Annotated in this window: 93 protein-coding genes and 21 pseudogenes (2 of these 114 cut by a window edge); 38 read left to right on the plus strand and 76 right to left on the minus strand. The window is 66.9% G+C overall.

Annotated features, from left to right (window positions below; genetic code table 11):
• Positions 1-3,481, minus strand: the 5' portion of a protein-coding gene (locus tag OHA88_RS00195; RefSeq protein ID WP_328623691.1) for a S8 family peptidase. It extends 212 nt beyond the left edge of the window; 3,481 of the gene's 3,693 nt are visible here — the first part of the coding sequence; the start codon lies at positions 3,479-3,481; the stop codon falls past the left edge of the window.
• Positions 3,482-4,937: 1,456 nt separating this feature from the next.
• Between OHA88_RS00195 and OHA88_RS00200 the strand changes: the two genes are divergently transcribed.
• From OHA88_RS00200 to OHA88_RS00210, 3 genes are all read left to right on the plus strand, one after another.
• On the plus strand, positions 4,938-5,777 hold the full coding sequence (locus OHA88_RS00200; RefSeq protein WP_328623692.1) for an alpha/beta fold hydrolase: 840 nt from the start codon (positions 4,938-4,940) through the stop codon (positions 5,775-5,777).
• A 671-nt stretch (positions 5,778-6,448) separates the two neighbouring features.
• Complete coding sequence (locus tag OHA88_RS00205) at positions 6,449-7,168, plus strand: TetR/AcrR family transcriptional regulator (protein WP_328623693.1); 720 nt, start codon at positions 6,449-6,451, stop codon at positions 7,166-7,168.
• Between the two features lie 36 nt (positions 7,169-7,204).
• On the plus strand, positions 7,205-7,498 hold the full coding sequence (locus OHA88_RS00210) for a hypothetical protein (RefSeq protein WP_328629950.1): 294 nt from the start codon (positions 7,205-7,207) through the stop codon (positions 7,496-7,498).
• Here the strand turns inward: OHA88_RS00210 and OHA88_RS00215 are convergent.
• A pseudogene (locus tag OHA88_RS00215) lies at positions 7,468-7,599 on the minus strand (IS110 family transposase); the annotation flags it as partial. The gene OHA88_RS00210 and the pseudogene OHA88_RS00215 overlap by 31 nt on opposite strands.
• Between OHA88_RS00215 and OHA88_RS00220 the strand changes: the two are divergent.
• Positions 7,598-7,879, plus strand: a pseudogene (locus OHA88_RS00220) (IS630 family transposase); the annotation flags it as partial. The pseudogenes OHA88_RS00215 and OHA88_RS00220 overlap by 2 nt on opposite strands.
• A 53-nt stretch (positions 7,880-7,932) precedes the next feature.
• On the opposite strand, the gene OHA88_RS00225 reads toward OHA88_RS00220, so the two are convergent.
• Positions 7,933-9,471 carry an FAD-dependent monooxygenase gene (locus tag OHA88_RS00225; RefSeq protein ID WP_328623694.1) on the minus strand — a complete coding sequence of 513 codons (1,539 nt, stop codon included), beginning with the start codon at positions 9,469-9,471 and terminating at the stop codon, positions 7,933-7,935.
• Between the two features lie 143 nt (positions 9,472-9,614).
• Between OHA88_RS00225 and OHA88_RS00230 the strand changes: the two genes are divergently transcribed.
• Positions 9,615-10,748: an IS630 family transposase gene (locus OHA88_RS00230; RefSeq protein ID WP_328623695.1), complete on the plus strand. Its 1,134-nt coding sequence runs from the start codon at positions 9,615-9,617 to the stop codon at positions 10,746-10,748.
• An 87-nt stretch (positions 10,749-10,835) separates the two neighbouring features.
• Here the strand turns inward: OHA88_RS00230 and OHA88_RS44350 are convergent, their stop codons facing one another.
• The 5 genes from OHA88_RS44350 to OHA88_RS00255 form a co-directional block, all read right to left on the minus strand.
• The gene (locus OHA88_RS44350) at positions 10,836-11,417 is read right to left on the minus strand and encodes a transposase (protein ID WP_443044137.1); all 582 of its coding nucleotides are present in this window, start codon (positions 11,415-11,417) and stop codon (positions 10,836-10,838) included.
• A gap of 792 nt (positions 11,418-12,209) precedes the next feature.
• Positions 12,210-13,414, minus strand: a protein-coding gene (locus tag OHA88_RS00240; RefSeq protein ID WP_328623696.1) for an IS3 family transposase whose coding sequence is annotated in 2 segments (ribosomal slippage) — positions 12,210-13,174 and positions 13,174-13,414 — 1,206 coding nt in all. Because the reading frame shifts where the segments join, the coding sequence is not laid out codon by codon here.
• Positions 13,415-13,775: 361 nt separating this feature from the next.
• Complete coding sequence (locus OHA88_RS00245; RefSeq protein WP_328623697.1) at positions 13,776-15,728, minus strand: LamG-like jellyroll fold domain-containing protein; 1,953 nt, start codon at positions 15,726-15,728, stop codon at positions 13,776-13,778.
• A 722-nt stretch (positions 15,729-16,450) separates the two neighbouring features.
• The gene (locus OHA88_RS00250) at positions 16,451-17,362 is read right to left on the minus strand and encodes a YceI family protein (protein ID WP_313934990.1); all 912 of its coding nucleotides are present in this window, start codon (positions 17,360-17,362) and stop codon (positions 16,451-16,453) included.
• 45 nt (positions 17,363-17,407) lie between these two features.
• Positions 17,408-19,162 (minus strand): FAD-dependent oxidoreductase, encoded by a 1,755-nt coding sequence (locus OHA88_RS00255; protein ID WP_313934991.1) that lies wholly within the window; start codon positions 19,160-19,162, stop codon positions 17,408-17,410.
• Between the two features lie 113 nt (positions 19,163-19,275).
• Here OHA88_RS00255 and OHA88_RS00260 point away from each other — a divergent pair, with 113 nt between their 5' ends.
• Positions 19,276-21,111: a helix-turn-helix domain-containing protein gene (locus tag OHA88_RS00260; RefSeq protein WP_313934992.1), complete on the plus strand. Its 1,836-nt coding sequence runs from the start codon at positions 19,276-19,278 to the stop codon at positions 21,109-21,111.
• Between the two features lie 297 nt (positions 21,112-21,408).
• On the opposite strand, the gene OHA88_RS00265 is transcribed toward OHA88_RS00260, so the two are convergent.
• Positions 21,409-21,723, minus strand: coding sequence for a hypothetical protein (locus tag OHA88_RS00265; protein ID WP_328623698.1), 315 nt, complete (start codon positions 21,721-21,723; stop codon positions 21,409-21,411).
• Positions 21,724-22,462: 739 nt separating this feature from the next.
• Here OHA88_RS00265 and OHA88_RS00270 point away from each other — a divergent pair.
• Positions 22,463-24,601 carry an ATP-binding SpoIIE family protein phosphatase gene (locus OHA88_RS00270; RefSeq protein ID WP_313934994.1) on the plus strand — a complete coding sequence of 713 codons (2,139 nt, stop codon included), beginning with the start codon at positions 22,463-22,465 and terminating at the stop codon, positions 24,599-24,601.
• A gap of 203 nt (positions 24,602-24,804) precedes the next feature.
• On the opposite strand, the gene cynS is transcribed toward OHA88_RS00270, so the two are convergent.
• On the minus strand, positions 24,805-25,275 hold the full coding sequence (gene cynS, locus OHA88_RS00275) for a cyanase (RefSeq protein WP_267009174.1): 471 nt from the start codon (positions 25,273-25,275) through the stop codon (positions 24,805-24,807).
• An 88-nt stretch (positions 25,276-25,363) separates the two neighbouring features.
• A complete protein-coding gene (locus OHA88_RS00280) occupies positions 25,364-25,963 on the minus strand; it encodes a carbonic anhydrase (protein WP_313934995.1) in 600 nt (199 codons plus the stop codon).
• A gap of 121 nt (positions 25,964-26,084) precedes the next feature.
• Between OHA88_RS00280 and cynR the strand changes: the two genes are divergently transcribed.
• The gene (gene cynR / locus OHA88_RS00285) at positions 26,085-26,990 is read left to right on the plus strand and encodes a transcriptional regulator CynR (protein ID WP_328623699.1); all 906 of its coding nucleotides are present in this window, start codon (positions 26,085-26,087) and stop codon (positions 26,988-26,990) included.
• A gap of 191 nt (positions 26,991-27,181) precedes the next feature.
• On the opposite strand, the pseudogene OHA88_RS00290 reads toward cynR, so the two are convergent.
• Both OHA88_RS00290 and OHA88_RS00295 read right to left on the minus strand, forming a co-directional pair.
• Positions 27,182-27,367 (minus strand): annotated as a pseudogene (locus OHA88_RS00290) (transposase); the annotation flags it as partial.
• Positions 27,368-27,413: 46 nt separating this feature from the next.
• Positions 27,414-27,968, minus strand: coding sequence for a winged helix-turn-helix transcriptional regulator (locus OHA88_RS00295; protein ID WP_328623700.1), 555 nt, complete (start codon positions 27,966-27,968; stop codon positions 27,414-27,416).
• A gap of 501 nt (positions 27,969-28,469) precedes the next feature.
• Between OHA88_RS00295 and OHA88_RS00300 the strand changes: the two genes are divergently transcribed.
• Both OHA88_RS00300 and OHA88_RS00305 read left to right on the plus strand, forming a co-directional pair.
• Positions 28,470-28,646: a hypothetical protein gene (locus tag OHA88_RS00300; RefSeq protein ID WP_313941832.1), complete on the plus strand. Its 177-nt coding sequence runs from the start codon at positions 28,470-28,472 to the stop codon at positions 28,644-28,646.
• A 68-nt stretch (positions 28,647-28,714) separates the two neighbouring features.
• A complete protein-coding gene (locus OHA88_RS00305) occupies positions 28,715-30,139 on the plus strand; it encodes an MFS transporter (RefSeq protein ID WP_313934998.1) in 1,425 nt (474 codons plus the stop codon).
• Between the two features lie 290 nt (positions 30,140-30,429).
• Here the strand turns inward: OHA88_RS00305 and OHA88_RS00310 are convergent, their stop codons facing one another.
• Both OHA88_RS00310 and ltrA read right to left on the minus strand, forming a co-directional pair.
• On the minus strand, positions 30,430-31,827 hold the full coding sequence (locus OHA88_RS00310; RefSeq protein WP_328629542.1) for an IS1380 family transposase: 1,398 nt from the start codon (positions 31,825-31,827) through the stop codon (positions 30,430-30,432).
• A 104-nt stretch (positions 31,828-31,931) separates the two neighbouring features.
• Positions 31,932-33,710 carry a group II intron reverse transcriptase/maturase gene (gene ltrA / locus OHA88_RS00315; protein ID WP_328623701.1) on the minus strand — a complete coding sequence of 593 codons (1,779 nt, stop codon included), beginning with the start codon at positions 33,708-33,710 and terminating at the stop codon, positions 31,932-31,934.
• A gap of 1,467 nt (positions 33,711-35,177) precedes the next feature.
• On the opposite strand from ltrA, the gene OHA88_RS00320 reads away from it, so the two are divergent.
• From OHA88_RS00320 to OHA88_RS00330, 3 genes are all read left to right on the plus strand, one after another.
• The gene (locus tag OHA88_RS00320; RefSeq protein WP_328623702.1) at positions 35,178-35,594 is read left to right on the plus strand and encodes a CBS domain-containing protein; all 417 of its coding nucleotides are present in this window, start codon (positions 35,178-35,180) and stop codon (positions 35,592-35,594) included.
• Positions 35,595-35,867: 273 nt separating this feature from the next.
• Positions 35,868-36,455: a TetR/AcrR family transcriptional regulator gene (locus OHA88_RS00325; RefSeq protein ID WP_328623703.1), complete on the plus strand. Its 588-nt coding sequence runs from the start codon at positions 35,868-35,870 to the stop codon at positions 36,453-36,455.
• A 986-nt stretch (positions 36,456-37,441) separates the two neighbouring features.
• Positions 37,442-38,269: an alpha/beta fold hydrolase gene (locus OHA88_RS00330; RefSeq protein ID WP_328623704.1), complete on the plus strand. Its 828-nt coding sequence runs from the start codon at positions 37,442-37,444 to the stop codon at positions 38,267-38,269.
• A gap of 191 nt (positions 38,270-38,460) precedes the next feature.
• Here OHA88_RS00330 and OHA88_RS00335 read toward each other — a convergent pair.
• Positions 38,461-39,018 (minus strand): annotated as a pseudogene (locus tag OHA88_RS00335) (3'-5' exonuclease); the annotation flags it as partial.
• A gap of 113 nt (positions 39,019-39,131) precedes the next feature.
• Between OHA88_RS00335 and OHA88_RS00340 the strand changes: the two are divergent.
• Positions 39,132-39,554, plus strand: coding sequence for a hypothetical protein (locus tag OHA88_RS00340; protein ID WP_328623705.1), 423 nt, complete (start codon positions 39,132-39,134; stop codon positions 39,552-39,554).
• 100 nt (positions 39,555-39,654) lie between these two features.
• Here OHA88_RS00340 and OHA88_RS00345 read toward each other — a convergent pair whose 3' ends face one another.
• From OHA88_RS00345 to OHA88_RS00365, 5 genes and pseudogenes are all read right to left on the minus strand, one after another.
• Positions 39,655-40,059: a hypothetical protein gene (locus tag OHA88_RS00345; RefSeq protein WP_327129827.1), complete on the minus strand. Its 405-nt coding sequence runs from the start codon at positions 40,057-40,059 to the stop codon at positions 39,655-39,657.
• Positions 40,056-40,904: an IS5 family transposase gene (locus OHA88_RS00350; protein WP_267007542.1), complete on the minus strand. Its 849-nt coding sequence runs from the start codon at positions 40,902-40,904 to the stop codon at positions 40,056-40,058. The genes OHA88_RS00345 and OHA88_RS00350 overlap by 4 nt, the downstream gene beginning before the upstream one ends.
• Positions 40,905-40,987: 83 nt before the next feature.
• Positions 40,988-41,914: pseudogene (locus tag OHA88_RS00355) on the minus strand (UvrD-helicase domain-containing protein); the annotation flags it as partial.
• 153 nt (positions 41,915-42,067) lie between these two features.
• Complete coding sequence (locus OHA88_RS00360) at positions 42,068-43,021, minus strand: DUF6083 domain-containing protein (protein ID WP_328623706.1); 954 nt, start codon at positions 43,019-43,021, stop codon at positions 42,068-42,070.
• A gap of 156 nt (positions 43,022-43,177) precedes the next feature.
• Positions 43,178-43,441, minus strand: coding sequence for a helix-turn-helix transcriptional regulator (locus OHA88_RS00365; protein ID WP_328623707.1), 264 nt, complete (start codon positions 43,439-43,441; stop codon positions 43,178-43,180).
• Positions 43,442-44,098: 657 nt separating this feature from the next.
• On the opposite strand from OHA88_RS00365, the gene OHA88_RS00370 reads away from it, so the two are divergent.
• Entirely contained in the window at positions 44,099-44,683 is a 585-nt protein-coding gene (locus OHA88_RS00370; protein WP_328623708.1) for a hypothetical protein, read from the plus strand.
• 162 nt (positions 44,684-44,845) lie between these two features.
• Here OHA88_RS00370 and OHA88_RS44355 read toward each other — a convergent pair.
• A pseudogene (locus tag OHA88_RS44355) lies at positions 44,846-45,004 on the minus strand (DUF1622 domain-containing protein); the annotation flags it as partial.
• Between the two features lie 393 nt (positions 45,005-45,397).
• The gene (locus OHA88_RS00375; protein WP_328623709.1) at positions 45,398-46,045 is read right to left on the minus strand and encodes a cysteine hydrolase; all 648 of its coding nucleotides are present in this window, start codon (positions 46,043-46,045) and stop codon (positions 45,398-45,400) included.
• 704 nt (positions 46,046-46,749) lie between these two features.
• On the opposite strand from OHA88_RS00375, the gene OHA88_RS00380 reads away from it, so the two are divergent.
• Positions 46,750-48,132 carry a dihydrolipoyl dehydrogenase family protein gene (locus tag OHA88_RS00380; RefSeq protein ID WP_328623710.1) on the plus strand — a complete coding sequence of 461 codons (1,383 nt, stop codon included), beginning with the start codon at positions 46,750-46,752 and terminating at the stop codon, positions 48,130-48,132.
• A gap of 317 nt (positions 48,133-48,449) precedes the next feature.
• Here OHA88_RS00380 and OHA88_RS00385 read toward each other — a convergent pair.
• From OHA88_RS00385 to OHA88_RS00395, 3 genes and pseudogenes are all read right to left on the minus strand, one after another.
• Positions 48,450-49,907: pseudogene (locus tag OHA88_RS00385) on the minus strand (NF041680 family putative transposase).
• Between the two features lie 189 nt (positions 49,908-50,096).
• Positions 50,097-50,528 (minus strand): ankyrin repeat domain-containing protein, encoded by a 432-nt coding sequence (locus OHA88_RS00390; protein ID WP_328623711.1) that lies wholly within the window; start codon positions 50,526-50,528, stop codon positions 50,097-50,099.
• A gap of 39 nt (positions 50,529-50,567) precedes the next feature.
• Positions 50,568-50,843: pseudogene (locus OHA88_RS00395) on the minus strand (transposase); the annotation flags it as partial.
• 419 nt (positions 50,844-51,262) lie between these two features.
• Here OHA88_RS00395 and OHA88_RS00400 point away from each other — a divergent pair.
• A pseudogene (locus OHA88_RS00400) lies at positions 51,263-52,524 on the plus strand (IS110 family transposase).
• On the opposite strand, the gene OHA88_RS00405 reads toward OHA88_RS00400, so the two are convergent.
• The gene (locus OHA88_RS00405; RefSeq protein ID WP_328623712.1) at positions 52,464-52,793 is read right to left on the minus strand and encodes a transposase; all 330 of its coding nucleotides are present in this window, start codon (positions 52,791-52,793) and stop codon (positions 52,464-52,466) included. The pseudogene OHA88_RS00400 and the gene OHA88_RS00405 sit on opposite strands and share 61 nt — an antisense overlap.
• 159 nt (positions 52,794-52,952) lie before the next feature.
• Complete coding sequence (locus tag OHA88_RS00410) at positions 52,953-53,141, minus strand: transposase (RefSeq protein WP_328623713.1); 189 nt, start codon at positions 53,139-53,141, stop codon at positions 52,953-52,955.
• Between the two features lie 129 nt (positions 53,142-53,270).
• Here OHA88_RS00410 and OHA88_RS00415 point away from each other — a divergent pair, with 129 nt between their 5' ends.
• Positions 53,271-54,521, plus strand: a complete 1,251-nt coding sequence (locus OHA88_RS00415; RefSeq protein WP_443044341.1) for an IS701 family transposase — start codon at positions 53,271-53,273, stop codon at positions 54,519-54,521.
• 171 nt (positions 54,522-54,692) lie between these two features.
• Here the strand turns inward: OHA88_RS00415 and OHA88_RS00420 are convergent.
• Positions 54,693-54,935 (minus strand): annotated as a pseudogene (locus OHA88_RS00420) (transposase); the annotation flags it as partial.
• Between the two features lie 402 nt (positions 54,936-55,337).
• Here OHA88_RS00420 and OHA88_RS00425 point away from each other — a divergent pair.
• Positions 55,338-56,534: an IS110 family transposase gene (locus OHA88_RS00425; protein WP_328623715.1), complete on the plus strand. Its 1,197-nt coding sequence runs from the start codon at positions 55,338-55,340 to the stop codon at positions 56,532-56,534.
• A gap of 161 nt (positions 56,535-56,695) precedes the next feature.
• Here OHA88_RS00425 and OHA88_RS00430 read toward each other — a convergent pair.
• Positions 56,696-56,830 (minus strand): annotated as a pseudogene (locus OHA88_RS00430) (transposase); the annotation flags it as partial.
• Between OHA88_RS00430 and OHA88_RS00435 the strand changes: the two are divergent.
• Positions 56,825-57,034: pseudogene (locus OHA88_RS00435) on the plus strand (transposase); the annotation flags it as partial. The pseudogenes OHA88_RS00430 and OHA88_RS00435 sit on opposite strands and share 6 nt — an antisense overlap.
• 339 nt (positions 57,035-57,373) lie before the next feature.
• On the opposite strand, the pseudogene OHA88_RS00440 reads toward OHA88_RS00435, so the two are convergent.
• Both OHA88_RS00440 and OHA88_RS00445 read right to left on the minus strand, forming a co-directional pair.
• A pseudogene (locus tag OHA88_RS00440) lies at positions 57,374-58,075 on the minus strand (arsenic resistance protein); the annotation flags it as partial.
• 168 nt (positions 58,076-58,243) lie between these two features.
• Positions 58,244-58,624 (minus strand): hypothetical protein, encoded by a 381-nt coding sequence (locus OHA88_RS00445; protein WP_328623716.1) that lies wholly within the window; start codon positions 58,622-58,624, stop codon positions 58,244-58,246.
• Between the two features lie 262 nt (positions 58,625-58,886).
• Between OHA88_RS00445 and OHA88_RS00450 the strand changes: the two genes are divergently transcribed.
• Together OHA88_RS00450 and OHA88_RS00455 are read left to right on the plus strand one after the other, a co-directional pair.
• On the plus strand, positions 58,887-59,585 hold the full coding sequence (locus OHA88_RS00450; protein ID WP_328623717.1) for a TetR/AcrR family transcriptional regulator: 699 nt from the start codon (positions 58,887-58,889) through the stop codon (positions 59,583-59,585).
• A gap of 399 nt (positions 59,586-59,984) precedes the next feature.
• Positions 59,985-61,253 carry an IS256 family transposase gene (locus OHA88_RS00455; RefSeq protein ID WP_267008273.1) on the plus strand — a complete coding sequence of 423 codons (1,269 nt, stop codon included), beginning with the start codon at positions 59,985-59,987 and terminating at the stop codon, positions 61,251-61,253.
• Between the two features lie 82 nt (positions 61,254-61,335).
• Here the strand turns inward: OHA88_RS00455 and OHA88_RS00460 are convergent, their stop codons facing one another.
• The 4 genes from OHA88_RS00460 to OHA88_RS00475 all read right to left on the minus strand — a co-directional run bounded on the left by OHA88_RS00460 (position 61,336) and on the right by OHA88_RS00475 (position 64,445).
• Positions 61,336-61,503 (minus strand): hypothetical protein, encoded by a 168-nt coding sequence (locus OHA88_RS00460; RefSeq protein ID WP_327128864.1) that lies wholly within the window; start codon positions 61,501-61,503, stop codon positions 61,336-61,338.
• A gap of 134 nt (positions 61,504-61,637) precedes the next feature.
• Positions 61,638-62,726 carry an alkene reductase gene (locus OHA88_RS00465; RefSeq protein ID WP_328623718.1) on the minus strand — a complete coding sequence of 363 codons (1,089 nt, stop codon included), beginning with the start codon at positions 62,724-62,726 and terminating at the stop codon, positions 61,638-61,640.
• Between the two features lie 85 nt (positions 62,727-62,811).
• Positions 62,812-63,414: an NADPH-dependent F420 reductase gene (locus OHA88_RS00470; protein WP_425900939.1), complete on the minus strand. Its 603-nt coding sequence runs from the start codon at positions 63,412-63,414 to the stop codon at positions 62,812-62,814.
• A gap of 20 nt (positions 63,415-63,434) precedes the next feature.
• Positions 63,435-64,445 carry a zinc-binding dehydrogenase gene (locus OHA88_RS00475; protein ID WP_328623719.1) on the minus strand — a complete coding sequence of 337 codons (1,011 nt, stop codon included), beginning with the start codon at positions 64,443-64,445 and terminating at the stop codon, positions 63,435-63,437.
• Between the two features lie 107 nt (positions 64,446-64,552).
• Here OHA88_RS00475 and OHA88_RS00480 point away from each other — a divergent pair, with 107 nt between their 5' ends.
• The gene (locus OHA88_RS00480) at positions 64,553-65,209 is read left to right on the plus strand and encodes a TetR/AcrR family transcriptional regulator (protein WP_327128861.1); all 657 of its coding nucleotides are present in this window, start codon (positions 64,553-64,555) and stop codon (positions 65,207-65,209) included.
• 198 nt (positions 65,210-65,407) lie between these two features.
• Here the strand turns inward: OHA88_RS00480 and OHA88_RS00485 are convergent.
• The 3 genes and pseudogenes from OHA88_RS00485 to OHA88_RS00495 form a co-directional block, all read right to left on the minus strand.
• Positions 65,408-66,703 (minus strand): annotated as a pseudogene (locus tag OHA88_RS00485) (NF041680 family putative transposase); the annotation flags it as partial.
• 148 nt (positions 66,704-66,851) lie between these two features.
• A complete protein-coding gene (locus tag OHA88_RS00490; protein ID WP_328623720.1) occupies positions 66,852-68,042 on the minus strand; it encodes an IS110 family transposase in 1,191 nt (396 codons plus the stop codon).
• A 661-nt stretch (positions 68,043-68,703) separates the two neighbouring features.
• Positions 68,704-69,300, minus strand: a complete 597-nt coding sequence (locus tag OHA88_RS00495) for a TetR/AcrR family transcriptional regulator (protein WP_313935013.1) — start codon at positions 69,298-69,300, stop codon at positions 68,704-68,706.
• Between the two features lie 756 nt (positions 69,301-70,056).
• Between OHA88_RS00495 and OHA88_RS00500 the strand changes: the two are divergent.
• Together OHA88_RS00500 and OHA88_RS00505 are read left to right on the plus strand one after the other, a co-directional pair.
• Positions 70,057-70,434, plus strand: a pseudogene (locus OHA88_RS00500) (NAD(P)-binding domain-containing protein); the annotation flags it as partial.
• Positions 70,435-70,587: 153 nt separating this feature from the next.
• Positions 70,588-70,923, plus strand: a complete 336-nt coding sequence (locus OHA88_RS00505; RefSeq protein ID WP_443044342.1) for a hypothetical protein — start codon at positions 70,588-70,590, stop codon at positions 70,921-70,923.
• Positions 70,924-70,996: 73 nt separating this feature from the next.
• Here OHA88_RS00505 and OHA88_RS00510 read toward each other — a convergent pair whose 3' ends face one another.
• The 5 genes and pseudogenes from OHA88_RS00510 to OHA88_RS00530 form a co-directional block, all read right to left on the minus strand.
• Complete coding sequence (locus OHA88_RS00510; protein WP_328623721.1) at positions 70,997-71,179, minus strand: hypothetical protein; 183 nt, start codon at positions 71,177-71,179, stop codon at positions 70,997-70,999.
• Between the two features lie 30 nt (positions 71,180-71,209).
• Positions 71,210-71,764, minus strand: coding sequence for an SMI1/KNR4 family protein (locus tag OHA88_RS00515; RefSeq protein ID WP_328623722.1), 555 nt, complete (start codon positions 71,762-71,764; stop codon positions 71,210-71,212).
• Positions 71,707-71,888 (minus strand): annotated as a pseudogene (locus OHA88_RS00520) (mycothiol transferase); the annotation flags it as partial. The pseudogene OHA88_RS00520 and the gene OHA88_RS00515, both read right to left, overlap by 58 nt.
• 439 nt (positions 71,889-72,327) lie before the next feature.
• Positions 72,328-72,534 carry a hypothetical protein gene (locus tag OHA88_RS00525; protein WP_328623723.1) on the minus strand — a complete coding sequence of 69 codons (207 nt, stop codon included), beginning with the start codon at positions 72,532-72,534 and terminating at the stop codon, positions 72,328-72,330.
• Positions 72,535-72,726: 192 nt separating this feature from the next.
• Positions 72,727-73,101 carry a hypothetical protein gene (locus tag OHA88_RS00530; protein ID WP_328623724.1) on the minus strand — a complete coding sequence of 125 codons (375 nt, stop codon included), beginning with the start codon at positions 73,099-73,101 and terminating at the stop codon, positions 72,727-72,729.
• A 386-nt stretch (positions 73,102-73,487) separates the two neighbouring features.
• On the opposite strand from OHA88_RS00530, the gene OHA88_RS00535 reads away from it, so the two are divergent.
• Both OHA88_RS00535 and OHA88_RS00540 read left to right on the plus strand, forming a co-directional pair.
• Positions 73,488-73,967, plus strand: coding sequence for a MarR family winged helix-turn-helix transcriptional regulator (locus OHA88_RS00535; RefSeq protein ID WP_328623725.1), 480 nt, complete (start codon positions 73,488-73,490; stop codon positions 73,965-73,967).
• Between the two features lie 64 nt (positions 73,968-74,031).
• Entirely contained in the window at positions 74,032-74,295 is a 264-nt protein-coding gene (locus tag OHA88_RS00540; RefSeq protein ID WP_328623726.1) for a BlaI/MecI/CopY family transcriptional regulator, read from the plus strand.
• A 500-nt stretch (positions 74,296-74,795) separates the two neighbouring features.
• On the opposite strand, the gene OHA88_RS00545 is transcribed toward OHA88_RS00540, so the two are convergent.
• From OHA88_RS00545 to OHA88_RS00555, 3 genes are read right to left on the minus strand one after another with little or no spacing between them, the layout of a single operon-like run.
• Positions 74,796-75,512, minus strand: coding sequence for a helix-turn-helix domain containing protein (locus OHA88_RS00545; protein ID WP_328623727.1), 717 nt, complete (start codon positions 75,510-75,512; stop codon positions 74,796-74,798).
• Positions 75,512-77,674 carry a hypothetical protein gene (locus tag OHA88_RS00550; RefSeq protein ID WP_328623728.1) on the minus strand — a complete coding sequence of 721 codons (2,163 nt, stop codon included), beginning with the start codon at positions 77,672-77,674 and terminating at the stop codon, positions 75,512-75,514. Before OHA88_RS00550 ends, OHA88_RS00545 begins: the two co-directional genes overlap by 1 nt.
• Positions 77,675-77,696: 22 nt before the next feature.
• Positions 77,697-78,299: a helix-turn-helix domain-containing protein gene (locus OHA88_RS00555; RefSeq protein WP_328623729.1), complete on the minus strand. Its 603-nt coding sequence runs from the start codon at positions 78,297-78,299 to the stop codon at positions 77,697-77,699.
• A gap of 329 nt (positions 78,300-78,628) precedes the next feature.
• Here OHA88_RS00555 and OHA88_RS00560 point away from each other — a divergent pair, with 329 nt between their 5' ends.
• Positions 78,629-80,146 (plus strand): restriction endonuclease, encoded by a 1,518-nt coding sequence (locus OHA88_RS00560; RefSeq protein WP_328623730.1) that lies wholly within the window; start codon positions 78,629-78,631, stop codon positions 80,144-80,146.
• A gap of 159 nt (positions 80,147-80,305) precedes the next feature.
• Here OHA88_RS00560 and tpg read toward each other — a convergent pair.
• The 15 genes and pseudogenes from tpg to OHA88_RS00640 all read right to left on the minus strand — a co-directional run.
• Positions 80,306-80,602, minus strand: a pseudogene (gene tpg / locus OHA88_RS00565) (telomere-protecting terminal protein Tpg); the annotation flags it as partial.
• A 113-nt stretch (positions 80,603-80,715) separates the two neighbouring features.
• Positions 80,716-81,849, minus strand: coding sequence for an IS630 family transposase (locus OHA88_RS00570; protein ID WP_328623695.1), 1,134 nt, complete (start codon positions 81,847-81,849; stop codon positions 80,716-80,718).
• Positions 81,850-81,945: 96 nt separating this feature from the next.
• Positions 81,946-83,004 carry a LacI family DNA-binding transcriptional regulator gene (locus tag OHA88_RS00575; RefSeq protein ID WP_328623732.1) on the minus strand — a complete coding sequence of 353 codons (1,059 nt, stop codon included), beginning with the start codon at positions 83,002-83,004 and terminating at the stop codon, positions 81,946-81,948.
• Entirely contained in the window at positions 83,001-84,086 is a 1,086-nt protein-coding gene (locus OHA88_RS00580; RefSeq protein WP_328623733.1) for a Gfo/Idh/MocA family protein, read from the minus strand. The genes OHA88_RS00575 and OHA88_RS00580 overlap by 4 nt, the downstream gene beginning before the upstream one ends.
• Before the next feature lie 304 nt (positions 84,087-84,390).
• A complete protein-coding gene (locus OHA88_RS00585) occupies positions 84,391-84,771 on the minus strand; it encodes a muconolactone Delta-isomerase (protein WP_328623734.1) in 381 nt (126 codons plus the stop codon).
• A gap of 11 nt (positions 84,772-84,782) precedes the next feature.
• The gene (locus OHA88_RS00590; RefSeq protein WP_328623735.1) at positions 84,783-85,253 is read right to left on the minus strand and encodes a VOC family protein; all 471 of its coding nucleotides are present in this window, start codon (positions 85,251-85,253) and stop codon (positions 84,783-84,785) included.
• A gap of 16 nt (positions 85,254-85,269) precedes the next feature.
• A complete protein-coding gene (locus OHA88_RS00595; protein ID WP_328623736.1) occupies positions 85,270-86,049 on the minus strand; it encodes an SDR family NAD(P)-dependent oxidoreductase in 780 nt (259 codons plus the stop codon).
• Positions 86,046-87,287: an extracellular solute-binding protein gene (locus OHA88_RS00600; RefSeq protein ID WP_328623737.1), complete on the minus strand. Its 1,242-nt coding sequence runs from the start codon at positions 87,285-87,287 to the stop codon at positions 86,046-86,048. The genes OHA88_RS00595 and OHA88_RS00600 overlap by 4 nt, the downstream gene beginning before the upstream one ends.
• 362 nt (positions 87,288-87,649) lie before the next feature.
• Positions 87,650-88,927, minus strand: a complete 1,278-nt coding sequence (locus tag OHA88_RS00605) for an ABC transporter permease (RefSeq protein WP_328623738.1) — start codon at positions 88,925-88,927, stop codon at positions 87,650-87,652.
• 16 nt (positions 88,928-88,943) lie between these two features.
• A complete protein-coding gene (locus OHA88_RS00610) occupies positions 88,944-90,470 on the minus strand; it encodes a sugar ABC transporter ATP-binding protein (protein WP_328623739.1) in 1,527 nt (508 codons plus the stop codon).
• A gap of 59 nt (positions 90,471-90,529) precedes the next feature.
• A complete protein-coding gene (locus OHA88_RS00615; RefSeq protein ID WP_328623740.1) occupies positions 90,530-91,552 on the minus strand; it encodes a sugar ABC transporter substrate-binding protein in 1,023 nt (340 codons plus the stop codon).
• 67 nt (positions 91,553-91,619) lie between these two features.
• The gene (locus OHA88_RS00620; RefSeq protein ID WP_328623741.1) at positions 91,620-92,621 is read right to left on the minus strand and encodes an alpha-ketoacid dehydrogenase subunit beta; all 1,002 of its coding nucleotides are present in this window, start codon (positions 92,619-92,621) and stop codon (positions 91,620-91,622) included.
• Positions 92,614-93,570: a thiamine pyrophosphate-dependent dehydrogenase E1 component subunit alpha gene (locus OHA88_RS00625; RefSeq protein WP_328623742.1), complete on the minus strand. Its 957-nt coding sequence runs from the start codon at positions 93,568-93,570 to the stop codon at positions 92,614-92,616. The genes OHA88_RS00620 and OHA88_RS00625 overlap by 8 nt, the downstream gene beginning before the upstream one ends.
• Positions 93,567-94,958, minus strand: a complete 1,392-nt coding sequence (locus OHA88_RS00630) for a class-II fumarase/aspartase family protein (RefSeq protein ID WP_443044140.1) — start codon at positions 94,956-94,958, stop codon at positions 93,567-93,569. Before OHA88_RS00630 ends, OHA88_RS00625 begins: the two co-directional genes overlap by 4 nt.
• Before the next feature lie 1,095 nt (positions 94,959-96,053).
• Positions 96,054-98,993 carry an IPT/TIG domain-containing protein gene (locus OHA88_RS00640; RefSeq protein WP_328623744.1) on the minus strand — a complete coding sequence of 980 codons (2,940 nt, stop codon included), beginning with the start codon at positions 98,991-98,993 and terminating at the stop codon, positions 96,054-96,056.
• A gap of 869 nt (positions 98,994-99,862) precedes the next feature.
• Here OHA88_RS00640 and OHA88_RS00645 point away from each other — a divergent pair.
• From OHA88_RS00645 to OHA88_RS00655, 3 genes are all read left to right on the plus strand, one after another.
• Positions 99,863-100,216 carry a transposase family protein gene (locus OHA88_RS00645; protein ID WP_328623745.1) on the plus strand — a complete coding sequence of 118 codons (354 nt, stop codon included), beginning with the start codon at positions 99,863-99,865 and terminating at the stop codon, positions 100,214-100,216.
• Positions 100,217-100,311: 95 nt separating this feature from the next.
• Entirely contained in the window at positions 100,312-101,040 is a 729-nt protein-coding gene (locus OHA88_RS00650; RefSeq protein WP_328623746.1) for a transposase, read from the plus strand.
• Positions 101,041-101,071: 31 nt separating this feature from the next.
• Complete coding sequence (locus tag OHA88_RS00655) at positions 101,072-101,371, plus strand: hypothetical protein (RefSeq protein ID WP_328629539.1); 300 nt, start codon at positions 101,072-101,074, stop codon at positions 101,369-101,371.
• A 105-nt stretch (positions 101,372-101,476) separates the two neighbouring features.
• On the opposite strand, the pseudogene OHA88_RS44360 reads toward OHA88_RS00655, so the two are convergent.
• Positions 101,477-101,730 (minus strand): annotated as a pseudogene (locus tag OHA88_RS44360) (tyrosine-type recombinase/integrase); the annotation flags it as partial.
• On the minus strand, positions 101,693-102,292 hold the full coding sequence (locus tag OHA88_RS00665; RefSeq protein WP_328623747.1) for a P-loop NTPase fold protein: 600 nt from the start codon (positions 102,290-102,292) through the stop codon (positions 101,693-101,695). The gene OHA88_RS00665 and the pseudogene OHA88_RS44360, both read right to left, overlap by 38 nt.
• Before the next feature lie 140 nt (positions 102,293-102,432).
• On the opposite strand from OHA88_RS00665, the gene OHA88_RS00670 reads away from it, so the two are divergent.
• The 3 genes from OHA88_RS00670 to OHA88_RS00680 are packed head-to-tail and all read left to right on the plus strand — an operon-like array spanning position 102,433 to position 105,835.
• The gene (locus tag OHA88_RS00670; protein WP_328623695.1) at positions 102,433-103,566 is read left to right on the plus strand and encodes an IS630 family transposase; all 1,134 of its coding nucleotides are present in this window, start codon (positions 102,433-102,435) and stop codon (positions 103,564-103,566) included.
• A gap of 56 nt (positions 103,567-103,622) precedes the next feature.
• Positions 103,623-105,215, plus strand: coding sequence for a helicase associated domain-containing protein (locus OHA88_RS00675; RefSeq protein WP_328623748.1), 1,593 nt, complete (start codon positions 103,623-103,625; stop codon positions 105,213-105,215).
• 20 nt (positions 105,216-105,235) lie between these two features.
• Positions 105,236-105,835: a hypothetical protein gene (locus OHA88_RS00680; protein WP_328623749.1), complete on the plus strand. Its 600-nt coding sequence runs from the start codon at positions 105,236-105,238 to the stop codon at positions 105,833-105,835.
• 18 nt (positions 105,836-105,853) lie between these two features.
• On the opposite strand, the gene OHA88_RS00685 is transcribed toward OHA88_RS00680, so the two are convergent.
• The 3 genes from OHA88_RS00685 to OHA88_RS00695 all read right to left on the minus strand — a co-directional run bounded on the left by OHA88_RS00685 (position 105,854) and on the right by OHA88_RS00695 (position 108,138).
• Positions 105,854-106,522, minus strand: a complete 669-nt coding sequence (locus OHA88_RS00685; protein ID WP_328623750.1) for a hypothetical protein — start codon at positions 106,520-106,522, stop codon at positions 105,854-105,856.
• 32 nt (positions 106,523-106,554) lie between these two features.
• On the minus strand, positions 106,555-107,376 hold the full coding sequence (locus OHA88_RS00690; RefSeq protein ID WP_328623751.1) for a hypothetical protein: 822 nt from the start codon (positions 107,374-107,376) through the stop codon (positions 106,555-106,557).
• A 363-nt stretch (positions 107,377-107,739) separates the two neighbouring features.
• Positions 107,740-108,138, minus strand: a complete 399-nt coding sequence (locus tag OHA88_RS00695) for a VOC family protein (protein ID WP_313935094.1) — start codon at positions 108,136-108,138, stop codon at positions 107,740-107,742.
• Positions 108,139-108,228: 90 nt separating this feature from the next.
• Here OHA88_RS00695 and OHA88_RS00700 point away from each other — a divergent pair, with 90 nt between their 5' ends.
• Positions 108,229-109,224: a helix-turn-helix transcriptional regulator gene (locus OHA88_RS00700; RefSeq protein WP_328623752.1), complete on the plus strand. Its 996-nt coding sequence runs from the start codon at positions 108,229-108,231 to the stop codon at positions 109,222-109,224.
• Between the two features lie 139 nt (positions 109,225-109,363).
• Here the strand turns inward: OHA88_RS00700 and OHA88_RS00705 are convergent, their stop codons facing one another.
• Positions 109,364-109,585 carry a hypothetical protein gene (locus OHA88_RS00705; RefSeq protein ID WP_328623753.1) on the minus strand — a complete coding sequence of 74 codons (222 nt, stop codon included), beginning with the start codon at positions 109,583-109,585 and terminating at the stop codon, positions 109,364-109,366.
• A gap of 199 nt (positions 109,586-109,784) precedes the next feature.
• Between OHA88_RS00705 and OHA88_RS00710 the strand changes: the two genes are divergently transcribed.
• Entirely contained in the window at positions 109,785-110,150 is a 366-nt protein-coding gene (locus OHA88_RS00710; RefSeq protein ID WP_328623754.1) for a hypothetical protein, read from the plus strand.
• Positions 110,151-110,285: 135 nt separating this feature from the next.
• On the opposite strand, the gene OHA88_RS00715 is transcribed toward OHA88_RS00710, so the two are convergent.
• Both OHA88_RS00715 and OHA88_RS00720 read right to left on the minus strand, forming a co-directional pair.
• Entirely contained in the window at positions 110,286-110,723 is a 438-nt protein-coding gene (locus tag OHA88_RS00715) for a hypothetical protein (RefSeq protein ID WP_328629951.1), read from the minus strand.
• Between the two features lie 71 nt (positions 110,724-110,794).
• Positions 110,795-110,986: pseudogene (locus OHA88_RS00720) on the minus strand (transposase family protein); the annotation flags it as partial.
• Between the two features lie 99 nt (positions 110,987-111,085).
• Between OHA88_RS00720 and OHA88_RS00725 the strand changes: the two are divergent.
• Positions 111,086-111,286 carry a hypothetical protein gene (locus OHA88_RS00725; protein WP_328623755.1) on the plus strand — a complete coding sequence of 67 codons (201 nt, stop codon included), beginning with the start codon at positions 111,086-111,088 and terminating at the stop codon, positions 111,284-111,286.
• Between the two features lie 692 nt (positions 111,287-111,978).
• Positions 111,979-112,245 (plus strand): annotated as a pseudogene (locus tag OHA88_RS00730) (transposase); the annotation flags it as partial.
• Between the two features lie 159 nt (positions 112,246-112,404).
• On the opposite strand, the gene OHA88_RS00735 reads toward OHA88_RS00730, so the two are convergent.
• The 6 genes and pseudogenes from OHA88_RS00735 to OHA88_RS00760 form a co-directional block, all read right to left on the minus strand.
• Positions 112,405-112,662, minus strand: a complete 258-nt coding sequence (locus OHA88_RS00735) for a hypothetical protein (RefSeq protein ID WP_328623756.1) — start codon at positions 112,660-112,662, stop codon at positions 112,405-112,407.
• A complete protein-coding gene (locus OHA88_RS00740) occupies positions 112,629-112,772 on the minus strand; it encodes a hypothetical protein (protein WP_328623757.1) in 144 nt (47 codons plus the stop codon). The genes OHA88_RS00735 and OHA88_RS00740 overlap by 34 nt, the downstream gene beginning before the upstream one ends.
• A complete protein-coding gene (locus OHA88_RS00745) occupies positions 112,769-113,380 on the minus strand; it encodes a TetR/AcrR family transcriptional regulator (RefSeq protein WP_328623758.1) in 612 nt (203 codons plus the stop codon). Before OHA88_RS00745 ends, OHA88_RS00740 begins: the two co-directional genes overlap by 4 nt.
• Positions 113,373-114,200, minus strand: coding sequence for an alpha/beta fold hydrolase (locus OHA88_RS00750; RefSeq protein WP_328629545.1), 828 nt, complete (start codon positions 114,198-114,200; stop codon positions 113,373-113,375). The genes OHA88_RS00745 and OHA88_RS00750 overlap by 8 nt, the downstream gene beginning before the upstream one ends.
• Before the next feature lie 81 nt (positions 114,201-114,281).
• Positions 114,282-115,055 (minus strand): annotated as a pseudogene (locus OHA88_RS00755) (NAD(P)-dependent oxidoreductase); the annotation flags it as partial.
• A gap of 168 nt (positions 115,056-115,223) precedes the next feature.
• A protein-coding gene (locus tag OHA88_RS00760; RefSeq protein WP_328623759.1) for an SDR family oxidoreductase crosses the window boundary here: on the minus strand, positions 115,224-115,343 show its 3' portion. 621 nt of this gene lie beyond the right edge of the window; only the last 120 of its 741 coding nucleotides appear in the window; its start codon lies off the right edge, out of view — the gene reads right to left on this strand; it ends in the stop codon at positions 115,224-115,226.

Here is a 115,343-nt window from a genome sequence, read left to right on the forward strand (position 1 = left end):
TGGGACCGCCCGTCAGATGCGACGGCGTGACCTTCAGGTCGCCGTGACGTCTGGCCTTACCTGATAGATCCGTACTGACTCCGTAGTCCAGTTGAACGAGCGGCAGGTACGCGCCCTCGACCGCGGCGGTGGAAGAGGTGAACTTCCATTCCGTGTGCGAGCTGGTCGCGTACGGACTCATGCCAGCCCCGCGTGTGCTGTCCAGGACGAGCCGGTACGGGAGCCTGTCCGGCGCAACCTCCGCCTGGACATGGTCCACGCCCTCGCCGATCAGTGTCTTCCCCTGGTAGAGCTTTGTCGCCCAGGACACGTCTCCCTCCCACACGATTCCCAGGTGGCCACCGGAATCGCCCCAGGCGGGCATTCCGAAGGTGGCAATGATGTCGCCGAACCGTGACGGCGCGATGTTCACCTTGTTGTCGTTCAGCATGCGCGCGTGCTGAACGGGAGCGAACCAGGTCTCCTTGGTGGTGCTGCGCGGCGCGTAGGACCGTGCGGCACTGATTTCGGTGAGGTCCGGTGTGGCCGCCAGCTGGGTCCACTTGACGCCGGGCGAAGCGGTGACCCAGACCGTGTGAGTCCCCTGGGCCTGCTGCAGCGTCGCGGCGCCGCCGACCGCGAAGTCGAACCCCGGCGACAGGTCGTAGCGGACGTCCACCGCTTGACCCTGCTTGTAGTCACGGTATGACGTGTTGATCCGGGCGAGGCTGCCAGCGCCTGGCCGGTATGTGAGATCGGTGGGGATGGCTCCCTTGTGGTGCTGCACCAAGTCGTACAGGTAGTCGGCGTAGGGATGGGACGAGACGGACAGGCGTGTCCTACCGTGCCGGATCCGCTGGATGAGCTCCTCGCCCTCGTCCGCGGAGAGGGATGCGACGGGCAGCGCGGCGGCTTCCGGCAGGTCCCACCAGGCGTCGAGCCGACCGTAACCGTCATGCACGATGAGCAGCAGCTTGGCCCCGGCCTTAGCTGCGGCGATGGCCTGGTCGGGAGCGGTCACCGTGTCGTTCCTGCGAACGATCGCGATCTTGCCCCGTACCTGTACCTTCGCGAAGTCAGATGCCGCGCCCTTTCCGGCGTAGACCGTCGCGTAGTTGCCCGTGCCCTTGGCCATGCTGGGGGACATGCTCTGGACCTGCAGGTCCTCGAACGACTGCGACGAGGAGGCCACGGTCAGCGGCGGCTGCACCTGACGCCAGCGCGTGGCGAAGGTGTACGAACCCTGGGTGACCTTCGACGTGGGAGTTGCCCACAGGCTGTCGTAGACGGCCTCGATCTCGTAGCTGTCGGTGAACGGGTGCAGGGTGCTGTACGACCGGTACTGATCCACTCGCACCGAGCTCGTCGCGGTGAGCTTCGGGGTGACGGCCCTGACTCTGCGGAGAGCGGAGGCATTGAACGTGAGTGTCCGGTCGTTGTCGACGACGACCTGCGGTGCGCTGAGGACAGCGCGGCCCAGTGAGTGCGGGCCGTTGACCCCAGGTACATCCGCGTACATCCAGACCGAGTACGTGCTGGGTGCGAGGTTGAGGTTCAGGCTCCCGCTGTCGTCAACTTCGAAGACCTGGGGCACCGTGTCCCGGGCGATGTCTTTGACAATCAGCGTCCCCGGCAGCGCAGTGCCGTGCCAGCCCGTCCCCTTCACCGCGACGTTGACCCGTCGGCTCTGCTTGTTGCTACCGATCAGGGTGTGAGTACGCAGCACACCGTCAGGGCCGGAAGCATTGAGTATCCCGCTGTAGCCGACGTCGTCGGACGCGAGGTCCAGATGGGTCGTCACGGTTGCCGTGGCGGTGCCGTGTGCGGGAACGGTCACCTGGGAGGCCGAGAGAGAGAAGAGGCCCGGCGGTGAACCCGGCGTGCTGAGCGCCAGGTCCAGGGTGACAGGGTCGGCAGCGGTGTTGGTGTAGGTGACGTCCTTGGAAGCCACCTGGCCCTGCGTGTAGGGCCACTTAGCCGATGCGAAGGCGGAAGCTGACGCGACCACCGAGTCCTTGACGGCGGCCGCGATGTCCACCCGGCCGCTGCCGCCCATGTACGGGCTGAACTGCGGAGTCGACTTGGTTGTGCTGACCAGGGCATCCTTGAGCTGCTGCCCCGTCCAGTCGGGATGGGTCTGCGCCAACAGGGCAGCGGCACCGGCGACATGGGGCGTCGCCATAGAGGTGCCGCTCATGGTCTGGTAGCTTCCCTCGCCCTCGGAGGCATATTGGGAGCGGGCCGCAAGTACATCGACGCCGGGGCCGGTGAGCTCAGGCTTGAGCGCATGGTCGCCTTTGCGCGGGCCGCGGCTGGAGAAGACGGCCAGCCGGTCGGAGGCGTCCACCGCCCCCACCGTAAGGGCCGCGTCCGCGGCGCCTGGCGACGCCACGGTGGAAAAATCCGGCCCAGCGTTGCCGGCGGCGATGACGAACAGTGCACCGGTCTGGGCGCTGAGCTGGTTGACGGCCTGGCTCATCGGGTCGGTGCCGTCGCTGGGGCCCGATCCCAGGCTCATGCTGATGACCTTGGCGTGCTGATCCTGAGCAGCCCACTCCATTCCCGCCAAGATCCAGGAGTCCTGACCACTGCCATCGTTGTCGAGGACCTTGCCGATGTGGAGTTTGGCGCCGGGAGCGACGCCCTTCTCCTTGCCATCGGAGGCAGCACCGGTGCCAGCGATGGTCGACGCTACGTGTGTGCCGTGACCATGGCGGTCCGTCACATCCAGGCCAGGGACAAAGCTGGCGGACGCGGCGATCCTGCCTCCGAAGTCCGGGTGCGCTGCGTCGATGCCCGTGTCCAGGACCGCGACATCCACGCCCTGGCCCGTATCGCCACCCCGCCAGACCTGGGGCGCCCCGATCTGCGCGGTGGTGTCGGCGAGCGTGGCCTTGACCTTGCCGTCCAGCCAGATCTTCGCGATCCCGCCTGTCAACGCCGGTGCGGCGCTCTTGCTTCGGGCGTGCACGGACGCGGGTGCCGTGCCGGTCAGGGCGGACCAGAAGTCCGGCGCACGGCGGTGGTCGGCGGAGAGCGCGGCGCCCTGAATGCTGTCCAGGGTGCGAGTGCGGGTCGCCCCGGTGGGAACGGCTTGCTTGCGCGAACGGGTTGCCGCGTCGGTATAGGAGACGATCAGCGGCAGATGCTCGCTGTGTGCGTCGTCGTACCCGTCGGCCAGCAGTTCGGTGACATTGAAGAGGTGCTCGTCCAGCTGGCCGGAGGCGATGTACGGCATCGCGGCGTCGGGATAGACATAGGTGTCCTTCCCGACGCTCATGGTGTGAGCGCCCACCGGACCGCCGTTGGGGCCCCGCACGGTCGCGAGGACGTGGCCGTCGCCTGGGCTGGTCACCGTGACCTTGTCACCGGTGATGAGGGTGACAGTGCGGGGGGTGCCCGAGTGTGCGCCCGAGAGTCCGCGCGGGATCGCAGGCGCGGCCGCCGGCGCAGCGGCCGCCGACGTCGGAATGGCCGCCAGTACCGCGAGGGCAGCCCCCAAGGCTATCAGCCTGGGTCTGCGGAAGTGGGGAAGTGACACAAAGAATCCTTTTTTCGGAACGTCGGCCACGGGCACCACCAGACGCGTGCCGCCACATGATCAGTGGATTGATTGTGTAGTCCATATGATTCAAAGGGAAGACCCAGTGGACCTCAACTGGCGCCCCTCTCAAGACTTATCGCCCGCCTCAAGGTCCGTCAGCTGCTCGGCTGCGAGCCCGGGAGGAATGCCAAACGAGGCGCTGCAGAAGAGTGCGCGTCCGAGGGACAAGAAGGCTTCGGGGATGTCGTGGCGTATCTCCCAGCGGATCCGCAGGCGGCAAACCAGTGCAGGTGGTGAACGCACGCTCTACGACCCACCATTGGGTACCCAGTCCGGAGCCGGCGCTGCCGAGGAGCCAGACGACGCAGGCCTTTGCCCTCCGTGAGCAGGGACCAGCTTCCGGGCCAGATCGGCGTCAGCGGATGGCTGTCGGACGCGGCCCCGTACACGTGAACCCTGGCCGTGCCTGCGCCACGCTCGGCGAGGGCATGAATCAGGGTGTGGCGCTGGTCGTGCTCGATAGCGTCGGTCAGGACGTGTTCGGTAGGTTGATCTGCCAACTCGCCCTTGAATAGGCCCAGGTGGACAGCTTCCGGACGAGGACATCGTCTTAGCACCTTCATGCCGCCTCGGTCGCATCACGCCAATTTTGGATACCGCACGCCCGGCGCACCGCGCCGGTTTGGCGCACCCGAAGTAGCCCTCGCACATCACTACGTGCTGGAAAGGCCAGCCTTCGAACTCGACCGTGGCCACGTCGAGTCCAGTCGCGCCGCTCGGTCATACCGGCTTCCGCCCGGTCGGTAGACGTCACCTGTGGGTTGCCGTGATACCCGTCGGCAGCGCCCCACTCTGAGCCCGCTGGCAGCTGCCCCATGTCACGGACGGCAATCGGTATCAGCCGAGACCATGCTGCAAACTCAGTAGTCGGTGCTGGCCAGGGCGAGGTCAGTCGTCATCCGACACAGAAGGTTCTGCACGACAGTGATCTCGTCTGGTTTCAGCCATGGCGCCATCCAGGGCTGGGGGGATGATGAGGGCGCACTCACGTAGTGCAACGCCCTGGGCGGTATGCGTCACTTCGACCACTCGCTCGTCGTCGGCCCGCCATTGCCGCTTGTACAGGCCGTTGGTCTCCAAGCGCTTGATCAGTGACTTCAGGGTCCGTACTCGAGGTGGGGCAGCGAGGGCTCCGGGGACTCAGCAGGCGTGAGGGCGTCGGTACTACTGCTCACGAGCATTTCTCCTCTGCCGTCAGCTGGCGCAACCATTCTCACATATTCCAGGGCAGGCAATGGTCTCGTGCATGATTACTTTGCGCACAACTGAATTGTTGGCTATGGTTATGTTTGGCCCGGCAGACGGGGCCGCCCGGAGCCTTCGGCCTGAGGCAGCAACCCAAAGGAGAACCACCATGACCCGCAAGCATCTGCACCGCTCGCCTTGGACCTACGCCACCGTGCTGGGCGCCAGTGCGGCAGCGATCGCGTTGACGACCACCGCGCCCGGGATGGCCTCCGCTGCGGGTCGCTCCCCGGCTACAAAGCCCACCGTTGTGCTGGTTCACGGCGCCTTCGCGGACTCCTCCAGCTGGAACGGGGTCATCGCCAACCTGCAGCGCGCGGGCTACCCGGTCGCCGCTCCCGCCAACCCGCTGAGGGGGCTAACTCAGGACGCCGGCTATCTCAGCAGTTTCCTCAAGAGCGTGCACGGGCCCGTCGTGCTCGTCGGTCACTCCTACGGCGGCTCGGTCATCAGCCAGGCAGCCGCCGAAGCCCCCAACGTCAAGGCGCTCGTCTACATCGCCGGCTTCTCTCCCGACAAAGGTGAGAACGCGGCAGACCTCTCCGGCAAGTTCCCCGGGAGCACACTCGGCCCAACTCTCAACTCCGTGTCCTTCCCGCTTCCCGACGGCGGCACTGGCAGCGACCTGTACATAAAGGCCGACAAGTTCCACGACCAGTTCGCAGCCGACGTCCCCAAGTCGACCACCGACTTGATGGCCGCAACCCAGCGCCCGGTGGCCGCCAGTGCGCTCACCGACAAGGCGACCGCAGCGGCATGGAAGACCATTCCCTCCTGGGACCTGGTCACCCTTCAGGACAAGAACATCCCGGCGGCGGCACAGAAGTTCATGGCCAAGCGGGCGCACTCGCACACGATCGAGATCCAGGCGTCCCACGCCGTCCCCGTTTCCCACCCGGCCGCCGTCGCGAGCCTGATCGAGAAGGCTGCCCACTCGACGGTCCGATAGCACGCTGTGTCTGCAAGCCACTCCACAAATCGACACACGGGTTTGGCCGAGTTGCGGTGTCGACCGCTTTTGGATGGCACGGAAGCTCCCGTATCCGCCTACGTGCTGTTTCTTCACCTCGCCCCAATGAAGCCACGGTGCAAAGCGTCGAATACTCGACTGCCAAGCGTCGGCGATGCCGCCCGCGCGCCCGCTCTATCAGGGCCGCTGGGCCGAACGCTGACGTGGGCTGCGGGCGGTCGACGTCTTGCACGCAAACCTCTGTGTCGCCTGCGAGGAGCCCCGGTCGTCGGCGGCGCGGGTTTCGCCGCTGTTCTCGGGACTGTATGGGTGTGGAAGACGTGGTGATCGCGACTGCCGGATTCTGCCGAGGACCGGGCTCTGTGCCGAGGGCGTAAGCGAGGTACAAGCGGCCTGTGTGGCGGCGCCGGGATGGGGCCGGGTGAGCGTGAACCCGGCTCATCCGGCGGCCCGTTCCTCGTCAGCCGAGGCCGGGGCGCGGTGGCTACCCTCCCTGCCTCTAGGCGACGAGAGGGTAGAAGCAGGAGGCTTCGATCTGGCTCCCCAACAGTTTGTACTGGCGACGATCGCCCAAGGCGGCTTCGCCATGAAAAGAGAGCCAGAACTTCCGTGAGCCACCCTCCCTCCTGGAAGACTCGCGCGCCGGCGCGATGGTGGAAGTCGCCATCGGGCCGCTCGTGATGCCGCGCCACAAGGTCCGCCGCCTGCCAGCCATCGACGGCCACCGCTCAGAAGCGCTTGACCTCGCGGTCGAGGTCTTCTGGCGCCAGGGGTACGAGGGCACCTCCATCACCGACCTCACCACCGCGATGGGCATGAACAAGCCCAGCCTGTACACGGTGTTCGGGTCGAAGGAAAAACTGTTCCAGCGAGTCGTCGCGCGCTACGCGGAGCGGGACATGGGCTACAGGACCGCCGCGCTCGCCGAACCGACAGCCGCCGCCGTCGCCCGGACCCTGCTACTGGAGAACGCCAAGGCACTCACCCGGGAAGACCGCCCGGCCCGCTGCCTGTCCATCCAAGGCGGCCTGTCCACCAGCCCCGACAACGCCTCGATCTGCACCTTCCTCGCCGCGAGCCGACTGGAGGGCGAGCAGGCACTGGCCGACCGCTTCCGCACGGCGGTGACGGACGGCGACCTGCCCTCCGATACGAACCCGGCACGCCCTCGCCCGCTACATCATCGCCTTCACCGAGGGCCAAGCCGTACACGCCGCAGCGGGCGCCAACCGCCAGCAACTCGAAGAGACCGCAGAAATCGCCCTACGGGCCTTCCCAGGCGACACCGGCCCGACGTCCGACTGACGCGCCCGGGCCGAGGGCGTGGGCTGCGCGGGTCAACCTGCGCAGCACGCATCACCGCATCCTAGTGCTTGCGGATCACTGCGGGTGCTCACGGTGTGGACGTGCGCGAGAAGGTCTCGAACCTCTACACCAGCGGCCCGCACGAGTACTACGAACGCTTCTTGGCGTATCTCGACTGGGCGACGCATGCCGCTGACAGCCTGGACTCGCTCATCAGCAGCGCCGACGTTGACCGGCTCGTACTAACCAAGCGGCACGAACAACTGCTGGCCGGACTGGACAACTTCACCATCGGGACGACTCAGCGACTCGTGAACCAGCTGGTGAGTGCCGAACCGCGGCAACGGACGATGGTGTTCACGGCGCGCAGGTGGCGAGTCAAGGCGGCTCCGTAGGAACCGGTGCATTCAACGCCGGCCCATCGAAGCACGCCGAACGATTTCGCCCAGTGGAGGAGGTGGCGATATCCATCAGCGGTGGCCGGGAAGCTGCGGCCGGCGGTCAAGAAGTGGCTGCCGGCCCACCCCCGTTCCACCTGCACCTCACACCGACCAACTCGTCCTGGCTGAACCTGGTGAACGATGGTTCGCCGAGCTCACACAGAAGAAACTCAAGCGCGGCGTCCACCGTTCCGTCCAAGCACTCGAACGCGACATCCGGGCCTGGGTCGCAGACTGGAACGACACCCGCGGCCCTTCATCTGGAACAAGACCGCCGACGAGATCCTCGATAAGGTAGCCACCTACTGCCAGCGAATCTCCGACTCAGGTCAATAGCGCCGTCGGCCGGCCTCGCAGCGAGGACCGCTGACCATTCTCGATGGCTGTTCCTATTTCAAGGGTGCGAAGGAGACACAGAGTCCCTTCAGCGCGTGCTGCACTGTGTTGTCAAGATCTGCTTGCTGGTCCTTGCCGGTATCCGTGGCCCACCACACGTGCCCGTCGGGTCGGATGATCGCCGTCTGGACGCCCGCCCAGAGCGGGTCAGAGGCGTCGATAGTCGCCATCGAGGTGATGTGGAAACCCAATTGTCGGGTGAGTCTGTGTGTACCGGGCAGAGGATCGCCCGAGAGGTTGAGGACTAGCGGCCGTCCGTCATGTAGGAGATCGAAGAGCAACGGCCGGGAACCGTCCGCGGTCGAAGTTGGTACAGCCCTCGTACCGGTCAGGGGGTGGGCCTGGGGATGAGCGCTGGGGTAGGAGATGTCGAGCGCAGACAGAATGCCGGCGAGCCCGGTGGAAAGTCCTGGTTGTGCGTTGATGAGTTTGCTGAGCAGATCCCTTAGCGCCAGAGTCTCGGGAAGGGTGCTGCCGAGCAAGGCCGTCTGAGCAAGGGTGTGCTCCGCCAGGGCCACCCCCACGGGGTGCCTTTCGCGGTGGTAGCTGTCGAGCAATTCCGCGGATGCGCGTCCTTTGATCTTTGCCGCCAGTTTCCAGCCAAGGTTCATGGCGTCCTGGACGCCGACATTGAGGCCGACCCCGCCCGCGGGGAAGTGCATATGGGCGGCGTCACCTGCAAGCAGGACCCGGCCGGCGCGGTAGGTGGCCGCTTGCCGGGTGGCGTTACCGAAGCGGGAAATCCACTGGGGGTCGGTCATTCCGAAGTCTGTGCCTGCCACTCTCGTTGCCCAGGCACGGAGGTCGTCCAAAGTCAGCGAGGTCGCAGGCTGCTGGTGCAAGGGGTCGAATCCAGTGACGCGGTAGAACCCGCCGGGGAGCGGGACGACGATGAGCGCGCCGTTCGCGTTGAACGCCTGGAATTGGCCGCCGGGCGGAGGGTCTTGCAGAACCACATCGCCCAGGATTCCGAAGACGCGGGCGTCGGTGCCCGGGAAAGCGATGCCGGCGGCCTTGCGTACGGTGCTGCCAGCCCCGTCACACCCAACAACGTATCCAGCGCGGCAGGTATAGGGCCCCGAGGGGCCGGTGACCTTCAAGGTGACTGCCGAAGCGTCCTGTTCCAGGCTGGTGACCGCGTGCCCCCGAAGCACGGTGCCTCCCAGCGCGAGGGCGCGTTCTTCGAGTATCGCCTCGGTGTGAGTCTGCGGGTGGCCCAGCATGTAGGGGTAGGGCGTGTTGAGGACGCCGAGGTCGATCCTGCTGGCGAGCATGCCGAAGTGCCAGTTCGGAACTTTCCTGCCCTGTGCCAGGAACTGTCCTTCCGCGCCACGCATCGCCAGCACCTCGATGGTGCGGGCATGGATCCCTAGCGCCTTCGAGTGAGGAACTCGCGTAAGCGTTCGTTCCAGCACTGTCGTGGGCACGCCAGCCAACTGAAGTTCCCCAGCGAGCCAGAGGCCCACCGGACCCGCCCCGACGATGACGACCTGCTCATCAGGCGGAGGAGTGCGCGTTGCGCTGTCGTTCATGGGTGGGTCTTCTCCTTGCTGACATCTCTGTGGGCCCGCGTGCAGATTCCACTAGTGCCGGATCAGGCAACGTTTGCCCTGTTGTGATGTGACGCGCCGTCCGGGTGCTGTAGTGGACGGCGCGTGGGCATCATTCTGTCCGGGTGCCAGAACGAGTGCGTGTCCGAGAGATCGATGATGATGAGGGGCGGCGACTGCTGCGGATTATCCGCAGAGGCGCCGGGTCGGTGGTGACCTGGCGGCGGGCCCAGATGGTGCTGCTGTCCGCGCAGGGCATGCCGGTGGCGAAGATCGCCGAGGTGTCGTTCACCAGCGACGACCGGGTCCGGGACGTGATCCACAACTTCAACGCCGACGGCTTCGACTCTCTGTATCCGAAGTACTCCGGTGGCCGGCCGAAGACGTTCACGCTGCCGGAGCGCCGTGAGATCAAGAAGATCGCGAAGTCGAAGCCGACCGAGCACGACCTGCCGTTCTCGACCTGGAGCCTGACCAAGCTGGCGGACTTCCTGGTCGCCGAGGGGGTGGTCGACGACATCAGCCACGAGGGCCTGCGCATCCTGCTCCGCGAGGAAGGCGTCTCGTTTCAACGCCTGAAGACCTGGAAGACCTCACGCGATCCGGACTACGCGGCCAAGAAAGCGCGGGTCGAGCACCTGTACGCCATCGCCGACGGCGAGGTTATACCCGAGGACGGCGAACCCGAAGTCATCTTCTGCATGGACGAGTTCGGGCCGCTCAACCTGATGCCCCACCCGGGCCGGCAGTGGGCCGAGCGCGGCGGCACACACAAGGACCCCGACCGTGAACCGCGCCGACGGCGACGAGCGACCTACAACCGCTACGGCGGGGTGCGACACCTGTTCGCCGCCCTGGACCTGGCCAAGGACAAGCTCTACGGCCACATCAAACCGGTCAAGAAGCGCACCCAGTTCCTGGAGTTCTGCCGCTACCTGCGCAGCCTCTACCCGGACACCGTCCGGATCGCGATCGTGGCCGACAACTTCTCCCCGCACCTGACCACGAAAAGGTGCCAGCGGGTCGGCACCTGGGCTGCCGCGAACAACGTCGAGATCGCCTACACACCGACCAACTCCTCCTGGCTCAACCGCATCGAGGCCCAGTTCACGGCCCTGCGCTACTTCACTCTGGACGGCACGGACCACGCCGACCACAAGGAACAGGGCAGCATGATCCGCCGCTACATCATCTGGCGAAACCGCCATGCCGACGACCAGCACCTACAAGCCGTCGTCGACAGGGCAAACGTTGCCTGAGGCGGCACTAGCTGATCCCTGCGCCGACTCGCTGACGACGCGGGGCGTCTCGCGACAGCGGTGCCTTTAGTATGAGCTACCAGACATTCAATATAATACTCTACATTTAACATGCGTAAGATAGCCAAATCTCCCACCGGTGAGGGGGATGACCGGGCGTCGCCCGCACTCGTCCGTCAGGCACAGAAGACACCACCGCCGGGGAGCGCACCGTACGGCCGTTCCGCAGGAACACTCGAGCCCGGAGGTGCTCACTTTCGCCCCGGCCACCGACACCTTCACGCAGCCTTCAGCGGCCGACCCCCGCGTCTCACCACCGGAAGCATCACCTGGCCGTACCGGCAGAGGTCGAACCGGCCATAGACCAAGAAGTCGCCGACTGCGGACAAGGCCAGCATCATCTCGTCGACGTCGGTCAGCCGGCGCGAGCGCCTTGACGATCTGCGGCTGGAAACCGCCGCCGCGGTCCCGCGGGATCGCGATCTCGACCGAGCCGACGTCGGTCAGCATCGTCTTGGCACGCACCCCATTTCGAACAAGCGTGTCCCAGCCGTGCTGGTCCGAGCGGTAGTGGGTGACATATGCGACGCGTTCGGTGAGTACGATCCGCTCCACGAGCGGGAAGTTGTAGCTGCGAACTTCCAGACCACCGGCGGTAAAGGGCTCCACAAATAGCCGTAGGCAGCGGCGATCTGGCGGCGCAGTCGCCCTGTCTCGAAGGCGGTGTCGAACACCTGCACTTCCTCCTCGCGGTCGGCGATCCAGTCCTGTTCACTGGCCAACCGTGCCGCTGACCGGCAATGCCTTCGTTCGCTGCAACCAGACCACTCCCACTCAGGACGGTGACGCCGTCAGACGGTGGAGCGCCTGCGTTGAGGCAGGTGTGGGACGGCGAGTAATTGGTGGGCCGTGGCCGCTGTCTGGGCGTCGTGTCCGTGGCCAGCGATGACGCCGATGCCTCGGCCGTCGCACAAAAGGCACTCATCCGAGTCGGCCTGGGCCGCCTGCTTCTTCGGGCACGCCCTTCGTGGGAGTTGGCGGCGTAGTGTCGCTGATGTGTGAGCCGAAACCACAGGCCGTGCTTTGGGTACCGCAATTGATGCGCGGGCTGCCGGCTGCGCTGTGGTGAGCCGAGAGAGTCCGCGGTGCTGGGGCGGCGGGAGACTAGGGAAAGGCGAAGCGGGCAGCGATGCCGTCCAGGAACTGGATGTAGGCGGGCCTGCTTGGGCGGGCGCGGCCTGGCGCAGGGTTCCCGTGGAAGCCGCCGCTCTCCGCTGAACCACCGGGGCTCAAGGCGTTCGAGCGGCTCTGCTCGGATGGTTGACAAGGTAATCGATTGGGGTCGCGGAGCCTTCCCTGGCTGGCATAAATCCCGGCATCGACGTCCTGCTTTCTTGCGGTAGGGCGAATGCTTGGATTACCTCTGGGGTGAGGTGACCCCCGGAGTGTGGACACAGGGGTTCATGCTGCGAGGGAGAGTTTAGCTGTCTGGTGGTGCTGCTGTTCGAACTCCAGCGGGGAGAGGTAACCCAGCGCGCTGTGTCGGCGTCGGGCGTTGTAGTAGGTGAGCCACTGGAAGATCTCCAGCCTCGCCTGCGGCATAGTCAAGAACAGCTTCCCGTGCGTCGTCTCTCGCTTCAGTCCCTGCCAGAAACTCTCGGCGAGGGCGTTGTCATAGCTCGAGCCGACCCTGCCCATGCTCCTGCGGATGCCGTACCGGTCGCAGACCTGGGCGAACGCGGCGGACGTGTACTGCGAGCCCCTGTCCGCGTGGAAGATCACCCCGGTGACGTCACCGCCGCGGGCCGCGACCGCGGCCTGGAGCGCGTCGATGACGAGCTCGGCCCGCATGTGCGGGGCCATTGAGTAGCCGAGTACCCGGCGCGAACGGATGTCGATGACGCAGGCTAGGTAGAGCCACGCGGCTCCGACCTGCACGTATGTGATGTCGCCGCACCACTTCTCGTCCAGCGTACTGGCGGTGAAGTCCCGCTGGACCAGGTCTGCCACCGGCGGCGCGAGGCGGTCCGGGATCGTGGTGCGGTGCTTCTTGCGCAGGTGACGGCCGACGATGCCGTGCTTGCGCATCAGCCTGGCCACGCGCTTGCGGTTGACCGTGTGGCCGAAGCCGCGCAGTTCGGCATGGACTCGAAGCGCGCCGTAGTTCCCGCGGTGTTCGGCATGGATCTCGCGGATCTCCTCGACCAGCACGTCCTCCGCGGCCTGCCGCCCCGCCCGCGCCTCGGCGCCGGCGATCCACCGGTAGTAGCCCGAGCGGGAGACCTCCAGCACCCGGCATATCCGCTTGATGCCGAACACCTCGGCATGGGCGGAGACGAAGTCCCAAGCGGCGGTCTTCACTTCATCTCCCGGGCGAAATACGCCGCTGCCCGACGCAGGATCTCCCGCTCCAGCTGCCATTCCTTCTCCGCCTTGGCCAGCCGCGCGTTCTCCGCCCGCAGCCGGGCCAACTCCGCCTCAATGTCCTGCGACGCGCCGGCAGGAGCCGGACGGCCGTCGGCATCACGCACCCAGGTCCGCAGCGTCTCGGGGTTGACGTTCAGATCAGCCGCGACGTCCTTGAACGTCCGCCTGCCGGCCGAAGCCCGCCACAACGCGATCGCGTCGGACCGGAACTCCGCACTGTACTTCGAAAGCCGTGCCACAGAGATCTACACCTTCCAGGATCAACAAGATCCATTGTCAGGTGTGTCCACACCACGGGGATCACCTCAGGGGGAAGCTCCTGGCCCGCCACAGGCGGGCGGCGGCACACCCGGCTGCCGCTGACTTTGGGCTGCCTGCACCGCATGGTGCGGGACGGGTGCTGTGCCACGGACTGGTCAGGCGAAGCGCTGGTTGAGGAGATGTCGTCAGATCGGATCGCGTTGGGATGTTGTTCCAGCGGAGCCGGCGTGAGCTCAGGTTTCACCCTGTCCTAGTGCGAGGACGCCGACCTACGCCGCCTCCTCCTGGAATGAGTGCCTCCCACCTCCGGCGGGTGGGCCGGAGACGGGAGGGACAGCCTTACTTGGCGGTCAGAAACTCTTCCGCGGACAGGGGGCGGTTCACTATGCGGATGTCACCGACGTTGCCGTGGAAGACGACGTCGACGGCGCCCGCGTACTCGTGGCCGCCCACCAGCCAGGGCAACCCGAGCGAGGCGAGGCCGACCGACAGGCGGTTCGGGTTGTCGACGACCGGAGCGCCCTCGACGTACAACTTCGTGAGACGGCCGTCGTTCACCACCGCCAGGTGCCACCACTTGAGCTCCACCAAGCCGTGACCCCAGTTAGTCGTCGGGTAGGTGTTGTTCAGCGGGTAGTGATTGAACTGCGGCTCGCGGCCGTTGTTCGTGATAGCGAACTGAGCCACGGGCTCGTTCGGGTCGGTGTTCTTGCCGTGCTTTCCGGCGGCCCCGGCCGAACCCCGGCGGCTGAGTATCGACGCGTTGCCATTCTTGCCGGCGTCCCAGTCCAGCGGCATCCTCACGAACGTCTCAATCGTGTACCCGGTCTTGAACGTCTCGGAGTTCAGCGGAGCCTTGGCCCCGGTGGTCAGGTATGAGCCGTGGACCGGGTTCCTGCCGCCGACGAACTTCAGGCTGGCATGTCCGGGCTGGTCGGGGTGGTGGTCGGCGGACCAGGTCAGCGCGTCGGCGGCTGTGCCTGGCACGGTCACCACCGTCAGGTCGTTGCCCTTGCCGGACAGGTCGTGGATCGTCTGGCCCACGGAGAGCGAGGTGCCGGGCGCGCCCTGCCCGTCGAAGCGCCAATACGCCAGCGTGCCCTTCACCAGCTCTCTGCCGGCGGGCCGGGCGGGCCGGACCGGAACCGGGATGAAGCTCGAGAACCGCTGCTCGAAGTCGACGGGGATCGAGAAGTTGTCGACCGGGCCGGTGATCCGGGCGTGCTCGGCTGCCAGTTCGGTGCGGGACTCCGGCTCCTGAGCCAGGATCCACGGGTTGATCGTCTCGACGTCGATCGTGTTGCGGGCCAGGTCGAAGTGGTAGAGGCGGATCATGCCGCCACCGCCGAAGTAGCGGTTCTGGTAGTTCGTGATGTGCATGTGCACGTCGTTGCCGGCGGCGTTCTTCTTGGTCATGCGCCCGGACGGCCAGTAGTGCCCGTTGAGGGTCAGGAAGATCTGGTCATTATCCTTGACCAGTTTGTCCCAGATTGACTGGCCGTAATCGGAGAGCGCCGCGTTGTCCTCCGGGTCGCCGGACTCGTAGGGGAAAACGTTGTCATCGTAGTCCGAGTAGACGATGTCGTGCGCCGTGAGGATTACCGGCATCTTCGGGTGGGCCTTGATGACGTCGTTGGCCCACGCGAAGCCCTGGTCGGTGGTCCGCCAGTCCAGGGCCAGCACCAGCCACGAGCGGCCGGCGGCCTGGAAGATGTGCGCGGTGTTATAGCCGGTCGGGTCCGACCCGGCGAACGTCTTGGAGCGCTTGAACCGCTGCGGGCCCAGGGTCTTCAGGTACGGCGTGTCGCCGCGGCTGTCGTCGCCGGACACGTCGTGGTTGCCGGCCACCACGCTGTACGCGGCACCGTGCGAGTCCAGCAGGGCGAACGCCTTGTCGACCTGCTGGAACGACGACGCGTCGGCATCCTGTGTCAGGTCACCGAGGTGTGCCATGAACACGATGTTGTTGGTGGCGTCCCCGCTGTTGTTGATGATGTAGCGGAACGACTCCTCCTGCGGCGTCCGGTTGACGCTGTCCTGGCTGCCCCAGTACAGGAACTGGGTGTCCGGCATGACCGCGAGGGTGAACTGGAGGGCGGTCGGATCCGGTCTCCACGGACCGGTCTTGCCACTCCTGGTGGCGTCCGCGGCGAACGCGGGCGTTCCGCCGAGCGCGGAGGCGCCGACTCCTACGGCTGCCGCTCCCGCACCGGCCAGCGCCGCGTTGCGCAGAAAGCCTCGCCGATTCTGCCCAATCGACTCTTGTGACGGAGTGTCACCGTAAATGCACATGAAGGGGCCCTTCTCGCATCGATAGTTCAAACTGCAACGATGCTATGCAGAAGCGGTCTGAGCTGGGCAGACGTGAGATGACAAACGATTATCAAGCGTCTGTCCACGATTGAAAGCGCAAGGTGAATCACGGCCGTAGGCTGATCTCTTGATGAGCGGAAAGTAACGAAAGGGAGTCGAGACCTCGGTCCAATGCCCCTGCTCTAAAAGCCGTCGCTTTGGGATTCGGGCTCGGCCGTGACATCTAGGGTGCACACCTTCACGTTGTGCGGCGGCAGACCGAAAACAACTCCTGGTCGAAGCCGCCGAGGAAGTGGGCGATGCCCGTCGAGTTCAGGCCTTCGATCAGCACGACTGACACACCTCACCGATCGCGCCGATCGCTCAGGCGTGATCGGCACCCGAGCGGCGAGCGGAACGGATTGACGAGGGGGCCCGGAGCATCACGCGGCACTCGGGCCGGTCGGAAGCGACTTCCTGGCGTCCCGCCGGGCTGGTCTCGACCGCTGGGTGACGCCGCATCTGTGTCGGCGTGAGATGGCCGGCAACGTTGCTAAAACCGGAGCTTACAGGTCCGAGCCCCGTGGACCGGGGCAAGTCTTCCCACGGATCGGTCAGGCAACCAAACGGGGCGCGGGAGGTCGTGTTGCCTGCCTTGAGGCATGTCACCTTCATCCCCGGTGTCATAAAGGTGACTTCGCGCAGGCTCAACGGCGCGGGAACTACCGGGGCGGTGTCGGGGTGTCGTGGCTCCGGTACATCGCCTGTATGTCCAGCTCCAGCTTGACCGTCGGGCCGACCACGGCGATACCGCGCGCCAGCATGTTGCGCCAGTTGAGGGTGTAGTCCTCACGGTGGAGTTCAGCCTTGGCCAAGGCGGCGCAGCGCAGTTCCTCGCCGTAGCCGCCGTTGACCGTGCCCAGGTAGTTGGTGTCCAGGGCCATCGAGCGACTGACGCCGTGCATGGTCAGCGTGCCCTGCAGCGACCACTTGGAGCCACCGCGGTGAACGAACCGACTGCTGGCGAAGTCGATGTACGGGTAGTTCTCGACGTCGAGAAAGTCCGCCGAGCGCAGGTGGTTGTCCCGGGTGTTGTTGCCCGTGGTGATGCTGTCGGCGTGGATCCTGACCTCGACCTGCGACTCCTCCATGTTCTCGTGGACCCGGATGCCGCCCTCGAAGCGCTCGAATCGGCCGTGCACATTTGCCATGCCGACATGCTTAGCGATGAAGCGGATCGCAGTGTGCGGCGGGTCGAAGAGCCAGACGCCGGGGGACGGAAGCTCCGGCTGGCGCGCCATGTCCAGCTGTGTCCTGGCCTGCGGCACGCACTCCCCCGCGACGATGTCCACCGTCTCGCGGTGCGGCTGCAGGCTCTCCGCGGTGATCAGCAGACTGTAACGGCCCGCGGGCAATGCGGCGCAGAACAGCCCGTACGGATCGGTGGTGCCTCGTGCCGCGACCCGCTGGGTATCAGTCGCGGTGACCGTGACGTCAACGCCGCCGAGGGGGTGACCCAACGGGTCCAGCACCTCGCGGACGAGGCCGCCTGCGCCGGGCGGAAGGGGCAGAGCGAGGCCCGTGCCGCCGCCGAAGCCCTGGGTTCGCCTGCGCCTGAGCAGTGCGAAGGCCATGGTGTTCACCTTTCGTGGAAATGCAGGGTAAGCATTGAGAGGGGTTCAGCCGTGTCCGAGGATCTGACGCAGCGCCGCGGTGAGCAGCACCTCCGCGTCACCGGACGCCGCAGCGTGAGCGTGCCGGAAAGCAATGTGATGGTCGGGTCGTACGAGCAGAGCCCCCGAGTCGGCGATATCACGCAGCCGCGCCCAGTCGCCGTACGGGTCCTCGTACTCCTGCCCGGGGCCGATGACGACCGTGGCGAGCTCGACACCGAGCGTTTCGGTGGCGGTCATGGCCGCGCACGTCCAGTCGTCTCCGCCGATGCCGGTGAACAGGGTGAACCGTCCCCGACCCGCCGCGTCCAAGGTGGACAGCTGCTCGCGGCCGCGGGTGATCCAGGCGTGTGGGAGCTTGGCGCCCGGCCTGGTGGAGGGCTGGTGATGGAGCTCGGGATCGCGGTCGAAGCCAGGGTCTTCGGTGCCGTCAGAGACGATCGCGTCCGACGCGTAGCGCTGGTTCATCTCGACGCCGTGGGCGTTGAATTCGTACGCTTTGGAGGCGATCGCCTCACGCAGCTGTTCCCGCTGCTTCTCGGCGGCCTCGGTGGTGTCCTTACGCCCGGCGATATTGGCCCACAGTTGCTCGGGCGTCTGTGGGGAGAGCCCGTCGAGCGCCTCGAAGACGGGCGCGGTTTCGCCGATGCTCTTGTTGGCGCGCTCGACGACCTGCTTGCCGATGGGAGCGCGTTCGGCGGTGTAGGTGTTGAGGAGGGACGGGCCGGCGGTGCCGTCCAGGACGAGCTTCAGCTTCCACGCCAGGTTGTACGCGTCCTGAATGGAAGTGTTGGAACCGAGGCCGTTCGACGGCGGATGGCGGTGTACAGCGTCGCCAGCACACAGCACACGGCCGTCCTGATAGTTCTCGGCGTACAGATGGTTGACCGTCCAGGCGGAGGACGAGGTGATGGTCACCGGGATGTCGGCGTCACCGATGAGACGGCGTACGACCGACACGGCGTACTCCTCGGTGAGGTCGGGGGCGCCGGCCGCGAGTTCGTAACCCCACACGATCATCCACTCGTTCCACGGGCGAACGCAGCGAACGAGGCCCGCGCCGATGCCGCCAACTGTGGCGCCCGGGGCGAGCACCCAGTAGAGGGTGGACGGCCGGTACGCGGTGTACTTACTGAGGTCCGCCTCGAAGAGGATGTTGATGCTGCCCGCGACACCCATCTGACCGACGGTCGGCAGCCGCGCGTTCTCCGCAACCCGGCTGCGGGCGCCGTCCGCGCCGATCAGGTACTTCGCGCGTATCTCGTAAGTGTCCCCGCGCAGCCGGTCCTTGACGGTGGTTGTCACCCCGTCCGCGTCCTGTACGTGCGACAGGTACTCCGTCTCGAAGCGCAGCGAAGTACCGCGCGCAACCGCCGCGTCGGCGAGAATTGGCTCCATGAGGTGCTGCGGCATGTCGCACATGCGGCTCGGGCTGGCGAGTTCATGTTCAGCCTGCACCAGCGGTTCATTGCCCCAGGAGCGCAGCCGCCCCAGCTCCTCGCCCGCGAGGCTGGTACAAAAGACGGTGTTGCCCATCAGCTGCTGTGGGGTGGCCTTGGCCACGACCTCGTCCTCGACACCGAGGTCACGCAGCACCTCCATGGTTCGCTGGTTGGTGATGTGGGCGCGCGGGGTGTCCGCCAGGGAGGCATAGCGGGTCACGACGATATTGGGCACGCCGTAGGTGCTCAGTGCCAGGGCTGCCGAAGATCCCGCGGGGCCGCTGCCCACGATCAGTACGTCGGTCTCGACGGTGTGCACTGCGTAGCTCCTGAGATGGACTCACAACTTGTTCATTAGTGATCTTGAACCTGTCCGCGTGAGAATGGGTGTCTCAATTCGAGACACCGGCAGCCGGATACCGTAGGGCCGTCGTGACCAGTACCGAGCACTCCCCCACAGCCGACTCCGGCACAGCGTTCTCCCTCGAGCGGATACGCCAGGCGCGCGAGCGCTTCCTGCAGGGTCGGCCCTTGCCCGACGACGTGCCGAACAACGTTGTAGCGGCCTGGCGGCGTGCGCGTTTCTACGGAGTACGGCGCGATCTGGCGACGGCGCCCGGTACCGATGACACCGAGGACTCGGCGCTGCTCGCCGCGGCCCGCCCAGTGCTCGACCGGCTCGCAGCCACGCTGGACGGCGGGGACTGCGCGCTGCTCCTCACGGACGAACGCTGCAAGGTCCTGTGGTGGTGTGGCCGCTGGTCCTCGAACACCCTGCGCCGTGATCTGTCGGAGAGGGTCGTCGGCAACAACAGCGTGGCGCTCGCCCTGCGCACGGGAGTTCGCGCCGAGGTGCACGGACCCGAGCACTTTCTCGACCTGTGGCAGGAACTCTCCTGTGTCAGTGTTCCGCTCCGTGGACCTGGTTCTGGGCGCGCGGCCGGCACAGTAACGGTCGTGGGCGGACTACGCGCGGACTGCGTTCCGCACCCGGGCGCCGTACTCGCCGAGGCGACGGCAGCGGCTGTCGAGGCGGAGCTGGCCGCCGCGGCACGGCCGCCGGAGCGTCTGCTGCTCGACGCCTATCTGCGGGAGAGCGCCGAGGGGCGGGCGGTGCTCGCGCTCGACGGCCGGAACCAGCTGGTGAGTGGCGGCGCGGCGCGGCTGCTGTCCCCGCAGGCACTGGCGGTGCTCGAACGGGAGGCGGCAGGGGTATGGGAAGAGCCTGCGGAGGCATACAACATCGAACTGCCGGACGGTGAGGGGCGTGTCGCCCGGGTCACTCCGCTGCGGACGGGTGGTGTGCTCGCCGTTGTCGAGGAACCGAGCGAGCTGAGCGCCGTGCTCTCCCCGCCCTCACACTTGTCCGAAAAGACAAGTCGACGTGGTGAGCCAGACCGCCTTCGTAAGGAACATTTCAGTGAACCACGGCTTGGGCGGGACAAGCTGGTCAGGCTGGCCGGGAGTTCCGTGCCGTGGCGGCATGCAGCGGGCCTCGCGCTCGACCTGGCGCAGTCCGGGCAGCCGTTGCTACTGACCGGCGAGCGCGGCACCGGGAAGACCGCGCTGGCTCTGGCCCTACTCGCCCGGCGCAACGACATCGGGCCGCTGATCGTCGATGCCGCCCAGGCACCAGACGGCGAACTAGCCGCTCAATGCGAGTCGCTGGGTGGTAAGGGCGCTCTGACCAATCCCATGCTGCTGCGCCACACCGAGCAGCTGGCACAGCGTGATGTGGCCGCACTGATCGCCCTGCTCGGCGAGCAACCGGAGCTGCCGCTCGTGGCGACGTACACACCAGGGACCGCACCCGGCCCGTGTCTGCAGCGGCTGCTGGACACACTGGCGGCACGTTCCGTCGTACTGCCGCCCTTGCGTGAACGAGCCGATGACATAAGGGAATTGCTCCCCATCCTCGCACCCCGGCCGGAGCCCGGGCAGCCGCCGCTGACCTGGACACTCGACACGCTGCGAGCGCTCGAACAGCACTCCTGGCCCGGCAATATCACCGAACTCGCTCACCTTGTAAGGGCGGTGGCGAAGCAGCGGCGCAGTTCCGGGCCGGTGCGCCGTGGCGAACTTCCCGACGCTGTGCGGGAGACACGCGCCGCTCGAAAGCTGAGCCCAATGGCGCTTGCCGAGCGCGAGGCGATCCTCGGCGCGCTGCACCGCCACGGGGGCAACAAGGCGCGCGCGGCGGCATCGCTGGGCATCGGCCGGGCAACGCTGTATCGCAAGCTGCGTGGCTACCAGGGACTGCCAGACTGAGGAGCAGCCCCGGCTACAGCCATGCGGTCGTCCAGGAACCGACCACGGACCTCGACACCGCCACGGCTGTCGGCTACATACTCAGACGCGACGGCGCGACGGGAACGTCGACTCCACCAGCTCGACTCCGAAAGGGCTGGACCGTGATCAACGCTCCCGGCGCACCGACAACGGATGGGAATTCGACAACCCGATCCAGCGCGGCGACGCGACCGGCGGCAGCGGCTCGTTCGCCGTCATCGAGAGCGACAACTGACCAATCGGCCCGCACCCGGTCAGCCAACTGATCAGCCCGGTCTACGACTTCTCCGGCGGACAGTCGGCGGAGAAACCGCACAACCAGCAGATGAGCGTGGACGTCGCCACCGACGGCGGCACGACCTGGGAGACGACCTGGGTCACTCCTCCTCGAGCGGCGACGCCAGGGGACGTGTACGTCGGGACGCGCACCCTCGTGCCGGTCTCTGGCGGCTTGACCGTCGACACCGTCCGTGACAGCAGCTCCAGGGCGGGCCTGGTCGGCGCCACTATCACCGACTTGCAGCATCCGGTCAGCACGGCGGTCACCGTCGCGACGCCGGACGATCCTCGGGCCGGCGACGGTCTCTTCACCCTGTTCGTTGCGAACCCGGGCAAGCACACCCTGCGTGCGAGCGCCCCGGCCACGCCACCGCAGGCAAGAAGACCAAGGTGCATGCGGACAAGACAGTCCGTGCGAACCTCTCCTGAAGGCCGCCCCGGCGACGTCGGGCTAACCACCGCGTCACAAGGAGGCGTCCACGCCCGGACCTGGACGCCCGTCCACCGGCACGACACGCCGCGAGCCGCCCGAGGAACATCACGCGCCCACCTCCCCCAGGCAGAAGGATCACCGGCAGTATCCGACGCGAGGCCCTCGACCACGCGCTCACCGTCAACGGGACCCCCGCACAGCAGGACCTTGCCGTCCACAAGCGGACCACAACGAGCACCCTCCCCCCACCTACTGGGCGGTGCGCGGTGCGCCGCCCTTCACCGCGAAACCGTTGGTCTCACCGTCGTGACCGGCCCCGCAGGTTTGCGGGAGGCGGACACACTTCCCAATGCTGAAGACAAGACGCGAGAGCATCGCCGCGCCGCGGTTGCACCAGAGTCACCGGGGTGAGATGACTTGAATGAGTGCCATCACATAGGAACCGGGGACGTAGTCGCCGTATGACGCAATCCGCGCCCTATAGCCGCATAGCGCGCCGCACCGTGTGGGGAAAGCGTGAAAGATTCCCGGACAGCCAACGACGGAACTGACACCACCGGCAACCCCCCTCCGGCCCCCACTGACCGGAGCAAGCTGCTTGCCGAGGTCTTCCGTCAGATGAGATTCGAGTTCGGCGCCTATGTCGGCGTCGTCTACCTGGCTGCACATGATGCTAATGGCACGCACCTGCTGTCAGCCGCAGTCGGCGGGGCCCCGCCAGCCGTCTTCACCATCCCCGAGGTCATTGCGTGCGACGGCCCCCTCGTAACGGCTGCCGCCTACCGCACCGGCCGCACCGTGGCCTCCGACGCTGCCCATGCGATCTCCCGTGAAGAGCGCGCACTGCGGATGATTCCCTACCCATACTCGGTCGTGGCCGCACCCCTCATCGCCGGGGACGAGAAGCTTGGAGTGCTGACCGGGATTTGGGTACCGCCAAGCCAGACCTGCGAGGGACTGCAGGAACGGATGGCTACGCTGGGGGAACTGCTGACGTCCGGTTTGGTCGACCAGTCTCAGGTTGATCACACCATGAAGCCGACCGCATCTCCCCTGATCATCCCCATGTTCCGAAGCCCGGACGATGAAGGGATCCCCACCGCTGAGGTGAAGCAACGTTGGGGATTGCCCGACCTTCCCGGATCAGCCGCTCTCTCGCAGATGTACCAAGTACACAAACTCTCCGCCGCGCTCAACGAGGCGCCGGGGCTGGTCGACGTCATGCGAGCTGCGCGTGAACGGATCATGCTGCCTTTCGGCGCCGGCGCATTCGTGGCTGCGGTGGCTCAAGAGGGCAGACTCCGGGTGGCCGGGCACAGCGGGCCTGCGGAGCTGGTGCGGATGGTCCACGGGGCGCCCCTGGACAGAAGCACCCCCGGTGCAGATGTGCTCTGCACCGGACAACCCCTCTTCCTCCCCGATCGCGCGGCACTGCTAGCGGCCTACCCCACTCTGGAGAGTGCTGACATCCAGGCATGTGCGGTGCTACCTCTGGTGGGCAGCGGAAACTTCCGGGGCAGCTGCCTGCTCGGCTTTGAGACCGCGCGATGGATCGGCGCCGAAGAACAGGCTGTCCTGCTGATGATGGCCGCCCAGCTCGCCGTGGCCATGGAGCGTGCCCAACTCACCGAGAGCGAGCACGCTCTCACGGAGGCGCTGCAGAAGAAGCTACTCCCCCGCTCACTGCCCGAACTCCCCGAGGTGGTGATCACTGCTCGGTACCTGTCCGCGTCCGCCCCCTCGGGGATGGGCGGTGACTGGTACGACGTCATTCCCCTGCCGGGTCGGCAAACCGGTCTCGTGGTCGGCGACGTGGAGGGCCACAACATCGACAGCGCGGTGATCATGGGACAGCTCCGAAGCGGACTGCGCGCGTATGCTGCGGAAGGACACAAGCCCACCGATGTTCTCGCCCGATCCAGCGAACTGCTCGCCGAACTCGACACCGATCTCTTTGCCACGTGCTGTTTCGTCCGACTCGATCCGGAAGGCGGGGTCGTCGAGATCGCCCTGGCCGGTCACCCGGTTCCGCTCCTTCGCTGCCCCGAGGCCGGGATCATAGCGCCGGACGCTCCGCCGAACCTCCCGCTCGGCGTGGAGCCTGGCTATGTGTATAGCAGCACGGAATTCACCATCCGCCCGGAGACACTACTGATGCTTTACACGGATGGAATCGTCAACTCCCCCACCGGCGACCCGGTGGTCGACGCACGCGGCCTTCTCGCTTCAGCCGACAGAGTCGAAGCCCGTTCCCTGCACAAGATTGCGGACTTGCTCCTCATGGGCGCGTCGAAGCGCCCCGAGCGCCAGCGGGACGACATGGCACTCCTGTTCGCTCTATACGAGGGTAATCCTCTCGGCTCGGTCCGCAGGGTCGACCGGATGGCTATACGGAGGCACGACATCCAGGGCGTGAGGTCCGTGCGAAGGTTCGTGAGGAGTTACCTGCTCAGACGGGACCTGCAGAGACTTGCCGACGACATGGAAGTGATGGCTTCCGAAATCGTCACTAATGCCCTCATTCACGCCGACAGCGATGTCGAGGTATGGCTCCGCGAATACCCCGACCGCATTCATTTCGAGGTCCGTGACACCGACGCCAAGCCTCCAGTGCCGACATCCATCACCGACTCCGACGAGGCGAACGCCGCGGCGGAGCACGGAAGGGGGCTAAGCATTGTGGAAATCCTTTCCTCCGCGTGGGGAAATTCTCCCCACGGTCGAGGAAAGACAGTGTGGCTCGACATTCCTAAATAAAGGAATACAGACCTGCGCCGTCGCTCTCCGACACCTGGCCGGAACGACGCACCGGGAAGGCGGTGGAGGCCCTAGGCCCTTCACCTGGACCAAGGCAGCCGACGAGATCCTCAAATCCCTCGCCGACTACCTCAGCAAGGTGACTCCACGAGCCACTGAAAACCAGCAAGAGACTAAGTCCGTGATTTCCGGCGCAGGCGACACTAGAAGGGCTTAGTGGGCAAGTACTTGCCGTCCAGGGTGATCACGGCGCGCTCGCCTCCCTCGGGATCGGCGATCTTCTTTACGTCGAGCTTGAAGTTGATCGCGGAGATGATGCCGTCACCGAACTGCTCGTGGATCAGGGCCTTGAGCGTGGTGCCGTAAACCTGGATCATCTCGTAGAAACGGTAGATCGTCGGGTCGGTGGGAATGCCGCCCTCGATGGAGCCGCGAGTGGGAATGCTGCGCAGCAGTGTCACCGCATCGTCGTCGAGGCCAAGGAGTTCGGCGACGGCCTCGGCCGACTTCTCCGGCAGCGCGTGCTGGCCGAGGATGGCGGCCGTGACGAACGCCACGGACAGGCCGGCAGCGTCTGCGATCTGCTGCCAGGTGAGGTCCTTGCGGGTCTTGGCTTCGACCGCGGTGACCGCGAGCTGCTGGCGGGCGGTGTTGTCGAGTTGGGCGTGCATCATGACGTTGCTTCCTTTCAGTCGGTCCCCCCATGAAAGTGCGAAGAGCGGAAGAAATGGTCCCGTGGATCGGCCAGACTGGGCCGGGGGGTCAGGCCACGAGGGAGCGGTGCGGCCCGGCGTCGAGTTCCTCGACGGTTCCAGTTGGGATGTCGAAGACCCAGCCGTGCAACCGCACACTGTCCTTGGCCAGCGCATGAGCCACCGAGGGGTGTGTGGCCAGATTCGCCAGCTGGACGGCGACGTTTTCCCGTACCAATGCGGCGACTGTCTGCCTGCTTCCGGCGGGTGCGTTGAGGTCCCGGGCGGCAGCCGCTTGGCGCAGCCAGTCGGCGATGGCCGGGGTGTCGGTCAGGTCATGGCCTTGGGCGAGAGCGGTCATTGCACCGCATGCTGAGTGTCCACAGACAATAATGTCCTTCACTCCCAGGACGGCAATGGCGTACTCGATGCTGGCGACGATGCCGTCGGCGCCGGAGGTGTAGAGGGGGACGAGGTTGCCGGCAGTGCGGATGACGAACAGCTCGCCGGGATCGGCCTGGGTGATCAGCTCGGGGATGACACGGGCGTCAGAGCAGCCGATGAACAGCGTGCTGGGCTGGTGGGTGGTGGCCAGCTGAGCGAGGAGCCCTGCCTTGGCGGGGAAGACCTCCCGCTGAAAGCGGGTGATGCCCTCGGCGAGATGACGCATGCCGTGCTCCTTCCGGTGGTTTGCCGATGAGGTCTACCCCATTCACTGTGCACGAGCTGCCCTTATAGCGTCCAAGACTCATTACCACTGAGTTCCATCGACCGCATCTATAATGATGGGTGTGAAGCCTGAACTGCGCCATCTGCGATACCTGCTCGCAGTGGCCGAGCACGGGAACTTCACCCGCGCCGCCGAGGGCCTGCGCATCTCGCAACCCACCCTGTCTCAGCAGGTCCGGCAGCTGGAAAAAGCCCTCGGTGTCCAGTTGTTGGACCGTACTGGCCGCACAGTACGCCTCACTGACGCCGGGACCGCTTACGCCCATTACGCCCAGCGCGCGCTACAGGACCTTGCGGCCGGCGAGCAGGCGGTGCTGGACGTGCAGAACCTCTCCCGTGGGCACCTACGCCTCGCTGTCACCCCTACCTTTACGGCCTACCTCACGGGCCCCCTCGTCGCCGACTTCTATGCCCGCTATCCGGGCATCACCTTGGACGTGCGAGAGATGCCCCAGACCCGCATCGAAGCCGACCTGCTCGGCGATCGGATTGATCTCGGCATCGCCTTCCTGGGCGCCCATCACCCGGGCATCGAGGCCACCGCACTGTTCATCGAGACCCTCAGCCTCGTCGTCGGCCCCTATCACCCCGACATCCAAAGGCGCGGCCCCCTGCCCATCACCGACCTTCGCGAACGCCATCTCGCCCTGCTCAGCGGTGACTTCGCCACCCGCCAGCACATCGACCAGCACCTCGCGGAACACCACGTGCAGCCACGGATCGCACTGGAGGCCAACTCCATCAACGCACTCACCGAAATCGTGACCCGCACCCCGCTCGCGACCGTCCTACCCGACGCGATCACCCGCGGCCATCCCCACTTGGCCCCCATCCCCCTCTCCCCCGCACTCCCCTCCCGCACCGTCACACTCCTGCATCGTGAAAGCACGTACCAAAGTGCCGCCGCCCGCGCCTTCACCAGCCGGGCCACCAACTGGGCACATGCCCACGGCTTCAACCTCTTCTGACGAGGGAGGCAGTGGACGCCACAATGTGACGGGTCGGCCCTGCCGCCCAAAGACGCCGACTCAGGCAGGCAAGGGCCGGACACCGTCCGACACCCTGCATCGGGTTTTTGTCCCAACCCACCCGTCGGCCGGTCAACAGACCCAGGCGGCAATCGAGACCTTGTGGACCCGGCAATCACCCTCAATGAACTACTGACCGTTTTCCACGAGCCGTAGCGTTCGGGCAAGTCACGCCAGGTGATGCCGGTGCGGATCTTGTAGACCATGCCGTTGATGACCTGGCGGTCGTCAACCCGAGGCCTTCCGGTCACGGCCAGGGGTACGAGGGGAGCCAGTAACTCCCATTCCTGGTCTGTGAGTTCATGTCGACGTACCACACCAGAATCCACCACCCGCATGATCTTTGAAGACAGCTAATAGGGCCTAATCGTCGTTTGCCGTCTCCCCGCCCTCCGAGAGCGTGGAAGCAGAGCTGAGGTCTGATCCGTTCAACTTGTTCGGCGCAAAGGCGACGCCAACCTCGCCGAGTGGAACCTCATGCCCCGCCTCACAGGTGACGCCTGCCCTGAGCGGCGTGCTGCAGTTGTGGTGAGTGAAAAGGAGTGGTGGTCCGGCCGGGTCGGCGAGGTAACGGTCGCCCCACTGAATGAGAGCCAAGGCCACAGGGAACAGGTCGCGGCCTCTCTTCGTGAGCGCGTACTCATGTCGGGTGCGCGTGCCAGGCTCCTGGTAGGGGCGACGCTCAAGAACACCGACAGCCACGAGTTCGCGCAGGCGCGAGGCAGCGACAGCTTCGGAAATGCCCGCCCTATGCGCGAAGTCGTCAAAGCGCCGAGTGCCGTAGAAGGCCTCGCGTATCAGCAGCATTGCGGAGCGACTGCCGACCGCGCGCACAGCGCGGTCAAGGGAGCAACGGTCAGTGATCCAGCCGTCCCGGTCCGCCACCGGTCCGTCTAGGTGTGCAGCTTCTGTCGACATGCGCCAAGACTAACGCTGGCTTGAGATTTCCCTACTCAGGCCATTAGCGCCCTGGCCATGGATAGCAGAAGCCAAACATGGTTGGCTGGGATCTACCGGTGTTACACACGGCCGCCTTCGTCAACGTTGCCTTCGGCAACGTCGGACGCCTCGCTCCCCGTTGGCCGCGCAGCCTGCACGGTGGGCGGCCAACGTGACCGCCTCCAGAAGACCGGCTGGCAGTGCTCGATCGCCGCGGCAACATCCGGCGCGAGTCGGGTACGGCCCCCGTTACCGTTTTCGTGGCTCCGCAATGGCGCCTCCGGCCTTCGGGTGCGGCGTGACTTCCCCCTCCTGTTGTTGATGATCCAGGGGGGTGCCGCCGGGTCCGAAGCATCGACGGACCGCCGATGAGGGGCTTGAGCACCGGCTTCACCCAGGCCGGAGGAGCTCTCCGCAACGTGGATGTGGCAGCTCGGTGCCGTGGCAGGCCAGACGAGGGCGCGATGGAGAGGCCTGCACGTGATCGACACCGGCGACACCGACGTCTTCCTCGGCCTGGACGCCGGCAAGGGCGAACACCACGCCACCACCGTCACACCGGCCGGGAAGGCCACACATCGGCGTCCCGCGTACCGAGGCACTCAGCGCGCGGGGAGAGGGCCGGCCAGCTGGCGGCGCCTTGAGCCGTCCACGTGACGAGCGGACAGCGAGTTCGCTACCCATCTGGCTTGCGTCGGCCATAGCCGGATGGGTAGCGTCTGGCTATGGAAAATCAAAGCCAGACGGGCAAGACCGCCTGGGTACTGCCGGTGCTTTGCGTTGCCGCGTTCATGGCCAGCTTGGACCTGTTCATCGTCAACGTTGCCTTCTCGGACATCGGGCAAGAGTTCCCAGACAGTTCGCTGGCCGACCTGAGCTGGATCCTCAACGCCTACGCGATCCTGTATGCGGCCCTTCTGGTTCCCCTGGGACGCCTGGCTGACCGCTTCGGGCAAAAGGCGGGCTTCCTGAGTGGCCTGGCCGTATTCACCGCCGCCAGCGCCGCATGCGCCTTGAGCGACAGTCTGTGGCCCCTGGTCGCCTTTCGGGGAATACAGGCAATGGGCGCCGCCCTGCTCACTCCCACGAGCCTCGGCTTGCTCCTCACTGCCACGCCCGCCGACCGGAAAGAGCGAGCAGTGCGCGTCTGGGCTGCCACAGGCGGTCTCGCGGCCGCCGCAGGACCTGTCGTTGGAGGCCTCCTTGCCGAGGCCTCGTGGCGCTGGATCTTCCTGGTCAACGTGCCGATCGGCGCTGCTGCCTTCCTGTTGGCGCTTCCTTCGCTGCCCGCCAGCCGACACGACGTGGACACCCGGCTGCCGGACCTCCCAGGCGCCGCTGTTCTTCTGGCCTGTATCAGCGTCCTAGCTCTCGGGCTGGTCCAAGCGCCTTCCTGGGGCTGGGACAGCCCCAGGACCGCTGTATGTCTGGGGCTGACTCTCACGGGCATGGCTGTCTTCTGGCGCCGCTCCCTACGCCACACCTCCCCCGTGGTGGAACCGGCGCTCCTGCGCGTGCCCTCATTCGCCTGGTCCAACGCCACCGCCTTGGCCTTCACAGCCGCGTTCGCCGCCGGCCTGCTCGCCACCGTCATGTGGCTGCAAGAGGTATGGGGCTACTCGGCGCTCAGGACCGGCATGGCAATCACCCCGGGACCCCTGATGGTGCCGCTGTTCGCCTCCCTCGCCCAAGCTGTCGCTCACAAAGTGCCGGCCGGCTGGATCACCGCGGTGGGATCGGCCCTCTTCGGCACCGGCATCATCGTGCTGCAACTGAGCCTGGGCGCTCAGCCTGCCTACCTCACGCAGGCGCTGCCGGGCTGGCTGCTGAGTGGCATGGGCGTGGGTCTGGCCCTGCCCACCATCCTGGCCGCGGCCACGGCCGACCTCCCCAACAACCGTGCTGCCACCGGCAGCGCAATCGTCAACATGAGCCGCCAACTGGGAGCAGTCCTGGGAGTAAGCATCTTGATCGCGCTTGTCAGTGTCCCCCACACCTATACCGCCACACACGCGGCCTTCACGCTCGCGCGGTGGACCATTGCCGCCGTGGCTTTCGTCGGCGCACTGACCGCCTTGCGTATGACCCCCCGCAGCACACCCTCCGACAGCGCCTCTGCCGCCCTGACCGTCACACCTGAGATGTCATGACGTACAGCACCATGGCGATGGCGGCTCCGTGCGGAGATCAGGGTGCCGCAAGCTTCACGGGCACCATCCAAGACCACTTGTGCCCAACAAGAAGACTGAAGCGGTTGTCACCTCGGTGAGGCTCGCCTGCCGAGCTAAGGCCGTCTAGCCTCGCCGTTTCAGTTGCGGCTGATGGCTGGCTGAGCGGGGTCGTTTGGAGCGGTGTCGGTCGGTGGGCATGGTGAGGGCCCGGCGCGGTGGGCCGGGTTCTCCAAGGTCCTTCGGGTCGCGGGTGATCAGAGGGCGGTCGCTCAGGTGGCGGGGCGAGGCAGGGCGGCCAGGCGGTGGAATGCGGCCGTGAGTTCATGTCTCCAGGGCCAGGTCGCCGAGATCCGCAAGCGCAGGCGGCGGCCGCCGCGGGTGATCCGGGCGGCGACGTGCAGGATTCGGTAGCGCAGTTTCTTGGGTTCGGCGGTGGCGAGATCGCCGTCCAGCAGGAGGACGCGGGTCCAGGCGAGAAGGTCGATCGCCGCGAGACTGAGTTCGAGCCAAGCGGCGTTGACCAGGAAGTGGCGGGAGGGGAAGCGGCCGAAGCCGGTGGTCTTGCCGCACCTGATGTGGTCCTCGACGGTGGCATGCCCGCGGTGGCGGACCTCCAGAAACTGGGCGGAGCCCCCGCTGGCGAACGGTGTGTCGGTGAGGAAGACCTGGTGCCGCAGGCCCTCGTCCTGGTCGAAGAGGGACAGTTGGGCTCCGGGGTGCGGGCGCTCGCGGCGCACGATGATGCGGGTGCCGTCCGGATAGCCGGCAAGGTCGACCATGCCGGTCAGCTCGGCAACCGTGGCGCCGGCACGCAGTGTTCCGTCCTGGTCCAGGGCGGGGTGCCAGACCTGTTCGGGCAGGGCCCGGATCGCGCGGCGGACCGGTTCAGTGACCGCGTATCCGACCGAGAAGAAGGTGCGGATTCCTCGTATCCGCATGTCTCGGACGTGGGCGAGGAAGGCTTTCGCCGATCCGGCGCTGTCGGTGCGGACGAGGATGTCGGTGCCGTGCCGGTGGTTGTCGGGGATCTGCGCGAGAGCGTCGTCCAGCACCGCGATGTGATCGGCGGCGGTGTTGGCTCCGGCGTTGCCGGGCCGCAGCCGCCCGGACATGCCCTCGCCGGTGTTGGCCAGGAAACACACCAGAGGGTGGAATCCGAAGCCGCCTTTATAGGTGGGTGCGGCTTGGTCCTTCTCGGAGTGGCAGGTCACCAGCGTGGCGTCGAGGTCCAGGACCAGGCCGGGCAGTTCTCGTCCGCCGGCTTTTGCCGCCGGTATTCCGCAGCGGGTCTCGGCGGCCTGCAGCCAGGCCACTTCCCGTGCCTGGGCCCGGGCCGCTCGCAGCCGAGCGAGTCCGGTCTCGTCGATGTCGGCGAGCAGCCGCCAGGCCGTCGGTGTCGAGGCGACCGGGCCGAACACCTCGCCCTGGTCCCGCAGCACGGCCAGATCCGTGATGGCTTCCCCGCCATCAGCCAGCATCACCGCGAGGTCGGTGGCGATCCGGCCCGGGTCGTGACCAGTGCCGCGTCGCCGAAGTGGTCCTAACGCGGTGGAGTACGCGCTGGTCAGTTCGGTGGCATCGGCGAGATCAGCCAGCAACCGTGCCCCGGCGTGACCAACCACCCCGGCACCGTCAGCAGAGACATGGAGCTTGGGACGCGAACCGATACCGTCGGGTAGCGAGGGCGCATTTCGGCGCCCTCGCCCCCTCAGAACCGTACGTGCACGTTGTCCGCGCATACGGCTCAAGCAAGTCCTGAAGGCTCTTGGGACTATGCAGAATTTCCGTTGCCTGACACCTTCCGGCGTCGGAGGCATGAGGCATGAGCAAGGCGGAGTTGAGCCCCGTCCGGCGTCTTCGTCCCCTGGTAGGCGATGTGTCGTGCCTTCATCGCTTTCCGGGTGGTGCGGAGCCATTGCTCCCACCCGGTTGGGGACTGTGGGGGCTGGTCGGAATGCAGAAGCAGTTGCCCGCAGCACTGGCAGCGGCCCATTTGCGTCTGGAGCAGACGCATCGTGGCCCGGTCCAGTGGCAGCGGTGCGCTTCTGCGCCGCCGGTTGGCCCAGTAGTCGGTCAGGGCCGGATCGTCTGGGGACGAGGTGCCCTTCACCAACTGGTGCCGGATGATTTTCGTCCAGGCGAACTTGACGAGGTAGGCACCGTTGTCGCGGTGGCCGAATACCCATCTGTCTTCCCGGGCGGTGTTGAATCGGCCGAAGTACCGGCTGGTGATCCAGTGCTTCGACTTCTTCGGGTGCCTGTGCAGAGCCCACTGGTAGGTGAGTTGCCACAGATAGGAGTCCAGTGAGGCGAAGACCTCCTTGGACACCACCGTCCGGTAATAGGCCGACCACCCGCGAACGATCGGGTTGACCGCCCGCAAGATGGCGAGAGTTTCCGCGCCCCGCAGGGCACGGACCTCCTCGCGCAACCTGGCCCGGATCCGCCTGACGGCTGCTTTACTGGGCTTGATCAGCAACTTGTCGCATCGGTAACGGCGCACGTTGAACCCCAGGAAGTCAAAACCGGTCTCCGCGTGGACGATACGTGTCTTGTCCTCGTTGAAGACCAGCCCCCGGGGCGCGAGCCAATCGGCAAGCTGGGCCTTGACCTGCTCAGCCGCTTCGCGGCTGTGGCACATCGCCACCAGGTCGTCGGCGTATCTGACCAGCACCGGGGCGTCCGGCATGATCTCTCCGGGCCGTCGGCCCGGAGGGTAATACCGCACACCCGCAGCCGCCTCCATCCCATGCAGGGCAACGTTCAACAGCACTGGGCTGATCACCCCGCCTTGAGGAGTTCCCTCCTGCGTCGCAGTGACTCGGCCGCGTTCCACCACCCCGGCCTTCAGCCATTGCCGGACCAGTCCCCGTGCGGGGAAGGTGCCGAGCCGGGCCAGAAGCCGGTCGTGGTCAATGCGGTCGAATGCCGCCGCCAGGTCGGCGTCCAGGATCCACACGCGTTGCGGGTTCTTGCCGTTGAGCGTGTTGTAGATGACCCCGATCGCGTCGTGACAGCCCCGGCCCGGGCGGAAGCCGTATGACCTCGCCTCGAAGCGTGCCTCCCACTCGGGTTCCAGCGCCGCCGACGCGCGGGCCTGATGAGCCCTATCGATGATCACGGGAATTCCTAGTGGGCGCCGTTTGCGTCCCCCTGCCTTCGGGATGAAAACTCGCCGGACCGGACGGGCCTGCCAGATACTTCCGCGCTGCTGGATGAAGCGCACCAACTCTGCCTTGCCCGGGGCGGTCAGCACGACCTGACCGTCGATCCCCGCTGTCTTCCGTCCGGCGTTGACCTCCGTCACCCGGCGCACGCTGACCAGCGTGTTGCTCAGGCTCCGGAGCATCAGTTTCTGCAGGTTCCTGACTTTCGCCAGGTCACCGTCCCTCGATGCCGTGAAGATGCGCTGACGCAGGCGGCGTACGTTCTTCTCCGCCTGGTCCCAGTCGATACTGTCCCAGTCCGCGAAGAAGTCGCCCTCCGGTCCGTTCACCCCAGCCGTGGCCGCGGCGTCCAACTTGTCCTTCGGTGCTGTCCCTGTCGTCATCGTCCCTCCTCACAGACTCACCCGGCTCACGTCAGCGTCCTTTCGGACCCGGAAACCTGCCCGGTATCCGGCGAGTTGGCCGGGATGGTGGCGGAGAGGCCGCCACTCGTGCTGTCCCGGTTTCCTCTGACCTTTCGGCCTGCCGGCCTTCGCTTCTTGAGCCGTCCTGTCCCGCCGGAGACATCAGCCTTCCTCACGGTCGGCCCACCGCCGCCCATCCGAGAGCGGCGGCCTCCGTCGGGGTTTCCACGTTCCGCGTGTGCGAGATGCGACCGGATTGGGCGCCCTCTATATCCCGGGGCGGCGGTGTCCTCCCGGGCGGCATGCAGATCCGCCCGGCGCCTGCCGCGTTTCAGCGGCCCGCCCTGCACCCTGCTGTCGCGTCCCACCGGCAGGGCTTTTCTTCACGAGACGTCATCGAGGGTTCACGGGTGTTCGCCCGCCCGGTCTTTCCCTTGCCTGTTGCCACCGGGTGGAACGGCGGCGCTTGGGCTTCTCCCCGGAGCTTCGCACCCCGCCGTTACCAGCGACGCACGTCCAGGTGGGAACGGATCATCGGACACGAACCCGGGATTACCCTGTTGTCGGCAACATCGCCGACCCCCTCTCCAAAAGCATCCACTCAACACACGCGACCTCGTGTCGCACCTGCACGCAGAAAGTGCCTTCCGCCTGGACCGACAGAACCCCTCGACAAGGTTCATCGTCCCAGCTCAGAAGGCACTTTCGCGTTACCGCACAGAACCCGGCCCCACACCAAGTGAAACGGCGAGGCTAGGTGTGTTGTCCGGGCAGGTTGGTGATGCGGCTGACTGGGATCTGACCGCCGATTCCGGTGCGTGGTCGGTGGTTTGGGCGTCCTATTCGGCCCAGCGGGGAGCAAGAACGGTAGCGGCTAGCCAAGTGCGCCGCCCCGCACGGACTGCAGCATCTACTCCCCAGCGACTCCACTCCGACCTGCAGGCATCCGCCGCCGAACAACTCCAAAGATTGTTGATCGTGGACGCAGCGCTATTGATGCCAAGTGGGGCACACATGGCGAGACCTCAGCAACAGTGGGAAAATTGGGAAAGCTTTCCTTCGGAATGCAAGTACATTGTTCGGCCAACATGGCAAACACCAGGGGAAGTTCGGTTGACCGCAAGAGTCATGGGCTCCCTGCCCGCTCAAGGATGCTTATGTCGGTGCAGCCGACGCAAAGGGGCAAGCATGACCGGCCCTGCACAGCGATCCGGGGATCATGTTCGCGGTTTACACGTCGTACAGATCGCGAAGCCAGCGACCATGGCCGGACCGTCGCATCGCAAACTCTGCCTCGGATTTCTCTCGTCCAGACAGCCGAGACTTCGGTGCCCCCCTGTGGATCATCGCCGGAAAGTTCCGTCGAAGGCCGCCGGATACCCGCACACTTCAGGACATCCCTGTGTGCCACATCGTGGTTGAAACCGCTTACGACAGGAGGAGCCTGTGAACCTGGTTCGAGACGCGATGACCAGCGACGTCGTTACCGTACCGCCCTACACCGCTCTGACTTCGGTTGCCGCCTGTATGCGTGACGCCAACGTGGGCTGCGTCCTCGTCGTCCATGACGGCATTCTTCACGGCTTGATCACGGACCGCGACATCACGGTCCGCGTCACTGCCGAAGGTGTGATCGCGGGAAGCGCAACGGCCCAACAAGCCGCGTCCGGAGCCCTGGTAACCGTCACCTCCGATACCACTCTCTGCGAGGCCGCTGCATTGATGTGCGACCATGCACTGCACCGTCTACCTGTCGTGGACGACGGCCATCTCGTGAGACTTCTCTCGCTAAGCGACATTGCTGAGACGGCCCATGCGCGAGAGGTACTCATCGCACTCGGAAACGCCCAGGCCAACCACTGATCGCCACGTTGCCCCCCGGCATCTTTTCCACCTCTCCACAGCGGGCTCCCAGCAGCCCTTCCTCCTCTTGATCACGATCTGGGAGGTGACCGCGCGCCGAAGGCACCGGTAGACCGCCGATAAGGGCAGAACCACCGAGTCGTAGGCAGATCCTTCATCCCCTCGCCGTCGGCGAACCACCGTGGAAACTCATGCCGGGCGACCGACCGGAACCCTCGGGAGCGACCCCTCATGCAAATGGACTGAAAAGTCAAGAACTGTTAGAGTGGGCGGATGGCGCGCCCCCGAAGCTTTGATGAGAACCAGGTTCTACAGTCCGCGCGCGAGCAGTTCTGGAACCGGGGCTATACGGCTACATCGCTGGAACACCTCATGTCAGCCACCGGACTGGGCAAAGGAAGCCTGTACGGGGCGTTCGGCGACAAACGCCAGCTCTTCCTGCGCACACTGGACGACTATCGCAGGGAGCAGCTCGACAGCGTCCGGCAGATACTCACCGGACCTGGTTCGGGGCTGGAGCGCCTAGGGCGCCTCCTCGACGGCGCCGCTGGCGGTTACGCGAATGATGCCTGCCGCCGCGGGTGCTTCTTGGCCAACAGCACCTCCGAACTGCACGGCCAGGAGTCCGAAGTGGTCTCTCGCGCCCGGGCGACCTATCAGGAGGCACAAGACCTTTTGGCCGCCTGTGTGAAGGATGCACAACGGGAAGGCGACCTGGCCAAAGGTGCCGATCCGCAGGAAATGGGCAACCTGCTGCTCGCGGTCCTACAGGGAATCGAGTTCCTCGCCAAGACCGACATGGACGCCTCGGCACTCATGCAGATCGGCCGCACCGCGTTGTTGAGCCTCCCTCGCCCCTGACCCGACGCGCGTGAGGCCGCCCTGCGGCGCGATGTTCGGCGTGTTCGACCCCGTCCGCGACGAGCGGCAACCCTGGCCCGTGGGGCGTGCAGAGCCATTGCCGACGTCTTTCGCGCCGAGCGTGTGGGAGTCAACCGCATAGGGCCTGGGTCGCAGGGCCACCCGCCGATCAGAGCGGGACCGTTCAAGTGGTGTTGAGGGCCCACGTCTGCCGCTTTTCGCGACTTCTCCTTGCGGCGATCGCCATCGGCTGGAGCATCCGCCGCCAGGTGTCCGTCAATGATCATGTCCGCGATCAGCCTTTGGACCTGATTCCCAGGTCCTAGCAACCAAGGCGCCTCAACGGGCTTGCTTTCTCCAGGGAGACGGCGTGAGAGCGCCTCGATCGAAGTAGTGAGGCCCGACGAAGTTGGGAGCAAACCAGCAGGACAACACTAGGCGGACCGTGGCGGACTTCTACAACGCTGGCGCATCTTCCGCAACGCCTGCTGCAGCTCCAACCGCCCACTCAGCAGCCATGGTCGCCCTCACCCCGCGGCGCTAGCGGCGATGCGGCTTTGAGAGCGTCGGCGACCAAGTCGATCCCCAGCCTCAGATGCTCGGCGGTCGTCCAGCCGACCACACGGCGGGGGCCCCATTCGGGAAGACCTCGGCAAGGAGGGTGCGTTCCTTGGGCAAGAAACATGTTGGCCCTCAATACAAGGTGGCCGCCGCCTCGCGACGCGGCTGCGGGAACGCAATCGCTCGATGTCCTGTGGCAGGGGAACACTGGTCTGGGCGGCGCGCCGATATACCGCTTCTCGGGTAGCGTGATTGGGACGACATCCTCCTCCGGTCACCTTTCGCTGCTGCCATCCCCGTCGATTCTCCGTACGTCTACTGCTGGTCGGCGATCACGGCACAGTGGGCAGGAAGTTCATGTTCAGGCCTGGCATAGAACTCCGCCGAAGCACCGTGTTCTGGATATGTCCGAAAGGACTCGCACCATGCCCTTCGTCACCGCCAAAGACGGAACAGAGATCTTCTACAAGGACTGGGGATCGGGCCAGCCGGTCGTGTTCTCCCACGGCTGGCCACTGATCGCCGATGCGTGGGACCCCCAGCTGAAACTGATGGCGGACAATGGTTTCCGGGCCATCGCCCACGACCGGCGCGGCGGCGGACGCTCCGGCCAGACCTGGGACGGAAATAACCTCGACACCTACGCCGACGACCTGGCATCGCTCATCGAAACGCTCGACCTGCGCGACGCCATCCTGGTCGGACACTCAACCGGCGGGGGCGAGGTCACACGCTACCTCGGCAAGCACGGCTCCGGCCGGGTGGCCAAAGCTGTGCTGCTCAGCGCGATTCCCCCGCTGATGCTCAAAGCCGAAGCGAACCCCGAAGGACTGCCGATCGAGGTCTTCGACGAGATCCGAGCGGGCGTCGCGAAGGACCGTTCACAGTTCTACAAGGATCTCAGCGCAGCGTTCTACGGCGCCAATCGCGAGGGATCGACCGTCACCCAGGGCACCCGCGACGAGTTCTGGCTCTGGTCGATGTCGGTGGGCATCAAGGGCGCCTACGACTGCATCAAGGCATTCTCCGAGACGGACCTCACCGAGGACTTGAAGAAGTTCGATGTCCCCACCCTGATCGCACATGGCGACGACGACCAGATCGTTCCGATCGTGGCCTCGGGCAACAAGTCGTCCAAGCTCGTCAAGGACGCAACCTTCAAGGTCTACCCCGGCGCCCCTCACGGCCTGTCGATGGTGCCCGTATTCGCCGAACAGTTCAACAGCGACCTGCTCGACTTCGCACGCAGCTGAGCCGAGGAGGGCCCGCTGCCTGCCCGGCCCGCGGTACAGGTGCACCCGCTGCGACCCTGGTGCCGCCACCGCCCGCCCCGCTTCGGGGTCCGGTCCGGGAGTAACGGCTCGATCCGCGCACACCGCGCGTCGGCCAACGGCATGCGCAGACCAACGATCAGATGGTCCAAACGAATGGCGGGTCAATATGCTTATGCCGTCTGCCCGTCGGGATGAGCATTGATCCATGACAGACCACCAACGTCCAGGCGGTTGCGGGCCCGGGTGACCGCGACGTAGGCGAGACGGGCCTCGGCACCATCGATGGGTCCAGGCAGGGGGTGGCCATGTTCGTCGTATTCGTCGCTGTCCTGGGGCGGGGTGAAGTCGATGGCCACTCTTACCCGGTGCCATTCCCGGCCTTTGGCCTTGTGGGCAGTGGACACAGTCACATCTGCGTCGGATTCGTCATCGAGCCGGTTGACGGCTGCGAGGATGGCCCCGGTTCCATGTGTGTCGACAAGCTCGATCAGCGGCTGAAGCTCGCGACCGGCCGGATCGTGTTCGGCATAATCCTGCAGATCGCCCCAGGTAGGGAAGAGGACGAGCTCAGGGTGCGAGGTGCGGCGGCCCTCCTTCAGGTCGTTGGCGGCGTGGGCCAAGGCGCGTAGGGCTTCCCCTCCCCCAACCAGCGCCACACGATGGCCCGCCGCAAGCTGCTGCATGACTTCGTTCATGGCGCCGACGTTGGTGCGGCACAAGACGGCGTCAGAGGGCGGTTTGAGAGTATTTGATGAGGGGTGGCGGGCGCGGGCCTGGTGGACCTTCATCGGCGACCACTTCCACCACGCTGTACGAGGCGGCGCTACGCGATACTTGTCCTGTGGAGTGGTTCGAGCAGGCCCGGGCAGCGGAACAACTCGGGGATTGGGATGCGGCCATCACGTTGGTAAGCGCCCAGGCCGAGTGCTACTCCACCGATCGCTACATGCACAACAACCATCTGTGGCACATGGATTTGCTCGCCCGTTCGGAACGGCTCCCGGAACTCATGGAACTCGCTCGCACGGACGTCCATGCACGTCGGAGACTCAACAGATCGCTTCGCGAGCGGGGGATGGAGGCCGCGCTGCGCAGCCGCGCCAAAGATGGTGACCGTGATGCTCTGTACGTCTTTGTCCGGCTTTTGTGCGAGACAAATCGAGCCCAGACGGCCTATCTAGCGGTCCAGGACCTCGGCCCGGAGGATCAGTACGCACACCAGATCGTGGCCCGCTTTCGATCGCCATCAAGCGGTGCGCAGTAACGCTCGACGCCTGCCTTGTCCGACCTTTCATGAGGCTGTTCGTGGAGTGTCGTTTTCGGGTGAGGCAGTATCAGCGTTGCCGATCGCGGTACTTGGTCCGTTACTGCTTCGTGGCGAAGCTGCCGGCGTCGTCCTCGGTGAGGATGTCCAGTTTGACCAGGCGTTTCAGCTTGGCGCGGGTGCCTTCGATGTTCTTCGGCAGTAGTTCGTGGTCGAGGGCATCGCAGATGTCGCGGGCGCGGAGGGGGCCGGTGGCCTCGTTGAAGACGGCGAGGATGCGGGGGTAGTCCGGGTGCTCGGGCAGGTCCGGCGAGGCGGTTTGGGTAGGGATCCGGTCGGCGAGGGCGGTGACGGTCTTTCGGGTGATCGCGAGGTGCTCGAGGTGGGTCTCGGCCTCCCGTAGTCGGGCCTGTAGCTCTTCGGCTTGGGTTCGGAGGTCGTCGGTCAGGGTCCGGGCTGCGTCTTCCTGGACATCCAGTGCTTCGAGCAGGGGCTGGATGTTCATGCGGTCACGGCCTGCGGGTCGCGCCAGGTGGGGGTGATCGTGCCGGTGAGCCGGCGGGTCATGGTGTGGGTCATCGCCCAGTAGACGCGGGAGGCGGAGGAGGCCGGGTGGTGTTCGTAGTCACGGACCAGGCGCCGGTGCAGTATCAGGATCCCGTAGGTCTGCTCGACCCTCCACCGGATCGGCTGCGGGACGAACCCCCTGTCCTGCAGGTTGCGTTCGACAATCTCGACATCGATACCCATGCCGGAGCCGTGCACGACGACCTGCTTCTTGAAGCCCTGATCGACGAGCGCCTTGCTGACAGTGCCGCCGGTGCGTTCGGCGACCTGGTCCAGCAGGGCGATACCCGCGGCGTTGTCATGCGTGCTGGCGGCGAGCACGATGACGGCGATGACCAGGCCCAGAACATCCACCGCCAGTGCCCGCTTGCGGCCCGGCACCCGTTTCGCCGGGTCCCGCCCGGTCGTGGTGGCGGGGACCCCGGCGGCGACGTGGATGCTCTGCGTGTCCAGCACTACCAGGGTCGGGTCCTCTAATCGGCGGGCTCTCTCACGTACCTGGCAGCGCAGGAGTTCATGGATGACCTGGTCGGTCCCGTCGTCGCGCCACGCGGCGAAGTAGTAGTACGTCGCACTCTTCGGCGGCAGGTCGTGCGGGAGGTAGGCCCACTGGCAGCCGGTCCGGCCCTGGTAGAGAATCGCGTTCACGATCTCCCGCATCGCGTAGGCGCCCTGGTGACCGCTGACCGAACGGTGCCGGTCCTTCCACGCCGTGATCACCGGCTCGATCAACGACCACTGCCCGTCCGACAAGTCGCTCGGGTACGGCTTGCGTTCACTCACCCCGCCACCCCAGCAGACCAACGGCCACGGACCAGCAGATTCCGCCCCCACCCACACCATCAGGTGACGGCAGAACGCATCAATGACTCACAAACCGCCCTCTCAGGCTGCTCGACAGGGCCGATCTCGGTGCAGATCGTCTCGGTTCCCTCGAGGCGCAGGGGCGCGCCGGCGATGGTGAGCCACCGGTTGGCTTCGGCCGCAAGACGGGGTCCGAAGCGGAAGGATTTCGACAAAGCCAGTCGTGTGCCGTGGAAGGTGGTCATCACGTCCCGTGCCCCGCGCCATTGGTAGATGGCTTGTGCGGAGTCGCCGACCATTACCAGTTGGGCGTGGCTGCGCTGGTTGAGGAAGATTTCCTCGACCACGGGGTTGGTGTCCTGTGCTTCGTCGAGGAGGAGGAAGTCGGTGTTGATTTTGGGCTGGGTGAGGGCCCAGATCTTGAGGTAGTGGTCGTGGTCGAAGCGCACGGCTCCGTCGTCTGTGTGCTGGAGGTCGGTCCAGGCTCGGCGGGCGAACGGAACGATGTGTTGGGCGAGTTGGGTGTGCAGGTCGGGGTCTTCGAGGCCGCGCAGGCGGGGGACGTGGTGGCGGGTGATGGTGGGGTCGGCGGAGTGGCAGAAGCTGGTCACGGTGCGCAGGGTGGCGTAGGAGAGGGCCTTGGGTGACAGGTCGCGTTCGCCGATGCGGATGGTTTTGGTGATGCCGAGTGCTTGGCCGGTCTGCCAGGCGGGGCGTCTGGGGGCGTTCAGGCGCCGGGCGTAGTGGTAGCCGGTAGCCGCATAGGCCAGGGCGTGGGCGGTTTTGCAGGTGACGGTAGAAGGGAAGCGGGCAGCGGCGTCCTGGGCGATGGCTTTGTTGTAGGCGAGGTAGCGGCCGCGGCGGCGGGTGTGGTGGGCGAGAAGGGCGAGGGTGCTGGTCTTGCCGGTGCCGGCGCCTGCCTGAAGGGCCAGGTGGTCGCCGGCATGGAAAGCGTCGGCGGCGGCGGTCTGTTCGTCGGTGGGATTCAGGTTGAGCACCCTGATACTCCGTCGGTTGCGGGGGGTGGTGAGCTTGTGTGCGGCAGCGGCCGGCGATTGCTGCGAGGTGACATGGGCCGGAAGTCGCTCCAGGGCGATGTCGCGCCCTGCGGCCGCTCGGCTACGGCGCTGCCGACGCCCGGGTCACGGTCTAGGCGGGGCAGGTGCGCGGCAACGGGCTCCTGGAGCACCGTCTCCGTGAAGTTCGGCTGTGTGTGGTGGTGTGCGGTTCTCATGCCCGTGCCTGGGTGCGGTGTCGGACCGTCGTGGGCAGGCGGTTGTGGATGTGCTGGTGGTGGAGCAGCGGGTCGAAGGGTTCCCATTCGGCGAGGGCGAGGTCGGCTGCGCCCGGGGTGGCGGCGTGGTGGGGCAGCGTTGGTGGCGCCAGCGCAGCTGTTCCGCGTAGGTGAGGTGGGTGAGGTCGTAGGCGGCCATCAGGCCGCCGGTGCGGGCCAGTTGCCTGCGTCCGGTGGTGGCGGGGACGAGTGTCCACGTGCCGGCCGGTGCGCTGGGGCTGAGGACGGGGTGGGTGCAGCGGTGGCGTCGGCGGGTCTGGGCTACACACTGGATGGTGTCAACAGGCTGGGCCGCGAGGTAGCGGGTGTGCAGGAGCAGGACGATGGGCCGGGCCGGGCGGCAGGACTCCAGGGCGGTTGCCGGTGAGGCTGCGTCCGGCGTGGATGGGGTGAGGGTGCCGGCGTCGAGGAGTCGGCGGGTGTGCAGGGCGAGGTGGCGGCGCAGTGCGGCGACCTGCGGGGTGAGCGGGGAGGGGGCGGGGCGTGCGGGGCACAGGGCGAGGTGCGGGATGCGGCACCAGGGGGTGCCGTCGCCGGCGAGGTGGGCGATGCCGGAACTGACATGCCAGCGGCTGGCTACCGGAACGGCGGTGGCGTCGAGTTCGTGCGGGTGAAGGCTGACCGGGCGGTTGTCGGTGCGGGTGTACCAGTCGATGCGGTTACCGCAGTCACGGCAGCGACTGGACTGGGCGCTGCGCACGAGACGGGTGAGGCTGTCGGGGGCGACGCGCAGGGCACGTTGGCGGTGGGGGCGGGCGGGTGTTCCGTCCCATCGGCGGCCGGATGAGGCAGTGGAGGACATGACGGCGAAGGTGACAGGCGCCGCGCCGCAGCCACGGGGAGCGTGCCGGATTGTCCTGCGGATGGCTCAACCGGGCGGGACTGATGTGCAGTTTCCCGTACGGGAGTTCCCGTCGATGACTGGATCGGGTGATCCTCGGCAGCCGGGCCAGCAGTGCTATTCGGCGGGCCCGGCGGGTCGCTCGTGTCCTTCGCAGAGGGTGGCGAAGAGGTGGTCGACGGACACGTCGAGGGCGTGGGCGAGGGCGTGCCAGGTTTTGAGGGATCCGATGGTGCGGCCCTGCTCGATTTCGATGAGGGTGCGTCTGGCCAGGCCGGTGCGGCGGGCGAGCTCGTCGTAGGTCCAGCCGCGTTCGCTCCTCAACCGCGCGAGCTCCAGGCGGAGGGCGGTGAGGTTCGGGTCGGGCGGGAAGCTGGTCACTCCCCCATCCGAAGGTGCAGACCCCTGCCCTGTCAGTGCAGACCTCTGCCCTATTTCCGCAGGTGACCGCCCCACACGAAGGGCAGAGGTCTGCACTACGGTGTGCCGCCGACACCCCTCCCCTCACCACAACCCCCAGGGGCGGGTCGGCTCCCGGCTGAAGACAGGAGGAACGGGCGCCCCATGAGGCTGTGCACCCTGCGCCCACCAGTACGGCGCACCTGGACCGTGGAACTACGCCCGCAGCAGGGCAAAACCGTGCTCTATTGCGCCTTGTGCGCACCACGCGGTCACGCCCTGGCAGGGGCTGCGGCCCGGCCCGCGGTCCTGGCGCACCTGGCCCACCACGCGCGCCGCGATGTGCTGCCCCCGCACCTGCGCACCTGCCAGTGCCACGAACGCGGATGCCGGTGGCATCCACGCCACCGGGGTTGCGCCGGCCCCGTCCTGCTCGTCCTCGCGCGTGAACGCGGAGGTCGTCTCTGGCGTCTGGCCGACGCCTGCGCCGCCTGCGCGAGCTCTACCCCGGGCAGCGCCATCGTCCCCGACACCGCCATCACATCAACCCCAGCAAGGCCCGATACCGGCCCCAGTTCCGCCGGGGCACGGTGTGCCAGGCTGCCCGATGGCGCCCTTCCAGCGCATCGTGTCCGCGACATGCTCAGCTATCTCGCGGCCACGCTTCCCCCGGATGCAAGCGCCGAAGGGCGACTCCTGGCCCTGCAGTGCGCACTGCGCAGCAACACATCCGGACAGGTACATCTCCCGGCCGGACTGCTCCGCGGCATGCGCCTGGCCCGAACCCTCGCGCCCTGGGACGAGCTGGAGAACGCCCGCTGGCTACGCCGCCTGCCACATCCCACAGAACAGACGGGACACAGAACTGCCGCCGCGCAACTGCTCGATGCAACCGTCCTCACCCAGGAACCCGCCCGGCACGACCGTCACCAGGCCGCCGACTGGGCCCTGCGTGCGGTCTCCCAGCCACGACTGCGCGCCTTGCCGGCCTCAGACCGCCTGACCTCGCTCGTACTCACTGCGCACCGCTCCCCCGGCTCCTGTCGTACCAGCATGGAAGCAGATCACCTGACCCGTACCTGCGGACTCGACCAGAACATACTCACCGCGACGCTCGACCGCCTCGTGACCGTGAACGCCGTCGGAGCATGGACGTTCGAACCGGCCACGGAAGACGTGTCCTGGGACCCGCCTCATAAGACGTCGTCTTGTTCGGCGAAATGAGGTTTACATGCCGCGATCAGGCCCGTGGTGGGGCTGCGTGCGTCCAGCCGGTGACGTCCGATGTCCGCCTCGCCCGGACCCGTAGACACGAATTCTGACTGGAGTACTAAGAATTCACGGCAGGGATGTCTCCGCTCCGCTGGCCTCCGGCGTCACGCGGGGTCAGTCCTCGGCTTCGGTCACTGGCTTCTGCCACGGCCACCGCCCGGTGATTTCGAGCTCGAGAGAAAAGCTGAGGAGGGTGCGGATACCCACGATCACGGCCAGTACTCCGACGCTTGCGTACGTCGGTGCGACGGCGACTGTACGAATGATATCGCCGGCTACGAGGAACTACAGCCCCAGCAGGATCGACCGCCCGACGCGACGGCGATAGCCGCGGTACACACCGGCCTGTCGGCGACTGAGCCGGATAGCCGCGAGAACGGTCGCCAAGAGCGTTCCCACGACTATGATGGCTACGCCGGCGGCGTCAACGGCTCGACCGACCAGCTCCACGATGTGTTGGAACTCCACGGTATGCCCTCTCGCGCCGACCCGAATCCGCTCGTTTGTGGTCCACAACCTCTGTTGCTACCGAAGCCTCGTTCCGAGCACCGGCTATTGTCGGGCAGACATGTTCCACGGCACTCCCCGCGCAGGGCGACCGTCGACGGCGCCTGTTGAAAGCGCAACTATCGGACTACGCGAGCACTATTTCCGACTGCGAACTTCTCAGGGCATTCGATCGAGTACTTCGTCAGTCGACAGCAACGCATGGGCGAAGAAACGGTAGTTGATGATCGCCGCCTGATAGCCGTCGCCCCAGACCGGGTGTCGGGGTCCAGCTGTTGCATCCCTGACCACGGCGACCTCAAATCCCTCCTCGATGAGGTGACGCATATGGGACTCGACGCACATGTTCGCCAGCATCCCGCCAAGAATAATCCTTTGTATTCCCCGCTTGCGCAGTTGCAGTACCAAGTCGTTGGTTTCCGGCCCGAATACCTTGTGCGGGCTGGCGACCACCGTTCTGCCGTCTTCGATATAGGGCTTGAAGCGGTCCAGCCAGTCTGCACCGGAGTTGCGGAACCCGGTCAGATCGAGCTGTCCCGTCCGTGCGAACGTGTGGGTCTCGAGCTCGCTCGTCTCCAGCGGCCCGTTCATTCGCCATCCGTTGTCGGTCGGGTAGAAGTAATGGGGTGAGATGAAGACCTCATATCCGCCCGCCTTCGCCGCCTCGAAGATTCTCTCCATATTTTCGACGGTTCTGTTCTCTGTGACGCTCGCTCCCACCGCGTCCCAGTTCGCTCCGTCCTCGCTCAGCACGTCGTTCTGTGGGTCAATGAACACAACCGCAGTGTCGGTCTTCGTGATTTCCACCTGGCGCTCCTCACGCAATAACAAACCACCGGTGTAGTAAGTATTCGTATTCGGTACACCGGATGTCCTTCCGAAGCACATTCCGGTCCGGTGACGCGAGGTCTCTTCCTGAGCCGTGCGGACTGTTCCGACACCTAGCGATATCACTCGAGTGCCGCGCTCACCTCCGGGGTGTGTGCCCTGAGGAGGCGCTGTCCCGGTCATCCGGCCCTCCGTTCCACTGTGACCCATCGCGGGGCGTTCTGCATCGGCGAATTGCTGCACCTCGGTCGCCGTCCCTGCCATCCCCGAGGTGTGAACGGTCTGCGGGGATGGTGGGGAGAAAAATTAGGCTCCGTGCTTTCGGGGTCGTCGGTGCTCTAGACGGTGTCCTACTAGGGATTCGGTAGCGCAGTTTCCTGGGTTCGGCGGTGGCAGATCGCCGTCCAGCAGGAGGACGGGGTCCGGGCGAGAACGTCGATCGCTGCAAGGCTGAGTTGCGCCGAGTGGCGTTGACGAGGAAGTGGCGGGATGGGAAGCGGCCGAAGCCGGTGGCCTGCCGCCGCCGTGCGCTTTGCTGCACCAGCTACCGGCTGCAGCGTGACTCTGCCCGAGCTAGCGTGAAAAGTGGCGAGTGGAAACTCCCATCCGACCGACAGCCATTTCCCTCTGCATTGCCGGCAAGCGGGCTTAGCTTTCAAAGAAGAAACGGTGAGGAGCCTGACATGGCTCAGACGGCAGAGAACGTGGACCTGCTTGTGGTGGGTGGCGGCAAGGCCGGCAAAACGCTAGCCATGGACTGGGCGCGGACCGGCAAAAGGGTGGCCATGGTGGAGCGCGGCATGATCGGGGGAACATGCATCAACGTCGCCTGCATACCCACGAAGGCTCTGGTGACCAGTGCACGCACCACGCGAATCCTTGCCCGCGCTCGACAACTGGGGCTAGATGCCGAAGTACCACGCGTCACCGCCGAACTGCTACGAGACCATACGAGCGGCGTCGTCGAAGGCATGGTCGCGATCAACCACAAACAATTCCTCGACTCAGGAATGGACTTTATCCTCGGGCAGGCTCATTTCACGGGGGAGCGCATTGTGGAGGTGGCGCTGAACGAGGGCGGCACGCGATTGCTGCGCGGCACCGAGACCGTTATCAACACTGGCACCGAGCCGCGCGTACCCGACATCCCCGGCCTGCTGGGGGCGCGCCCGCTGACGAGTGAAACCTTGCTGCGTCTTGAGCGCTTGCCAGCTCACCTGGTGATTGTCGGCGGGGGGACAGTCGGCCTGGAGTTCGCAGACATGTTCGCGGCCTTCGGGAGCAAGGTCACCCTAGTGGCGCGAGGCCCTCGACTGCTGGCCGGGGAGGACGAGGACATCGCTGAAGCGGTGGCCGGGCTCCTTACGGCCCACGGCGTGAACATCATCACCGGCCGCTCAGTCGCCTCCGTCCAGAGGGGCACAGACGAAGAAGTCACCTTGACGCTCTCCGACGGTGCCACGGTGGCTGGCGACGACGTGCTTGTCGCGGCGGGACGCCAACCCGTCACCAACGGACTCGACCTCGACGCCGGTGGCGTACGAACCACCGAGCACGGCTTCGTGGCCGTTGACGAACACCTGGCCACGGATGCACCCCACACCTGGGCCGCTGGCGATGTCGCTGGCAGCCCACAATTTACCCACGTCTCCCTGGACGATTACCGGATCCTCAAGGACAACCTGGCAGGCTGTTCACGGTCAACCAGGGACCGGCTCATCCCGCACACCACATTCCTCGGCCTCGACTTTGCCCGGGTCGGTCTGACCGAAAATCAGGCCCGTGCGGCAGGTTACAACGTAAGGGTCGCCAAGCTGCCGGTGGCTGCCATTCCCCGGGCACGCACCATGCGGGAGACGGACGGCGTCTGGAAGGCGGTTGTCGACGCACACACCGACCGGATCCTGGGCGTTGCGCTGCTGGGCCCAGAGGCTGGCGAAACGCTGACCACCGTCCAGACAGCGATGCTAGCGAACCTCCCCTATACAGCCCTTCGCAACATGATCATCACTCACCCCACCATGACCGAGGGACTCAATCTCTTGTTCGCCACACTTCAGGACTAACGATCGGATATGGCCGAGGTGCTGAGCGAGTCCCCATCTCATCAACGCTGTGCCAGACGGGCCGTACAGCCCTCGTCATCCCACCATCCTCAGCCGCTTTGACGGCCCTGGCCAGGGCCGGTGTAAAACGCGTCGCTGCAAAGTGCAGCCGCTTCCTGTTCCTTGCGCTCAGCCTCGCGCCGCTGACGCTGCAGCCCTGGCCAGGCAGGGAACTCCTCACGCCCCATCCGCTGTCCGCGGGTTCGTGGCTGATCCTTCTCGGACTTGCTCAGGCGGCTGTCCCACTCGCCATGTGCCGTAAAGCTCTAGCTTGATCTTTAACCTGTGCGGCGGGGATTCGGGGTGGTTGACTTCTTCCTTCGTCGTTTCGCTGGCTGTGTTTTCTGGGCTGTGTGCACGTCGTGGCGGGGTGTGGGCCGGGTGTTCTTTCGGCCCGGTGGTCGTCCGGGGCCGGGACGGGAGGGTTTCGGTGCTCTGGCTGGGCAATCGGTCTGTGGGCGGATGTGCCGGAAGTCGCGGCGGACGCGGGCGGGAGTGAGCCTGTCCGGGGAACTGGGCTTCTCCCAGGGGCGGCGCCGGTCGGCTGCGAGTGGGCGGGCGAGACGGAGTTGGGTGTAGGCGGCGAGAATCAGCCAGGTCCACCGGTCGGCCGCCTCGGGGGTGCGGATCTTCGGGGAGGTCCAGCCGAGGGTCTGTTTGAAGAGGCGGAAGGTGTGCTCGATGTCGAAGCGCCGCAGGTAGGCCTGCCAGAGGCGGTCGGTGTCCGCCGGGGTGGCGTCGGTGCCTGACCACCACAGCCAGACCGGCTTCGGTGTTGCTCCGCTGGGCAGGTGGTCGATGTCCAGGCGGATCACGGTGCCCTCGACGATCGGGAGGGTGCCGTCGGTTGCGGCCCAGGAGGAGCGGTGGGTCAGTTTGGGGTGGAGCCGGTCCCGGAACGGGCCCTGGCGGTGCCGTAGAGACGTGTGTCGGTAACCGTTTCGGTGTCCGGGGTGCCCCAGGTGTCAGGCTGTCCGAAGACGAACTCGCTGCCGTGCCGGGGTGGGCGGCCCATCGTGTGTGGATGCCGAGGCGGGACACTCCGGCGCATGACCCGATCCGAGCGCATCCGGGCGAGTACTTGGACCGGCAGGTCTTTCAGCAGGAAGGCAAGGCGGGGTGCGTCATATCCGGCGTCCGCAATGACGAGGACGTCCGGGTCGCCCTCCTGCCACTGCCCGGCGGTGATCAGTCGATGGAGCAGATCACGCAGTTGTCGGGCGGTGACGGTAGCGGAGTCATCCCCCGGGGGCCAGGCGGAGTGCGTCCAGGGGTGCGGTCCATGAACTGCGGCCCGGCTCGAGCGCGCAGACAATCGAGTACGGCCAGCCGGGGACAGGGATGTGCTGGTCTTTGCCCCGGCCGTAGGTGTGACACAGGATCCGCTGCGGTGAGGTGTGGGCGTCGGGGCGCAGCCAGCAGGTGATGTCGATGGCCAGGACGAGCCGGCCGTCGACAGCCCGTGGCAGTGCCACCGCGGCAAGGGCCCGCTGCAGCCGGCCGGTATCGACCCGGCCACGGGCGACAGCGGCGTAGAGCCCGCCATGGCCGCGGCGGTGTTCACCCACCAGCGACAACTCGGCCAGCGACCTCACCGGCCCGTCACCGCACAGAACGGCATCAGCCAGCTCGAACAACGCATCCGAACGAGCGGTGAGACAGGAGTAGAACTCGCCCCGGAAGCATGACAGTTGGGCCAACGGCTCTCGCCGGGCATCGCGATGCAGCAGACTCATCCTCACGGCCTTCGTGCTGAACGTGTGTGTTCCTTGGTCGGAGCACATGTTCAGACGAAGGCCGCTTTGGCGTACGGCAGTTACCGAACCGAGTGATCAAGTTCGAGGCACCATTCGACGTCGGATGTTAAAGATCAAGCTAGGGCGTGTATCGAAAGTGGATGGCGAGACCTGGAATTACGGGATGGGTCACGTGGCTGGGTCGTGTGGTCGGGCACCTGCCGCGAGAAGCACGGCGATCGTCTCGGGGTAGGGCCCGGTCGTCGCCCATTGAAGCGGCGAACGGCCCATGCCGTGATCTTCGTGGAGATTGGGATCGGCGCCGTGGGTGAGGAGTGCACGCACCGTTTCGGTATGGCCCCAGCATGCTGCCGCGCACAGGGGTGTGCCTTCCGCGCCGCGTCCGCTTTCGGTGTTGGGCGAGGCCCCGGCTGCCAGCAGGCAGAGGACGTTGTCGGTGGCTCCGTGGACTGATGCCGCGTATAGAGGCGTGGTGCCTTCGGTGTTGCTTGTCTCCGGGCAGGCCCCGGCTAGCAGCAGTGCATTGATATGGGCGCTGTCGCCGAAGGTCGCTGCCCCGACGAGACGCTCCGACAGTTTCTTTTGCCGCCGTCTGTTCACAATCGCTCAGACTAACGAGGAGGTGAGCGAAGGGCTCGGTCACAGCCACTCGTTGATGGCTGCAACCAGGACGGTCGCCTCGTAGCGGACCGCGAGTTTGTCGTACCTCGTGGCCACTGCGCGGTGCCTTTTGAGACGATTGATGCCGCACTCAACCGCATGTCGGGCCTTGTAATCCTCCGGGTCGAACCTCGGCGGGCGGCCACCGCGGGAGCCGAGTTTCTTTCGGTTGCGCGTCTGATCGGCCTTGTCCGGGATGGTGCAGCGTATGCCGCGTCTGCGTAGGTAGGCGCGGTTCTTGCGGGAGGCGTACGCCTAATGGGAAGCGAAGGTCGGCGGGAGCTGATCTTCAGGGCGCGAGCCGAGCCTTTGTGTACGCCCGGACCTCAGAGTCCTATTGACAAGACGAGGCTGGCTCGCGCCCAGCAGCATGGACCTCAAGTGGGCAAGAACAGGTACAGATCCGTCTCCGACGGCATTCACGTGGTCGCGTTTGTGCAGGCAGGCCCGTATCTGACTGCTCCGCGGTTTGCTGTTCGTAGTCCGAGCCGGTTATGCGGATCACCTCTCACCTCTGCCTGAGCCCTCAGCTCTGACACAGATCGAGGACCGTATGACTCGCTGGGGTTGCGAACGGCTGGTGGGATGACGTGCCATGAGCACTTCCATTAGGGAGCACGCGCACCCTGCACAGGCTCTGGCCTGGGAAAAGAGCCGCGACGAAGGAGAGCCGGATGGAGATCGTCGGGTTACCGACGCCAGTTTTCTGTGGGGTGGACTGGGCCGAAGGCCACCACGACATAGCCCTGGTTGAGGCCGGGGAAAGCAACTCGCCAAAGTGCGGATCAGTGACGACGCGGCGGGGTTCGCCCAGCTCACGGCCCTGCTGACTGAACATGGCGATAGCGAGGACGCCCCGATCCCCGTGGCGATCGAGACATCGCGCGGGCTCCTCGTCGCCTGCCTGCGGGCCACCGGCCGGCCGGTCTTCGCGATCAACCCGCCGGCAGTCGCCCGCTATCGGGACCGTCACTCCGTCGCCCGCAAGAAGTCAGACGCCGTCGACGCCGCGGCCCTGGCCAACATCCTGCGAACCGACATGGCCGCCCACCGGCCGCTGCCCGCGGACTCCGAGCTCGTGCAGGCCATCGCCGTGCTCGCACGGGCCCAGCAGGACGCCGTCTGGGCCCGCGGCCAGGCCCAGAACAAGCTCCGTTCTCAGCTCAGGGAGTTCTACCCGGCGATCCTCGACGCCTACGCCCAGCACAAACACGGCCTGTGCTCGAGAGAAGCCCGCAGCATCCTGGCTGCAGCCCCGACCCCGACCATGGCGGCGAAGCTGACACGGCGACGCCTGCAGTCCCTGCTCAAGCAGGCCGGCCGGGTCCGCGGCATCCAGACCGAAGCCGAAAGGCTCCACGAAGTCTTCAAGCGGGAGTATCTCCACCAGCTCCCGCAGGTCGAAACAGCCCTCGGGCACCAGACATCCGCCCTGCTCAGGCAGCTGAACACCGCCTGCGACAACGCTGAACAGCTCGAAGAAGCCGTCACGCAAGCCTTCGCAGAGCATCACGATGCCCCGATCATCCGCAGCTTTCCCGGACTTGCCTCACTGACCGGCGCCCGGATTTTGGCAGAGATCGGCGATGACCGGACCCGCTTTGCCAACGCCCGATCCCTCAAGGCCTACGCAGGAAGCGCCCCGGTCACCAGGTCCAGCGGCAAGAGCTGCATGGTCATGAGCCGGAGGATCAAGAATCAGAGATTGGCTGCCGTCGGCTATGTCTGGGCCTTCGTCTCCCTTACCCGCTCACCAGGCGCCAGAGCCCACTACGACCGCCGCCGAGCGGCCGGCGACCGCCACGTTGCCGCACAGAGGAACCTCTTCAACCGCTTCATGGGAATGCTGTTCTACTGCCTCCAGAACGGTCACATCTACGACGAAGCAATCGCCTTCCCGCAGCCGTCACCCGAACTTGCTGCAGCAGCGGCTTGACGCTTATCGGCGTGGGATGTCTTGTCGGCGCGCACCCGCCTCGGCCTGGTGCGCGGTCGGCCCGGTTCCAGTCTGGGGACCCTGACGCGGTCCAGGACGGCCTCGAACTGCGGTGAGTCCCCGCGCTGCCCGGCGGTGACCACGATGGACATGGGCTTCTGACCCTGCTCGACGGCCAGGTGCAGCTTGGTGGTCAGGCCGCCGCGCGAGCGCCCGAGGCCGTGGTCGTCGGGCTCCGTGGCGACGCCGCCGGGCGGCTCCTTTTGCATCGCCCCCTTTTTCGCGCTCCGGCGGCGTGCTGGTGGGCCCGGCAGACAGTGGAGTCGACGTTGAGATCCCAGGTGATCAGATCCTTGGCATCGGCCTGGGCCTGGAGCTGGGTGAAGATGCGCTGCCAGGTGCCGTTGCGCTGCCAGCGACGGAAGAGGTCATACGCCCGGCCCCACGGCCCGTACCTTGGGCAAGTCCCGCCACGGGATGCCGGTGCGGACCCGGAAGCGTATGCCGTCGATCAGCTGCCGCCGGGTCCATGTCGGTGGCCGGCCGGGCTTCTTGCCCTTCGGCAACAGCGGCTCCAGCGCGGCCCATTGCTCGTCTGTCAGATCTCCACGCGCCACGAACCAAGATCATCTCACGAACAAGATCCACTTTCGATACACGCCCTAGTAGGGCTTGGTCAGCTTCACTCGTGGGTGGCGTGTCTGTCTGTTGGTGAGTGTCGTTGAGGTGGTGTGACACCTGAAGAGATGGCCGGGGTCCGGGAGGACCTGGAGGCATTCACGACGGAGATGTTCGACGGGTTCTTCCGTGCGGATCAGCGGCGGTGGGGGCAGGTGTATGTGCGTGGGCTGCTGCTGGAGGGTCGGCGCAAGTCGGTGGAGCCGATGGCGGCGCGTCTGGGCGAGGACGGTAACCGGCAGGCACTGGCCCACTTCGTGACTACCAGCCCGTGGGATCCAGCCCATGTGCGGGCCCGGCTGGCCTGGAGGATGCACGACGTCATCGGCGCGGAGGCGCTGATCGTCGACGACACCGGCTTTTTGAAGGACGGGGACGCCTCGGCGTGTGTGTCCCGGCAGTACACCGGCACCGCGGGCAAGGTCACCAACTGCCAGGTCGGGGTGTCGTTGCACCTGGCCCGCAATCATGCCTCGGCCGCGGTGAACTGGCGGCTGTTCCTGCCCGCTTCCTGGGATCCGGCCTCGCCGGAGGCGGATGCGGACAAGGTCGCCCGCCGCAGTCGCTGCGGCATCCCCGCCCAGGCGGGGCATGTGGAGAAGTGGCAGTTGGCCCTGGACATGATCGACGAGGCCCGGTCGTGGGGCATCGACATTCCCCTGGTCGTCGCGGACGCCGGATACGGTGATGCCGCCGCCTTCCGTCTGGGCTTGGAGGACCGCAACCTGCCTTATGCGGTGGGCATTTCTTCCCGCCACACCGCCCATCGGGCTGGGGCCCGGCCCGTCCAGCCCGCCTATGCGGGCACCGGCCGGCCACCGAAGATGCAGTATCCCGAGCCCGCACAGACCATGAAAAACCTGGTCATCGCAGCCGGCCGGGCTGCTGCGAGACCGGTGTCCTGGCGGGCAGGCTCCCGGCCAGGCCAGGGCCGAAGCGGCTTCAAGCGCATGCACTCACGCTTCGTTGCTTTGCGCGTCCGTCCGGCCGGACGCGGTGTCCGCACAGCCGGCGACGGTCCGGAACTGCCCGAGCGCTGGCTGCTGGCCGAATGGCCCGCCACCGAGCCCGAGCCGGTGCAGTTCTGGCTCTCGAACCTGCCCTCCGGGATGCCGCTGGCCACGCTGGTGCGGCTGGCCAAACTCCGCTGGCGCATCGAGCACGACTACCGCGAGATGAAACAGGCCCTGGGTCTAGCCCACTTCGAAGGCCGCACCTGGAACGGCTGGCACCACCACGTCACCCTCGTCTCCGCCGCCCATGCCTTCTGCACCCTGCAACGACTGGCACACCACCCAAAAGACACAGCGCAGGTCTGAGCCTCTACCAGGTCCTCCACGAACTCCAGACACTCCTCGCCCTATGGGCCGGCGCCTGCCCCACCTGCCACCGCAACATACCCACCCCCATACGAACCTGACCAAGCCCTACTAGGCGCTGCAGCCCACGGAGGGACTGTCCAATCAACGGTGTAATTGGGGTTGTTGTGGTTAGTGGCGTGCTGCGCTGAGTCGGCCGTCGAAGGTAATGTCGAAGGCGTTGAGAGCGGTCTTCCAGCGGCTGGTCCAGCGGGCTTGTCCCTTGCCGGTGGGGTCCAGCGACATGATCGCCATGTAGACGCATTTCAGTGCGGCCTGCTCGTTGGGGAAGTGACCGCGGGCCTTGACCGCCCGGCGGATCCGAGCGTTGACGGACTCGATGGCGTTGGTCGTGCAGACGATCCTTCGGATCTCGGATTTCCCGGCGGCCCTCCGTGGTGACGGCCAGGGCCACATAGACCGGACGGTTGGCGACCGCACCAGACGACCGGATAGACCGCTTGAGTTCTATCGGTGGAATACCGCCCCGTCGAGGCTGCCCCCGGTTCGGGCGGCCATCCGCAGTGCGTCGGCGACCAGGTCGGTGCGCTCTACCTTCTTCCTGGGAAGCCCCAGCTATTCGTAGGGTTGCGGCACCCAGGGGAGGCGGGTGTGGCTCTCGGTGCGCTGCCGCCTTGTGGCTCCACATGCTTGGCCGCCCGGCTCCCCACGACGACTCGGCCGCCGATTAGGAAGTGCGAACAAGTCGCTGAGTAGAGCAATGCCGGCGAAGTCGTCCGTGGTACGACCTGTACGAACGAGCACGTCAGGAGCGCGATGAGCCGGATATGGGCGGGGATCGATAGCGGCAAGGGCCACCACCATGGCCTCGCATTGGAAGCCGGCGGAAAGACACTGCTGTCTCGGCGAGTTGCCAACGACGAGCCCGAGCTGCTGAAGCTGATCGGTGAGGTTCTGGAGCTGGCTGACGGCCATCAGGTCACCTGGGCCATCGACATGACCGGCGGGGAGCCCGCGCTGCTGCTGGCCCTGCTGATTAACCATGGCCAGGAAGTCCTATACATCCCCGGCCGCTTGGTGAACCGGGCCTCCGACGGCTACCGAGGTGAGGGAAAGACCGACGCCCGTGACGCCTACATCATCGCCGACCAGGCCAGGATGCGCCGCGACCTGCGGCCCATCCGCCCCGGCGACGAAACCGCCATCGAGCTCAAGCTGCTGACCGGCCGCCGCGGCGACCTGGTCGAGGACCGCACCCGCGCGGTGAACCGTCTGCGCGGCACCCTGCTGAGCATGTTCCCGGCCCTGGAGAGGGCACTGGACGTGACCAATATGGGCCCGCTCAAGCTCCTTACGGGCTACCAGACCCCGGGCTCGATCCGCCGCGCCAGCACCGCGCGGCTGACGAAGTGGCTGGCCAATCGCAAGGTCCGCAACGCGCGATCCCTTGCCGAAACGGCCGTCGAGGCCGCCGAGCGCCAGCACACAGCTGTCCACGGAGAAAAGACCATCGCGAAGCTGGTCCACACCCTGGCCGAGGAGGTGATGGCCCTCAACGGGCAGATCTCCGAGATGGACAAGCTCATCGAGGGCCGGTTTCGCGAGCACGAACTCGCCGACATAGTCCAGAGCGTCCCGGGTATCGGTGCTGTGCTCGGCGCGGAGTTCCTCGCCTCGGTCGGCGGAGGCCTGGACGGGTTCGACTCCCCGGACGCGCTGGCGGCCTTCGCCGGCGTCGCTCCCGCGCCTCGTGACTCGGGCAAGGTCAGCGGCAATCTCCACCGGCCGAACAACTACCACCGAAGACTCCAGCGCGTCTTCTATACCTCTGCGCTGGTGAGCGTCCAGTTCGACCCGAACTCGCGGAAATTCTACGATCGCAAACGCGCCGAGGGCAAGAAGCATGTCCAGGCCGTGCTCGCCCTTGCCCGCCGACGCGTCAACGTCCTGTGGGCCCTGATCCGTGACCGACGGTGCTACGAAGTCACACCCCCTGCGACCACAGCCGTTTGACAACAATATTAGGAAGCATGTGGTCGGCGATGGACCAGCCGACGGCCTTGCGGCTGAAGCAGTCGAGCACGGTCGCGAGATAGAGGAACTCCCCGTCTTCCAGGGGGAGATAGGTGGGCTTGAGGGCCTTGGCGATCTTGTCCCAGTCCTGGCGGGCGGCAGTCGAACCGCAGGAACGGGATGAACTCCTCCCAGGCGTTCTCCCAGAGCCGGACGATCGCCGGATAATTTTTGCCCCAGGTGTCGGCGAATTCGGCGAACCGCTCCAGGGCGGCGTCTTCGGTCGCGGCCGTGTAGTCCTGGGCCTGTGGGCCGGAGACGGCGGCGAGGGCGCCAAACACTGGCTGAACATCCTGACCGAGATCAAGAACCGCGGCGCGGGCGATGTCCTCATGCTCGTCTGCGACGGCCTCAGGGGCCTGCCCGACGCAGTCGAGACCGTCTGGCCGGCCACGACCGTCCAGACCTGCGTGGTCCACCTCCTGCGCAACTCGTTCCGCTGATGTCGCCCATGTATTTCAGGCCGGATTCGGTGGCGGTGAAGTCCCGCTGGAACAGGTCCGGGACCTGGGAGGCTGCCGAGTCTTGGGTCGTGGTGCGGACGTGTCTGCGCAGGCGGATACCGGTGATGGAGAACATCCGCATCACGCGGGCGACGCGTTTCTCGTTGACCCGCAGGCCCTTCTCCCGGAGCTCGCGGTCACCCGCGGGGAGCCGGAAGCGCTGTTGGACTCGCCATGGACTTCGCGGATCCGCTCGGCCAGGAGCCGGTCCTCCCGCGGCCGGGCGCCCGTCTCGTCGATCACCGGGCCGGTCATTGACGCGTAGCCGCCTTTGCAGCCGGCCGGGGCTTCGGGTCGGAAGAGGCGGGCGATGACCTTGCCAGCGAACGCCATGACCATCAGGAAGGCGGCGTAGAAGGGGATGACGGCGGTGAGGCTGTCGCCGAGCTTGGGGACTTGGGAGGCGACCACGACCAGCAGGGTGGCGGCCATCAGCGGCACCATCATGGTCGTCGCCGCGTCGGAGACCTTCTGCCCGGAGGCACGACGCGCCGCCCACGCCTGCAACGCCCATGCCAGGGCGAGCGGGATGACGATCAGGATCAGGAACGCCTTAAGGAACGGCTTGACCTCGACGATGTCGGCCAGCTCGGAGCCCACGAAGAGGTACAGGAACACGGGCGGCAGCGGGGTCGCGGCCAGCAGCCGACGGTTGAATCCGCCGGCCAGGCCGGAGAAGACGACCACGTAGTCCACGCACGGGCACAGCAGCACCAGCAGGACACCGAGCCGGACGGTCTGGTCGGCGGGGAGGAACGTGAATATCGCGGCGACGACCAGCGGCACGATCACGAAGTTCACGACCAGCGCGGCGGAAAGGAACCGGGCGTGGCGTGGTGTTCGCGTCGCGGGTGACCGTCCCCGTGTGGAGAGGACCTGCCTGGTCCGGCCGGGTGTCACGGTGTGCGGGGAAGCGGTCGGCCGGGGATGCGGCCGGTGGGGTTCATGCGCGGGCGCAGGCCTGGCCGTGGTCGGCATTGGCGGGCGCTGGGGGCCGGAGTGCCTTCGTCCTGCGTGCGGTGGTCTTCCCGATGCGGGTGCGGAGCGCCGTGGGGGCGCGGTCCGGGATCCCGGTCGGCCGGGGGTGCGGCCGTGCTGCTGTCCGGGCAGGTGCCGCCGTTCCGGAGTGGGGCGGTCCGGGCCGCGTCAGCTGTGGTTCAGGGACCACTCGACCTGGTCCTGGTACCAGCGGGCGGCACTGACACCGTGCCACGACGCCGCCTCGTCGACCTGGTCCTCGTACCAGCGGGTGGCACTGACACCGTGCCACGACGCCGCCTCGTCGACCTGGTCCTCGTACCAGCGAGCGGCACTGACACCGTGCCACGACGCCGCCTCGGCCTCGTGGTCCGCGTAGCGGCCGACTCGTTCGCTGCCGGTCACGGAGGTGGCGGACACGTGCTGCGTGTGCTGCACGGGCACCGAAACCGTGGCTGCCGACGCCGAGCCGCCGGCCCCGAGAAGCGCTCCGCCGGCCAGTGCCGTGGAGGCGAGTGCGATCGAGAGGCGCTTCGTCATGCTGCTCATGGTCATTTCCCTTACAAAACTGCCGCGGCTTCGCCGATCCTGCGGGCGCCGCTTCCATGTGAACCGAGATCCGGAAATCCCGGGTCAGTCGGCTGGCTTCAAGGTCATCCGGAGGGGTGCCTCACGTTCGACTCCGCCACCGTACCCGAGGGGCGCCTCATGTTTGCAGTGAGCATCATCACAGCACGTCGGAGGCACGAGATTGCGATCGGAAACAGAACAACCATCCAATTGGAGGGGTGCCTCATGTTACTGTCGAGCCATGAGCCAGCACCACGCCCCGTCCCTGAGCGACACCCCGGCGAAACCCCTGCGCCGTGACGCACAGCGCAACAGGGACGCGATCGTGGCCGCCGCCCGCACCGCCTTCGCCGAGCAGGGCCTCGGAGCGTCCCTGGAGGGCGTCGCCCGCGAGGCCGGCGTCGCGATCGGCACGCTCTACCGCCACTTCCCCACCCGCCTCGCCCTGGTCGAAACGCTTTTCAACGTGAAGTACACGGAACTGCTCATCGCCGCGGAAGAGGCCGCGGCCATGGACGACGCCTGGGAGGGATTCTGCCGCTACATGGAGAAACTCTGCCAGCTGCAGGCCTGCGACCGCGCCTTCAACGACCTGGTCTCGGCACGGCTCCCCCTCCACGCGACCGGCCGCGAAATGCACGAACGCGCCAAGGAAATCTGCACCCAGATCATGCGCAACGCCCAGGAACAGGGCGCCCTGCGCGACGACGTCACCCCGCAGGACATCGCCTTCGTGATCTGGTCCCAGGCCGGAATCATCCAGGCCACCCGCACCATCGCCCCCCGGGCCTGGCGCCGCCACCTCCACCTGATGCTCGACGCCTTCCGCACCCAGGGCGCCCACGAACTGCCCGAACCTCCCCTGACCAGCGAGCAGGCCGACCAGACCCTCACCGCTCTCGAGTGCACCGAAGAGGACTGCCGCGAGCAGCGCCCCTGACCCACCGACACGTCCAACGTGACTCCGGGCTACGAACAGTTGGACATCAACGCGCCGCTCGATGAGGGCGGGTGGGTGACCCTGGCCTCGGGCATGCCCAAGGACTCCGGTGCCCGCGCCATCTCCATCCGGCAGAAGCACGCGGCTCTGCACGTCGCCCGGCTTCGCCGGCCGAAGCGGTACAGGCAGCGACAGCACCCTTCGTGCACCTCATCGTGGCTGAAGGCAGCGCCAGGCCGACCCCTACGATCTTCGGTTGCGGGAGTGTCATGAATCAGGTGTGTGCTTCCCCGAAGGAGTCACCTGATGAGTACGACGACGGATCACCTGATCGAGGCCGCTGACGGTGTGTCGCTTGCCGTGGCTGGTGAGAGCATCGAGGGTGCCGACGTGAAGTCGATGCCGGTATCCGAGAATGGTCTGTCCAGCGAGCTGCTGGAGGAGCTGGCCGCGCTGGCGGCCGAGAAGGTGCGCCTAGGAGGGCTGCGGTTGATGGGCGAGGGCGGGCTGCTGCCCGAGCTGGCCCAGCATCTGATGCAGGCCGCCCTGGAGGCCGAGATGGATGTGCATCTCGCGGCGGAGGCCGGGCGGGCCGGCGGCCGCGGTTCACGCTCGGGCGGCAACATGCGTAACGGCTACCGGGCCAAGAAAGTCATGACGGAGGTCGGCACGGTGACCGTGCAGGTCCCCCGGGACCGCCTGGGCACCTTCACCCCACGGTTGTTGCCCAAGTACGCCCGCCGGACGGGTGCGCTGGACGAGATGGTCCTGTCGCTGACCGCGAAGGGCCTGACCTCCGGCGAGATCGTCGCCCATCTCTCCGAGGTGTACGGGATGACGACCACAAAAGAGACCGTCTCCACCATCACCGACAAAGCTCTGGAGTCGATGGCGGAATGGCGCACCCGCCCGCTCGACGCGGTCTATCCGGTGGTCTTCATCGACGCGATCCACGTCCGTATCCGCGACGGGCACGTCGCGAACCGACCCGTCTATGTGGCCATCGCGGTCACCGCCGACGGCTACCGGGAGATCCTGGGACTGTGGGCCGGCGACGGCGGCGAGGGCGCCAAGTACTGGCAGACCGTCCTGACCGAGATCAAGAACAGGGGCGTCCGCGATGTGTTGATGCTGGTCTGCGACGGCCTCTCCGCCCTGCCCGACGCGGTGAACACCGTCTGGCCGCAGACCGTGGTGCAAACCTGCATCGTCCACCTCATCCGCGGCAGCCTGCGCTACGCGTCCCGCCGCGACTGGGCCGACGTCGCCCGCGACCTCAAGCCCGTCTACACGGCCGTCAACGAGGAGCAGGCCCGGCAGCGACTGGCCGACTTCGACGGCACATGGGGCAAGAAGTACCCGTCGATCACCGGGATCTGGGAACGGTCCTGGAGCGAATTCGTTCCCTTCCTCGGCCTCCCGGACGCCATCCGCCAGGTCGTCTACACCACCAACGCCATCGAGTCGCTGAACGCCCGATACCGACGCGCGGCCCAAGCTTGCGGACACTTCCCCAACGAGACCGCCGCCCTCAAGCGCCTCTACCTGGCCACCCTCGCCCTCGACCCCACCGGACGCGGCCGCCAGCGCTGGAACAACCGCTGGAAGAGCGCGCTGAACGAGTTCGACCTCCTCTTCGACGGCCGCCTCACCGCCGGACGGGTGTAGACCAATCAGCCCACCGAAGAACCTGTAGGCCAATCAGACGAATCACACCTCATTCCTGATAGACCCTCGGTTGCAGGTGGCTCTAGCTCCGGTGGCCTACCTGTGGGGGCAACTCCGCGATGGCCAAAGGGCTGTAGCCCTTCCAGCCGTTGAGCAGGCCCTGGTGGTCCTGTCCGGGATCGTGGATCCGGCCGCCCCGCAGGTGCTCGCCGACCGTCTCGTCGACCGGACCGAACAGGTCCGTGCGCACGGTTTTTGAGCCAGGGTGCACAAGTCACCTCCAGCCGCCGCGCCGAGGTCCGCCGCGCCGTTTCCTCGCTGTGGCGAGGAGCGGGCGCGGCGGGCCTCCGATCAACCGTCAAAGGCGCAGGAAGACGTAGTTGCTCAGTTGGCGGTGAAGGCGGGGTAGTCGGTGTAGCCCTCGCTGTGACCGGCGTAGTAGGTGCCCCGGTCGCCGTCGGCCAGCGGGTGGCCCTGCGCGAAGCGCTCGACCAGGTCGGGGTTGGCGATGAAAGGCTCGGCGAAGGAGACCGCGTTGACGATCCCGTGGTCGAGGATCTCGTTGCCGAGGGCCTGGGTGAAGCCGAGGTTGGCGACGATGTTGCCCTGGTAGTGGGCGCGGTAGCGGGAGAAGAGGGCGATGCGCTCCTCGATGGTGCCGGGGGTGCCCAGGAGGTGCAGGTAGGCCAGGTTGCTGTCGCTGAGCTTCTTGAACAGCTGGTCGTAGTCGGCGAGTGCCTCCTCGTCCGCGGTGAACGTGCCTCCGTTGTCCCAGGTCGGGGACATCTTCACGCTGACGCGGTCGCTGCCCCACACGTCACTGACGGCGTCGAGGATGTCGAGGAGGAACTGGGCCCGCTTCTCGCTGCTGCCTCCGTAGGCGTCGGTGCGCTGGTTGAGACGGGGGTTGAGGAACTGCGGGATCAATTGGGATTGCTGGGCGTGGATTTCCACGCCGTCGAAGCCGGCGCGGCGGGCGTTCTCGGCCGCACGGCGGTAGTCGGCGATGGTGGCGGCGATCTCAGCGGCGGTGTAGGCGCGCGGGGTGACGGTGTCCTTCGGCCCGGAGGGGGTGAAGGACTTCTCGCCGGGGTTGATGGCCGAAGGTCCGGCGGGCAGGCGGCCGCCGAAGTGGTCGGGGTGGGAGGCCGCGCCGACGTGGCCGAACTGGGAGACGATCCGCCCGCCCGCCTCGTGGACGGCTTCGGTGACCTTCACCCAGCCGGCGGTCTGCGTGTCGCTGTAGATGCCGGGGACGTTGATGAAGCCGATCGCGTCGGTGTTGACCCAGGTTCCCTCGGTGACGATCAGGCCGGCGCCGGCGCGCTGTGCGTAGTAGGTCGCGTGCAGGTCGGTGGGGGCCAGCTCGGCATTCTGAGCGCGGGCGCGGGTCATGGGGGCCATGACGACACTGTTGGGGAGCTCCAGCGCGCCGAGGCGGACGGGCTGCAGCAGGGGCTGGGTGGTGGTCATGAGTAACTTCCTTGTACTGAGGGGGGTGGATGAGCACTGAGGGGGGTGGATGAGGAGGAGAGCGGGGAATGGGCGAGGGCCCGGCTCAGTCCTGTTTGAGGGCGTGGAGGCCGGAGAGTGGGCCGCCGAGCTGCATGAGGCGTCCGCCCTCGCGCAAGGAGCCGAGGTCGACGGGGGCGAAGCCGAAGGCGGCGGTGAGGTCCTTGACGGTGGTCTTGGCGTCGGCGTCGTCACCGGCGAGGAACAGCACCTGGCGTCCGGCCCGGTGGCGCGGGTCGGCGGCGATGTACTGGCCGTAGAGGGTGTTGAACGCCTTGACGACGCGGGCTCCGGGCAGCAGTGAGGCGACGTGTTCGCTGCCGGTCAGCTCGCCCAGGTCGGCGATCATCATGGGCGGGGGCGGGGAGGCGAACTGGTTGGTGGCGTCGATGACGATGCGCCCGTCGAAGGGTGGCAGGCCGGCTACCGCGTCCGGGATCTGGGGCCAGCCGACTGCGAGCACGACGAGTTCCGCCGCGGCGGCTTCGTCCGGGGTGCCGGCGTGGGCGAGCGGTCCGAGTTCGTCGGCGAGGCCGGCCAGGGAGGCGGGGCCGCGGCTGTTGCTCAGCACGACCTGATGGCCGTGGGCCACGGCGTGGCGGGCGATGGCCTGGGCGACGGTTCCGGCGCCCAGGGTTCCGATCTTCATGGCGGTGCCCTTCGTGGGGTTCAGGGTGCGGGGCTGGTGAGCAGGACGGTTCCGCTCTTGCCGGGGCGGCGGACATGGTCGATGGCCTTCGCGAAGTCGGCGAGGTCGTAGCTGGCGGCGACCTCGAAGAGTTCCGGGGCGGTCGCGGCCAGACGGGCGGCGAAGGCGACGTCCTCGGCCCGGTCCTCAGGCGTGCGGGCGGCCATCCACTGGAAGATGGACGTGCCCCGCACGGTCAGAGCCCGCGGGGTCAGCGCGAGCGACTCCAGCGGCGTGCTGCCGGAACCGAGCCCTCCGTAGGTGATCAGCGTACCGCCGTCGGCGAGCAGCCCGGCCAGCTCACCGGTCAGGGATCCGCCCACCGCGTCCAGTACGACCTGGGCACCCCGGCCGCCGGTCGCGTCCTGGACCTGAGTGCGCCAGTTGGCGTCGGCCGTCGAGATGGTCGGCAGTCCGGGGAAGCGCTGCCGCAAGGTCTGCGCCCCCGTGGCACTGCGTACCAGGTTGACCAGCTCGATGCCGTGCTTGAGTGCTGCGGCGCTGACCAGCTTTCCCACCGACGAACCGGCGGCCGTCTGCACCACCGGACCGGCCTGGCCGTGCTGGGCGTCCTCGACCGCCCGCAGCAAGGAGAGCAGGGTCAGCGGGTTGACCAGCATCAAAGCCGCGGTCTCGTCGCTGAGGTCCTCGGGCACCGGCACCACAAGATCGGTCGGCGCCGTGACGAGTTCGCTCCACGCGCCCGGCACCGGGAAGAACGCCACCCGCTGACCGGGCCGCAGATCCTGCACACCCACGCCGACGGTCTCGATGACGCCCATTCCCTCCACGCCGGGAATCCGTGGCGTGGCGAACCGCTGCCGCGGCCCACCCGGAAGGCCCTCCACTCCCGCCAGGTCGCCGGGGTGGATCGGCCGGGACAGCACCCGCACCTGCACCTGCCCGGCCGCGGGCGCAGCAGGGGCCGGCTGCTCGCTCAGGCGTAGTACCTGCCCGGCTTCTCCGTGCCGGTCGTAGGCGATGGCGCGCATGACGCTCTCTTTCCGAACTATTGATGATGGTCATCATTGAAACTGTCCTGCTATGATGAGAGGCATCATTAAAAATGTCAAATCGAGAGCGACGCGAGAGGACGGCCATGCCGCGGATCACCAAGGAGGACAAGGCCCGCAACCGGCAGAACATCCTCGAAGCGGCGAGCCGCATGTTTCGCTCGCAGGGCATCGACGCGGTCGGCATCGCCGAGCTGATGAAGGAAGCCGGACTCACCCACGGCGGCTTCTACAACCACTTCGCCTCCAAGAACGACCTGGTCGTGGAGGTGTGCGGCGCCTCCTACGCCGCCTCGCTCGGGGGCCTGGCCCGGACGATCGAGGACGGTCCGGGCCAGGCCGGCTCTCCGCTGGAGCGGGTCGTGGCCGGGTATCTGTCCACCGCGCACCGTGACGCCCCGGACGGCGGCTGTCCCTCCGCCTCCCTGGTCACCGACGCCGGACGGCACAGCGAAGCCGTACAGAGCGCATACGCCGAAGGCGTCGAGGGTTACCTCACCGGCTTCGCCGCCGAGTTCCTGCGCGAAACCGAGGACAAGGGCCACCAGCCCGACCCGGCCGAGGCCCGCCACAGGGCCATCCGCCTGCTCAGCGAAATGGTCGGCGCGCTGATGCTCGCCCGCGCCGTATGCCACGTCGAGCCCGAGCTCTCCGACGAGATCCTGCAGACCAGCCGCAGCCACGCCCTCGACCGATACGACTCAGGGCCGCTGCCGGACGTGGAACCGAGGCGTTCGCGATAGACGGCCCGGCCCCGACAGGCACAGGAACGGACACGCCCCCTACCAGGCCGATCGGCCCGACCTGGTTGAGGGCTCCACTCCTGCGCGCCGTCTTCGTCGAGCTCGATCGCATCCGGGTCACGCAGCGGACGTAGACCCACGCACGGAACGGAGGCGTTGAAACTGTAGCGGCCCAGGACAAACAGAGTTCTCGCCAACGGCCGGGCAGGCGAGATGAGCGCGGATGTTCCTGAACCCGCGGCGGACTCGGGCCGGGGTGAGCCGGTCGGGTGCGGCGGCTTTCTCCCAGGGGCGGCGGAGGTCTTCGGCGAGCGGACGGGCAAGTCGGAGCTGGGTGTAAGCGACGATCAGAATCCAGGTCCAGCGGTCCGCGGCTTCGGGGGTACGGAGTTTCGGGGTGGTCCAGCCGAGGGTCTGCTTCGCGAAGCGGAAGGTGTGCTCCAGATCGAAGCGACGGAGAAAAGCCTGCCAGAAGCGGTTTACGTCGTCCGGGGTAGCGCCGGTCTTCGAGGACCAAAACCACACCGGCGGGGCGTCCCGTTCCTTCGAGAGGTGCTCGACCTTCAGTCGGATCAACGTGCCCTCAATCAGGGGTAGTTCGCCGTCATGGTCGAGCCAGGAAGAGCGGTGAGTGAGCCTTGGGTGGACCCGGTCCCAGGCCTGGGTTTCGGCCTTGCCGTAGTTGGTGGTGTCAGTGACGGTCGTGATTGCGGGCTCGGGCCAGGTCTTCGGCTCGGTGAAGCGGAATTCCGGGCCGTGTTTGGGCGGACGGCCGTTGACGCCGTGCATCCTCGGCGGCCTCGGCAGACGCAAGACGCGGTCGGAGCGGACCCGGCCGACCAGCTCGACGGGGAGGTCACGCATGACCCAGGCCAGGCGGGTGACGTCATAGCCGGCGTCGCTGACGATCACGATATGAGGGTCACCGGCCTGCCACTGGCCCGCGGCGATGAGCCGCTCCACGACGCCCCGCAGCTGGGCGGCGGTGACCGCGGTCGCGTCGTCCGCCGGTCCGAGCCGGACCGCGTCCAGGATCGCGGTCCAGGACGTGGCGCCCGGCTCTAGCACGGCGACGAAGGAGTAGGGCCAGCCCGGAATGAACTGCGATGCCGACTTCGCACGGCCGTAGACGTGGCAGAACAGCCGCTCTGCCGAGCACGGCGCGTCCGAGCGAAGCCACGGCGACACATCAACCGCCAGAACCAGGCGCCCGCCGTCGAAACGCGGCAGTGACAGGTCGGCCAGTACTGTCCTCAGCCGACCGACATCGATCCGGCCATGGTTCAGCCCGCCGTACATCGCTCCGTGCCCACGACGATGCTCGGGCAGCAGCGTCAAGTCCACCGGGGACTTCACCGCACCGTCCGCACACAGCACCGCGTCCACCAGCTCGAACAACTCGTCCGCCGAGCGGTCAGACACTCGTAGAACTCTCCCCGGAAGCGTGACACCTCCGCGAACGTCCCTCCGGACAGCATCAGGCAGCAGACTCACCTCACGGCCTTCGTCTTGGTCACGTGCACCTTGGTCGGAGCACATGATCAGACGAAGGCCGCCCCCACGTCCGGCGAATCCCCAGGTGAGCGACCCAGTTCGAGACGCCATTCAAGGGCGAGAGATAAAGAACTTCCCAATGACGATGTCAAGCCGCTGCCGTGACGGTTGGTAGGGCCTCGTAACATGCTCCGTCGCGGATCATGGCCCACAGGACATTGGCTCGTCGACGAGCCAGAGCGAGCAAGGCTTGCTTGTGGCCCTTCCCCTCGTTGCGCTTTCGTGCGTAGTAGGCCTGGGAGGCGGAGCAGGTTCTCAGGCTGGCCATCGCGGAGAGATAGAAGGCCCGGAGCAGGCCTCGGTGGTAGCGGCGTGGGCGGCGCATGTTGCCGCTGACGCGTCCGGAGTCCCGCGGCACGGGTGAGAGGCCGGCGAAGGACGCCAGGCGGTCGGCCGTGCCGAAAGTTTCCATGTCTCCGCCGGTAGCGGCGATGAACTCGGCACCGAGGAGGGAGCCCATGCCAGGCAGGCTCCGGATCACCGTAGCGTGTCGGTGCTCGCTGAACCGGCCCTCGATGAGCGCGTCGAGTTCGGCGATCTCCTCGTTGAGAGCCAGCACGCCCTTGGCGATCCGGGCCACCATGGCGGCCGCGAGAGTCTCACCCGGCAGTGCGGTGTGCTGCGACTTGGCCGCCTCGACGGCCGTCTCGGCGAGCGCTGCTGCATTCTTCACCTTGCGGTTCTTCAGCCAGGTTCCGATCCGGCTGGCCCCGCTGCGGCGGATCGCGGCCGGCGCCTGGTAACCGGTCAGCAGCACGACCGGACCCTTCTTGCTCAAGTTCAACGCCCGCTCCAGAGCAGGGAAGAACTCAAGTAGCTGAGCTCGCAGTCGGTTGGTCTGACGGGTGCGGTCGTTGACCAGGTCAAGGCGGCGGGCGGTCAGGGTGCGCAGGTCGACGGCTATCTCGTCACCGGGCCGCAGGAGACCGAGGTCCTGGCGCATACGTGCCTGGTCAGCGATGACGAACGCGTCCTTCTCGTCCGTCTTGCCCTGACCCCGGTAGGCCGTCGACGCCTGGTGCACGGCGAGGCCGGTGATGTAGACCATCGGCTGCCGGTGGTTGAGCAGAAGGCCGATCAACAGCGCGGCGCCGCCATGGTTGATGTCCACCGCCCACAGGGCGTCCTCGCACAGCGCGAGTACGTCTGCGATGAGCTCCAGCAGAGCCTGTTCGTCGTTGAAAACTCGGCGGGAAAGGAGGCGTTCGCCTCGCTCGTCGACCACCACACAGTGGTGGTGTTCCTTGCCGATGTCCACTCCGGCCCAGATCTGGGGCACGGGTCACCTCCGCCAGCTCGTCGTCACACACGGACCCGCAGACGACCTCGCCGACGTTGTCCTACACAGCGATCAAGTCGCGTATCCCAATTAGCGGTCGAGTCGTCGCGGGGCTCCGGGCGGCCAAGTTCTTTGAGCCATGGAACGGCGACAAGCTCACAGCCATACCCAGAACCCCCGGGCCCGCTGATCTTACGAAGGACCAGCTCAGACCCACGCTTGGAAGGTAGGACAAGCTGAGACTACGCGGACCGCTTCCCACCGCTACCTGCCGCAGACCCGTCCGGCAGGGTGGGGCGAACGTTGCTTGATGCGGCACTGCTGAGGTTTTCAGGGTGGAGTCGGTGGGTCGATTGCCACAGCTTTCGGTGAGCCCCCCTCCGTAATGCTGCCGTGCGCGGCAGACGTTTGGCTCACAGGCGAGACCCGATCATCGCCGGCGCACGAGTCATGCCGGTCAGGTCAGGTGCTCAGTCGAGCACCCGCAAAGGGTCCGCGCCCACCGTCTGGAACGCCTGCGTCCGAGCCCGAAGAACTGGAGTCCCTGGACACCCCTGGTGGAGGGATTCGGGACTTTACGTCGACGCTACTTCACACCGTCCCGGACTTCTTGCACGTCAGGCCCTACCTGCAGTCCTGACGGCGTGGCGTGGCGGGGCCGTCAGCCTGTGGGGCGGGGCAGTACGGCGAGGGCGGTGCGGGCTATGTCTGTCAGCGTCTCCTCGTTCGCTCCGGCCTTGCCCAGTGCTTCGATGCCGCGCAGTACGGCGAGCACCAGCGCGGCCAGCTTTCCGGGGTCCGCGTCCGCGGCGAGGTCGCCGTTGCGCTGGCAGGCGGCGATGTCGTCCTCCAGCAGTGCGCGCAGTGCCTCGATGGCCGCGTGCGCCCGCTTGGCCACCGTCTTGTCGTGTTCAGTCAGCTCGGCGGCGCCTTTGGCCAGGAGGCATCCGCGCTGAGCGGTGTCTGCGGCGGTGGCCGCCGCCACCGCGTGGACGTAAGCGGACAGCCGCGCGTACGCGTTCTTGTCGTCACCGCGCAGGTGCTGGGCGGTGGCGTCGACGATCGCGCGGCAGTACTCCTCGAACACGCGCTGGAACAGCTCCTGCTTTCCGCCGAACGCGCCGTACAGGCTGCCTTTGCCGAGGCCCGTCGCCGCGGCGATGTCGTCCATGCGCGTCGCGGCGTACCCGCCCGCCCAGAACAGCTCCCGGACGGTGTCCAGCACCTGCTGCTCGTCGAACTTTCGAGGTCGTGCCATGGGGGCAAGCCTACGCATACTTGACTGGTTCGTCCACAATGGTTAGCCTTATGGACGATCCAGTCAAGAACTGAGGAGTGGGCGCAGCCTGACGGAAGTACTCGCAGGCAAGGTGGCGGTCGTCACTGGGGCCAACAGCGGTATCGGGCTCGCCATCGCCAGGCGGTTCGCCGCAGCGACGTTCCTGGCCTCGGACGCCTCCAGCTTCGTCAACGGCGACGACTGGTTCATCGACAGAGGCCAGGCCCAAATCTCACCACACCCCCTCAAACCTGGCCTCGGACGCCTCCAGCTTCGTCAACGGCGACGACTGGTTCGCCGACAGAGGCCAGGCCCAAATCTCACCACACCCCCTCAAACCTGGCCTCGGACGCCTCCAGCTTCGTCAACGGCGACGACTGGTTCGCCGACAGAGGCCAGGCCCAAATCTCACCACACCCCCTCAAACCTGGCCTCGGACGCCTCCAGCTTCGTCAACGGCGACGAGCCCATGACCCACCGCAGAGCAACACCGAGAGTCACGTCCATGCCGATCACCTGCACGACCATTCCCCCTGCCCGACTGCGCCGGATCCGCCTCCCCGGCACCGTGTCCGCGCTGCAGGCCGTTTCCGCCACGGCACGAAGCTGCCGGCCAGGCCTACAGGTCCCCCGCAGCTGCCCGCACCCTCACGCGGCCATCCCCGACTCCGCCACCACAGACAAGGAACAGCCATGACTGCAACCGCGCACGTCGGCGTCCCCGGCCTGTCCGTGATGGGCCGCAATCTCGCCCGCAACGGCTACACCGTGGCCGTCCACAACCGCACCCCGGCGCGGACCCACGCCTTCGTCGAGCAGTTCGGCGACGAAGGAACGTTCGTCCCGGCCGAGTCCACGAAGGAGAGCTGGTCGCCTCACTACAGCGACCACGGCGCCTGATCATCATGGTGCAGGCCGGAGACCCACCGACGCAGTCATCGACGAACTCGCACCCCTGCTCGATCCCGGAGACGTACTGGTGGACGGGGCAACGCCCACTTCGCCGACACCCGCCGCCGTGAAGCGGCCCTGCGCGCCCGCGGCATCCACTTCGCCAGCGTGGACATCTCCGGCGGCGAGGAAGGCGCCCTCCACGGCCCCAGCATCATGTCGGGCGGCTCGGAAGAGGCCTATCAGCTGCTCTCCCCCCTTCTGGAAGACATCGCCGCCACCGCCCCGGACAGCGCCCGCACCGTCGCCCACCTCGGTCCCGACGGCGCCGGTCACTTCGTGAAGATGGTCCACAACGGCATCGAGTACGCCGACATGCAGCTCATCGCCGAGGCCTACCATCTGCTGCGGCACACCGCCGGATACGAGCCGTCCCAGATCGCGGAGATCTCCCGGACCTGGAACACCGGCCGCCTCAACTCCTACCTCATCGAAGTCACCGCCGAAGTCCTCGCCCACACGGACAGCTCCACCGGGCTCCCCTTCGTCGACATCGTCGCCGACAGCGCCGGACAGAAGGGCACCGGACGCTGGACCGTACAGACCGCCCTCGACCGAGACGCGCGGCTCGTACGCGTGTTCGGTCGACCGCTTGCACATCGGCGATCTCGACGATGTACTCACGGTGGGTTGGTCCGGCCTGCCGGCTGATGCTGGAGCCGATCTTGAGGGGGTATCCGGCGTCCGGGGAGAGGTGCTCGTCGACGAGCTCGTCCGCTCGGAGTCACAGGGTGATGCGGCGCAGGTGGGTCAGGTCGACGCCGGTGGCGTCCACGCGATAGGCCGCTCCAGCGTGTGAGTGCAGGAAGCCGCTGCCGGGGGTGATGTCTGCTTCGACGGTGAGGGCGAGCGGGTTTTGAGCGGAAGTACTGAGGCGGCCGCGGGAGTGTCCTTCGGGACGTGCCACCCTCAGCTGCTGTCTTCCACCCTTCCCCGGTCAGACATCAGTCGTGGGTATGTCTTCGCTGTCGAAGTCACTGGCGGAGGTAAGGCCCTCGACGAAGGATCGGAAATCCGAGGCGAGGGCCAGCTCTTCATTGCGATCGGCGTCGAACCACGTCACCGATGGTTCCCCATGTCGGCCGGATGACCGATAGTCGAGCGCAATCCAGTAGTGCCCGCCGCCGGAGAGGAGCACGGCAGGCGCGGGAAGACCCCATTCCTCGATCAGGTACGGACTGTCCAGCAGAGAGACCGCGTGTTCGCGGTCGCCGATGCCCATCAAGTGGTCGAAAGGGATGTGATCGGCGCTCCAGGAAGTCGGCTTGACTGTCGGGAAGGCGTTCCGGTCGGCTGCGGACTCGCCCCCGTTCTGAGTGCGCAGCAGGTCAAGAAGCGAAGTCGGGAGCGTGACACCGAGCAATCGCTCGGCGTTGCGCACCTCCTTATCAGTGAGCGGCTGGTGTACTCCGTAGCTGCTGCGGGGCTTCCAGGCATGTGGGAGATCAGACCGGCCATCGTCATCACCGGTGAGGTCGGGAGGACCGGGCAATGCGCGTCCTCGTCGCTCAGGCCCTCATGTCCAGCGCAGGATCTGCCGCTGCAGGTCCAGCCAACCGATGACCGCGGTGCATTCCCGCTTGGAGCGGGGGCGGGCGTTGCACGTCCGATGTCATGCCGCCGCACGCTACCGGTGCGGTCGGGAAGGGGCACCCGAAGTTACGGCCCCTCCGTGATAATGATCTTCGTCACGGTGCCATCGACTCGAAGAGCTCGCTTTCGCGGTGGGCCGCCTTGCCCGACCCGTTGGTGAGTCACGGCCGAGGGCGTCGTGGAGCGCGCCGAATGCGGTGCGGAGGAGGGGCACCGGGAGCGAAAGGTTCTGAGCCGGGACGGGAGCTGTTCTTGCGCAGGAGCGCTGGGCGCGCGGTGTGCGAGGCAGACGCACGGCCGACTCGTCTCGCAAGCGCCAGAGTTGGTTGCCCCCTCCGGCGTCGACCCAGCGCAGGTCGACGGGGCCCGGATGCAGGTCACGCAGCAGGGCGCGGACCGGTGATTCGTCGATGTCGGAGCCGTCCGCGGGACTTGGTGTCGTGGAGCGGCACTGGCGGTGCTTCAGTCCTGAGCGGCCGCGGGGGGGGTGTCGAGTGGGCGGCGGTGGGCGCCCAGGCCAGGTGCGGCGATGGAGGTGAGGCCTTCACTGGCGGGCCGGCCGCGGTGCCGTCCGGTGCTGGAGGCGGCGGCCGACTGTCGGCGCCGCACCGCTACGAAGGCGTTGTTGAGCAGTCCGCCGGACTTCGTCGTCGGCATGGTCTTGAGCATGGTGTTCTCCGGGTCTTTCGGTGTGCCGGCGGTATCGGGGCAGGACGAGGGGCGGGAGCCGGCTGGTGCCGGGCCGTGCGAGGACGGGACGGCTCGGCACCGGCGAGGCTCCCTGCCCTGGCGGCCGGGACGTCGTCGTCCGGTCGCCGGGGCGCGCGTGGTCCGGCGGGGTATGCCGGATCCGGTCGCGCCTCAGCGGACGGGCCCGTGGCCGTAGGACAGCCAGACGGTCACCCAGTGGCCGTGGCTCCAGCGGGCCAGGCGGTGGCCGTCGAACCGGTAGAGCTTGCCGTCATACCCGTGCCAGTACTGCACGCCGTGGTGGCCGTAGTCGTAGTGGTGACGGATCTCGTCGTTCCAGCGCCGGTCGTCGTTCCAGCGCCGGCTGTCGTTCCCGGCGCGATCGGCGTTCCTGTCCCATGCCGTGCTGCTGACGGTCACGGTCTGCCGGTCCTGGCCGGAGGGCCGGGGAGCGGCGGAAGCGGAGCCCGTGGCGCCGAGCAGGGCGGTGCCGGCGAGCGCCACCGAGGCGGTGGAGGTGGCGATGATGCGCGTCCACTTGTTCATGACTGGTTCTCTCCTTGCTGTGCCCCGGTGTGCGGGGCGTCGGACGACGGTCCGGCCGGTGGGCCGGTCCCCGTCGTGCGGGGGCGATTCCGCGGGGCCGCCGGGGCGGAGTTCCTGGTTCGCAGGCGCTGGATCCGTGAGGGCCGGCGTTGCTGTGAATCGCTGCTGAATGGAACCTAACAGATGGTTGATGGTGGTCAATGGTTTATGGGGTGTGACCATCGCCTCGCGCAAGGAATCCGGAGAAGTGGAATAACCTGGCCTGAACATCCGCCGCCGAGGAGAGCGGGCGCGTCGGATCATCGCGTCCTCGCGCGCGCGAAAATCGTTGAGAGTCATGGATTACCAGACCCTCACGATGGTTGTCGTCGTGCTATGGTGGAGGTATGGCAGTGAACGAGATCACGGTTGAGGGTGCTGCCGGCGGCGACCCGTTGGAGCAGCTCGGTTTCCTGCTGGCCCGGCACGGCGCCATCGCCAACAGCCGCGTCCAGCGCGCCTTCGACTCCTGCGGCCTGGCGCCGCGGGCGGGAGCCACGCTGATGCTGCTCGGCGGATGCGGATCCATGGGGCAGCAAGGTCTCGTCGCGGCGCTCGAGGTGGATCCGAGCATCATGGTCGCGATCCTCAACGACCTGGAGTCCGCGCAGCTCGTCGAGCGCCGTCGCGACCCGGCCGACCGGCGCCGCCACATCGTCACCATCACCGACCGCGGGCGCGGCGTCCTGGCCGAGGCCCGGGCCGCGGTGGACGAGGTCGAGCGGTGCCTCTGCGGCGACCTGTCCCCGGAGGAGATCGCGGTGCTCCGCGGACTCCTGGCCCGCGTGCGCACCTCGCGGGGCGACGAGGTCCGCTCCGAGGAGTGACCCCGGCGCCCGTTCCGGCCCCCGTCCGCGCAGCGGAACGGGAAAAGTACAGCGCGCACTATCCATGTGCGGCCCTGCCATAGCTCTGACTGTCTCCTGCAGATCGCGCCTGAACGAGCCGCGGTCCGCCACCGAGATCTCCGCCGCGCTCACTCAGGCCCACCCTGACCGCGGCGTCAAGACCACCGCGGTGCGTACCACCCTCGAAGGACTGGTCGCCAAGAGCCAGGCTCAGCGCACCAAGCAGGGCCCGTCCGTCTTCTACACCGCGACGGCCGCCTCGGAGGCTGCTGCGGCCGGCTCCCAGCAGGAGGCAGTGGCCGGCTGAGCACTCTCAGGAGCGCCCATCTCATCGCCGCTAGGCCGCGGACCGACGGCGCCCCGGGCCGGAACAAGGGCCCGTGTTGTCACCATCCACGGCCCCCGAGTGCTAGCCGCCTGCGCCGTCGCGGATACCGTGCACACCCGAGACTCAAAGACCGCTGGAGCGGTATGCGGGCAAGAAGAGAGGGGCAGTGGCCATGATGTGGCGAGTGCCCCTTCAAGTTGAAAAGAGTCTATTGCGGTCCGCGCCGAGACGCATTCCCCCCGGGCAAGGCGGCCCACCCCCGCTGCACCGCGTCTACGACAAGCCGCTGGAAGCCGTCTCGCCGTGGACGGGGGGACAAGGGGCAGGGCCTGGGGTGATCACGAGGTTCGTTTCGCGGCCCAGGTCCGGCGCTGGCGTGTAGATGCTGAATTTCGGCAGGAGTGCCGGGCAGCTGATGGGCATGCAGACCTAGCGGCTCCTTCAGCGTCGCGACCAGTGGCTGCCAGGCTCCGTGCTGGTCAGCGGGGGCGCCAGGTGCGGATCTCGAGGTGGGTGATGTGGGCGTCGGGGTGGATGCGCCCGTTTTGGACGAGCCATTGGTGGACGGCTGAGGTGACGTCGCCGCCTGCTTGGTCCACGCGGTGGGCGAAGTCTGCGGCATCGAAGCCGCCGGTGGTGGCGGAGCCGTAGGAGCGTTCTTCGGTGTGGTCGGCGCGTTGGATGACGTCGCGGCGGATGCCGGGTGAGTCGGTGCGACTGCCGGAGGCGTGGAGGTAGCTGGTCTTGGCCATGCGGACGGTGAAGGCCATGCGGAGGCCTTGGTTGGCGGCTTCTGCGATGAGTGGGCGGAGGCGGGCGGAACCGGAGGCGATGGCTTGTGCGCCGGCGCGGCCGGTGCCGGTTCCGGTGGGGGTGATGAGGACGGCTTTGGTGCGGACGCGGGCTCTGGTGCCCGTGGCGGTGGTGCGGCGGGTGATGTGTCGTGCGGCGAGGGTGGCGAGTTCCGTGGTGTCGGTGATGCCCGCGGTTTGCACGGCGGCGAGGACGTGGGTGAGGGCGGGGACGAAGGCTGCGCCTTTGTGTTTTGTATAGAACTGGGAGACGAGGGAGGGGTCTCGGTTGATGATGCGGGCGATGTCGCGTTTGGTGTAGCCGTGGGCCTGGAGCTGGTCGGCGAGTCGGGCTGCTTCGTTGAGTTGTGGTTCCGGGGTCCGGCGTCGAGCACGGGGTGGCATCAGGCCTCCTGGTTGGTGCGGGGTTGGTGGAGGGCTGTGCGGGCGTGGTCGCGCAGGGCGAGGAGTTCGTCTTCGGTGGTGGGTGCGGGGACGGGGCCGGTGAGGTGGCCTTTGTGGAGGTAGTCGCCGGGCTGCCCGTGGTAGGGCCAGTTCTGGGGCTGGGTGAGGTAGACGGCGTCGGTGCGGAAGGCGATAACGGTGCCGGGCGGGGCGTGGAGGGCCCCGGCGTAGGTGTCGTCGTCGCGGTGTCGCTGGGAGAGCAGGGCGACGCGGGCGGAGGACCAGATGTGGGCGGCCCATTCCGGGTGGGCGTTGGGGTCGCGGGTGAAGCCGGTGGGGCGTTGCCAGGTGATGGTGTCGTTGTCGAAGCCGATGATTTCGGCGTCCGGGGGGACGTCGCGCTCGTGGGTGCGGGGGGTGGTGCCGGTGACGGTGCGGGGTCGTTGGGCGAAGGCGCCGATGCCGTAGAGGAGGATCGCGCGGACGGCACGGGAGGCGAGGTGGGCGGCGGTGCGCTGTGCGGGGTCGCCGTTGAGGTCGGCTTGGGCGGTGAGGGATGCCCAGGCTTCTTTGAGTTTCTTGGACCAGTCGTCCAGTGGTTTGCCGTCGTCGAAGAGGATGCCGTCGAGGATTTCGATCTTCCACGGCCCACGGGGGTTGGACAGGGCGGTGTGGATTTCGGGTCCGCCGGCCCAGGTGGTGAACGTGGTTCCCGGGGTGGCCGGGTAGTGCCAGGCGCGGTCGCCGGGGGCGGGCGCGGGGAGGATCCCGACGTGGTTCCAGGTGTCGGGGACGGTGACGCGGACGTGCCAGTGGCCGCAGGCGAACAGGGCCTTGGTCTGTTCCTTCTGTGACCAGGAGGCAAAGGTGGCGGCGGTGACGCGGCGGGGTGTGCCGACGCCGGATTTCCAGGTGTGTTTGGCGTAGGCGAAGGTGCGGTCGTACTCGGCCAGGCCGGGAAGCTGTTCAGGGACGCGGGGCGGGGTGATGAGTTCCGTGCGGCCCTGTCCGGCGGTGGCGTGGAACAGGCCGCGGAGCTCTTCGGACAGGACGGGGTAGCCGTCGGCGTACTGGCCCTTGGTGGGGATGGTGCGGGTCCACAGGTCGCGGCCGGTCTGGGAGGGGGATCCCATGATGACGGCGTCGGGCCAGTGGTGGCGCAGGGCCTTCCACAGCAGGACGAACGCGTCCCGGATGATGGCGGGTTCGGCGCCCTCGGTGTCGAACCACTCCCCCGCTGAGCGGATTTCGACGTGGTGTTCGCCGTCGGCGCGCTGGTAGCGGCCGACGGGGTTGCGGGGGTGGACGAAGTGTCCGGCCATGCGGTCCTTGCCGCGGCCGGTGTCGGTGCGCCACCCGGGAGTGTCGGCGTTCAGCCAGGCGGCGACTGCGTCCTTGAGGAAGGGGTGCTGGTCGGCCTGGTGGTGCCAGGGAGTTCCGGCGGTGATGTAGATCCGTTCGACGCCGCCGGGCAGAGCGTGGAAGACCGTGTTCAGGATTTCGGCGGCACTGGCGGTCGGCAGGTCCAGGCGGAAGGTCTGGTCGCGGTGGACCAGCACGCCCGCATCAGTGTCGAGGAAGACGGTGCTGCGGGCCTGCTGGGTGAAGTTCGGGTGGGTGGAGGCCAGGTTCGCTGTGTGGGTGAACCACCGGTCGCCGTCGGGGCCTTGAGGGATGCCGGGAAGAGTGCGCTGCTCCCCGGTACGGTTGGGAGGAGTCGGCGCAGTCTGCGGTGCCGCTGCTGGCGGAGCAGCAGCGGGGGGTGCTGAGGGTGGTTCGGGCTCCGACGCCGGCTGGGGGACCGGGCGGGTCATGGCCGGGGCAACTGTGCCGGTCTGGGCGGGTTCCTCTTCGGCGACGTTGACCGGTGCCGTCTCGGCGGCGGGTTCGGGGGCCGGAGGCACTGTGGCGGTCTCCGCTGCTGATACGTTGCCGGCGAGCCGGTTCGGGGCAAGGATCGGGGCGATCGCCACGACGTCAGCGAGGCTCAGCCCGGCTGCGGGTGCGATGCGTTCGGCTTTCGCCTTCTCGTATCCGGCCAGCGCGGTGATCTGCCGGGCGCGGTCCGTTTCCAGTTTCGCGAGCGCGGCCTGGGTCTTCTTGATGTCGTCGCGCAGGGCGCGCAAGTCGGCGAGTTGCGCGTTGTAGGTCTTTGCGTCCATCACGATCCCTTGTGCCTGCAGGTCAGTTGGCGGAACGGTTACCGGTTGCGACGTACGCGATGGCGCCGCCCGAGTGCGAAGTGAGGCGGGTGCCCAGGAGGAGGTCCGCCACGTCACGGTCGGTTTGCTGCGGTGCGGTCAGGTGCTTGACGGGTGTGGCCAGGTCGGTGAGGTATCCGGCGAGGACTGCGTCCGGGAATGCGTGTCGTCCGCCCTCACCTCTCTCCCAGGTGTCCAAGCCGGTCAGGACGGCCACGACGTACCCCGACAGAGTCACCGGCAGCACTCCCCCGGCGGCCACACTGGCGGCGTCGCAGCGCCACCAGCCTTTCAGGCTCCTGAGGAGATCCTCGGGGCCGAGGGCAGATGCGTATCCGATCCACTGCCGGTCGGTGTCGCCGACTCGGCGTGCCACGTCGACGCGCAGCACCCCGAGTTCTTTGGCATCCAGGTGGTGCAAGGGGGCGTGGGGGCGTTCCTGCAGGGCTTGAACGACCCAGAGAGGCGTCATCACACGGACGCCGCGGCGGGAGAGACCGGGAAGCACGCCTGCATTGACGAGGCGACGGAAGGTGGTGACTGCGCAGCCCAGTTCCTCGGCGGCCTGTCCCGTCGTGAGCAGCATTGCCTGTCTCCCTGGGGACGCGTGCCTGTGCCGTGCCTGGACGATATCGGCACACACATCCCTCATGCAAGCCTGATCAGATATCTGAGTTGGGATGCTGTCATTGTGACGGTGGTCGGGTGATCTTGCGGTAGCGGGGGCATGTGGGCAGGGCCTCTCGGTTGGGGATGCGAATCCGATCCGTCGGCGGACACGTGAAGGTCTCAGCTCCCCGGGTGTCTCAAAGTCGCCCACCGAGCCACCTCTTGAGCCATCAAGCAAGTCATTCGGATTGACGGTCCGTGCCGCAGGGCAGCTCTCCTTCTTCGGTCTGTAACAAAGGGGGGCGGATGGCTCGCAGGAAGTCTCTGGCGGCGCAGTTGGTGCAGACATATCGGGATGCGCAGGAGGCGAAGGCCGCTGCTGCCAAGCGGGCCGAGGCAGAGCGTGATCGTCAGGCCCGCGCGGCGGAACGGGAGGCCGCTCAGCGCGCCAAGGAGGAGGCCAGGCGGGAACGTGAGCGGGCCCAGGCCTGGGTCCGTACGCAGAAGGAGAAGGAAGCTCAGCGTTCCGCCGAGTCCCGGAAGGCCGAGCAGATCGTCCGGGATCTGGAGAAGCGTGAGGCAGCCCGGGCCAAGGAGGCTGAGCAGAGGAAGCGGGCCGAAGCGCGTGAGAGGACGGCGGCAGAACGGCGTGCGAAGCAGGAGATGAGCGACCGCCTGCGTCAGGAGGCGACTCTCAAGACAGCTGAGGTCGAGACACAAGTGGATCGCTTGATGTCCGTACTCCACACACGGCCTGGTGGTCTTCGCACGCTCCGACTGCGGGTGGAAGAAGCTTTCAGCGAAGGTGGCTCCGATGGCCTGACCGGCTGCGTGGAGGAGACGCTCAGCAGAGTTGTCTACCCCGACGGTCTTCGCGGTGGGCGTCGCGTGGCTTTCGCGCCGGAAGCGAGGGAGTTGGTCCTGGAAGTCGAACTGCCTGGCCAGGTGGTAGTGCCGGCTGTCACGCAGTACCGGTACAAGGCATCCGCACCTGCGGCAGTGGTGCCGCAGCCACGGAAAGAGGCCGAGTGCAAGGCCATGTATAGAGACCTCGTCGCACGGCTCGCTTTGAGGGCCATCGACGAGGCCTTCACGGTGGCCCCGCCCTCACTGGTCGACGTGGTGGCGTTCAACGGGCACGTCCACGCCAAGGACCGCGCCACCGGGAAAGCCATCCGGCCCTGTCTGATCAGTCTGAGGGCGAGCCGGGACACGTTCGAGGACCTCGTCCTGGACGAGCCGGAACTCGACCCGGTTCAGAGCCTGCACTTCCTCAACGCCATCGTCTCCCAGCACCCCTACGACCTGGAACCCGTCCGGCCCGTGGTCACCTTCGACCTCGCCAAGTACAAATTGGCTCCTGAGCGCGATGTCGTCGCCGGGCTGGACAGCCGGCCCGACCTCGTCACGCTGGATCCCATCGAGTTCGAGCACCTCATCCGGCGTCTCTTCGAGAAGATCGGCCTCAAGTCCTGGGTCACCCAGGCCTCCCGCGACGACGGAGTCGATGCCGTGGCCGTCAACGAGGAACCCCTCATCGGCGGCCTGTGCATCATCCAGGCCAAACGCTCCAAGAACGCCGTGCCCGCCGAAGCCGTACGCGCACTCGCCGGCGTCATGCACGACAAAGCCGCCGCCAAAGGCATCGTCGTCACCACCGCATGGTTCGGCAAAGCCAGCTGGGACTTCGCCCACCGCACCGGCCGCATGGAACTCATCGACGGCCGCCACCTCAAAGCCCTCCTCCTCGAGCACCTCGGCATCGACGCACTCATTGGCCTGCCCAAACTCCCACCCGGTTGGGAAACCCGCGACCTCACCTGACACCAAAGGGAGCGGCTCTGGAGGTCCGGGCAACCAGCAGCATGACGGATCCGGTGGCCAGTTGGGCTCACGTGCCACACCCTTGGGCACGAGCGGCCGCGGGCTGCGCGTCATCGACGCCCTCAGAGCGTCTGGGCACATATCAGCGCAATTCAACTATCAGTAGGAGAACTCGATGTAGTCGATGTCAGTGAGCTGCACCATGTGTAGGCCGCCGGTGGGTGAGACCTTGAAATAGGCCTCGCCGACGGCGTCTCCGACGATGGTGCGGAGTTCGTGTTCGTCCCCGTTGCGGTACCGGGCTTGGAACAGCCGGGCCGCGTAGGCGGTGGGCAGGTGTTCGGAGATATGGCGCATCCGGCCGTCGTCAGAACTGCCGGCTGCTCCGGTGAACCCGAACCAGGCTCTGAAGTGCACCCACATGCCCTGATGCTGGTGGTTGAGGACCTTTTTATGGGCACGGCGGCGTTGCCCCTGCCGAAAACCTCATCCACCGAGGTCAGGCTGCATGCTGGTATTCGTGGAGAGTGCCGCCGAGGCGGTCGCGGCGGCGTATGTCTAGTGCCGCCTCAGGCAACGTTTGCCCTGTCGACGACGGCTTGTAGGTGCTGGTCGTCGGCATGGCGGTTTCGCCAGATGATGTAGCGGCGGATCATGCTGCCCTGTTCCTTGTGGTCGGCGTGGTCCGTGCCGTCCAGAGTGAAGTAGCGCAGGGCCGTGAACTGGGCCTCGATGCGGTTGAGCCAGGAGGAGTTGGTCGGTGTGTAGGCGATCTCGACGTTGTTCGCGGCAGCCCAGGTGCCGACCCGCTGGCACCTTTTCGTGGTCAGGTGCGGGGAGAAGTTGTCGGCCACGATCGCGATCCGGACGGTGTCCGGGTAGAGGCTGCGCAGGTAGCGGCAGAACTCCAGGAACTGGGTGCGCTTCTTGACCGGTTTGATGTGGCCGTAGAGCTTGTCCTTGGCCAGGTCCAGGGCGGCGAACAGGTGTCGCACCCCGCCGTAGCGGTTGTAGGTCGCTCGTCGCCGTCGGCGCGGTTCACGGTCGGGGTCCTTGTGTGTGCCGCCGCGCTCGGCCCACTGCCGGCCCGGGTGGGGCATCAGGTTGAGCGGCCCGAACTCGTCCATGCAGAAGATGACTTCGGGTTCGCCGTCCTCGGGTATAACCTCGCCGTCGGCGATGGCGTACAGGTGCTCGACCCGCGCTTTCTTGGCCGCGTAGTCCGGATCGCGTGAGGTCTTCCAGGTCTTCAGGCGTTGAAACGAGACGCCTTCCTCGCGGAGCAGGATGCGCAGGCCCTCGTGGCTGATGTCGTCGACCACCCCCTCGGCGACCAGGAAGTCCGCCAGCTTGGTCAGGCTCCAGGTCGAGAACGGCAGGTCGTGCTCGGTCGGCTTCGACTTCGCGATCTTCTTGATCTCACGGCGCTCCGGCAGCGTGAACGTCTTCGGCCGGCCACCGGAGTACTTCGGATACAGAGAGTCGAAGCCGTCGGCGTTGAAGTTGTGGATCACGTCCCGGACCCGGTCGTCGCTGGTGAACGACACCTCGGCGATCTTCGCCACCGGCATGCCCTGCGCGGACAGCAGCACCATCTGGGCCCGCCGCCAGGTCACCACCGACCCGGCGCCTCTGCGGATAATCCGCAGCAGTCGCCGCCCCTCATCATCATCGATCTCTCGGACACGCACTCGTTCTGGCACCCGGACAGAATGATGCCCACGCGCCGTCCACTACAGCACCCGGACGGCGCGTCACATCACAACAGGGCAAACGTTGCCTGATCCGGCACTAGCTAGCTAGGGCTTCTTCCCGCGGCGTCGTGGGGCGCGTGCGCTTGAGCCGCGCACGATCAGCTCGACCGCGTCGTCCACGATCTCCTCGATGGGGTCGTCAGGACTGCTGCCTGCCAGAAGTTCGACAGCGCGTCGGCCGAGGTCCTCCAGCGGCATCCGCACGGTGGTGAGCGGCGGTGTGAGATAGCTGGCCAGCGGGAGGTCGTGTACCGCCACCACCGACAGGTCGCGGGGCACCTCGACGCCCGCGGCGTGGGCGGCGTGGAGGGCGCCGATGGCCGATGCAACGTTGGCCACGAACACTGCGGTTGGAGGCTCGTCGAGCGCGAGTAGCGCGGCCATGGCCATAGCGCCGCCGGCGTGGGCGTAGTCGGCGTGGACGATGAGTCCGTCCTCGTGAGGCAACCCGTTTCGTTCCATCGCGGCGAGATAGCCGGCGCGGCGGCGTAGGGCGGTGTCTTCCCCGGTCGGGCCGGCCAGGTGTGCGATGCGGCGGTGCCCGAGCGCCGCCAGGTGTTCGACTGCTAGGTCACCGGCGCGCTCGTCATCGAGAATGACGCAACGTCGCGCCCAGCTTGCTCGCCGGTTGACGAGGAGCCAGGGCATTGCGACGTCGTTGAGTCTGTCGATCAGCGCTTTGTCGGTGTCGGTTCCTGCCAGTAGGAGCCCGTCAACCCGGCCCTGGCCGAGCAGGTCGATGTACTGGCGTGTCCCGGGCTTGTCGCCCGTAGCGCTGCCGGTGACCAAGACATATCCGAGCGTCGCAGCCGCTGCCTGAGCGCCCTTGATGATCTCGGCGTAGACAGGGTTGGCGAAATCCGGGATGAACAGTCCGAGCATGCCTGCTCGCGCGGTCCGTAGGCTGCGGCCGGCGGCGTTCGGGCGGTAGCGGAGTTGCTTGATGGCGGCGACCACGCGCTCGCGTGTCTCGGGCCGAACGGACAGGCGTGGGTCGCCGTTGATGACGCGAGAGACCACCGAAGGGTCGACTCCCACATGCGCCGCCACGTCCGCCAGGGTCACGCGCGCTTGACGACCGCCAGGCGAGGGCTTCGTAGTCATGAACTCTCCAGCGCCCGGCTCTCGCCGGTGTCCATCGAATCGTAGAGGGCGTGGAGCAGACGCAGGGTGTGCAGGTTGTCGCTGGCTGTGGTCTCGGGGGTGGATCCGGTGCTGATCGCCTTGAGCAGCGAGCCCATCGGGCCGGCGAAGGCGTCCGGTATCCATCGCGTCGTGACCGGGTAGGGCAGCCAGCCGTCGGTGGGAAGTATGCGGCTGTTGACTTCCAGGGTGTCTGGGCGCCCGTCGGGGTAGTTGTAGAGCAGACCGAGTGTGCCCTTGATGCTGCCCTCGCTGCCGTCGATGCGAAACAAGGCTTCCGGGTCTCCGGTCCTGTTCTCATGTGTGACGTGTACGAGCGCGCGCACGTCGCCAGGATATACAAGTGTGCTCATCGTTCGCGTCTCGCCCTTCGGAAGCTGGCCGGGGGTGCGGCTGCCGGTGCAGAACACGCGTACAGGATCGCCCAGAATGGAGCGGATGGCGTCGAGGTAGTGGATGGAGTGGAACATGATCTCCAGCCGGTCGGTCGTGAGCAGCCATTCCCAAGCGGTCCAGTCGGTGGCGATGTTGACCGTGACGGACATGGCGGTGGGGTGGCCGATCCATCCCGCCCGTACCATGGCGCGGGCAGCGGCGATGCCCTCGTCGAAGCGCAGCTGCTGGTTGACCGCGATCTGAAGGTCGAGTTTGCGGGCCAGCGCGACGAGTTCCTTGCCCGTTTCCTCGTCCGGGGCGAACGGCTTTTGGCACAGCAGGTGCTTACCCGCGCGCAATGCCTGACGGACGACAGCAGGTTGTGCCTGCGGGGCAACTGCAATGTCGACGACCTCTACACGCTCGTCGAGGAGGAGCTCATCCAGCGACCGGTAGACCTTCTCCACGCCGTGACGGGCCGCGACCTGGGCCGCACGGTCGGCATTGAGATCGTAGATGCCGACTACGTCGAGTCCGGCGCGACGGTAGGCGGGCAGGTGCGCGACGTCCACGATGACTCCCGCACCGACGATGGCGATCGGGCGCTTGTCCTGCTCCGCGACAGTGAGGTCGCAGGCCGCCGCGATCGGAGCAAACAGCTCAAGCATGTCTTTCCCTTCTGCCGGCTCTACCGGCCGGCCTCGGCCAGGCCGCGACACCCCGCCGCGAGAGCGCCGACCATGCGGCTCATCCCGTCGAGGTCAAACGATTGACTTGGTGGCATTGTAACTCTCAACTCAGAGCCCAACAAGCCCCGGTGAGAATCAGGAAGCCCTGCTGTGGTTTTACGCGTCGACGTCCCCGGAATCCAATTCGGCCACCCCATCCGTGCTTGCCTCGCTCGACCGTGCATGAGCACACCGCTGGTGGCAAATGCAGACTACGTAGGCCCGGGGTTCCGCAGAAGCCCCGTCACCTAGAGTCACAGCATGCGGACTGACCAGGGAGGATGCGGCAAGCGGACTTCTGCGGAACCTCGGCAGGCGGCCTGGCGCCGGGAGACGACTGCTGCGTCTCGTCGGACATCAGTGGGTGGGCGGCCAGGGTGGTGACCGTGACTGTCATCCAGGGCCAGGCCGGGAGACTGGCGAGGGCCGAGTGCAAGGCCTCGGCGCCGTCAACCGTCCAGATACCGACGTTGGCGAGGCGGCCCGGAAGCCGCCAAATCGCTTTGATGACACCATCCCGGCGCAGCTCGCGTCCCTGTGCGGACTCGCGCTCCAGCAGCGCGTTGCGCTCCGCCGGGGACATCGTCGCAGGGAGCTGGGTTTCCAACCGCACGAGGAACTCCATGGTGCCTCCGTTCACGGCAAGGGCGTTGTGCGGTGGGGTGGCTGAACGAGTTCGTGCACGATGTCGTCCGGCCCGTAGAAGTAGACCGTGCCTCCGCCCTTGTTCACACCGTCGGTGATCAGGTTCGGGGTGGAGAAGAACCGTACGCCGAGTGCACTGAGCCGGGCGTACTCGGCTTCGATGTCAGCGACGGCGAACGCGAGATGAGCCGCACCGGGATTGGCGATGTTGCGGTCGCCGCGTTCACCGCGCGGTGCAAGGTACTGCACGAGTTCGAGGTGGTGTCCGGACACCTGCACGCCCTCGCCGATTCGCAGCTGGGCGATGCGCAGATGCGCGTCGGGGTAGGCGACGAGCTTTCGGGTGTACTCGTTGCTCTGCTCCTGCCGGTGAACACAGGTACATCCGAGGGCGTCGACGTAGAAGGCGACGGCCGCATCGAGGTCGGAGACGGTGAAGCTGAAGTGCCAGACAGCCAGCATGTGTACGTTCTCCGGTTCAGTCGAATTCCAGGCCGCCGCAGACGTTGAGCGCCTGCCCGGTGACGTAGCCGAACTCGTCCCCGAGCAGGCGGGCCACGACGGCGGCTATTTCGTGTGCGGCGGCCATCCGGCCCAGCGCCACTTTCGTGACAAGAGTCTTGGTGATCTGCTCCTCGGGAATGCCTTGGAGCTTGGCACGTTCCTGAGTGTTATGTGCGGTCATCGGGGTGTCGACCACGCCGGGGCAGACGGCGTTGACACGGATGCCGTGCGGAGCGAGTGCGACGGCTGCCGACCGCACGACGCTGACCACGCCGGCCTTGCTGGCCGCATAGTCGGCAGCATCGGCGCGAGGCCCGCGGGCCGCGACGCTCGCCACCGCCGCCATGGCTCCTGGCAGACCGTCCTCGGTCATCGCTGTGGCACAGGCCTGCAACACCGTGAACGTACCTGTGAGGTTGACGCGCAGTGTGCGGTTCCAGGTCTCGGCGGACAGTTTGAGGAACGGCTGCGGCGCCATGATGCCAGCGGCGCAGACCACTGCCGTGGGCGTGCCCAGGGCCTCACGGGTGACGGCGAGCGCTTCCCTTACGGATGAGGGGTCCGCGACATCGGTCAGCACTGGGACCGTGCGCCCGCCCTGGTCCGTGAGGCGTGCGGCAAGGGCGGCCGAGCCGGCTTCGTCGATATCCCACAGGGCTACGGAGTAGCCGGCGCCGACGAGTTTCTCGGCCGTTGCCGCACCAATGCCTGCGGCCGCACCGGTCACGACCGCGACGGGGGCTCTCCCGCTCATCCTGCGTCCTTCGTGCCGGCGAGGAACTCGTTCAACCGCGCGTGTGCCTGCTCCAGTGCGCGGCGGCCGGACGCGTCCACGACGACAGCACGCATCATCTCGTTGAGGATGCCCGCGATGACCGGCCAGCGTGAGTCAACCGGCACGGACCGGGCGTGCGCATGTGCCTGCTCGAGGACCCCGTAGTACGGTGCAATCGCCTGGACCTCCGTGGCGGCCCAGGAATCGCGCCGGGTTGCCGAGCCTCCGCCGATCGCGGTGCGTACGTCCATCTCGTGCGTGGCCAGCCGCCGGATCAGGTCGATCGCCCGGTCGGGGTCGGAGGTGCCGGACGCCACGGTGAGTACCCAGTAGGCGTTCATGGTCACGGTGGAGCCGTCCGGGCCTTCGCCGCCCGGTACCGGCGCGCAGCCGACCAGCCCGTGGGTGGGGGACTGAGGATCTGCGGAAAGGGCCGCGAAGCCGCACCAGTTGACCATCATCGCCGCTTCTCCGGCGGCAAAATGCACACCGGAGGCGACGCTGTCCCAGTCCGCGGCTGCGGGGTCGACCACCCGGCTCACATGCCACAGATCGTGCAGGTAGTCGATGGCTTCGAGGGCTGGGGTCCGGTCGAGCCCGGACCGGCCCGAGCCGTCGATCAGTTCACCGCCGCGGCTCCACAGATGTGTCAGGAAGTCGTAGACGTTGTTGTGCTCGTCAGGAAAGCCCGCCTGGACGGTACCGTAGAGGCCCTCGTCGGGTCGGTTGAACCAGATCGCCTGGTCGTGCATCTGCGACCAGTTGGTGGCCGGGGCCAACGGATATCCGAATCGTTCGGCAAACCCGGCCTGTTCCTTGGGGTCGCCGTACAGGTCGGTGCGGTAGAGCTGCATCATCGGACCGTCGTGGTACGCGATGCCGTACGTCTTGCCGTCGGGACCGCGCTGCAGCTCTCGCAGTGACGGAACCCACGCGTCCGGCCATCCCTGCGGCGGAGCCGCAGCGAAATGCTCGTCGAGCGGAAGCAGTCGACCCGATTCGATCAGCGCGGGCAGCCAGTCGGTGATCAACATCAGTACGTCGTTGGCACCGGAGGTGGCGCCGTCCCCGTGCAGGACCTTGTCCTCCAGGTCACCGATCTCCACCAGCTCGAATCGTGCGGACACGTCGGGTATCGCTCGGAACTGTGCGGTGAGTGCCCGCTCGAAGCCGTCGAATTTGCGACCCAAAAGCACCAGTGGTGTGGTCTCAGGCATTCTGGACCCCTTTCACTCAAACGATTGACTGATTTTTATCACGGGGCTTCCCGAACAAGGAAGGACCGCACATGATTACCAAGACTGGCCGCCCGCGGCCGCTCCCCCGGACGCCCACGCAAGCCGCGCCGCGTCCCGGCGGCACCGACGAGCACCTCAGCCCGTCCCACCATTCAAGCGCGGGTACCAGCCGACTGTGTACATGCCATGCATGAGCAGAGTGCGATCACGCAGTCCGCACGGGGCCCGGGCGCCCACTCACAACCTTCTGCAATACAGTCCTGTCGCCTTGGCGCGGCGGCGCCGGTACGCGCGCTGGGGGCGAAGTGGTGGGTGCCAGCGGTGTGCCCGGCAGGCTGGGGTCACTCGACCAGGCTGGTTTCCGGCAGGGCGATCGGTGCGGCCTCCTCTTGCGTCGAGGCCGCCTGCGAGCTGCTGCCGCGCCACGCAGACCAGCGTGAGCGAAGGAAGGATTGCCCGCGCGAGGAGGTGGCTGTGTAGAGCGCCGAAGCCGCGATCAGGACGCCGCCCTGCACGACATTCTGGTAGTTGGAGCCGATGTTGAGGACGTTGAAGCCGTTGCTCAAGGTGAAGAGGATCAAAGTTCCGACCACGGACTTCGCCACGAATCCGGAACCGCCGAACAGGGAGGTTCCGCCGAGAACAGCGGCGGCGATGACGGTCAGCTCACCACCGGTGAGCACGGTGGGGTCGACCGAGTTGAACTTGCCCGCGAACAGCACCCCTACCAGAGCTGCCATGGCCCCGTTGAGCACGAACGCGGACATCTTGTAGCGGTCGACATTGATCCCGGACAGGCGGGCCGCCTCCGCGTTGCCGCCCACGGCGTAGAGGTTCCGGCCGACCACCGTGTAGCGCAGCACCGCACTGGTAACGACGGTCAGAGCCAGCATGATCCACACAGGCACGGTCTGGTTGAGCAGGTCGGGCTGGAACAGGCTCACGGCCAGCACTGCGAAGCCGGCCACGGCGACGGCCACCACGGTCCCAACCGGCCTGTTCTTGTTCCTGCCGTAGGCGCCGACCGCTGCGGCCACGGCCACGAGGACGACGCCGACGGCGAGGGCGACAGACCGGTCTGGTGCCAGTCGTGCTGTCTCGAAGGTGTGGAAGGAGGTGTCGGTGGCCGTGATGCTCTGTCCGTCGAGGATCACCTGCACGACGCCGCGCACGGCAGTGAGTGTTCCGAGCGTGACGATGAACGCGTTGACGCCGACCTTCTGCACCAGCACGGCGTTGACCAGCCCCACCGCGATCCCGGCCAGCAGCGCCGCAACCAGCGCCACGGCAACGCCGTGCTGGTCGACAAGGTCCAGCGCGATCGTTCCCGACAACGCGGCGGTGGACGCGATGGACAGGTCGAAGTTGCCGCTGATCAGCACAACCGTCATGAAGATCGCAAGGATGCCGATCAGCGCTGACTGGTCGAGGATGTTGCTGATGTTGACGGCGCTGAGGTAGGCGGGTCGGCCCTGCACCGACGAGGTTATGGTCAGCGCCGCTACCAGGGCTCCGAGGGCGTAGACCACTCCCGCAGAGCGCGGCGATAGCGCGCGACGCAGGGCGGCGGTGCTCAGCTGTCGGGTACGGCTCTCGCCGGTTTTGGTACCGTAATTCACGATCTGGACGCCTTTCTTACAGTCCGCTGGCGAGAGCGGTGAGTTCGTGCAGGTTCGTGTGGAGTGCCTCGCGCTCGGCGATCAGTTCTCCACGGCGCATCACCAGTACGCGGTCACATGCGCTCAGCAGTTCCTCGAACTCCGAGGCCACGATGAGCACCGCGTTCCCGGCCGCCGCGAGACGCCGGACGAGCTGGATAATGTCGGCCTTGGCGCCGACGTCGACCCCGGCGCAGGGTTCGTCGAGCAAGAAGATCCGGGCTGGGCCGTAGAGCCACTTGGAGAAGACGACCTTCTGCGCGTTACCCCCGCTGAGCTCACTGACCCGGGCCTCCGGCGACGGGGCGGCGATGCGCAGATCTGCGATCGCACGCGTGGCGAGGTCTCGTTCACGACGACGTTCCGGCAGCTGCCTGTACCGCGACATGCTCGCCAGGTATGGCAGGGAGATGTTGCGCCATATCTCCCAGTCGGGCAGGAGCCCCTGACGCGAGCGATCCTCGGGAACGAGTGCGAGACCTCGGCGCACTGCGGTACGCGGTGAGGGTTTACGCAGGGCGCGCCCGGCCACCCGGATGCTGCCGCAGGCCGCCGGGTCGGCACCGAATATCCCTTCGAGCAGTTCGGTGCGACCGCTGCCCAGCAGTCCGGCCAGACCCACAACCTCGCCGGCATGGATGTTCAGGTTCACCGGTCCGAAACGTCCTGGTGAGCAAAGCCCCTCCACGGTGAGCAGCGGCTCGCCCCGCATGCAGGCGGCGGGCGGCGGCTGCTCCTCCAGCCGGGCCTCCTCCAGCCGAGCCAGCCTCTCCCCCACGATCGCGGTGATCAGTTGGTCCTTGCCGCTCGCGGCGGTCTCGGTATCGACTACCACCTTGCCGTCCCGCAGCACGGTGATGTGGTCGGTGAGCTCCAGGACCTCGTCGAGGAAGTGGGACACATAGACGAAGGTGGTGCCCTGGTCACGTAGCCGGCGGACCGTACGGAAGAGCACCTCCCGTTCGGTGGGCGACAAGGCTGCGGTCGGTTCGTCGAGCAGGACCAGCTGGGGATCGCGGGCCAGTGCCTGCAGGATGGAGACCATCTGCCGGGCGCCCACCGACAGTTGGCCGATTGTTGCGGTGGCGTCGAGGTGGTAGCCGATCCGCTCGCACAGTGCGGTGAGCTCATCGGCGCGGGCAGCGGCGTCCCATCGGGCGGAGTCGTGCCGGCCAAGGAAGACGTTGTCCAGCACCGTCATGACCTCGACCAGCGGGGTGTGTTGGTGGACGGCCGCCAGTCCGGCGGACAGCGCGTGGGCGGGGCTGGTCCAGGTCACTGGTTCGCCCCGCCACGCGACCGTGCCGCTGGTGGCGGTCTGCACCCCTGACATGATCTTGATGAGCGTCGACTTGCCGGCGCCGTTCGCGCCGATGAGGCCGTGAACGGTGCCGGGGCGCACCTTGACGGAGACCCCTCGCAGGGCATGGGTGCCACTGGGGTAGATCTTGTGCACGTCGGTGATAGCGAGTACCGGCGGAGGGGCGCTGCGGCGATCGGTCATCTTGGCCTCATGGTTTGTGGTGTGCGTGTGCTGGTCGGCGCGGTGCCCGAGTCAGGCGTTCACCACTGCGGGGTGCAGCTGGAGACGTTGGCGGCGGTGACGCCCGGGGTGTTGTAGAAGGTGGTCTTCGGCGCACCGGTGAGCTTGCCGGTCAGTGCGTCGTGCATCATCTGCACTGCCATGGCGCCCTCGTCATAGGGCTTGTAGCAGACCGTCCCGTACAGGTCGCCAGACTTGATCGCCGCGATGCCGCCTTTCGAACCGCCGATGCCTATGATCTTCGCCTTGGAGCCGGCCGACTTCACCGCGGCGGCGCAGCCCACGGCCATGTCGTCGGAGATGGCGTAGAACAGACCGATTCCGGGGTTGGCAGCCAGGATGTTCTGGCAGGCGGACTGACCGTCCTGCTTGGTCCAGTTGCCTGGCTGAGTCGCGACGATCGTGTACTTGTCCGCGCCGGCGCCGCCGAGGGCGGCCTTGAACTTGGTGACCCGGGTGGTGTTCTCCACGAATCCGGCCGCGCCGGTGATAACCGCGACCTTGCCTCCGCCGGGCAGGGCCTTGAGTGCCAGTTCCCCGGCCGTGCCTCCGGCGCCCAGCTCATTTTCGTCCAGCACGAACTTCAGCTTGGCGTAGGGAACTTCAACCTTGCGATCAGCCCCCACGTAGCCGTGCACGGTGCCGACGGGGATCCCGGCTGCGGTCGCCTGGTCCACCAGCGCCTGAGCCGGGCCGGGCGAGAGCGGCGTCAGCAGGATGCCGTCGACCTTCTGCGCTATGAGGTCCTGGACCTGGCTCGCCTGCTTGGCCTGGTCGCCCTGCGAGTCCATGTCGACCAGCTTCACCCCCAGCTCGGCGGCCTTCGCCTCAGCACCCTTGGCGATAGCAGCCGGGAAGGTCACCGATTCCTGCTGGTTGGCCAGACCGATCGTCAGCGAACCGCTCTTGGTTTTGGCGGCGGCGGACGGCGCCTTGTCGGCGGTGTTCGTCGACACGCTGCAGGCTGCGGTCGTGGCGAGGGCAAGAGCCGTCACCCCGGCGAGCACTACCCGGTGGCGCAGTGATCTTCCATATCTGTTCATGGCAAGTTTTTCCTTTTCCGTGCAGGGGTCATGGGAGACGGGGCTAGGTAATGGCAGGGAGCTGCGGCTAGCGGCAAAAAACGGGGGTGCCGGCAACGATCCGGCGGGCCGCGTCGGTGATCCGGTCGGCGGTGGGCAGGACCGCGGCCGACAGATGGGGAGCCGCGGGCACCCGCAGATCGGGCAGGCCCAGTCGGCCCGGAGCGGCCCGCAGTGCGACGCCTGATTCGGCGACCCGGGCGATCACTTCGGCCCCGAAGCCACCGGTGACATTGGCCTCGTGAACCACCAGAAGCCGGCCGGTTCGCTCGACGCTGCTGAGCACCGCGTCGGTGTCGAAGGGGTTCAGCCAGACGGTTTCGATGAGATCGGTGCTGATGCCCTCCGCGGCCAGGGCTTGGGCCGCCTGGGCTGCCGTCCTTGCCGTCGCGCCCCAGGTCACCATGGTGAGATCGGATCCGTGCTGCCGGTGCCGACTGCCGCCGACGGGAGCGATCGGGCCACCGATGACGACCTCTTCCCGCTCTCCGGCGTAAAGGCCCCGGGCCTCGATGACCAAGGTGGGGTCGTCACACGCCACGGCAGACAGCAGCAGGTCGTAGGCGTCCTGCGGGGTCGAGGGCAGGCAGACCCGCAGCCCCGGAACGTGAGCGAACAGGGCCTCAAGCGACTGCGAGTGCTGCGCGCACGAGCCGGGCGTGGCGCCTTGCTGGGTCCGGATGGTCAGCGGGGCGCTGAGCGCTCCGTTCGACACATACCTCACGTTCGCAGCCTGATTGATCACCTGGTCGATGCCCACCAGGGTGAAGTCGATCCACATGATCTCGACGATCGGCCGTCGGCCCATCATCGCCGCACCGACCGCGGAACCTATGATGGCGCTCTCGCTGATCGGAGTGTCGAAGACGCGCTCACCGAAGTCATTGCGCAACCGCCTGGTGACGCCGAAGACGCCGCCGGGCTTAGCCACGTCCTCGCCGTACAGCAGTGCCTCGGGCCAAGTCTCCATGGCCCTTCGCAGTGCCGCGTTGACCGCTTCGCCGAACCTCAACTTCACCGTCTCAGGCATACAAGTGCTCCTTCACGTCCTCCGCAGAAGCCAAAGGCGCCGCCAGCGCCTCGGCCACGGCCCGTTCGACCTCGTCGGCCGCCTGTTGAACAGCCGCCCGGCAGACGGCCTCGGTCACACCCTGGGCCACCAACTCCCGCTCCAGCCGCCCGATCGGTTCGCGCTGCCAGGCACTGGCCACCTCACCGGCGGGCCGGTAGTGCTCGACATCGCCGATGTAGTGGCCGACCAGACGCTCCGTCATCGCCTCGATGAAGCTTGGCCCCTCACCGGCGCGGGCTCGGTCCACCGCGGCGGCCATCGCGTCGCGTACGGTGGTCACACTGTTGCCGTCGATCCGGGAGCCGGGCATGCCGTAGCCCGCCGCTCGACGCCATAGTTCGGGTTCACCGACCATCTCCGCGATGGGCGTCAGCTCCGAGTAGGTGTTGTTCTCGCAGACGAAGACCACCGGGAGTGAGAACGCCGCGGCGAAGTTCATGGCTTCGTGCATCGCACCCTGGTTGGTGGCGCCGTCCCCGAAGGACACCACCGCCACGCGGCCCGACCCGTCGTACCGGGCGGCCAGCGCGGCACCGACCGCGATCGGGGCGCCGGCTCCGACGATGGAGTTCTCACCGAAGAATCCGTACTGCGGAGCTGAGAAGTAGGGCGAGCCACCTCGGCCGCCGTTGAGACCGGTGCTCCTCCCCAACAGCTCGGCGAAGCTGGGCGCCAGCGGTACTCCGCGGGCCAGCGCCCAACCGTGTCCGCGGTAGGTGGCGAAGACGGCGTCCTGCGGCTGCAACACAGCACAGGCGCCCACGGGGATGGCCTCCTGGCCGATGGACAGATGCACGGATCCGATGATCTGGCGAGCCAGACTCAGCTCCCGTGTCTTCTCCTCGAAGCTGCGAATACGCTGCATCGCCGCCAGATCACCGATCTCAGCCGGCTGGTGTGAAGTCATTCGTTTCCCTCCTCTTCCGTGATGACGACGGGATCTGTCCTTGTAGAATCCGGTTGCGCGCCACGGCGCCACTCGGTCACCGCTGCCTGGCATATCTGGGTTGTCGAGCCGAGGTAGTCCGACGGGGTCGGCAGCACCGGTTCCAGAGCGGACCATGCCTCCGCGTCCAGGCTCGACCGCAGGGTGGCTACAAGGGGTTGGTCCTTCTCCCGCGATCGGCGCACCGCCTCGTAGAGAACCTCGTGTGCGCGGTCGCGGCCCAGCTGGGATGCGAGCGCGATCATGTACCCCTCGGCCATGATCCTGCCTCCGTCGGCGTCCAGGTTGGCGCGCATCCGCCCGGGGAACACACGAAGGCCGCTGGTCAATGCGATAGCCGCGCGTAGTGCCCCCGCCGCGGAGGCAGAGGCTGCGGGCAGTGCCTGCCATTCGACCTGCCACTCCCCCGCCGCCCGTTCATGGCCCGCCTCCATCGCGCGCAGCATCGCGGAAGCGGCGGCCTGGGCCATAACCCCGAAACCGATGGTGAGCTCCGCGGAGATCGGATTGGCTTTCTGCGGCATCGTCGAGGACGCACCCCGGTACAAGCCGTCCGCCTCGGCGACCTCGCCGATCTCGGTACGGGAGAGGTCCACCATCTCCCGTGCCAGGCGCACACAGGTGGCAGTCACCAGTGCCGCGGCCATGGCGAACTCGGCCACCCGGTCCCTGGCCACATGCCACGGCACTTCGGTCGCGGCCAGATCGAGACGGCGAGCCATCTCATCACGCACAACGGCGGCACGCTCGCCCAGCGCGGCGGAAGTGCCTCCGGCGCCGAACAAGGACAGCACCGACACCCGCTGCCTGGCCACGGTCAGCCGCTCCCGGTGACGTGTGAACTCGTCCAGGAACACCGCGCACTTCGCGCCGAACGTGGTGGGCACGGCCTGTTGAGCGTGAGTACGACCGGCCATGAGCGTGCCTTCGTGCCGGCGTACCAGCACCGCAAGCCCGTCACCGAGCTGTCCGACAAGGTCGAGGAGCCGCCCGGCGGCATCCCGCAGCTGCAGCGCCAGCGCGCAGTCCATGATGTCCTGGGTCGTCGCGCCGAAATGCACGAAGCCGGCAGCCTCGTCGTCCAGCGAGGCGCAGATCATCCGCACCAAGGGAAAGATCGGGTATCCGACCGTAGCGGACTGCGACCAGAGTCCCTCCGTGTCGACGACCTCGGGCCGACAGGCGGCGATGATCCGCTCAGCCGTATCGCCCTCGACGACACCGGCGGCCGCCAGACCATGGGTCAGGGCAGCCTCAACCACAAGCCAGTCCGCCACGGCTCTCTGCTCGGAAAAGACGGCCGCCATCTCTTCATCAGCACCGACAGCGGTCAATAGATCAAAGGTCACAAATGCCTCAGCAATCGTCGGTCAATCGCTTGACTCAAACGTTTGACTGAACCATAGGGGCGGTGCGATCCAGGCGCAAGAGTCTGTGTCGCACAGTCGGAACGCGACCGTTGGCGACCGCGTACCGTCCGCTCTGTCCGTGAACTGGTGCTGCGTCTCGCTCGAGAAAACTCCTCGTGGGCTGTCGGCGCACGCACGGCGAACTGGCCTCGCTCGCCATCAAGATCGCCGCCTCCACCGCGTGGAGCATCCTCAACGAACCCGGCATCCCACCCGCAACCGCCGTCACTCTCGACATCGATCGGTGTCTCTTCGCGCGCAAGCGCCGCCAGCTTCGTCATGCCAGCAACGCTGCCAGCGCCGACGTGACCTGCGCTCGTGCGTCGGTCCGCAATCCGTCCGGCCCGTTGGCTGCTGGAACAAGCGCGCGGTGCGGATCGGCGTCTCGCCGTGACGTAAGTGGTCATCTTGCGCCGCTCGAAAAGCCGTCACCGCAGGTCACGCGGCATTGCAGGTGCCGAGAACCACGTCCGCTCTGGTCAGCGTACTTGCGGCCGATCGAGGCGCCTGCTCCTTAAAGGTGGGAACTGAACGCGTTCTACGAATCCGGCAGCCTGCTCGAAACGCGTTCAACTCCGGCTTCGCGGAGACTCCCCTAACGGCTGCCTATCTGGCCGTTGACCTGCACGGATGACATTGTCGGCACACGCACCGTCTACCAGCGCGGCCTGGACCGGGCCGTCGACGTCGACGCCTATGAGCACCGCGCGGTCGTTTCCCATCAGCGCCCCGACGATCTCGCCCCTCGAGGCCACCTGAGGACTCGCCAACTTGAGAGCCGCTCGCGGTGCAAGTGATACCCCGAGACCGGGTCATCCGGTGCCCGCGGTTCCGTAGGCACCGCGGGTCATGTATGCCCTACATGCTGTGCGCGTCGCGCACGGAAATACCACGCTCACAGGCGGCCGCCTCGGCATTGAGCGAGGCGGCCGCCTGGCCGAAGCGGCTCCGTACATCGTGCGCTCAACCGCAAGACCGATCAACGGCAGGTCGGCGGTACTGAGCAGCACACCAGTCGGCGCGGCAGCTTCAGGGTTACCCTCCCGAGAGCTGCAGTGCGTCGAGGGTCATGTAGCTGCCGTCGACTTTCGTCACCTTGATCGTGTGACTCCCGTTGCTCAGGCCGCGCACACTCGCGCAGACCTGCTGCAACTTCGTGCTCGAGGCAGAGCAGTTGGCTTGCTGATTCAGCACGCCGTCAATATAGACATTGACGTTACCGCGGTTGGTGTCCATTGCGGTGATGTAGTCGATGCCCGTTCCGCTGAACGTGTAGCTGAACGAGTCGCCGTTGGTGGTGGTGTAGTGCTGGGTGTCGTCGAAGTTGCCGTTGTAGGTCTGCGCCGTCCAACTCCCGGTATAGCTGATACCCGAGTTCGTGTCGTCGATCACGGAATCGGACGGTGGTTGGACGTAGGCGATGAGCGCGTCGAGGGTCATGTAAGTGCCGTCGACTTTCGTCACCTTGATCGTGTGGCTTCCGCTGCTCAGGCCGCGCACACTCGCGCAGACCTGCTGAGGCTGCGTACTCGGGGCATAGCAGTTGGCTTGCTGATTCAGCACGCCGTCAATATAGACATTGACGTTACCGCGGTTGGTGTCCATTGCGGTGATGTAGTCGATGCCCGTTCCGCTGAACGTGTAGCTGAACGAGTCGCCGTTGGTGGTGGTGTAGTGCTGGGTGTTGCCGAAGTTGCCGTTGTAGGTCTGCGCCGTCCAACTCCCGGTATAGCTGATACCCGAGTTCGTGTCGTCGACCACGGGTAGCGTTTTCCCGCCCCCCGTCGCGACGGCAATCTGGGAGAGGGCTGCGCCGGCCGGAGCCGTAGCGATCAGGAATTCAGAGGAGAGCACATTGACCGAGGTCGCCGACGCCGAGCCCCAAGTGACCTGCGTACCGGAGGAGAAACCGCTGCCCGCGACCAGGACCTGCTGGCCCGCGGTCGCGCTGCCGGTGCGCGGGTACGCGTACCCCAGCCGTGGCGTGGCACTAGTGGCGATGCCCTGGTAAGCGGGCTCCAGACCTGCGCCCGACAGAACCGACTGCGGCAGATCTCCCGCGGAAGGAGAGCCCGGGATCTGGGTGTTGTTGGAGAACTGCATGTCGACCGAGGAGCCGCACGGCAGCTGGTTGATCGGGTTGGCATAGTAGTTGCCGGTGAACGAGATGTGGCCGACCGGGTAGCAGCCGCCGTTTCCGTTGGGTGCGCTCCACTGCACGTTGTTGCTGTAAGTGATCCACTGGCTGCCGATGTCGTTGTAGTACGCGAAGAAGTCGCCGCCCTGGTTGTAGACGACGTTGCCGGTGACTGTCAGGCCTCCGGCGAAGCTCGCCGATTCATTGACGGTGCTGTCCGTGTTGAGGACCGTCTCGTTCTGGTGGCCCTCCAGGTAGATGGCCCCGCCGTCGGCAAGAGTGTTCATGTAGTTGTAGATGACGTTGTAGCTGATGTCGTTGGTGGAGTTGACGTTGGTTGTCAGGTTCGGGTGGGCCGCTGTATCGGCGTGCCCGGCCACCGCGCCGCTGGAGATTCCCGAGTACGGGACGTCATGGATGTCGTTGTGTGCGACCTGGGTGTGCTGCGTGAAGAACAGCAGGATGCCGACGGCGCCGGGGTATTCGACGCCTATGCGGGTGATGAGATTATTGTTGATGGTGTTGTAGGAGTTGAACTCTCTGCTGTCTGTCGGATTCGGGTTGCCGGCGCTGCCCAGTTCGACGCCGATTCCCGAGATGTCGGTGAAGACGTTGCCGATGATGGTGTTGTGCTGGCTGCCGTCGCCGAAGGCGAGGCCGGCCGCACCGAGGTGGGTGAAGGTGTTGCCCTCGAAGGTGATGTACTGGGCGTACTTCCAGGAGACGTTGCCGGGCTCCTGGGTGTAGGCACCGTACGGGCAGGTGCCGGCAGGGCTGCTGAAGTTGCAGGTTCCCTGCGGCGGGTCGGTGGTCGCGCCGGTCATGGTGAGGTTGGCCTGGACCTCGGCGAAACCGAGGTTACTGCTCGGGCCGTTCCAGGTGGCATAGGCGAACTGCAGCCCGCTGAAGGTGATGTCGCGGATGGGCGAGCCCAGCGTTCCGGTGCCGGTGAGAAGCGACTCGATACTCGGGGCCTCGACGTCGATCGTCGGCATGTTCTGGCCCGGGGCCGGTATGTAATACAGCGTCGAGGACGATTTGTCCAGATACCACTGCCCGGCGTGCAGCAACTCGTAGGCGTTCTCAATACGAGTCGGCCTGGTGGTTGTGGACATGGAGGGGAACGGGAAGCCACCGTTCGCCCCGGCCGGACGTTGCGTGACGTTCTTCCAGCACGGCTGCGACATGGTGATCGCCGTTCCGGAGATGCTGCCGACTCTGCACCGGCTCTCGGTCCAGAGCCCGTTGCCCGCCGGGTAGACGAACTCCAACGAGGCCGGGTTGCGCCAGGTCGAGTAGGTGGAATCCGCGGCGGTGTAGCCGGTGGTGTTGCCTGTCAGGCCCACCGGTGGTGCGCCTTGTGCAATCGGGGCGCGCAGCCCGTTGACATAGAGCTGCCGGGTGTTCAGGTTCGCAGGAATGTCGGTTGTCTTCCAGATGTTCTTACTGGAGTCAGCGAGCGACCAGCCGGTGATCTTCTTCGCCCCGCTCAGTACCGGGTGCGCGTTGGGCGCGGCCTGCCAGATCACCGTGTGGCCATTCCGGCCGCTGTCAGCGGCGGTGAGGTCGAGCGGCGAGTCGAGCCGGTAGGTTCCGTCGGCGAGCTGGACCACGATGTCCCCGGTCATCGACGGAGCCAGGTCCTGCACGGACGACTGCGCCTGGGTGAGCGAGCACGGCGCGGCGGAGGTGCACGCGCTTCCCGAACCGCTCGGCGACACGTACACCGTCTGCTGGACCGCGGCCCGCGCCGGAGCGGAGAATCCGCCCGCGATCGCCAGGGCCGCGCAGAGTAGGGCGATCGTCAGTGCGATACGCCCTCCTACCAGTGTCTTCATATGCGTAACACCCTCCTAGTCAAACGATTGTTCTCCGAAAAGACTGCTGACGCTGAAACTGAACGGCACCGATGACCCGCCTTCGAAGAAGACGACTGCAGGCGGCCATCATTTTGGATTTGCTCGGTGTGCCGCCCGTCATCCCCGCCCTTGCCGTACTGCTGGCAACTGACGAGTCAAACGATTGATCATGGTGCGCGACGGGCACCGTCAAAACAGTGAGTGAATGGGGTGGTGCCCAGTTGTACGGGCACCGCGCCGGGCGACGCCGGCGGCCCTCGGGCTCGCATCCGAGGTTCCGGCGTGGCCCTGCGGGGCATCCGTGCACATGGCTCCGAACGTGCAGCCGGCCACGCGCTACTGGGCCGGCAGCACACCGCCCGGACAGCCCTTCCTGTTGGCAATGGGCGGCGGTTACAGCCCCGGACGGTGCCGACGGGATCGTCGAGCCAACCACGTGCAGCACTAAAAGGCATCGCTAGTGGTGTCCATCCTGGCGAATTACAGTGCGCCGACGACGGCTCTGCCGAGCTGTGACTGGATACCTAGCGCTAGTCAATCGATTGATCTGCTACATAGCCCGCACCCCTTGTTGCAGTTGGTGGAAAACTACGACGAGCGCCCGGAGGCGATGCGATTTAGAGGAAAGCGACCAATTCAACCCGTGACGGGTGGACGCAGCATAGGCGGCAGCTTCAGTCGGACACAAGGCGTTAACAGGAACGGGCTTCTCGATGTGACAGGAAGCGATAGGGAGCTGGAACAAGGTTGTACGTGCCAGATATTGCATCCACGCCGGCCACAGGGCCCGGTTCCTGAATGAGCTGCTGTTCTGGTCGGTTGAGAACGTGGCGGTGGAGTCGGTCGAGGTGGCTGACACACATGTCCGAGTGGAGGCCCGGGCCACGGCCGGGCAGGCGGCCTGTCCGGGCTGTGGGTGCTGGTCGGGGCGAATACACGGCTCCTACCTGCGGTTTCCCCGAGATCTGCCCACGTCGGGCAAGCTCGTCGTGATGTCGTTGCGGGTGCGCCGGTTCGTCTGCGAGGCGGACTCCTGTTCGCGCAAGACGTTCGCCGAGCAGGTGCCCGGCCTCACCCGTCGATTCGGTCGGCGGACGGAGCGGCTGCGATCGACGCTCGTCTCTGTCGGTCTCGCGCTCGCAGGACGGGCCGGCGCCCGAATGTCGGACGCCTTCGGAGTCCGAGCCGGAACACCCTGCTGAGGCTGATCACCTCGCTGCCGGACCCGCCCACCGCCGTTCCCCGCGTTGTCGGCGTCGACGAATACGCTCAGCGCAAGGGTCGGATCTACGGAACCGTGCTCGTCGACGTCGAGACACGCCGCCCGGTGGACCTCCTGCCGGACCGGGAGGCGGACACCCTCGCGGCCTGGCTAGCCGAACGGCCGGGGATCGAGATCATCTGCCGGGACCGCGCCCTCTTTTACGCCGAAGGCGCCACCCGCGGCGCCCCGCAGGCACTCCAGGTCGCTGACAGGTGGCACCTCTGGCACAACCTCGGCGAAGCCACCGAGAAATGCGTCTGCCGACACCGCGGCTGCCTGCGCACTGCACCGACACCGCTGGAAGAGCCACAGCAGGTGCCGGAGACGACCTGGTCATCGCCGTGGCCGACAGGTCATCGGTTTGCCGAACGCGCCCGAGCCAAGCACGCCACCGTCCACGCGCTCCTGGTCGCCGGGCACAGCAAGCGGTCCATCGCACGGCAGCTCGGTATGGGCCTCAACACCGTTCTCCGTTTCTCCCGTGCCACCGCGCCGGGGCAGCTGTTCACCGGTCAGTGGCAGAGCCGCCCTACCAAGCTCGACGCCTACAAGCCCTACCTCGACCAGCGATGGCAGGAAGGCTGCACCAACGCCTGGAAACTATGGGAGGAGATCAAGGAACAGGGCTATATGACGGAGAGGCATCCTGGGCCGTTGAACTTGGAGCCGCACCGCGGATCGGTTTCCCCGACGCAATCCTGGGAGGAAGATCTCCGGTATGTAACTGGCGGTAGGTTCTTTGCGGATCGAGACGGGGGCTAGATGTTTTGCCTGGTTGAAGGCTGGAGGCGTCATGTCGACTAACCCGTACATCATCGAGTCAGAGAATGGCGAGTCGTACGACGGGATTTCGGAAGATCTAGTGTTCGAGTTGATCGGCGAATTGCGCTATCCCGACAACTCGTTCCTTACCGTTGAGTCCCGTGGGTCCGAAAATCAGTGGTACGTGGTCGTGACGCTGGATTCGGATGGGCGACATGAAGTGGAATATCGGAACCCGGAAAGGCGAGAGCATCGCGTCGTTGCGGGAGGAACGGTGTCGAGGATCGCGACTGACGTGACGGTCTGGGTTTCATCAGCTGTTCGCAATTGAGCTGCGATGCCATTCTGACCCGACTGCGAGCAACCCCAAGAGCCCCACCGGGAAACCTCCCGGTGGGGCTCTTGGGGTGTTTGACGGCAGTAGTTGACGGCAACGTCAGCGGACGAGTGCTGCACAGAGCGGGGGCTCGTCGCCGTCATCGGGCCGGACGGCGGTCTCGTGGGGTTTGCGGAGGGCGCGCGCTGGAGGCGGAGTCGGACATGGGCGTACACCGTCGCGGTCACGCCGATGTGGGCATGTCCCAACAGCTTCTTGATCACGACGAGTTCGACGCCCTGTTCCAGGAGGAGTGTCGCTGCCGAGTGTCGAAGATCATGGAAACGGATGCGGCGTAGTCTGGCGCGGCGGATCGAAACTGGTGCCGGTGAGTTCGGCGCGATGCCGCCCGAGGACCCGGTAGGCGCCGGGTTCGCTGGTGCGCAGAAAGGTGACGAGGAGGAAGTCGACGAGATCCACGTTTCCGGCGAGTGAGCCGAGGGTGGCATCGACCTGGCCGAAGAACCGCTTGATCGCTCGAGGTGTGCGCAGGCGGCCCTGCAGATGCCGGAAATACGCCTCGGAGAACCGTCGCTGTTCGTTGGGCATCATCGTCAGCTCGTGTGAGTGCAGGACCGCGGTGAGCGAGCGGTCGACCAAGACGTCGGCGTTACGTTCGCGGAACGCGGGAAGGTCCAGCCGCACCTGGACGATCTTTTCCAGGAACTCGCGGGCTCTCGGTTCGCTGTCCCCGACCAGGTCGCTGCGCCGCAGGACGTCCAGCAGAGTCTGCTCGTCGAAGCTGATCAGGTAGTAGACGTTCGGTAGGTGGCCTACCAGGCGTACCAGCTTGAAGACCAGGAGCAACTCGTCGGGCGTCAGGCGGTCCAGGTCGTCCATGACCACCAGGACGGGGCTTGGCCGGTCTCGGATCACGGCACGATGGGCAGATGGAGCAACCGCTTGACGTGCCTGAACTCGCTGCTAGTGCCGGATCAGGCAACGTTTGCCCTGTTGTGATGTGACGCGCCGTCCGGGTGCTGTAGTGGACGGCGCGTGGGCATCATTCTGTCCGGGTGCCAGAACGAGTGCGTGTCCGAGAGATCGATGATGATGAGGGGCGGCGACTGCTGCGGATTATCCGCAGAGGCGCCGGGTCGGTGGTGACCTGGCGGCGGGCCCAGATGGTGCTGCTGTCCGCGCAGGGCATGCCGGTGGCGAAGATCGCCGAGGTGTCGTTCACCAGCGACGACCGGGTCCGGGACGTGATCCACAACTTCAACGCCGACGGCTTCGACTCTCTGTATCCGAAGTACTCCGGTGGCCGGCCGAAGACGTTCACGCTGCCGGAGCGCCGTGAGATCAAGAAGATCGCGAAGTCGAAGCCGACCGAGCACGACCTGCCGTTCTCGACCTGGAGCCTGACCAAGCTGGCGGACTTCCTGGTCGCCGAGGGGGTGGTCGACGACATCAGCCACGAGGGCCTGCGCATCCTGCTCCGCGAGGAAGGCGTCTCGTTTCAACGCCTGAAGACCTGGAAGACCTCACGCGATCCGGACTACGCGGCCAAGAAAGCGCGGGTCGAGCACCTGTACGCCATCGCCGACGGCGAGGTTATACCCGAGGACGGCGAACCCGAAGTCATCTTCTGCATGGACGAGTTCGGGCCGCTCAACCTGATGCCCCACCCGGGCCGGCAGTGGGCCGAGCGCGGCGGCACACACAAGGACCCCGACCGTGAACCGCGCCGACGGCGACGAGCGACCTACAACCGCTACGGCGGGGTGCGACACCTGTTCGCCGCCCTGGACCTGGCCAAGGACAAGCTCTACGGCCACATCAAACCGGTCAAGAAGCGCACCCAGTTCCTGGAGTTCTGCCGCTACCTGCGCAGCCTCTACCCGGACACCGTCCGGATCGCGATCGTGGCCGACAACTTCTCCCCGCACCTGACCACGAAAAGGTGCCAGCGGGTCGGCACCTGGGCTGCCGCGAACAACGTCGAGATCGCCTACACACCGACCAACTCCTCCTGGCTCAACCGCATCGAGGCCCAGTTCACGGCCCTGCGCTACTTCACTCTGGACGGCACGGACCACGCCGACCACAAGGAACAGGGCAGCATGATCCGCCGCTACATCATCTGGCGAAACCGCCATGCCGACGACCAGCACCTACAAGCCGTCGTCGACAGGGCAAACGTTGCCTGAGGCGGCACTAGACGGAAGACTGACAGGCGGTTTTGAAGACGGCTGCGGAGCATCGGTTGCGCCGGCTGCTGACGTTCCACTTTCGCACCAGTGAGGCGGAGGCCTTCGCGAGCGGGCTATCGCAGGTAGCGAAGTCTCTGTGGGAGACCGGTGATGCGGTGTACTCGGAGCCGGGGGCGGTGTGGGCGGACTGGTTGTGCGGGGAGCACAAGACGTCGCACCGTCGCCAGGTGTTGGAGGAGTTCGCGACGGGTGTCGTGGACGAGATGGTGATGGAGCGATGCGTGCTGTCGTCGGCGCGCGTGCTCGGCGAGGGTGTCGATACCAAGAACTGCGACGCGGTCGTCTTCGCGGACGTGCGGGGCTCCACCCCCGATGTCGTTCAAACTGTGGGGCGGGCGCTGCGGATGCAGCCCGGAGAGGGCAAGACGGCCTCCTTGGTGGTGCCGGTGTTTCTCGGGCCGGGAGAGGAGCCCGACGAGATGCTCGTTTCCAAGGCCTACACGGACCTGGCCAAGGTGCTGACCGCACTGCGCGCGCACGACACCGAAGCGGTCGAGCAGCTCGCTGTCCCCCAGGCTGCCGGTCGCCCGTCGGTCGGCGGTACCGCTCTGGAGGCCGGTGGAGGAGGGCTCAGCGGGCCGGCGCAGGGGCTGCTGTCCTTTTCCGCTCCGCGGGACCCGGCGAAGCTGGCGGCGTTCATCACCGCGCGGGTCCTCAAGCCCGAGGGCGAGTACTGGCGCCGGGGCCTGCAGGCCGCCCTCGCCTACCACAGTGATCACGGTCATCTGCGTGTCCCTTATGGACACACAGCACCCGACGGGTTCCCGCTGGGGGTGTGGATCTCCGCACAACGGCGCACGCACCGGCAAGGCAATCTTGCAGAGGACCGGGTGCAGCAGCTCGACGAGGTCGGGATGATCTGGTCCCGCTACACAGTGGCCTTCGATGAAGGACTGGCCGCAGCCCGCGGCTGGGCCGCCGAGCACGGACACCTCCTCGCCCCGCACGAAGCCACCTGGCAGGACTACCCGGTCGGCGTCTGGCTGAAGAACCAGCGCGCCGCCGCACGCCGCGCCCGCAACGCGGAGACGCCAGAGCAGCAGGCAGATCGGCAGGTGGCGAGTTCCGTCAGCGCGGAGCGCTGGCAGGAGCTGGACGACATCGACCCGTCCTGGTGCCCTAGCTGGCCGGTGGCCTGGCAACGCCGCTTCCACCTCGCCCGCACCCACCTGTCCGGCGGCAGACCTCTGCCCGAGGAGAGCGGCCTGCTGCTCATCCAGGGCGAGGACATCGGCCACTGGGCGCAAGCACAGCGCGCCGAATGGAACACCCTGGTGCCCGCGCAGCAGTGGCTGCTCGCCGAGATGCTCGGACTCGAGCCCCTCGAAGAACCGGTGCCGGTTTCTGCCCGGACAACAGCTACGCCACGGCGTAGCCGAGCCGAGATGTGGGCCGCCAACCTCACCGCCGCCCGCCAGTACGCACACCGCGAAGGCCACCTGAACGTCCCCCGACCACACATCGAAACCGTCGACGGCACCGACCACGCCCTCGGAGTCTTCATCGCTAACTCCCGCGCCCGCAGAACCAACCTCGCACTCGAGCGGGTCGAAGAACTCACCACAATCGGCATGAGATGGAGTTGAGAAGCATGATGGACCCATCGATGAGCGCCAGTCGCGTGTGGGACGTGCTTGCCGCGGCTCAGGCGTCCTACCTGTCCGAAGTCTCGCCTCACTACGACGAGGTGTTCTGGGAGGTCGCAGGCCGCGTAGAGGCGGAGGGCTGTCTCGGGAAGGCCGACATCGGGGCGCTGGTGGTGTGGAAAAGGCTGTCGGCGCGGACCCCGTGGGCGTCGAAGCTCATGTCCTGGCCGGACACAGATGTACGCACGGTCACCACACGCGCCGTCCAGACGGTCCGCGACATGGACGTCTCACGCGCCGAAGCAGCCCGCGCAGGTCGCGGCGTCATAGGGGAGCTCCCCGGGTTCCGTACCGGCGACGCATTGGCATCGGCAGTCCTCGCAGCAGCGGCACCGGTACGGATGGCGGTCTACGACCGCCGCGTGCAGCAAGCCCTAAACTCTCTGGACCTCACGCTCACCCCTGCACCAGGGCGGTACGGCCGCTACATGGATCTCCTCGACCGCCTTCTGAGCCAGGGCGGGGAGCGGGCAACAGGGTGGACGGCGCGCGACTTGGACACCGCCCTGTACTGGATCGGCGGCCCGCGGCCGTGCTCCACCCGGTCGCAGGAGTACTGAATCCCGGTCAGGGCATGGTCAGTTGGTTCTTGTATTGGTCAGGTGGGGCCCTATGTAGCCCACGATGACCTGCCCTGTGACACCTTTCGTGTCGTCCTGGAAGTAGATCCTCGGCGAGGCGCTGCCTTTGGACTCAAGTCTCAGATGGGCTTGCATCTCCTTATGCCCGGTTGGATCTACCTCTTCGGGGACAGCGAAGATCCGTTCAGCGCCCCACCTGTTCATCGTTGTATCGGACTCACACGGGACCAGTTGCTTGTGTGGCCATCTCACCGCCCCTGCGCGGTCCGATGTGCAGTGCTGGTAGAAGCCGCCGTTGAACCCGTCCCGCGCCGCCTGGGCGTAGGAATCCAGCGCCCGCAGCGCGTTCCATGCCTTCGCCGCCCAGACACGAGCCCGCTCCGCCTCGTCCAGTTCGAGGGCTTTGCTCTTGCCCGCCGTGACAAGGACCCCCTCGAATGCGCCCAGCCGTTCCCACAGATCTTCGAACGAGTCCGGCGCTCCCGACGGCGGCTCGACAACGACGGCGTCCTCGTAGCGGCCTTCGTCACGGAGTCGGCGCCGCAAGACATCCGCCTCGGCCCGTACTCGCTCGGTACCATCCAAGGCCCGCACGGCTTCCTCCATGTCCCCCTCCGCCCGATCCACAGCCGCGTTCCGCTGCTCCTCCAGGGAGGCTAGGCTCACCGCCGACAGTTGGGCGTCGCGTTCCGCTTCTTTCAGCTCCTCGTCCGCCTGCGCCAGCAGTGCCTTGAGCTCTTCGACGTCCTTGAGCGCCCCAGCCAGCTCATCGGAGGGGCGCCCGCCGCCAGAGCGGCCTGTCTCTCCTTCCTGTGGCGCTGGCCATCATCTGGGAACCAGAGGGCGCCGCGCAAAGCCTCCGGCAGCGGAACCTCGGTGGAGAGTCGGTGAACAGCACGGGGAAGACCACGCCATGCGCTGTCTTGCGGATCGCTCATTCGAGCCATGGTCAAGAACCGGTGGCGCGAGGCATCCTTCGGCCATGCCGGATCCACCTCGGTAAGGAACGTTCGCACCGAGCCCGGGGCTACACGGTGGTACTCACCGATCACCGCACGGAACGCTTCAACGGCTTCGGTGTCCGCGAGCAAGTACAGCGAGGCCGCACCGGCACACAGCGGCATCGCTATCCCCATGCGCTCGGTCCACAACTGATCGGGATAAAGCGGCTTGGCTGCCACGATTACGGGCCTGCGGCGTATGGGGTCGCAGAGGACGTCGATCAGTGTGTCGGTTGCCTCAGCGTTGACGCTTTGAGGATGAAGGGTCAGCGACGCCGGACCGTCCACGGGCTTCAGGTCCCGGACGAGGTCACGAACCAGGCGTGGCCGGCCGGGGAGCGGCACCTCGGCGTTGGGAAACACTTCGAGGCTGACTGCGACGAGCGCGTAGGAGTCTTCGGACTCAACAATGCCGGTGACGGTGGTACGCCACGTGGCATCAGGCTTGTCCTCGCGCAACTGGAGGCGTATCGCGTGCTCGGCCCCGTCAGCCAGGTAAGCCGCCTGATTGGTCAGCACCGAGACCTCATCGAGGTGGTGATGCCCGGAGGCGAGGGGGGCGCTGCCAAACTTGCCGGATGGCGGAGGATTCCCGGGAACCGTGCTGTCCGGGCGTTTTCGGCCCGATCTTTCGGCCACCGGTGGGCGGATTCCGGGGTGTCACGCCGGGTGTCACGCTCCCTCGGGGTGCCACGCCGCGTTTCACGGCAGCGTGACACCCGCAACGCTCACTGCCGGTGAGCGTTACACCCGTCCCGGCTGGTGGGCGCACTCGCCGCAGGCCGCGCAGCCAGCTGTCCGGTGACAATGAACCCGGACCGTTTGCCAACGAAGTTGGACCGACGGCGAAACCGTGTGCCTGCCGGGCGGCTGTGTTGTCGCTCAGCGAGCGAACTTCTCGATGGCGGCCGGTGTGACGGGGGTGAAAAAGTTGACGAGGTTGCCGTCGGGGTCGCGGAACAGTAGCGAACGGTTGCCCCAGGGCATCGTGGTGGGTTCGTTGACGAAGTCCTCCACGAAGCCGGTCAGGTTCTTGTGCACGCTGTCCACGTCGTCGACAAGGAATTCGAGGATGACGCTGTGGTTGTCGGCCGGGCGGGCGGAGCCAGGCGCGAACAGGGGGACAGTGCGGGTGCTGCCGATCGCGAGGGTGGCCGAGGTGGTCCTGAGCTCCGCGAAGTCCTCGTTGGACCAGTCGGCAGATACTCCGGTGGCGCACTCGTAAAAGTTGACGAGGCGGGCGACGTCGCCCGTGATGATGCGGATAGAGACAAAGTCCATGGTTTTCTCCTGGTCCGTCGGTGCTTCTGATCGCAAGCTACGACGAATACCGGGCGGAACCCGCCCGGTATATGCGGGAGACTTCGGGGCATGCCTCGCCCCGTTGCCCGCGTGCTCGCCCTGCTGGAACTCCTGCAGTCGGGCGGCATCCGGACCGTGACCGAACTCGCCGATCGGCTCGACGTCGACGAACGCACCGTACGGCGATACGTCGGTCACCTCGTCGACCTCGATGTGCCCGTCGAGTCGGTGCGCGGCCGCTACGGCGGCTACCGCCTCGCCCCCGGTTACCGCATGCCTCCGCTCATGCTGAGCGACGACGAAGCGCTCGCCGTGCTGCTCGGCCTGGTCGCGGGTCGGCGAGCCGGCTTGGCCACGGACACGGCGAGTGAGACGGCGGCGGCCAAGATCCGACGAGTGCTGCCCGAGCGGCTGAGCCGCAGACTCGACGCCGTGCTCGGTTCCCTTGCCTTCACGGATCGGCCCGGCGAGGCAGTCGCCCCGGAATCCACGGTCCTGCTCGCGATCGCCGACGCGGTTAACCATCACCGGCCGATCTCGATCCGGTACACAGCCGCCGACGGCCGGCGCAGCGAACGCACACTGCACCCGCACGGGGTCGTCGCCCACTCGGGCCGGTGGTACGTCACGGCTGCGGATCTCACGGCCGGCGAGGACCGGACGTTTCGGCTGGATCGCATCACCGGGGTGAGAACCCTACCCGGCTCGTTCGAACCACCCGCCGGACTCGACCCGGCGAAGCGCGTACTGACCGGGCTCGCCACAGCTCCGTACCGGCATGAGGTAACCCTGCGGATCCAGGGGACGGCCGAGCAGATCCACACCCGGCTTCCCGCCGGCATCGCGATCGTGGAGGAACTCCCTTCCCCGAGCAGCGCAGATCCGCAGACCGTGCGCTGGTCCCGCGTCGGACTCCGGGTGGAACGGCTCGACTGGCTGCCGGCTGTCCTCGCCTCGCTGGACCGGCCCTTCATCGTCGAACGCCCAGATGAGCTCCGCGGCCTCGTCGAAGCTCTCGCCGAACGGCTCACGAACTCTGCCCGGCGAAGCCCACCTCACGAATGACGGATCGCTCAGCCCTCCCCCCGGTACCGGTCAGCCCTGCGCCGCTCGGATACGAGACGTGGGCTATTTCGCGCCGTCGAAGCCACACCGCCAGATGGATCACGGTCCGACTTCGATGGCAAACGGTCCAGGTTCGCTGTCACAGAACACCGGCGCAGCGGTCGCACCAGGAGCGTGGTGCCCGGGGGCAGTTGCAGACCGGGTTGTGGTCCGGGTCGTCCTGGCCGTCGAACTCGGGTTCGCCGATCGGCGGCTGGACGTCGACGTGGACCTGGCCGTCGGCGTGCAGCGTCTCGTACCGGGCGCCGCAGTCGGTTGACGTCACCCACGTCGCGATCACCGCGTCCGCTTCGCCGCTCACCGCCCGCTCACCGCGGACTGCTGGATCCACGGGCCAGTGCGAGGACGGCATCCGGGTCGGCCTGGGCCAGCCGGACGGCGTGGCCCGCAGAGAATCCGTCCAGGGAGCCGATGCCGGCCATCGCGGTCAGCAGCGCGCTGTGTGCCGGACTGAGGCGGGCACCGCGTCGGGGTCCGCCGGCGGCACATCCGGAGCCCGCATGTTGCCCTCCCGCGTCGTCCTGGCCGCTCTGGCGGTCCCGCCTACGGGGACCGTCGTCGCCCTGCTGCTGAACAGCAGCCCGCTCCTGGCGGCCTTGGTGGGCTTCGCGGGGATGGTCATGGCGGCAGTGCCCGTTTTCATCGACTGCCGGATTCGCTGGCAGAGGCACCGGAGCTGGATGAACGACGCACCGATCCGGACGCGGGCGCTGGAGCGGGTAGCGCAGGACCATCCCGAGCTCGTGGTTGGACTGCAGCTGCCGTCCGGTGGTCCGTTCGCCACCGCCGCTCCGGCGGGGGGACCAGCTCCACCGGCCGCTCAGCTGGTCCGGCCGGAGTCACTTGATGCCGCTCATCGGCCGTAGCGGCATTTGCCAGGACCACCCGGGCGGGCGGCGCTACGGTGGCCCCTACGGGCCTCCCGGGCGCGACGGCCCCGGCTCTCCCCCAGCAGAGGGACGCCGGGGCCGGTCCCTGTCGCTCAGAGGCAGGAGGGCGGGCTACCTGCCCAGCAGGCGCCCCCACCAGCCGGTGCGTTGCGCGAACGCCGGGTTGGGAAGCTGGACCTGGTCCTGCCTGGAAACCCAGTACGTGCGACGGCGGGGCGGCAGCAGCTCGTACTCCAGGCTGCGCAGCCCCGCTCCCTCGGTGATGTGGTGCGGCACCTGGACCCACACGCTGCCGCGCGACTCGTGGGGCTGGAGCGGGCAGCCGGTCAGGCTGACCGTCCAGGAGTCGACGACGTCGTTGTCCCGGTCGTCCCGGACCGTAACGCTGCCGGCGGCCCGGTGAGGAAGCGGCAGACCCTGCTCGCGGGCCTCGTAGTTCTCCGAGAACTCCTTCGCCGTGAAGTTGTTCTGCAAGTAGAGGCGGAGCTCCCCCGGAGAGCCGGTCGCGTCGCGGGCGGGGATGAGCGCCGGCGACGGGGCCGGGCGCACCAGGTTGTCGTCCGACGGGACGACCAGGTCGCCCTCGAACCGCGCCTCCCGCGGTCCTTGCGGGCGGCGTCCACGGCGGCGTTGCGGTGGTCGACCGGCACGTCGGCCACCGTCCGCAGCTGATAGCCGTGCACACGCCCCGACAGGGCCCCACACACCGGACAGACCGCGTCATCCTGCGGAGTCCGCGCGCGCACCTCGATCCGCTGACCCTCGTCGACCACATCCTCGACGACCAGCGGGAACAACCCCGAAAACACCATCCGCACAAGCTCGTTGACATCCCTCACACCAACAACAACGACCCCCACGACTCTCCGTCACCACCGAAAGTGAGACAGGGCCGTTTATTAGACACTCCCGTGCGCGGCGACGCCTTCAACCTGAATGAGGACCTGATCGACTTCGACGTGGTGACCGAGCTGGGCTGGACCGATCGCAACGCCTTCCAAACGTGGATGCAGGCCGTTTCGGACGAACGCGTGGCTGTCGACGAGGCGCGGTTCCTCGATCGGTCCCGGACCCGTGCAGTCCTGATCGACGACCGGGTGACAGCCGGTTGAGTTCCGGCCGGCGGCACCCGGCGCGCATGGGAGACGACTGGCCGCGCGTGGTCGCTGCCGCAGAGGACAGCTGCCGGCTACGGCGTGGACGCCGACGTTCCGCCGGGGCACTGGCACCGGAGATACCCGCGTGGGCACTGCCATCCTGGCGCAGGAGGAGCCGCTCGCCGAACAGAGCGGAAACGAAACACCCCAGGGACTGTCGCAGGTGGCGGGGACGAAACACCGCAAGGGCTGTGGTGGGTGGCCGGTCCGGTGGCATTCGACCGTCGTCCGTGTGCGGCGCGACGAACCGGACAGGCGGTCCGGGTGGCCCAATACGCGGCGCGACGGGACCGGTTGTGCGCCACGCATGGGCGGTGGGGTATGGACGCGGACGCCGACCAGCCGCTCGAGTGCCTGGACCTGCGCGGCCTGCCGGAGGTAGCGGCAACGCAGCGGCGACGGAATGGTGTCGCGCGGCGTGCCCGGCGGGCGGGTACGGAGCCCGGTGAGGTGTTCGGGCTTACGCACGCGGTGATCGCCCGGTGGTGGGACCAGGCCCCTGCACTGGGAGCGTGAGGAATGGAGGGCGGTCGGCCGTGATGCGGCCGTCTTCCACGAAGTGAAGGCGGTCGCCGGCGCGTTGCTGGATCCCGTGATGTGCGAGCTGGTGTGCCGCGACAGCGGTGCCGGGCGGGGTCGGCCGCAGCATCCGCATCCTCGCCCGGGACACTGCCCTGTGGAGCGACGACGTATGGCTGGTCGACTCCACACCCGTCGGCTGCGGCTGCTCCCGGGAAACCGCCAAGCGATCGGACCTGGCGGGCTGGGCCCAGCACGGCTACTGCGCCTCGCACTCCCGGTACTTCTGGGGCCTGCGCCTGCACCTGGTCTGCACACCCGGCGGCCTTCCGGTCCTGTTCGCACTCACCGGTGCAAAGGCCGACGAACGCGAGACCCTGCGCGACATGCTCGACACCGCCCCCGAGTGACCACCTCCCACCCCGGCCAGACGATCATCGGCGACAAGAGCTGGGAGGTATGCAGGGTGAGGTCATCGAAGGTCGCGTCTGACGCGAAGAGGGAGACAGCCCTCCCGCTGTCTTCCTCAGCTAGGGTGCGTATCGAGTTGTGATTCAGTGGCGCAACAGCCAACGCCAGCGAGGCTGTTCGAGCACGACCGACGTCGCGGCCAGCGCGGTCGCGACGACCGCCGCCCCCGTGGGCCACACGAACCACGGGGCCACCGCTGCGGCGGCCACTTCGAGGAGCACGAGCAGGAGCATTGCCGCGCCGGGGATCGCCACCGGCGGGTCGAAGGGGCGGTCGCCGGGTGTCCCGACGACAGCCGGCAGTCCGATCAGTAGGACCGCGCGGTGATCGCGACCGCCCAATCGACCCTGTGCAGCGCCCACGGGGTGGCCGTCCAGCCGATCAGTTCGGTCAGGAACCGCAGCCCGGAAGCGGCGTTGGTGCGGTTCGGGGAGTCAGCGGCCTGGGTCATGATCCCTCCCCGGCATGGAGCGGCGCAGTGCCGGGCCCGTCGATGGCGGCCTCGGCCCGCATGCCGTTGACGAGCGTGTCGACGACGAACCGGTAGCTGTCGGCGGGGTCGCGCTCCATCTGGAAGGCATCGTCGCTTTCGAGGCCGACGAAGCCGTGGATGACGGTGCGCAGGGCTCGGACCGCGTCGATGGCGCGCTCGTCGGTCAGCCCGAAGCCGGCGACCACGTCGAACAGGATCTGCACCGATTCGTGGGCCACGGCCTGGTATTCCTCGTCCGCGGGGCGCGGGGCGCGGACGCTGGCGGCGTACCGGCCGGGGTGGTCGAGGGCCCACTTCCGGTACGTCTCGGCGATCGCGCGGACCGCGTCCAGACCGGACCGGCCGACGGCGGCCCGAGTCAGGACGGCGCTGATGTCGCGGACGGCCTGGAGGCCGACGCCCCGGTGGAGGGCGTCCAGCGAATCGACGTGCTTGTACAGCGACGGTGTCCGTACGCCGACCCGTTCGGCCAGCAGGCCCATGGTCAGGCCAGCGAAGCCGACCTCGTCGGCAAGTTCCGACGCGGCCGCGATGACCGTGGCCCGGTCGAATCCGGCCCTAGGCACGGGCCGTCTCGAGGAACGAGCGCATCAGGCCGACCACTGCCGACGGGAACTGGACGTGCGGGTAGTGGCCCGCCCCCGGGAGCATCTCGAGTCGGCCGACGTCTTCCGGAAGCGCGGCCACGATGGCTTCGCCCTCGGCCTTCGGGTCACCCCAGTCGGGATCGAGGGTGCCCATGACGACCAGGACCGGGCAATGCACGTTGCCGAGTTGGGCCCCGGCGTCGGCGGCGCTGTTCATCTGCTTTTGCAGGGCCTTCATCCGGCCCGGCTCGCGCAGCATCGCGTCGGTGCGCTCCAGGCTCGCGGCCCAGTCCGCCGGGCGCGGCTCCGGGGTCGCAATTTCCAGGTACTTCCGCCACTGCTTGTGGCTGCCGAGCATCGCGACGGCCGAGATCGCCGTCGCGCCCCTGCGGTAGCGGGACAGGCCCAGGGCGCTCAGCGAGTACTCCACCTTACGGGTGAACGGCGCCAGTTCGACGACGGCGCTCACAAGCGTCGGCGCCTTGGCAGCGGCGATCGTCGCGGCGCCGCCGGAGATGGAGTGGCCGACCAGCACCGCGGGACCGCCGAGGTGCTGGATCAGCGCGATCAGGTCGCTGGCGATGTCGGTCCGGGTGTAGGACGGCCACGTCGCGGTCGACTCGCCGCTGCCTCGCAGGTCCACGGCCGCGACCCGGTAACCGGCGGCCACCAACTCCGGTACCAGGAACCGATAGGCGTCGCGGCTCTGGCCGATCCCGTGCGCAAGCACCATCAGCGGCCCGGAGCCGGTCACCTCGTAGGCGAGGGTGCCGCCTTTAACGTTCAGGAACTCAGTCATGTCGACCTCCGTAACTACTTTCAATGTCTGGGCGAGCCCGCGGGCTCCGGCCATGCCGGCGTCGGTCACCCGTCGCACCGTCTCCGAGTGGACGCCAGCCCCGTTCATCGCCGCTGAGAAGATCTCCATGTCGAGCACGCAGACCTCCGACAGGTGATCGGCGGTCTCCGGCCGGACCATGGTGCCCAGCAGTTCCAGGGCGCGGCTGGACGCGCTGCCGGAGCGCAGCGCGTCCACCAGCGCGGCGGGGTTGGCGCCGGTGTCCTTGGCGAGGGTGAGCATGTCGTTGATGGCGCGCATGTTCATCAGCATCAGAGCGTTGTTGAACAGTTTCGCCTGCTGACCGGTGCCGGCCGGGCCCAGATGGACGACGCGGCTCGAGAACGACTGGAGCACCGGCCGCACCATCTCGATCGCGGATTCCTCTCCGCCGGCGAGCGTGGTGAGCGTGCGCGCTTCGGCTCCCTGCCGGCCGCCGCTGACCGGGGCGTCAACGGCGGCGATACCGTGCCTGGCGGCGAGTTCGGCCATCGCGACCGCGTTGGCCGGGGTCCCGGTGCCGTGATTGACGAAGACCGTTCCGGGCCGCATCGCCGGAAGCAGTGACGCCGCCAGGTCGAGCACGGTGGCGTCGGTGTTGACGCACACCGCGAGGATGTCGGCTGCGGCGGCCAGCGCCTCCGGGCTATCCTGCCGGGTCAGCGCGCTCAGGCGTGGGTCGTCCCACACCTCCGGGCGCCGCGCCCAGGCGTGGACCGGGAACCCGGCCCCGGCAATGGCCTCGGCCATCGGCAGTCCCTGGTCACCCAGGCCGATGAAGCCGACAACCGATCGTCCGTTGCTGGGGGTAGTCATCGGTGGATCCCTTCTGGTGGTTCGGGAGACTGCAGGCCGGGCCGCTGCGACGAGGCAGGTGGGCGGGGCGACGCCGACCCGCCCACGACGTAGGCCGTGTTCAGGAGGTCGCGGCGGGTCGGTGCCCCGCGACAGCGGAATCAGCAGCCGGGCCGGGAACCGGGCCGATCAGCGGCCGGGCAGGTTGTTCAGCGGCGCGGAGCGGCGCTCCAGGAGCTCGGCGTAGGTGCCGTCCCGCTCGGCCCAGCGCAGCGGCAGCGCGGCCTCGGTAATGATCTCGCGGGTCGT

It is taken from the genome of Streptomyces sp. NBC_00353 (assembly GCF_036108815.1).
Classification (GTDB): Bacteria; Actinomycetota; Actinomycetes; order Streptomycetales; family Streptomycetaceae; genus Streptomyces.

Coding starts and splice junctions, on each gene's coding strand:
- OHA88_RS00200 (WP_328623692.1), top strand. CDS start 4,938: ATGACCCGCAAGCATCTGCACCGCTCGCCTTGGACCTACGCCACCGTG.
- OHA88_RS00205 (WP_328623693.1), top strand. CDS start 6,449: ATGGTGGAAGTCGCCATCGGGCCGCTCGTGATGCCGCGCCACAAGGTC.
- OHA88_RS00225 (WP_328623694.1), bottom strand. CDS start 9,471: ATGAACGACAGCGCAACGCGCACTCCTCCGCCTGATGAGCAGGTCGTC.
- OHA88_RS00245 (WP_328623697.1), bottom strand. CDS start 15,728: ATGTGCATTTACGGTGACACTCCGTCACAAGAGTCGATTGGGCAGAAT.
- OHA88_RS00250 (WP_313934990.1), bottom strand. CDS start 17,362: ATGGCCTTCGCACTGCTCAGGCGCAGGCGAACCCAGGGCTTCGGCGGC.
- OHA88_RS00270 (WP_313934994.1), top strand. CDS start 22,463: ATGAGATTCGAGTTCGGCGCCTATGTCGGCGTCGTCTACCTGGCTGCA.
- cynS (WP_267009174.1), bottom strand. CDS start 25,275: ATGATGCACGCCCAACTCGACAACACCGCCCGCCAGCAGCTCGCGGTC.
- OHA88_RS00280 (WP_313934995.1), bottom strand. CDS start 25,963: ATGCGTCATCTCGCCGAGGGCATCACCCGCTTTCAGCGGGAGGTCTTC.
- OHA88_RS00295 (WP_328623700.1), bottom strand. CDS start 27,968: ATGTCGACAGAAGCTGCACACCTAGACGGACCGGTGGCGGACCGGGAC.
- OHA88_RS00305 (WP_313934998.1), top strand. CDS start 28,715: ATGGAAAATCAAAGCCAGACGGGCAAGACCGCCTGGGTACTGCCGGTG.
- ltrA (WP_328623701.1), bottom strand. CDS start 33,710: ATGACGACAGGGACAGCACCGAAGGACAAGTTGGACGCCGCGGCCACG.
- OHA88_RS00325 (WP_328623703.1), top strand. CDS start 35,868: ATGGCGCGCCCCCGAAGCTTTGATGAGAACCAGGTTCTACAGTCCGCG.
- OHA88_RS00330 (WP_328623704.1), top strand. CDS start 37,442: ATGCCCTTCGTCACCGCCAAAGACGGAACAGAGATCTTCTACAAGGAC.
- OHA88_RS00345 (WP_327129827.1), bottom strand. CDS start 40,059: ATGAACATCCAGCCCCTGCTCGAAGCACTGGATGTCCAGGAAGACGCA.
- OHA88_RS00360 (WP_328623706.1), bottom strand. CDS start 43,021: ATGTCCTCCACTGCCTCATCCGGCCGCCGATGGGACGGAACACCCGCC.
- OHA88_RS00370 (WP_328623708.1), top strand. CDS start 44,099: ATGCTCAGCTATCTCGCGGCCACGCTTCCCCCGGATGCAAGCGCCGAA.
- OHA88_RS00380 (WP_328623710.1), top strand. CDS start 46,750: ATGGCTCAGACGGCAGAGAACGTGGACCTGCTTGTGGTGGGTGGCGGC.
- OHA88_RS00405 (WP_328623712.1), bottom strand. CDS start 52,793: ATGCAAAAGGAGCCGCCCGGCGGCGTCGCCACGGAGCCCGACGACCAC.
- OHA88_RS00415 (WP_443044341.1), top strand. CDS start 53,271: ATGGCCGGGGTCCGGGAGGACCTGGAGGCATTCACGACGGAGATGTTC.
- OHA88_RS00425 (WP_328623715.1), top strand. CDS start 55,338: ATGAGCCGGATATGGGCGGGGATCGATAGCGGCAAGGGCCACCACCAT.
- OHA88_RS00445 (WP_328623716.1), bottom strand. CDS start 58,624: ATGAGCAGCATGACGAAGCGCCTCTCGATCGCACTCGCCTCCACGGCA.
- OHA88_RS00450 (WP_328623717.1), top strand. CDS start 58,887: ATGAGCCAGCACCACGCCCCGTCCCTGAGCGACACCCCGGCGAAACCC.
- OHA88_RS00455 (WP_267008273.1), top strand. CDS start 59,985: ATGCCGGTATCCGAGAATGGTCTGTCCAGCGAGCTGCTGGAGGAGCTG.
- OHA88_RS00465 (WP_328623718.1), bottom strand. CDS start 62,726: ATGACCACCACCCAGCCCCTGCTGCAGCCCGTCCGCCTCGGCGCGCTG.
- OHA88_RS00470 (WP_425900939.1), bottom strand. CDS start 63,414: ATGAAGATCGGAACCCTGGGCGCCGGAACCGTCGCCCAGGCCATCGCC.
- OHA88_RS00475 (WP_328623719.1), bottom strand. CDS start 64,445: ATGCGCGCCATCGCCTACGACCGGCACGGAGAAGCCGGGCAGGTACTA.
- OHA88_RS00480 (WP_327128861.1), top strand. CDS start 64,553: ATGCCGCGGATCACCAAGGAGGACAAGGCCCGCAACCGGCAGAACATC.
- OHA88_RS00495 (WP_313935013.1), bottom strand. CDS start 69,300: ATGGCACGACCTCGAAAGTTCGACGAGCAGCAGGTGCTGGACACCGTC.
- OHA88_RS00505 (WP_443044342.1), top strand. CDS start 70,588: ATGCAGCTCATCGCCGAGGCCTACCATCTGCTGCGGCACACCGCCGGA.
- OHA88_RS00525 (WP_328623723.1), bottom strand. CDS start 72,534: ATGCTCAAGACCATGCCGACGACGAAGTCCGGCGGACTGCTCAACAAC.
- OHA88_RS00530 (WP_328623724.1), bottom strand. CDS start 73,101: ATGAACAAGTGGACGCGCATCATCGCCACCTCCACCGCCTCGGTGGCG.
- OHA88_RS00535 (WP_328623725.1), top strand. CDS start 73,488: ATGGCAGTGAACGAGATCACGGTTGAGGGTGCTGCCGGCGGCGACCCG.
- OHA88_RS00540 (WP_328623726.1), top strand. CDS start 74,032: ATGTGCGGCCCTGCCATAGCTCTGACTGTCTCCTGCAGATCGCGCCTG.
- OHA88_RS00545 (WP_328623727.1), bottom strand. CDS start 75,512: ATGCCACCCCGTGCTCGACGCCGGACCCCGGAACCACAACTCAACGAA.
- OHA88_RS00550 (WP_328623728.1), bottom strand. CDS start 77,674: ATGGACGCAAAGACCTACAACGCGCAACTCGCCGACTTGCGCGCCCTG.
- OHA88_RS00555 (WP_328623729.1), bottom strand. CDS start 78,299: ATGCTGCTCACGACGGGACAGGCCGCCGAGGAACTGGGCTGCGCAGTC.
- OHA88_RS00560 (WP_328623730.1), top strand. CDS start 78,629: ATGGCTCGCAGGAAGTCTCTGGCGGCGCAGTTGGTGCAGACATATCGG.
- OHA88_RS00575 (WP_328623732.1), bottom strand. CDS start 83,004: ATGACTACGAAGCCCTCGCCTGGCGGTCGTCAAGCGCGCGTGACCCTG.
- OHA88_RS00580 (WP_328623733.1), bottom strand. CDS start 84,086: ATGCTTGAGCTGTTTGCTCCGATCGCGGCGGCCTGCGACCTCACTGTC.
- OHA88_RS00585 (WP_328623734.1), bottom strand. CDS start 84,771: ATGGAGTTCCTCGTGCGGTTGGAAACCCAGCTCCCTGCGACGATGTCC.
- OHA88_RS00590 (WP_328623735.1), bottom strand. CDS start 85,253: ATGCTGGCTGTCTGGCACTTCAGCTTCACCGTCTCCGACCTCGATGCG.
- OHA88_RS00595 (WP_328623736.1), bottom strand. CDS start 86,049: ATGAGCGGGAGAGCCCCCGTCGCGGTCGTGACCGGTGCGGCCGCAGGC.
- OHA88_RS00600 (WP_328623737.1), bottom strand. CDS start 87,287: ATGCCTGAGACCACACCACTGGTGCTTTTGGGTCGCAAATTCGACGGC.
- OHA88_RS00610 (WP_328623739.1), bottom strand. CDS start 90,470: ATGACCGATCGCCGCAGCGCCCCTCCGCCGGTACTCGCTATCACCGAC.
- OHA88_RS00615 (WP_328623740.1), bottom strand. CDS start 91,552: ATGAACAGATATGGAAGATCACTGCGCCACCGGGTAGTGCTCGCCGGG.
- OHA88_RS00620 (WP_328623741.1), bottom strand. CDS start 92,621: ATGCCTGAGACGGTGAAGTTGAGGTTCGGCGAAGCGGTCAACGCGGCA.
- OHA88_RS00625 (WP_328623742.1), bottom strand. CDS start 93,570: ATGACTTCACACCAGCCGGCTGAGATCGGTGATCTGGCGGCGATGCAG.
- OHA88_RS00640 (WP_328623744.1), bottom strand. CDS start 98,993: ATGAAGACACTGGTAGGAGGGCGTATCGCACTGACGATCGCCCTACTC.
- OHA88_RS00655 (WP_328629539.1), top strand. CDS start 101,072: ATGTCGACTAACCCGTACATCATCGAGTCAGAGAATGGCGAGTCGTAC.
- OHA88_RS00680 (WP_328623749.1), top strand. CDS start 105,236: ATGAGCGCCAGTCGCGTGTGGGACGTGCTTGCCGCGGCTCAGGCGTCC.
- OHA88_RS00695 (WP_313935094.1), bottom strand. CDS start 108,138: ATGGACTTTGTCTCTATCCGCATCATCACGGGCGACGTCGCCCGCCTC.
- OHA88_RS00700 (WP_328623752.1), top strand. CDS start 108,229: ATGCCTCGCCCCGTTGCCCGCGTGCTCGCCCTGCTGGAACTCCTGCAG.
- OHA88_RS00710 (WP_328623754.1), top strand. CDS start 109,785: ATGTTGCCCTCCCGCGTCGTCCTGGCCGCTCTGGCGGTCCCGCCTACG.
- OHA88_RS00740 (WP_328623757.1), bottom strand. CDS start 112,772: ATGACCCAGGCCGCTGACTCCCCGAACCGCACCAACGCCGCTTCCGGG.
- OHA88_RS00750 (WP_328629545.1), bottom strand. CDS start 114,200: ATGACTGAGTTCCTGAACGTTAAAGGCGGCACCCTCGCCTACGAGGTG.